Annotated in this window: 82 protein-coding genes (1 of these 82 only partly in view); 46 read left to right on the top strand and 36 right to left on the bottom strand. The window is 58.6% G+C overall.

The annotated features are described in order from the left end of the window. Nucleotides 1-546: 546 nt before the first annotated feature. The 5 genes from HY298_25520 (at nt 547) to HY298_25500 (ending at nt 6,639) form a co-directional block, all read left to right on the top strand. Nucleotides 547-2,025 (top strand): sigma-70 family RNA polymerase sigma factor, encoded by a 1,479-nt coding sequence (locus HY298_25520; GenBank protein ID MBI3853619.1) that lies wholly within the window; start codon nt 547-549, stop codon nt 2,023-2,025. A gap of 44 nt (nt 2,026-2,069) precedes the next feature. Then, the gene (locus HY298_25515; GenBank protein ID MBI3853618.1) at nt 2,070-2,852 is read left to right on the top strand and encodes an SAM-dependent chlorinase/fluorinase; all 783 of its coding nucleotides are present in this window, start codon (nt 2,070-2,072) and stop codon (nt 2,850-2,852) included. Between the two features lie 172 nt (nt 2,853-3,024). Then, nucleotides 3,025-4,635, top strand: coding sequence for a DUF4038 domain-containing protein (locus tag HY298_25510; protein MBI3853617.1), 1,611 nt, complete (start codon nt 3,025-3,027; stop codon nt 4,633-4,635). Between the two features lie 125 nt (nt 4,636-4,760). Beyond that, nucleotides 4,761-4,913 (top strand): hypothetical protein, encoded by a 153-nt coding sequence (locus HY298_25505; protein ID MBI3853616.1) that lies wholly within the window; start codon nt 4,761-4,763, stop codon nt 4,911-4,913. Then, complete coding sequence (locus tag HY298_25500; GenBank protein MBI3853615.1) at nt 4,903-6,639, top strand: tetratricopeptide repeat protein; 1,737 nt, start codon at nt 4,903-4,905, stop codon at nt 6,637-6,639. Before HY298_25505 ends, HY298_25500 begins: the two co-directional genes overlap by 11 nt. Nucleotides 6,640-6,747: 108 nt before the next feature. Here HY298_25500 and HY298_25495 read toward each other — a convergent pair whose 3' ends face one another. From HY298_25495 to HY298_25445, 11 genes are all read right to left on the bottom strand, one after another. Further along, nucleotides 6,748-7,530 (bottom strand): PhzF family phenazine biosynthesis protein, encoded by a 783-nt coding sequence (locus tag HY298_25495; GenBank protein ID MBI3853614.1) that lies wholly within the window; start codon nt 7,528-7,530, stop codon nt 6,748-6,750. 45 nt (nt 7,531-7,575) lie between these two features. Next, nucleotides 7,576-7,881, bottom strand: coding sequence for a carboxymuconolactone decarboxylase family protein (locus HY298_25490; GenBank protein ID MBI3853613.1), 306 nt, complete (start codon nt 7,879-7,881; stop codon nt 7,576-7,578). A gap of 59 nt (nt 7,882-7,940) precedes the next feature. Next, nucleotides 7,941-8,249 carry a DUF1272 domain-containing protein gene (locus HY298_25485; protein ID MBI3853612.1) on the bottom strand — a complete coding sequence of 103 codons (309 nt, stop codon included), beginning with the start codon at nt 8,247-8,249 and terminating at the stop codon, nt 7,941-7,943. A gap of 43 nt (nt 8,250-8,292) precedes the next feature. Beyond that, nucleotides 8,293-8,640 (bottom strand): antibiotic biosynthesis monooxygenase, encoded by a 348-nt coding sequence (locus HY298_25480; GenBank protein ID MBI3853611.1) that lies wholly within the window; start codon nt 8,638-8,640, stop codon nt 8,293-8,295. Nucleotides 8,641-8,744: 104 nt separating this feature from the next. Beyond that, nucleotides 8,745-8,972, bottom strand: coding sequence for a 4-oxalocrotonate tautomerase family protein (locus tag HY298_25475; protein ID MBI3853610.1), 228 nt, complete (start codon nt 8,970-8,972; stop codon nt 8,745-8,747). A gap of 17 nt (nt 8,973-8,989) precedes the next feature. Further along, entirely contained in the window at nt 8,990-10,543 is a 1,554-nt protein-coding gene (locus HY298_25470) for a TIGR03118 family protein (protein MBI3853609.1), read from the bottom strand. A gap of 59 nt (nt 10,544-10,602) precedes the next feature. Then, complete coding sequence (locus HY298_25465; GenBank protein MBI3853608.1) at nt 10,603-11,169, bottom strand: RNA polymerase sigma factor; 567 nt, start codon at nt 11,167-11,169, stop codon at nt 10,603-10,605. A gap of 297 nt (nt 11,170-11,466) precedes the next feature. Continuing rightward, nucleotides 11,467-11,895 (bottom strand): GNAT family N-acetyltransferase, encoded by a 429-nt coding sequence (locus HY298_25460; GenBank protein MBI3853607.1) that lies wholly within the window; start codon nt 11,893-11,895, stop codon nt 11,467-11,469. An 11-nt stretch (nt 11,896-11,906) separates the two neighbouring features. Beyond that, nucleotides 11,907-12,272 (bottom strand): cupin, encoded by a 366-nt coding sequence (locus HY298_25455; GenBank protein ID MBI3853606.1) that lies wholly within the window; start codon nt 12,270-12,272, stop codon nt 11,907-11,909. 4 nt (nt 12,273-12,276) lie between these two features. Then, nucleotides 12,277-12,738, bottom strand: coding sequence for a cupin domain-containing protein (locus tag HY298_25450; protein MBI3853605.1), 462 nt, complete (start codon nt 12,736-12,738; stop codon nt 12,277-12,279). 36 nt (nt 12,739-12,774) lie between these two features. Beyond that, nucleotides 12,775-14,019, bottom strand: a complete 1,245-nt coding sequence (locus HY298_25445; protein ID MBI3853604.1) for a leucine-rich repeat protein — start codon at nt 14,017-14,019, stop codon at nt 12,775-12,777. 103 nt (nt 14,020-14,122) lie between these two features. Here HY298_25445 and HY298_25440 point away from each other — a divergent pair, with 103 nt between their 5' ends. After that, nucleotides 14,123-14,647 (top strand): GNAT family N-acetyltransferase, encoded by a 525-nt coding sequence (locus tag HY298_25440; GenBank protein MBI3853603.1) that lies wholly within the window; start codon nt 14,123-14,125, stop codon nt 14,645-14,647. 107 nt (nt 14,648-14,754) lie between these two features. Here the strand turns inward: HY298_25440 and HY298_25435 are convergent, their stop codons facing one another. Continuing rightward, nucleotides 14,755-16,413, bottom strand: coding sequence for a hypothetical protein (locus HY298_25435; GenBank protein MBI3853602.1), 1,659 nt, complete (start codon nt 16,411-16,413; stop codon nt 14,755-14,757). 312 nt (nt 16,414-16,725) lie between these two features. Here HY298_25435 and HY298_25430 point away from each other — a divergent pair, with 312 nt between their 5' ends. The 7 genes from HY298_25430 to HY298_25400 all read left to right on the top strand — a co-directional run bounded on the left by HY298_25430 (nt 16,726) and on the right by HY298_25400 (nt 23,834). Beyond that, entirely contained in the window at nt 16,726-16,989 is a 264-nt protein-coding gene (locus HY298_25430; GenBank protein MBI3853601.1) for a hypothetical protein, read from the top strand. Nucleotides 16,990-17,091: 102 nt separating this feature from the next. Continuing rightward, nucleotides 17,092-17,982: an ester cyclase gene (locus HY298_25425; protein ID MBI3853600.1), complete on the top strand. Its 891-nt coding sequence runs from the start codon at nt 17,092-17,094 to the stop codon at nt 17,980-17,982. 25 nt (nt 17,983-18,007) lie between these two features. After that, nucleotides 18,008-18,370 carry a nuclear transport factor 2 family protein gene (locus HY298_25420; GenBank protein MBI3853599.1) on the top strand — a complete coding sequence of 121 codons (363 nt, stop codon included), beginning with the start codon at nt 18,008-18,010 and terminating at the stop codon, nt 18,368-18,370. Nucleotides 18,371-18,389: 19 nt separating this feature from the next. After that, entirely contained in the window at nt 18,390-20,369 is a 1,980-nt protein-coding gene (locus HY298_25415; GenBank protein MBI3853598.1) for a PAS domain-containing sensor histidine kinase, read from the top strand. Between the two features lie 116 nt (nt 20,370-20,485). Then, nucleotides 20,486-21,124: a response regulator transcription factor gene (locus tag HY298_25410; protein MBI3853597.1), complete on the top strand. Its 639-nt coding sequence runs from the start codon at nt 20,486-20,488 to the stop codon at nt 21,122-21,124. A 28-nt stretch (nt 21,125-21,152) separates the two neighbouring features. Next, nucleotides 21,153-21,656, top strand: a complete 504-nt coding sequence (locus HY298_25405; GenBank protein ID MBI3853596.1) for a tetratricopeptide repeat protein — start codon at nt 21,153-21,155, stop codon at nt 21,654-21,656. Nucleotides 21,657-21,893: 237 nt separating this feature from the next. Next, nucleotides 21,894-23,834: a hypothetical protein gene (locus tag HY298_25400; protein MBI3853595.1), complete on the top strand. Its 1,941-nt coding sequence runs from the start codon at nt 21,894-21,896 to the stop codon at nt 23,832-23,834. Here the strand turns inward: HY298_25400 and HY298_25395 are convergent. Beyond that, entirely contained in the window at nt 23,828-23,968 is a 141-nt protein-coding gene (locus HY298_25395) for a hypothetical protein (protein ID MBI3853594.1), read from the bottom strand. The two genes, HY298_25400 and HY298_25395, sit on opposite strands and share 7 nt — an antisense overlap. On the opposite strand from HY298_25395, the gene HY298_25390 reads away from it, so the two are divergent. From HY298_25390 to HY298_25380, 3 genes are read left to right on the top strand one after another with little or no spacing between them, the layout of a single operon-like run. Continuing rightward, a complete protein-coding gene (locus HY298_25390; protein MBI3853593.1) occupies nt 23,967-24,803 on the top strand; it encodes an HAD family hydrolase in 837 nt (278 codons plus the stop codon). The two genes, HY298_25395 and HY298_25390, sit on opposite strands and share 2 nt — an antisense overlap. Further along, nucleotides 24,800-25,912, top strand: a complete 1,113-nt coding sequence (locus HY298_25385) for a hypothetical protein (protein ID MBI3853592.1) — start codon at nt 24,800-24,802, stop codon at nt 25,910-25,912. The genes HY298_25390 and HY298_25385 overlap by 4 nt, the downstream gene beginning before the upstream one ends. After that, a complete protein-coding gene (locus HY298_25380) occupies nt 25,909-26,928 on the top strand; it encodes a carbohydrate kinase (protein MBI3853591.1) in 1,020 nt (339 codons plus the stop codon). Before HY298_25385 ends, HY298_25380 begins: the two co-directional genes overlap by 4 nt. A 5-nt stretch (nt 26,929-26,933) precedes the next feature. Here HY298_25380 and HY298_25375 read toward each other — a convergent pair whose 3' ends face one another. Next, on the bottom strand, nt 26,934-27,749 hold the full coding sequence (locus HY298_25375) for a mechanosensitive ion channel (GenBank protein ID MBI3853590.1): 816 nt from the start codon (nt 27,747-27,749) through the stop codon (nt 26,934-26,936). Nucleotides 27,750-28,344: 595 nt separating this feature from the next. Here HY298_25375 and HY298_25370 point away from each other — a divergent pair. The 3 genes from HY298_25370 to HY298_25360 all read left to right on the top strand — a co-directional run bounded on the left by HY298_25370 (nt 28,345) and on the right by HY298_25360 (nt 33,664). Beyond that, nucleotides 28,345-31,422 (top strand): PSD1 domain-containing protein, encoded by a 3,078-nt coding sequence (locus HY298_25370; protein MBI3853589.1) that lies wholly within the window; start codon nt 28,345-28,347, stop codon nt 31,420-31,422. Nucleotides 31,423-31,528: 106 nt separating this feature from the next. Continuing rightward, nucleotides 31,529-31,951, top strand: a complete 423-nt coding sequence (locus tag HY298_25365) for an endonuclease domain-containing protein (protein ID MBI3853588.1) — start codon at nt 31,529-31,531, stop codon at nt 31,949-31,951. A gap of 288 nt (nt 31,952-32,239) precedes the next feature. Next, the gene (locus HY298_25360; GenBank protein MBI3853587.1) at nt 32,240-33,664 is read left to right on the top strand and encodes a DUF1501 domain-containing protein; all 1,425 of its coding nucleotides are present in this window, start codon (nt 32,240-32,242) and stop codon (nt 33,662-33,664) included. A gap of 74 nt (nt 33,665-33,738) precedes the next feature. Here the strand turns inward: HY298_25360 and HY298_25355 are convergent, their stop codons facing one another. The 3 genes from HY298_25355 to HY298_25345 all read right to left on the bottom strand — a co-directional run bounded on the left by HY298_25355 (nt 33,739) and on the right by HY298_25345 (nt 40,199). Next, entirely contained in the window at nt 33,739-35,328 is a 1,590-nt protein-coding gene (locus HY298_25355) for a sigma-70 family RNA polymerase sigma factor (GenBank protein MBI3853586.1), read from the bottom strand. Nucleotides 35,329-35,768: 440 nt separating this feature from the next. Next, nucleotides 35,769-39,056: an efflux RND transporter permease subunit gene (locus HY298_25350; protein MBI3853585.1), complete on the bottom strand. Its 3,288-nt coding sequence runs from the start codon at nt 39,054-39,056 to the stop codon at nt 35,769-35,771. Between the two features lie 18 nt (nt 39,057-39,074). Further along, nucleotides 39,075-40,199, bottom strand: coding sequence for an efflux RND transporter periplasmic adaptor subunit (locus HY298_25345; protein MBI3853584.1), 1,125 nt, complete (start codon nt 40,197-40,199; stop codon nt 39,075-39,077). Nucleotides 40,200-40,451: 252 nt separating this feature from the next. On the opposite strand from HY298_25345, the gene HY298_25340 reads away from it, so the two are divergent. Both HY298_25340 and HY298_25335 read left to right on the top strand, forming a co-directional pair. Continuing rightward, complete coding sequence (locus tag HY298_25340) at nt 40,452-40,949, top strand: hypothetical protein (protein MBI3853583.1); 498 nt, start codon at nt 40,452-40,454, stop codon at nt 40,947-40,949. Next, entirely contained in the window at nt 40,946-41,383 is a 438-nt protein-coding gene (locus tag HY298_25335; protein ID MBI3853582.1) for a hypothetical protein, read from the top strand. Before HY298_25340 ends, HY298_25335 begins: the two co-directional genes overlap by 4 nt. Before the next feature lie 577 nt (nt 41,384-41,960). On the opposite strand, the gene HY298_25330 is transcribed toward HY298_25335, so the two are convergent. Genes HY298_25330 through HY298_25320 form a run of 3 tightly spaced genes read right to left on the bottom strand, consistent with a single transcriptional unit; the run spans nt 41,961 to nt 46,214 of the window. Beyond that, complete coding sequence (locus tag HY298_25330) at nt 41,961-42,659, bottom strand: efflux RND transporter permease subunit (GenBank protein ID MBI3853581.1); 699 nt, start codon at nt 42,657-42,659, stop codon at nt 41,961-41,963. A 15-nt stretch (nt 42,660-42,674) separates the two neighbouring features. After that, nucleotides 42,675-45,107 carry an efflux RND transporter permease subunit gene (locus HY298_25325; GenBank protein ID MBI3853580.1) on the bottom strand — a complete coding sequence of 811 codons (2,433 nt, stop codon included), beginning with the start codon at nt 45,105-45,107 and terminating at the stop codon, nt 42,675-42,677. Nucleotides 45,108-45,116: 9 nt separating this feature from the next. Further along, nucleotides 45,117-46,214, bottom strand: a complete 1,098-nt coding sequence (locus HY298_25320) for an efflux RND transporter periplasmic adaptor subunit (protein ID MBI3853579.1) — start codon at nt 46,212-46,214, stop codon at nt 45,117-45,119. Between the two features lie 210 nt (nt 46,215-46,424). Here HY298_25320 and HY298_25315 point away from each other — a divergent pair, with 210 nt between their 5' ends. The 7 genes from HY298_25315 (at nt 46,425) to HY298_25285 (ending at nt 51,921) form a co-directional block, all read left to right on the top strand. Continuing rightward, on the top strand, nt 46,425-47,567 hold the full coding sequence (locus HY298_25315) for an ABC transporter substrate-binding protein (GenBank protein MBI3853578.1): 1,143 nt from the start codon (nt 46,425-46,427) through the stop codon (nt 47,565-47,567). Nucleotides 47,568-47,623: 56 nt separating this feature from the next. Beyond that, nucleotides 47,624-47,983 (top strand): four helix bundle protein, encoded by a 360-nt coding sequence (locus HY298_25310; protein MBI3853577.1) that lies wholly within the window; start codon nt 47,624-47,626, stop codon nt 47,981-47,983. A gap of 38 nt (nt 47,984-48,021) precedes the next feature. After that, the gene (locus HY298_25305; protein MBI3853576.1) at nt 48,022-48,933 is read left to right on the top strand and encodes a branched-chain amino acid ABC transporter permease; all 912 of its coding nucleotides are present in this window, start codon (nt 48,022-48,024) and stop codon (nt 48,931-48,933) included. A gap of 139 nt (nt 48,934-49,072) precedes the next feature. Further along, nucleotides 49,073-50,002 (top strand): branched-chain amino acid ABC transporter permease, encoded by a 930-nt coding sequence (locus HY298_25300; protein MBI3853575.1) that lies wholly within the window; start codon nt 49,073-49,075, stop codon nt 50,000-50,002. Nucleotides 50,003-50,004: 2 nt separating this feature from the next. Beyond that, nucleotides 50,005-50,406, top strand: a complete 402-nt coding sequence (locus HY298_25295; GenBank protein MBI3853574.1) for a four helix bundle protein — start codon at nt 50,005-50,007, stop codon at nt 50,404-50,406. 35 nt (nt 50,407-50,441) lie between these two features. Continuing rightward, nucleotides 50,442-51,221, top strand: a complete 780-nt coding sequence (locus HY298_25290) for an ABC transporter ATP-binding protein (GenBank protein ID MBI3853573.1) — start codon at nt 50,442-50,444, stop codon at nt 51,219-51,221. After that, nucleotides 51,214-51,921, top strand: a complete 708-nt coding sequence (locus HY298_25285; GenBank protein ID MBI3853572.1) for an ABC transporter ATP-binding protein — start codon at nt 51,214-51,216, stop codon at nt 51,919-51,921. The genes HY298_25290 and HY298_25285 overlap by 8 nt, the downstream gene beginning before the upstream one ends. Nucleotides 51,922-51,997: 76 nt before the next feature. Here the strand turns inward: HY298_25285 and HY298_25280 are convergent, their stop codons facing one another. Beyond that, nucleotides 51,998-52,708 carry an SDR family oxidoreductase gene (locus tag HY298_25280; GenBank protein ID MBI3853571.1) on the bottom strand — a complete coding sequence of 237 codons (711 nt, stop codon included), beginning with the start codon at nt 52,706-52,708 and terminating at the stop codon, nt 51,998-52,000. Between the two features lie 122 nt (nt 52,709-52,830). Here HY298_25280 and HY298_25275 point away from each other — a divergent pair, with 122 nt between their 5' ends. Further along, entirely contained in the window at nt 52,831-53,175 is a 345-nt protein-coding gene (locus tag HY298_25275) for a UxaA family hydrolase (GenBank protein ID MBI3853570.1), read from the top strand. 32 nt (nt 53,176-53,207) lie between these two features. After that, nucleotides 53,208-54,407 (top strand): UxaA family hydrolase, encoded by a 1,200-nt coding sequence (locus HY298_25270; protein MBI3853569.1) that lies wholly within the window; start codon nt 53,208-53,210, stop codon nt 54,405-54,407. A gap of 41 nt (nt 54,408-54,448) precedes the next feature. Here HY298_25270 and HY298_25265 read toward each other — a convergent pair whose 3' ends face one another. Then, nucleotides 54,449-55,393, bottom strand: coding sequence for an acetyl-CoA carboxylase carboxyltransferase subunit beta (locus tag HY298_25265; protein MBI3853568.1), 945 nt, complete (start codon nt 55,391-55,393; stop codon nt 54,449-54,451). 95 nt (nt 55,394-55,488) lie between these two features. After that, nucleotides 55,489-56,268 carry a ComF family protein gene (locus HY298_25260; GenBank protein MBI3853567.1) on the bottom strand — a complete coding sequence of 260 codons (780 nt, stop codon included), beginning with the start codon at nt 56,266-56,268 and terminating at the stop codon, nt 55,489-55,491. A 101-nt stretch (nt 56,269-56,369) separates the two neighbouring features. Between HY298_25260 and HY298_25255 the strand changes: the two genes are divergently transcribed. Further along, complete coding sequence (locus tag HY298_25255; protein MBI3853566.1) at nt 56,370-57,227, top strand: serine/threonine protein kinase; 858 nt, start codon at nt 56,370-56,372, stop codon at nt 57,225-57,227. A gap of 59 nt (nt 57,228-57,286) precedes the next feature. On the opposite strand, the gene HY298_25250 is transcribed toward HY298_25255, so the two are convergent. Together HY298_25250 and HY298_25245 are read right to left on the bottom strand one after the other, a co-directional pair. After that, on the bottom strand, nt 57,287-57,676 hold the full coding sequence (locus tag HY298_25250; protein ID MBI3853565.1) for a DUF2314 domain-containing protein: 390 nt from the start codon (nt 57,674-57,676) through the stop codon (nt 57,287-57,289). Nucleotides 57,677-57,823: 147 nt separating this feature from the next. Then, nucleotides 57,824-58,762 (bottom strand): endonuclease/exonuclease/phosphatase family protein, encoded by a 939-nt coding sequence (locus tag HY298_25245; GenBank protein ID MBI3853564.1) that lies wholly within the window; start codon nt 58,760-58,762, stop codon nt 57,824-57,826. 228 nt (nt 58,763-58,990) lie between these two features. On the opposite strand from HY298_25245, the gene HY298_25240 reads away from it, so the two are divergent. From HY298_25240 to rpsR, 4 genes are all read left to right on the top strand, one after another. After that, entirely contained in the window at nt 58,991-59,827 is an 837-nt protein-coding gene (locus tag HY298_25240) for a GTP cyclohydrolase I FolE2 (protein MBI3853563.1), read from the top strand. A gap of 200 nt (nt 59,828-60,027) precedes the next feature. Next, nucleotides 60,028-60,636 carry a TraR/DksA C4-type zinc finger protein gene (locus HY298_25235; GenBank protein ID MBI3853562.1) on the top strand — a complete coding sequence of 203 codons (609 nt, stop codon included), beginning with the start codon at nt 60,028-60,030 and terminating at the stop codon, nt 60,634-60,636. Between the two features lie 3 nt (nt 60,637-60,639). Continuing rightward, nucleotides 60,640-60,807, top strand: a complete 168-nt coding sequence (gene rpmG, locus HY298_25230; GenBank protein MBI3853561.1) for a 50S ribosomal protein L33 — start codon at nt 60,640-60,642, stop codon at nt 60,805-60,807. Nucleotides 60,808-60,812: 5 nt separating this feature from the next. After that, nucleotides 60,813-61,079, top strand: coding sequence for a 30S ribosomal protein S18 (gene rpsR, locus HY298_25225; GenBank protein ID MBI3853560.1), 267 nt, complete (start codon nt 60,813-60,815; stop codon nt 61,077-61,079). Nucleotides 61,080-61,184: 105 nt separating this feature from the next. On the opposite strand, the gene HY298_25220 is transcribed toward rpsR, so the two are convergent. From HY298_25220 to HY298_25205, 4 genes are all read right to left on the bottom strand, one after another. After that, a complete protein-coding gene (locus HY298_25220; protein MBI3853559.1) occupies nt 61,185-61,664 on the bottom strand; it encodes a hypothetical protein in 480 nt (159 codons plus the stop codon). Between the two features lie 259 nt (nt 61,665-61,923). Beyond that, nucleotides 61,924-63,555 (bottom strand): sodium/solute symporter, encoded by a 1,632-nt coding sequence (locus HY298_25215; protein ID MBI3853558.1) that lies wholly within the window; start codon nt 63,553-63,555, stop codon nt 61,924-61,926. A gap of 12 nt (nt 63,556-63,567) precedes the next feature. After that, the gene (locus HY298_25210) at nt 63,568-64,572 is read right to left on the bottom strand and encodes a hypothetical protein (GenBank protein MBI3853557.1); all 1,005 of its coding nucleotides are present in this window, start codon (nt 64,570-64,572) and stop codon (nt 63,568-63,570) included. 12 nt (nt 64,573-64,584) lie between these two features. Further along, a complete protein-coding gene (locus HY298_25205) occupies nt 64,585-65,502 on the bottom strand; it encodes a type II secretion system protein (protein MBI3853556.1) in 918 nt (305 codons plus the stop codon). A gap of 513 nt (nt 65,503-66,015) precedes the next feature. On the opposite strand from HY298_25205, the gene HY298_25200 reads away from it, so the two are divergent. The 3 genes from HY298_25200 (at nt 66,016) to HY298_25190 (ending at nt 70,763) form a co-directional block, all read left to right on the top strand. Beyond that, on the top strand, nt 66,016-67,503 hold the full coding sequence (locus tag HY298_25200) for an aldehyde dehydrogenase (protein ID MBI3853555.1): 1,488 nt from the start codon (nt 66,016-66,018) through the stop codon (nt 67,501-67,503). A 366-nt stretch (nt 67,504-67,869) separates the two neighbouring features. Continuing rightward, nucleotides 67,870-69,102 carry an L-rhamnose/proton symporter RhaT gene (gene rhaT / locus HY298_25195; protein ID MBI3853554.1) on the top strand — a complete coding sequence of 411 codons (1,233 nt, stop codon included), beginning with the start codon at nt 67,870-67,872 and terminating at the stop codon, nt 69,100-69,102. Further along, entirely contained in the window at nt 69,099-70,763 is a 1,665-nt protein-coding gene (locus HY298_25190; GenBank protein ID MBI3853553.1) for a cupin domain-containing protein, read from the top strand. Before rhaT ends, HY298_25190 begins: the two co-directional genes overlap by 4 nt. On the opposite strand, the gene HY298_25185 is transcribed toward HY298_25190, so the two are convergent. Further along, nucleotides 70,760-71,179 (bottom strand): hypothetical protein, encoded by a 420-nt coding sequence (locus HY298_25185; protein MBI3853552.1) that lies wholly within the window; start codon nt 71,177-71,179, stop codon nt 70,760-70,762. The genes HY298_25190 and HY298_25185 overlap by 4 nt on opposite strands. A gap of 5 nt (nt 71,180-71,184) precedes the next feature. Here HY298_25185 and HY298_25180 point away from each other — a divergent pair, with 5 nt between their 5' ends. The 8 genes from HY298_25180 (at nt 71,185) to HY298_25145 (ending at nt 80,707) form a co-directional block, all read left to right on the top strand. After that, nucleotides 71,185-72,231, top strand: a complete 1,047-nt coding sequence (locus HY298_25180) for a hydroxyacid dehydrogenase (protein ID MBI3853551.1) — start codon at nt 71,185-71,187, stop codon at nt 72,229-72,231. A gap of 5 nt (nt 72,232-72,236) precedes the next feature. After that, the gene (locus HY298_25175) at nt 72,237-73,235 is read left to right on the top strand and encodes an SDR family oxidoreductase (GenBank protein ID MBI3853550.1); all 999 of its coding nucleotides are present in this window, start codon (nt 72,237-72,239) and stop codon (nt 73,233-73,235) included. Then, entirely contained in the window at nt 73,232-74,077 is an 846-nt protein-coding gene (locus HY298_25170; GenBank protein ID MBI3853549.1) for a sugar phosphate isomerase/epimerase, read from the top strand. The genes HY298_25175 and HY298_25170 overlap by 4 nt, the downstream gene beginning before the upstream one ends. Nucleotides 74,078-74,104: 27 nt before the next feature. Beyond that, a complete protein-coding gene (locus HY298_25165) occupies nt 74,105-74,398 on the top strand; it encodes an L-rhamnose mutarotase (protein MBI3853548.1) in 294 nt (97 codons plus the stop codon). A gap of 13 nt (nt 74,399-74,411) precedes the next feature. Then, the gene (locus HY298_25160; protein MBI3853547.1) at nt 74,412-76,361 is read left to right on the top strand and encodes a hypothetical protein; all 1,950 of its coding nucleotides are present in this window, start codon (nt 74,412-74,414) and stop codon (nt 76,359-76,361) included. Nucleotides 76,362-76,487: 126 nt separating this feature from the next. After that, nucleotides 76,488-78,368 (top strand): DUF4038 domain-containing protein, encoded by a 1,881-nt coding sequence (locus HY298_25155; GenBank protein MBI3853546.1) that lies wholly within the window; start codon nt 76,488-76,490, stop codon nt 78,366-78,368. Between the two features lie 246 nt (nt 78,369-78,614). After that, nucleotides 78,615-79,385 carry a glucose 1-dehydrogenase gene (locus HY298_25150; protein MBI3853545.1) on the top strand — a complete coding sequence of 257 codons (771 nt, stop codon included), beginning with the start codon at nt 78,615-78,617 and terminating at the stop codon, nt 79,383-79,385. A 17-nt stretch (nt 79,386-79,402) separates the two neighbouring features. After that, entirely contained in the window at nt 79,403-80,707 is a 1,305-nt protein-coding gene (locus HY298_25145; GenBank protein MBI3853544.1) for a hypothetical protein, read from the top strand. 489 nt (nt 80,708-81,196) lie between these two features. Here HY298_25145 and HY298_25140 read toward each other — a convergent pair whose 3' ends face one another. The 6 genes from HY298_25140 to HY298_25115 form a co-directional block, all read right to left on the bottom strand. Then, nucleotides 81,197-82,261 (bottom strand): FAD:protein FMN transferase, encoded by a 1,065-nt coding sequence (locus tag HY298_25140; protein MBI3853543.1) that lies wholly within the window; start codon nt 82,259-82,261, stop codon nt 81,197-81,199. Between the two features lie 63 nt (nt 82,262-82,324). Then, entirely contained in the window at nt 82,325-83,668 is a 1,344-nt protein-coding gene (locus HY298_25135; GenBank protein ID MBI3853542.1) for a Gfo/Idh/MocA family oxidoreductase, read from the bottom strand. Nucleotides 83,669-83,755: 87 nt separating this feature from the next. Beyond that, complete coding sequence (locus tag HY298_25130; GenBank protein MBI3853541.1) at nt 83,756-85,606, bottom strand: SUMF1/EgtB/PvdO family nonheme iron enzyme; 1,851 nt, start codon at nt 85,604-85,606, stop codon at nt 83,756-83,758. A 255-nt stretch (nt 85,607-85,861) separates the two neighbouring features. After that, nucleotides 85,862-86,491: a DNA repair protein RecO gene (gene recO / locus HY298_25125; protein MBI3853540.1), complete on the bottom strand. Its 630-nt coding sequence runs from the start codon at nt 86,489-86,491 to the stop codon at nt 85,862-85,864. Nucleotides 86,492-86,588: 97 nt separating this feature from the next. Further along, nucleotides 86,589-86,813 (bottom strand): zinc ribbon domain-containing protein, encoded by a 225-nt coding sequence (locus HY298_25120; protein MBI3853539.1) that lies wholly within the window; start codon nt 86,811-86,813, stop codon nt 86,589-86,591. Nucleotides 86,814-86,870: 57 nt separating this feature from the next. After that, nucleotides 86,871-87,557: the 3' portion of an alpha/beta hydrolase gene (locus tag HY298_25115; GenBank protein ID MBI3853538.1), read on the bottom strand. It continues 555 nt past the right edge of the window; 687 of the gene's 1,242 nt are visible here — the last part of the coding sequence; the start codon falls outside the window, past its right edge; the stop codon is at nt 86,871-86,873.

Below are 87,557 nucleotides of genomic sequence, written 5' to 3'. Positions count from 1 at the left end.
TCTCCTTAACGGGCTCGCAAGCACCAAGCCTTAGACGGTCACGCTGCGTCCGCACAGCCAAGATGAGCGTCACCCTACCAGGTTCATGGCGCCGAAGCTCCAACTTTGCGTTGGTGGAGTTCTCCTTACGTCGGCTGCTACATCACTAGACGAGCACCAGCACCGCCGACTCCACGACGGCTTCGAGTTCCGGTTGGAGTTCACGCTTTAGCGTGGCGGGCGCGGACAAGCTGAAGCTTGAACTCCAACACGCAGTCGCGTTGAGAAGTCAGCAAGGCGCGAAGACCCAGAGAAGCTCTCCAGTTTTCCCTGCCCCTTGGCAGCTTGGCGGCTCTGCGTTGAAAAATATTTAACAACCTCCCTCACCTCACCCTCTCCCCAAGGAGAGGGAGTTGCAGTTGTCCGTCCTCAGCTTGCTCGATGACTCACCGCCAACTCCAGCGCACGCTATTTCGTGAACCGGCGAACAATTCACCCTCTCCCCGGGGGAGGATTCGCTTTTTTATGTCCGGTTTTGCCGTCGTGCGGCTGTATATTGGGTGAAACGTGATGCTGGATGACCGAAAACTCTTGCGCCGCTACGTCACCGATGGTTCCGAAGCCGCCTTCGGCGAACTGGTCGCGCGTTACGTGAACCTCGTTTATTCCGTCGCGCTCCGGCGCATCGGCGGTGACGCGCACCTCGCAGAAGACGTGGCGCAACTGGTCTTTACCGACCTTGCTCGCAAGGCCCGCTCCCTGCCGGAGGGCGTCGTGCTGGCGGGCTGGCTTCACCGCGCGACGCGTTACGCCGCCGCGCAATTGCTCCGCACCGAGCGCCGTCGCGTGGAGCGCGAACAGGAGGCCGTGGCCATGAACACACTCGATTCCGAAACCGCTCCCGATTGGGAACAAATCCGTCCGCTGCTCGACGAGGCCCTTGACGAACTTGGGCGCAACGACCGCGACGCCTTGTTGCTCCGCTTTTTCGAGCAACGCAGCCTGGCGGAAGTCGGCCATGCGCTTGGCTCAAATGAAGACGCCGCCCGCAAGCGCGTCGCTCGTGCGTTGGAAAAACTCCGTGCCCGGCTCACTCGCCGCGGCGTGACGACGTCCGCCGTGGCTCTCTCAACTGCGCTCCCAGTCCATGCGATTCAAGTCGCACCCGCAGGATTGGCGGCAACACTCGCGAGCGCATCGCTTGCGGGCGCGGCGGCGGGAACGGGAACCACACTCACTCTTTTGAAACTTATGGCTACAACAAAACTCAAAGCTGGAATTGTCAGCGCGATCGTGGTCACCACAGTGGCGACCTCATTGGTGATTCAACAGCAGGCCCAGACCAAATTGCGCGAGAAGGACGAAGCGCTGCGGCAGCAAACCGACCGTGTAGCTCAATTGACAGCCGAAACTCAGCGTCTTTCGGATTTGCTCACCCAATCAAGGAGTTCGTCACCTGACGAACGATTGCGCGAATTGGCACGGCTTCGTGGCCAGATTGGATTGCTCCGCCAGCAGACCAACGAACTTGGCACGTTGAGAGACGAGAATCGTCGGTTGCGGGCAGCGTTGGCTGATTCGGCGAAGAATACTCAAACAAAAGAAGACGATCCTGCCGTCGAAGACCAGAAGAAGGAGGGAATAGCCAAGATGGAGTACACCAAACAGTGGTTGCTAGCATTCTATCTTTACGCCGATCAAAACCAAAATCGATTTCCGACGCGCTTTGAACAAGCGCTGCCCTTCCTCGGTGATGAAGCCAAGGCGGAGCACAATCTGAAGCCAGAAGAATATCTGCCAGGCAAACCCAAGTACGGCTTGACGCCGGATCACTATGAGATTGCCTACCAAGGATCACTCAACACGATAACCAATGCGCAGAACGTCATTGTGCTACGGGAAAAACAAGCATGGCCGAGTTACCGAGGCGGGTGGAATCGCGCGTACGGTTTTGCCGATGGTCACTCCGAAATCCATTATTCTCAAGACGGCAACTTTGATGATTGGGAAAAAAAGCATCTAGTTCCACCGCCGACTGCGCAATAACTTCGAAGCTTCCAACGCAATGCCGTCCGAGTTATCTTAAGCTAGTGCAACTCATCACACTCACCACCGACTTCGGCACGCGCGACTGGTTCGTGGGGACGATGAAGGGCGTCATCCTTGGCATTGCTCCGCGCGCGCAGGTGGTGGACATCTCGCACGAGATTCCTGCCGGGGATATTCGCGCCGGCGCATTTGCTTTGGCGGCGAGCTATCGATTTTTCCCGCGCAAAACGGTCCATGTTGCGGTCGTCGATCCCGGCGTGGGGAGCGCGCGCCGCGCCATTGCGGTGCAAACAAACGATTATTTCTTTGTCGGACCGGACGATGGCGTGCTGTCGTTGGCGTTGGCACGGGAGAAAATCAAAACCATCCGCCTGCTCACAAACGAGGCGTTCTTCCGAACACCGGTCAGCCATACGTTTCACGGGCGCGATGTCTTTGCGCCCGTAGCGGCGCATCTGTGCAAGGGCATCGACATCGGCAAGCTTGGTCCAAAGCAAAATGAGTTCGTGCGCTTGAACTGGCGGAGTCCACGACCGCATCACGGAATGGTTCAAGGTGAAGTCATTTACCTCGACCACTTCGGCAACGCGATTACGAACATCAACGCCGAACTGATCGCTCAGCTTAAACCATCCTTGCTCGGCATTTTTGCGAAGCAGAAGCGACTTTGTCTGTTGAAAGATTTTTATCAGGCGGTGCCGGTCGGCAAGCCGGTCGGCGTCATCGGTTCGAGTGGCTTTCTCGAAATCGCAGTCAACGGCGGCTCAGCAGTTCAAGAGTTCGGCCTGAAGATTGGTGATACCGTGACCGTTCGCGCGAGATGATTCGCCGCCGGCTTCCGTCCGGTTCATCCGTCGGTTTGACACTGCGCGCGGTTTGTTGTCTCATGCGCCGTGATTGAACCCAGAGATTAAACCCTTTATGGATCGCCGTGAATTTTCGCACACACCATGTGAGTCGCGCGGAAAATGGGTTCTCCTCTGTTTCCTGCTCCTCATGTCGGCGACATGGTGCAACACCGCAGCCAGTTCAAAAAAGATACCGACGGTCGCCACTTGGCAGCGTTTCGAGCAATCCTTCAAGAGCAAGGTCGGCTACACGAACGCGCTGCAAGACGTCGCGTTCAGTTTGACGTTCACGTCGCCTTCGGGCGAGACGACGAAAGTGGACGGCTTTTGGGATGGCGATAAAATCTGGCGTGTCCGCTTTGCGCCCAAGACGCCCGGCAAATGGAGTTACCGAACCATTTGCTCCGATACCACCAACCCCAACCTGCACAATCAAACGGGGGAGTTTCTCTGCACGGCGATGGTTGGGAACTCGCGCTTTCATCAACACGGCCCGGTGCGCGTGGCCAGCGACCATCGCCATCTTGAACACACGGATGGCACACCCTTTTTCTGGCTGGCGGACACGGTCTGGAACGGTCCACAGCGCGCTGAGCCGGGAGATTGGAACGCGTACGTTGGCGCACGCACGCTTCAGAAATTCACCGTCGCACAATGGGTCGCGGCCCCCGGTGTGGACGTAAAGAAACAAACGGCCTTCACGGGAAACCAGCGCATCGAATTGAATCCCGGCTTTTTCCAGAAGCTCGATGAGAAATTGGACGGGCTGGACAGGGCTGGAATCCTGAGCGCCATCGTTCCGTTTCGCGAGAATGACCCGTCAACAACCAACAAGTTGTCATCGCTGCCCGAAGCTCAGGTCGTCCTGCTCCTGCGGTATCAAGTGGCTCGATGGGGCGCCAACAACGTGGTCTGGTTGCTCACGTGCGAAGGCAACACACTCGGTGGCAACGTCGCCCGCTGGAAGCGCATCGGTCGCGCGGTTTTCGGCGAACGGGCACATGCGCCGGTTCTGCTTTTCCCCGGCGAAACGGATTGGGTGCTGGACGAGTTTCGCGGCGAAACCTGGGTTGACCTTTTTGGTTATCAAAGCGGACAGGGGATCAACGACGACACCCTCAAATGGGCGGTGGCCGGTCCGTTGGTGAACGAATGGAGAAAGAAACCATTTCGTCCGCTCATCAATGTCGCGCCGCCGTACGAAAACGAATGGCCGACACCACCCGCGGAAAGGACCAGCGCGGAATCCGTGCGTCGCGCCCTTTATTGGAGCTTGCTGATTGCGCCGACTGCCGGTGTCAGCTATGGCGCCTACGGTGTTCAGGGCTGGACCGAGGACACCAAGCCAAAAGACAAAAGTTCAAAAAGGAAACTCCCGCTTTGGAATAAGTCCCTGTTCATGCCCGTGGCCAATCAAATGGCAACCTTGTCGGATTTTTTCGACGCCATCGAGTACTGGCAACTCCGGCCCGCTCCAGAATTGGTGTTCCATCAACCCGGTGACAAGGAACCGCGCCGCTTCATCGCCGCCGCGCGTACCGAATCAAAGGACGTGACGATTGTTTACGTTCCCGAGGATCGGACGGTTGAACTGCGAGTCGAGGTCTTGCCGCCTTCACCCACCATGGTCTGGATCAATCCTCGAACTGGCGAACGCAGTTTCGCTGCCGCCGTCACCGGGCCAAGCAGTTGTCAATTCTCGACCCCCAATCCTGGCGACTGGTTGCTGGTGATAAGAGCGGTGAAGCAGCAGCCATGAAGGGACCCGAATGAACACGAATCAAAACACAGAGCTGAACGACACCCCGGGCCACGTGCCGTTGCGGATCGTTGAGGGAAACTTGGCCAAACCGTGGTTCGCGGACCGGCGCCCATGCTCAAGCAATGCGCGCCGACCCGGCTGCATGCGCGGCGTTGGAGCTTTCGAGTGCCTTTGGCGCCGAGATGACCCTGGGCGGTTATGATATGACCAAGCATGATGAGGTTCAGAAAAATGAACTCGATAACGATTGGAAAGGAGAGCTGTATGGCAGTTGAACTAAAAGCGACGAACAGCGGCACGGTGTTCGAGCCGCGAGGGGGCGAAGCTGCCCTGAGCGGACAGACCATCGAGCGCCGCTTGCCTTATGTCAGCGGGCGGCGTTTCGTCACCGCGCTGATGGGATTTTTGTTCGCGAGTTGGGTAACCGCGACGAACGGCCAGACAAATCAGCCGGGCGACGCCGCCTTGGGCAAGGTGGATTTTCCGATCTCCTGCTCCCAGCCGGCCCAGGCGGAGTTCAATCGAGCGGTCGCCTTGCTGCATCACATGACCTATCCGCAGGCCAGGGAGGCGTTCGAGCAGGTGGTGAAGACTGATCCGGAATGTGCGATGGCGCATTGGGGGATCGCGATGACGTTGTTCCAGCCTCTCTGGCCGACGCGCCCGGGACCGGCAGACCTCCGCCGTGGGTGGGACGAAGTGCAGAAAGCCAGGGCACTTGAGCCGGCCACCGCGCGCGAGCGTCTCTTCGTGGCTGCGGTCGAGGCTTTCTTCCGCGAGCCTGAGTCGTTGAATTATTGGGAACGAATCCGTCGCTGGGAGCAAGCCATGGAAAAAGTCCACGGGGCTTTCCCGCAGGACCCTGAGGCGGCAGCCTTCTACGCTTTGGCGCTGTTGGCCACCGCGCCGTCGGATAAGATTTCGCGAGAGCATGCCGACCGCGCTGCCAAGCTGCTCCTCGGTGTGTTCAAGCGAAATCCCAACTATCCTGGCGCGATGCACTACCTCGTCCACGCCAACGACGTTCCCGGGCGGGAACGCGAAGAATTCGAGGTCATTTGCGGTTACGAGAAAGTCGCTCCGCGCAATCCCCACGCGCTCCACATGCCGACGCACATTTACACTCGCCTCGGCGACTGGGAAGGAGTCATCCGGGGAAACTTGTTGGCGGCAGGGGCGGCCTTGGAATATCCCGCCGGCATCCGTGGTCAGTTCGTGTGGGATGAATTCCCTCACGCCATAGAATACCTGATCTATGCGTATCTCCAAAAAGGCGACGACGAACGGGCTGCGGCGCAGTTGAAGCGTCTCTTGGGAACCGCGCGACTTGAGCCGACCTTCAAGACCGCGTTTCACCTCGCGTCCACCCAGGCGCGCTATGCGCTGGAGCGTCGTGCGTGGGGCGAGGCGATGTCGCTTGCTCCGCGCGAACCGCCGACGCTCGACTGGGACCGTTTCATGTGGCCTGAGGCGGTGACGTGGTTCGCTCGTGGTCTCGGTGCTGCGCACGAAGGGAAAGTTGACGGAGCGCGGCGGGCTGGCGAGCGTCTCCAGGAACTGGAAAATGCCGCGAGGAAGACCGGCGAAGAGCTGTTTGCGCGCAACATCCGCGTCCTGCGTCTCGACGTGCAGGCCTGGCTTGCGCACGCAGAGCAGGACAGGAAATCCAGCGTCGCGCTAATGCGCGAAGCCGCCGAGCTTGAAGCCTCCACGCCGAAGCCCCCCGTGACTCCCGGGCCGACCCTGCCGGCCCACGAGCTTTTGGGAGACCTTCTCCTCGATCAAAAGCACCCGGCAGAAGCACTCGCTGCCTACAAACGGTCGTTGGCGCTTTACCCGCGGCGCTTCAACAGCCTGCTGGGCGCCGCACGCGCCGCGCGTGCCACCGGCGACACTGGCCTGGCCCGGACTTTTTACCGCGAATTGCTTGAAGTCGGCCAAGGCGGCACCAGACGCCTCGCTGTGGAAGAGGCCCGAGACTTTGTGAACCTGGAAAAGTGATCTGCGGCACTCGCGGTCAGTGCTTTGGTGCGGTCGGCAAAAGTTCCCGCCCTAAGCCCGAGTAATTTCCGCGACTCCAGCGTCAAGCCGGTGAAGCCGTTCCTCGTTTCAATGCAGGTGGATGAAGCCGGAGGAATACGTCACGGCCCGGCCCGCGATGCTGACGCGCTGCCCGCGCTGTTCGCAGAACAATTCTCCGCCTCTTCGGGAAAGCTGCAACGCGTGCAACTCGGCGCGACCCAATCGTTCAGCCCAGTACGGAACCAGCGTGCAATGCGCAGAGCCAGTGACGGGATCCTCCGGGATCCCGGCGCGAGGCGCGAAGAAGCGCGAGACGAAATCGCTGTGCTCGCCCGGCGCCGTAGCGATGACTCCCAAGGCATCGAGTCGGGCCACCGCCGCCAGGTCCGGCTGAAGCTCCCGGATGGCTTGCTCCGTGTCGAATATAGCGACGTAGTCGCGGGCTTTGGCGGTGAGGGTCGGTGCATGGCCGAGCGCTGCGATCAACTCGGCTGGGGTGGCGCAAACCGCGGCCGGTCGCGCCGGAAAATTGAGCGTCAAGAGTTCCTCGCGGTGAGTGACCGTAAGCGCGCCCGATCGTGTTCGGAAGCGAATCACGGAAGGGCGGTAGCCGAGGTGTCGGAAAATAACGTGCGCGGAAGCGAGCGTGGCGTGACCACACAAATCGACCTCGATCGTCGGCGTAAACCAGCGAAGGTCGAAAGCGGATTCGCGGTGCACGACGAACGCCGTCTCCGCAAGATTGTTCTCGTTGGCAATACGCTGGAGTGTCGCGTCCGGCAGCCAATCCGTCAGCAAGCAGACGCCGGCAGGGTTTCCGGAGAACTGCCTGCCGGTGAATGCATCCACGTGGTAATAGGGCAAACTCATGCCGAATTCCTGAAAACCATTTCTCATGGACAGCGCGGCGTAGGTTTAATCGGGCAGGGCGTGCGTGGCGTGTGTGACGGCTGCTCCCGCGCGCAGGGCGGCGGCGACCATCGCAACCTCGGTGATCTCGGCGTCAGTTGCTCCCGCCTTGCGCGCGTTGGTGCTGTGAATGTCGATGCAATATGGGCATTGGGTGGTGAGCGCGACGGCGACGGCAATGAGTTCCTTGTATTTCACAGGAATTGCTCCATCGGCGACGGCCGCTTTGTCGAAGGCCCAGAAGGCTTTCATCAATTGTGGCGCGAGAGTGTCCATCTTTTTTAGCTTGGTCAGGTTTGCTTTGTTATACATAGGTTTGGTTCGTTTTTGTTTGGATGTTCGTTCGCAGTGGTTTCAGTGTGAAACGTTAGTCATCGCTGTTCCGGGGGAATAGATTTGATGGCGGCGGCGAATTGCTTGTGTTGGCGTGGATCCACGGGGCGATGTTTTACCGTAGTGCTCGCCGGATACGCGCCGAGGTAGTCGCCTGCTTTCCAGTCGTTCTTCGGCCGGATGGGCCGGGGACAAAAACCGCCGCCGCAATTCGAGCAGACGTTGTCGAGGATGTTTTCGACGCAGGAACGGCAGAAGGTGCATTCAAAGGTACAGATCATCGCGTCCGTTGAATCTGGCGGAAGCGCCGCGTTACAGTTCTCGCAAGTAGGTCTCAGTTGGAGCATGGCAGTGTTTTCCTTGTATGATGATCAGGCACGCTTCAAATGTTCAAGCCGCTGGCGTTTTTCCATAAGCTCTCTCCACCTTTGCGATTTTGACCTGATAATCGGCATACCACACTCTTTTGCCGGCTTCCTGGGCTGGCTTGTGATCCAGGTGCGCCTTCCACGCGGCGATCGCCTCGGCACTCGACCAATATGAAATGGTGATGCCGAAACCGTCCGCATCCCGCGCGCTTTCCACTCCAAGAAAACCGGGCTGCGTGGAAGCCAGCTCGAACATGCGCTCGGCCATTCGTTCGTAACCACGATCTCCTTCGGTGCGTTGCGAGGAAAAAATGACCGCGTAATAAGGCGGCTCAAGTTTCGCGGCGAATGCTGTTGGTTTCGCAGACATAAATTTTGGCGGCTTCGACTTCTACTCCAACGACCCGGCTCATCACCAGCGTAAATCGCAATCACGAGGTGATGGCCGGGCGCGCTGGAGTATTGAAAAAGGCCTCAGCTTGCTGGCTTGCTGACCGCGCGGGCTTTTACATCCGCGGTGCTGACGGTTTTTCCGCCAACACCCCATTCTCTACTCTTGACTTCTTCGACGATAATCCACGTCGCAGGGCGGATGGATTCTCCTTCGACCGACACCATCACGTCGGTGAGCTTGCGGATCATTTCCTGCTTTTGGTCGGGCGTGAAAACGCCTTCCATCAGTTTGACATTGAGTAGTGGCATGAATGTTCTCCAGTCGGTTATTCGTGTGATTCGGTTTCGGCTGCCGGCTTCAGGTTGCCGAACAACCCATGAGTTTCGGCAACCGGTCCCGCGGCAAAGAACAGCGCATCCGGACTTCCCGCCCGGCCGCCGTTGCCAAAGGTCAATCCCCAGAGCCGCTCGATCTCGATCGCTCCACCGTCCAGGCCCTTGAGCAGGCCGTGGAATTTGCCGTCCAAGCCGAACGTCATGATCGTGCCGCTTCCAAAATTGCCGACGAGCAAGTCGCCACCATGTTTTCCAAAAGTTTTTGGCGCCAACGCTATTCCCCAAGGCGAGTTGATCTGGGCCAGCTTGCCGCCCGCGTCCGTCCCGGTCGCGAAGCGATGGAACGCACCGGTCTCCGGTTCGAACACGTCGATTAGACCGCGTCCATCGCCAGCTTCATGTTTGGCGAACATCACGAACACCGCGCCGTTGACCACCTGAACATTGAAGGGCGCGTAACCAGCCGGCGCGCTCGCGTCGGTGAATTGCGCGACGAGATTCGCGCTCGGGCCGAAGGCATCGAGTGTGCCCCCGGCGAAATTGGCCGCCAGGAGCAGCGGGCCGCTGGAGTTCGTCGTGAGCGCCAACCCTGAGTAAACCGCGCTCGCTCGAGTCGCCAGCGTTTCAGCCGTCGTTCCCAAGGCGGAACGCCAGCCCGAAATGGTGCCGTCCAAACTGGCGAACAGGAAGACGTCGCCGTTGAAACCGCCTTTGTTGTTGCTCACTACGCCGGTTGGAGCGCCGCCGGGAATCGTGACTTCGAGCGTTTGCTTCGTAACGATCTCCGCGCCGTTGGCATCGTTGGTCACGGCATACAGCGTTGACTTGCCCGTGCCGTTATTGTTCACCCAAAACGGGCCGGCCCCGCCAAACGAAACGCCCCACGCGTTGACGAGATTGATGTCTTGCAACTGCGCCACGTCCGGCAGGTCCGACACCAGATTGGTCTGGCGGTAGCGCTCGGTTGTCGGACGATAAAAAAAGTATTCCGCCGTGTAGGGCACCTGCTTTTCCTCGCCGACGAACGCGCCCGCGGTGGATGGCGACAATCCGCCGACCGTGTTGACGCGCTGCACGTAGTTCACGCCGCTAAAGACACCCGCTCCCTCTTCCGAAAGGGTCCGCAAGAGCAGCCATTGAATCGCGGTCGAATCCGGCGTGCAGCCGTCCACCCGCTGCTCCACGACCCGGCTGCCGCTGGTGCTTTCCCAAGCCGGTCCGGTCGGCGTGGCGAAGTGCGTCCCGACTTGCGCTTGGTGATCGGCGTCGGCGTAAAGAACTGCGTTGGGCGCAACAAACGTCCAGGCGCTCCCGTCCCAGCGATAGATTTGCACCCCGACCGCATAAACGTGGAAGACAACCTGGTTGCCCTCGGGCGCCGCGATCCTCGCGCAGACGGGCGGCAGGTCGGGCACGCGATCATCGGCATCGGCTCGCGCGGTCAAGGCGGCCGCGGCGCACAGCAGCAGCATCGTGGACTTGAGGGATTTGATTGCCGGAACGAAACATCGGCCGGCCCAATTGAGTTGTGACTTTTTCATCATGTAATTTTTGTTCTGTGAGTTAATGCCGCTGCCAAACGCGGCAGTGACTGACTTAGGATTTAGAAGTTGCCGAGTTGTTCCTGGAGGCGAGTGGCACTTAAGTCCCGTTCCAAATGAATGCGTTCAGCGACGCTGCCGTCCGACGTAAGAATTTTCCGGAGCTGCGCGAGGCCGCGGGCGATGCGCGATTTGACCGTGCCGATCGGAACGTCGAGAATTGCGGCGATGTCTTTGTAGGGCCAGTCCTCCAGATAGAAGAGCGCCACGGCGGCTTGGGAGACCTCGTCCACTCGCGCCAACGCGGACAGGGCTTGTGCAGCGTCCAGCGGCACGGCGGGTTCCGGCATGAGCGCCGGCAGGTCCTGAGAAGCTTCGTCCAATTCGCAACAAGGAAATTTGCTCTGCCTTTGGCGCGTGGCGAGGAACGTGCGGTGCAGCGTCGTGAACAGCCAGGTCTTGACCTTGGTGATGTCGCGCAGTTGATGTCCTTTCGTCGCCCAGATGTAAAATGTCTGCTGGGTCAAATCCCGCGCGTCGACCTCCGCGCGCGTGAGGCTCATCGCGAACCGGTAGAGCGGTTCGTAATACTCGCTCACAATGGCTTCAAATTGATCGGCTGCATTCATTATTCGTTCGGCTTGGTGCTGAATCAAAATTTGAGACTGCCATTCTGTGCTCCGAACGCGGGGACGACACAATGGGACTAAGGAGCAGGTCGGTGGGACTCGCGATGAGAGCCTCCAAACAGAAGTGCCGGGTGCAGTCCGCGATCAGTTCGGAGTGCCGTTCGGAGTCCCGCGTTTACGCGGCCCTTGCGGTGTGGACGCCCGGCCGCGTAAACGCGGGACTCCGAACGTTGCGGTGGCCGATGCAACCTCTCGCGATGGGACGACAGTCCAATGCCGTTGAGTGCAGCGGTCAGGTCATTCTGCGCGCAGGGGCGCGTCGTTTTCAGACACGTCTTGGCGGAGATACAATCCCGGCTTCGCAATCTCCATCAGCATTTCGGGCTGCGCCGGCGCGGCAAAACCAAACTTCGCATACAGGCCGTGCGCATCACGCGTCGCCAGCGTGAAGCGGCGAAGTCCCTGAAGATCCGGATGCGCAACCACCGTCACATACACGTCGCCGAGATAGGCGAACGTCGCTCGATCGGTCACCACTCGCGCGAAAGCCACCTGCTCGCCTTGATGGAATATGCCGAAACACAGCGAGCCGGCGATACTCCGCTTTACGAGTTCGAGTGAAATGCCGTTGGCCCAGTAGGAGCGCGTGAGATACGCGTGAATCCGTTCAGCCTGTTGGTCGGCCTCTGAGCAACTCAGCGTGTAATCTCCTCTCGTCGCCTTCATCCTGAATGAGACTACGCGCCGTCGCGATGCACCGTCTGCGGAGAGAACGCGGGCAGGCACACGGCGATGTAATCCGCGCCATCGGGATGGGGCGTGCTGTATTGCACCCATTCGCCGGCGCGCGTGGTGACCGCCTGGCCCGCGGACACGTCGAGGACGCCGTCCTTGTGGGTCACGCGTAACGTGCCCGCGAGGACGACGGTAAATTCATCAAACTCGGGCTTCTGCCCCGGCTCAACCCAGCCGCCGGGGCTGTGCATATGCGCGATGCTCAAGCGCGCTTCCTGCGAGTTCACACGACCGATAAATTCTTCGATGATTTTTGGCTTGTTGCCCGCGGCGGTGATGCGCGTCGGCGTTGGGATGAGTTGTGGCATAAATTCAATCCGGCCAGGTGAAGGGTTTCGCGATAGGCAGACCGTCTTCAATCGTGCTGCCCCCCATCGAACCGACTCGGGCCTGGGTGCAAACGAAATAAAGATCCTCCGTCGAGTCATTCTTCCAAGCGCGCTCGCCGTCGGGCGACACGCGGATCACCGTCCCCGGCTCGATCGGGATAATTTCGCCGTCCACCTGAAACTGTCCGCGCCCGCCCGTGAAGATGTAAAGCTCTTCGCTTTGTCGGTGCACGTGTAGGAACGGCATGCCTTTTCCGGCAGGTAGTCTATTGAGCGAAACTTCCATGCCGGTCAGCCCGAGCAAATCTTTCAGGAAGACTTTGCCTTTCGCCGGCCTGGGCAGCCGCGGATGGTTGAAGCTGAAGCGAGAGAGTTCATGCGCCGGGCCGGTCTGCACGGCGGAGAAGTTACGGCCTTGTTGGGTTAATAGTTTGTCGGAGTTCATGTTGATTTGTGGAATCCGAATGGCGGGAATGTCAACTCACGGCGCGCGCACGCGGTAAAACTTCTGGGGAGAGGGCGCGGCGGTCGAGTCAACAAACCTGGCGAAGCCGAATTGGTTGGTCGCAACGCCGAGTTCGTCCCACGCCGCGAGATCAGTCGAGCCGAGGACGGTGTAGTCTCCCGGCGGTCCGACGAGTGCGAACCTAAATGCCCCATTCGTTATCACTTCTGGCGCTATCAACCGTACATCCAGCGCGTAGGTAAACACAGCGACGCCTTGATTCCGGAGAGACGAAACCGTGTCGGCCAAATTCGTGGCCGCCAGCGGTTCGGACAACACGAAGGTCGTGAGCGGATTGCCGTCCACGAAGAGCGCCGTCAACTTCGTCAGGCCAGGAGTCAACGTGAGGTTGGTGAGTTGATTGCCACGAACGTCGAGAAAAGCCAGGTCCGTCATGTCCGTAGGGAAGGTCAGGTTGGTCAGTTGATTGCCGTTGAGAGTGAGCCTGCTCAAGTTGGTCAGCCCCGCCGGCAAGGCGAGACTGCTGAGGCGATTGAAATCAAGAAGCAGACCGGCCAACTGGTTCAGATTCGGCGGCAAGGTCACGTTCGTGAGTTGATTGCCGAAGAGGAGCACATTGACCAGGTTCGTCGCGTCCGAAGGCAGCGCGAAGTTGGTGAGTGCATTGCCCGCGAGGTCAAGCTTGGTCAGCGCGGTGAGGCCCGCGGGTAGAGTGAAAGTGGCCAGCCGATTGCCTTCGAGAAACAATGTGTCCAGATTCGTCAGCCCGTCTGGAAGCGAGCACTGGGCGAGTGAATTAAAACCGAGGTCGAGCTGAGTCAAATTCGGCAACCCGCCCGGAAGGACAAAGTTGGTGAGGCGATTGGCGAAGAGGTCGAGCGCACTGAGTTTGGTCAGCCCGGGCGGAATGATGCACTGAGTGAGCGGATTGAAATTAACCTGGAGCATTTCCAGATTGGTCAAACCGCTCGGCAGCGTGAAGTTGGTAAGCGAGTTGGAATCAAGGTCCAGCGCCGTCAGATTTCGAGCTGCTTCCAGCCCTTCCGTGCTGCTGATGCTCCGGTCGCTTGCGTTCAGAACCGTCAAGCTCAACAGGTCCTGCTCCGTCAATGGGCCGCTGGGTTTTTGCAACGCCTCGCGGACCGCGGCGTTTAGTCCCGGGTCGGGAATGGACACTTCCTGAGCGCCGGTCGCGAACATCAAGCCGGTGAAAGCTAGTGTCTGGATGAATTGAAAGACCGTGCGCTTGCGTTCATTCATGTGGGTGGGAAACTCGAAAGCGACGAATGTTCCGCAAACCGGGCGGGACTAAAGACCCATTGCGTAGTGGGTAACGATACGGCAAACGTACGGCCGACAACCGATGAATCCGCGCCTGCACATCCGGGAAATCCGTGATGACGAGTTCGACTCGCTCGGCCGATTGATGGTCGAAGTCTATTCCGGGTTGGAGGGGTTTCCGACTCCCGCGGAGCAGCCCAAGTATTATGAGATGCTGGCCAACATCGGACGTTTCACTGAAAGGAAAGAGGCCAAGGTGCTGGTCGCAATCTCGAACGCGGGCGAGCTGGTGGGCGGTGTCGTTTACTTCGGCGACATGTCTCAATATGGCAGCGGCGGCAGCGCGACTACGCTACGGAATACCTCTGGCATTCGTCTCCTTGGCGTGGGACTCAAGCACAGAGGAGCGGGAGCGGGTAGGGCTTTGACCAACGCGTGCATCGAGTTGGCGAGGAAGAAAGAACATTCGCAGGTTGTCCTGCATACCACCCAGGCAATGCAGATCGCGTGGAGGCTTTACGAGCAGATGGGCTTCCAGCGGTCTAACGATTTGGACTTCATGCAGGAGAATTTGCCCGTGTTCGGATTCCGGCTTCGGCTCGATTAGCGCGAAAATCTTTTTGATTGAGGCGTTCGAGATCGCGAACGACCTCTCACCGTCAAATGAACATGACACCAGGACGATCAGCCTGGCTTCGACCCGCAATCCACCGCTTATTTCCGCTTCAGAATCTGGCAGTAACAGGTGGACGGCGGCGTGATGTCGGCCTTCGCCCATTGCCGGCGGAATCGCTTCCCGACCGCAGCGGCTTCCGCCCGCTTGCCCTCCGCTTCCAAGGAATCGCGCAAACCCATCAGCGACCAGCCGTTCTCGGCATAAATTTTCAGGTCTTCGCGATAGACCGCCTCCGCCTCCGCCGCGCGACCTGCGCGCATAAGCACCGCGCCAAGCGTGTGGCGCACCGGTTGAATCCAGTCCGGCGGCTCGTCGTAAACCAGTTTGTCCTCCAATCGCACCGCCTCGCGCAGCTTGGCCACGGCTTCGTCGAACTTGTCCGCCTTCGCCAGCATCTCCCCGTCAAGCGTCAGCGCAGCAATGGCAAGAATGTCCGCTGCCGGGTTGTTGCCAAAGGTGCGGTCAGTCGGGACGGCAGCGCTGGCTTTGTCGAGCAACGCGCGCTCATGGCGGGCTTCGGCCATCCGGCCCAAGGCCGTGAGCGCCACAGCTCGCGTGTAATGCCAGAGCGCTTTGGCCAGAAAGAATTCCTTCGCAGGCTCGGGTTCTTTCAAGATTTCCTCCCAGCGTCCAAAACGCATCAAGACCTCGGAGCGAAAGATCATAAAGCCGTCCGCAATCGCTGCGTAGTCGCGGATGAAATCCTCCGGGATGCCCGAAACCACTTTGTCCGCGAGCGCAATCGCCTCCGCGCTGCGACCCTGCATCATGCTGACGTAGGCGAGGAAATGCGCGTTGTGCGCCATATACATCGCGTAGAAGCCGGGCCGAAGAAAGGCGGCGCGATAGCGGGCATCCGCCTGCATCGCGTGGCGATTCGCAATGGCGGCATTCTCCCACTGGCCAACGCGGGCGTAGATGTGCGACGGCATGTGAACCATGTGGCTCGAGTCCGGCACGAGATGGCGTAAACGATTCGCCGCGACCAACGCGCGTTCCGGCGAGGCGGAGGCCTCGACGATGTGAATGTAGTAGTGGTTTGCGCCGGGATGTTTGGGTGCAAGGCGCATGGCGGCTTCCAGCGTGTCCACTATTTCACCGGTCCAAGGCTGGGCCGCGCCTTTGTTCCAATAATTCCACGGATGCAAATCCATCGTCGCCTCGGCGAACAGCGTGGCGATGTCCGCGTCGGCCGGATTCGCCCGCCACACTTCGCGCATGGCATCGGCATAAGCCTTGTCCAATGGAGCGCGATCTTCGGGTTGCGGATTGGCGTAACGTTTGGCGAGCGCGCTGATCAGCGATTTTTCCAACGGCGAGCAGGGCGCGGCAAGTCGTTGCGCGGTGGTGACGGCTTCCCACGCCTTTGCGGCCTTGTCCGGCGGCACGAGCGGGAAGTTGATGTGCGGGCCGTTGACCAGCGCGATGCCCCACCACGCCATGGCGCAATCGGGATCGGCAACGAGCGCCGCGCGGAACTCCTGCTCGGCCGCGAAGTGTCCGAACGAATATGCCCAAGTCAGCCCGCGATTAACGGCGCGCTGAGCTTCGGCGGACTTAGTCGTGATCTTGAACGCATGCTGGCCCAAGTTGTTCAAGGATGGTTTCTGCGCGCTGGTGGCATCGTGCGAAGCGACGCAGCCGGAAACAATCACCGCGGCCAGGACGCCGCCGAGGCATGGAAGAATATTTCTCATGATGCGACTGGTTGAACTGGTTATTGTGCAAGTCATAGGTTAATTGGATCGCCCGGATTTGCAACGCTTCGAGAACAGATGGCCACGCGTTCGGAGTCCCGCCTTCAGGCGGGCCAGGCCGCGTAAACGCGGGACTCCGAACGGCCGATTCGCGGAACGGTCAAGGACGGTTGTCTTGCGTTCATTCATGCGGGTTGGAGGCTCGAACGCGGCGACTGTTCCGCAAAGCGGATGGGACTAAAGACCCGTTGCAGAGTGAGCAACGATACGGCAAGCGTGTAGGGTCGTCGTGAAACCAAATATGTGACCGCCATGACCGATACGGTTGAGAATCTAATCCTCGATCTTCTGGAGTGGGTTGGACGAAAGGAACGCACCTACCAGGAAACGATGGATGCGTGGCGCACATCCTGTCCAAGGCTTACGGTTTGGGAGAACGCGACTGATCGTGGACTCGTGCAGACGGCGTTTGCGAATGGCCATTCGCTGGTCCGCGTAACGCCAGCCGGTTTTGATTTCCTTAAGTCCAAGAGACCGCAAGTTTATGAGCAACTGCAGCACCAATCCACTTCGTAGGCCGCGTGCCAGAAGACATGCCAGTGTTCGGCTTCGGCTCGACCAACGCGGGCAGGCATTTGGTCGAGGCGACCGCTCCCGTAAATAATTTTTCTTTGTCAAATGAACATGACCGAACAAGACGCCATCAACCTGATCCGCAAAGGTTATGAGTATGGTTGGAATCGAGGCGACTTCGCGGCGGCGGAGGACGTGCTTCACCCAAATTTCGTTGCGCACGATCCCTCTTCGCCGACCCCGGTAGTTGGTCGCGCCGCAGTCAGAGCCGTGCTGGCTGCGGTCCGGGCCGCCTTTCCCGATCTTCGGCGTGCAGCGCTCGATTGGGTTTTCAACGGCGACAAGATTGCGGTCCGCTGGGAAATCACGGGGACTCATCGCGGCGCATTCAACGGTTTGCCCGCGACGGGCAGGTCCATTCGCGTCACCGGCATCACGCTTTACCGCCTTGAAGAACGAAGGGTCGCCGAGGAATGGGTTGAAATGGACATGCTTGGGTTGTTGCGGCAGTTGGGGCAGGCTACAACCGACACCATGAAACCCATTGACAGCTATTTTTTGATCAAACCGGAAGACCTCCATTGGCGGCCCTCCAATCTGATGAAGATTCCCAATGCGGATTTTTTGGAGCGGACTAAAAGTGAGATTCTCGGCGCGCGCCTTTGGCGGCTGCCGCCAAACAGCGCCAACACGCTGCACAAGCACATCCGGGCTGAGGAATTTTATTTCGTTGTCGAGGGCGTGGGCCGCATCCGCGTGGGCGACGACACGTTGACCGTGCCGAAGCACGGCGGCGTGCTCGTCGGGCCGGGGCAGTTGCGGCAAGTGTTCAACGATACGGAAAGCGATGTGCTCTGGCTTATCGTCGGCGCACCGGAAGAAGTTGAATTTCTACCCGGAGCAAAGGCCAAGCCCGACATGTCGCTCATTTACCCGGTTGATCCGAAACAACTGCCGGCGGAACTGAAAGGCGTGGAGTGGCCACCCAAAACGTGAACTGTGTTATTACAAAAGAGCAGACATCGTGACACTCGATTTTACCCGCCAAGCGCAAGAGTGGCTCGCGGCTTGGAACGCTCATGACCTGGAGCGAATCCTCGCGCACTACACGGACGATGTGGAATTGATTTCGCCGCTGGTTGCGAAGCTGACGGGCCGAAGTGGAGGCGTGGTGCGCGGCAAAGCGGCGCTGCGCGATTACTTCGCGCGCGGGCTGCAGGCGTATCCGACCCTGCAATTCGACTTCACTCGGCTTTATCCCGGCGTGCGCAGTTGTGTTTTGGAATACCGCAGCGTCAACGGCCTGCGCTCGGCCGAGTTGATGGAATTTGACGATCAAGGCAAGGTGCGGCGCGTGCTGGCGCATTATTCAGACGAGGCGTAATTTCTCCCACGCAGAAATCATGAACTCATCGGCGACGAATCTTGACTGGGGCGAAAGTCCCAGTGCGCGCGACCAGTCGCTCAAGCACACTGGCAACGTGTTCCAGAGCCTCTTCGAGCGGAGCGCCGACGCCATCTGGTTGCTCGATCCGCAAGCCGGAGTGTTCGTGGATTGCAATCAGGCGGCGGTCGAACTCATCGGCGCAGAGAGCAAGCAGCAATTGCTGAACAAGCGACCGGAGGATCTTTCGCCATCGTATCAACCGGACGGTTCGCGCAGCGCGGACAAGTCCGCGGAAATCATGGCGATCATTGAACGGCAACGAACGTTTCGCTTCGAATGGGTCATCCGGCGTTTCGACGGCAAGGAAGTTCCCCTCGAGGCTTCTTCGACGGCGGTGCTCATGGGCGGGGAGAGAATCAACATCGTCATCTCCCGTGACATCAGCGAGCGCAAGAAGGCCGAACGCCAACTGCTCGAACTGACCCAGGCCTTGGAACGAAGAGTCAACGAACGCACGGCCGAGTTCAGCGCCAGTGAAGCGAAGTTCCGCGCGCTGTTCGAAGGCGCGAGCCAGGGCGTGGTGCTCCACGACGAGAGCCAAGTTCTGGAGGTCAACCCCGCCGCCGTGCGGATTTTGGGGCGCAGATCCGCCCACGAAATGTTGGGCAGACATCCGGGCGAGTTCTCACCGCCCGTTCAGCCAAGCGGGGAAAGCTCCGATGCCCTGGCCCGCAAACATATCGAAGAGTGCATGACCAAGGGCAGCGCCCGGTTCGATTGGCTGGCCTGCGATCCCGACGGCCGGGAAATATTTCTCGAAGTCAACCTCACCCTGATTGAATGGAGCGGGCGGGAGGTCATTCAGGCGTTCATCAGCGACATCACGGAACGCAAACGCGCCGAAGCCGCGCTGGCGGAAAGCGAGGCGCGCTTCAGCGCCGCTTTCCGCGCGAGTCCAGTCTTCATCACCATCTCGCGGATGGACGACGGGCGTTACGTCCTGGCAAACGAAGCTTATCTAAATTGGACCGGCTACCGCCTCGATGAAATCCTGGGGCGCACCTCGCGGGAGCTGGGTCTGTGGGCCGACCCGGCGGATCGCGAGCCGTTCTGGGAGGAATTGCGGCGCACGCGCTCCATCCACGAGCGCGAGTGTCGCCTGCGCGACCGGCATGGAAAACTTTTCACCATGCTGATCTCCGCCGACATCATCGAGATCAACCGCGTGCCGCATTTGTTGACCGTCGGTCTGGACGTCAGCCAGCGCAAACGGGTCGAAGGAGAGTTGCATCGGACGTTGGCCCGCGAAAAGGAACTCAGCCAGCTCAAGAGCAATTTTGTTTCCATGGTGTCGCATGAGTTTCGCACGCCGCTCGGCATCATCCAGTCCTCGGCGGAACTGTTGCGTGAGTTCTACCAGAAAATGCCGCCCGGCGAACGAGAGGACCACCTGGAATCCATCAGTCGGAATGCCCGCCGCATGGCTGGGATGATGGAAGAAGTCCTCGTCCTCAGCCGCCTCGACGCGGGCAAACTGGACTTCCAACCCGGCGCGCTAGACCTGAACCTCTTCTGCCGCCGCATGGTGGATGAAGTTCTTTCGGCGACCAACCGCCGATGCCCCATCGCGCTTTCGCTGAACTCCATCCCCACGGAAGCGCAGGCGGATGAACGGCTGCTCGGACACATATTCACCAATCTCTTGAGCAACGCCGTGAAATATTCCGAGCCGGGAGCAACGGTGCATTTCCTGGTTGAACGGCAAGGGCGGGACGCGGTGTGTGTGATTCGGGACACAGGGATTGGCATTTCGGAGGATGATCAGCAGCAGTTGTTCAAAGCCTTTCACCGCGGCAGCAACGTCGGGACACGACCGGGCACGGGCCTTGGCTTGCTCCTGGTGAAACGCTGCGCCGAACTGCACGGCGGGAAGGTGCAGTTGCATAGCAAAATCGGCGAGGGCACTGCGGTGACGGTCAGATTGAAAGTTTTCTAAACGAGCATGAAACTTCCGTTTGGAGTCCCGCGTTTACGCGGCCCGGACCGCCTGAAGGCGGAACTCCAAACGCGCTGCCGTTGCCCGAGGAATGTCGGCAAACGAAATACAAAAGCATGAAAAAGATCTTGGTCATCGAGGACGAACCGGAGATGCGCAGAAACATCACCGCGCTCCTCCGCTACTACGATTACGAACCCATCGCGGCTGAAAACGGGCGCGCGGGGGTCGAGGCGGCGCGCCGTGAAAAGCCCGACTTGATCCTGTGCGACGTCATGATGCCAGAACTGGACGGCCACGGTGTCCTCCAGGCCCTCCAAGCGGATGCCGCGCTCGCGCCGATTCCATTTATCTTTCTCACCGCCAAGGGCGAGAAGGACGACCTTCGCAGCGGGATGAATTTGGGCGCGGATGATTATCTCACCAAGCCCGTCGCCAACGCCGACCTGGTCCGAGCGATAGAAACGCGCCTGCGTCGATCGGAACAGCAGTTGAAACGCGAATTCAAACCCGACTTTTCCTCGTTTGAACCCTTGCTCGCGCTCGGCCTCACGCCGCGCGCCGCCGAGGCCCTGCTCTGGCTCGCCCAGGGCAAAACGAATTCGGACATCGCCACCATCCTCGGCATCACCGAGTCCACCGTGAAGAAGCACGTCCAGGAAATGTTCGAAAAACTCGGCGTCGAAACCCGCGGTGCCGCGACGGTGCGGGCGTTGGAAGTGCTGAACTCGCGTTCCTCCGCTGAAACTCGCTGATTCACGAGCACGCAGCGCTTGGTGTTCAATGCAAAAACCAATCTTTCGCCAACTGGAAGTTGCTTTGAGTATCGCACTGGTCTGCAACTACGCAACCGCGGCGGCGAAGACCGGTGAGGAGCTGTTTGCTCGCAATATTCGCGTCCTTGGTCTTGAAGTGGAAGCCTGGCTCGCGCACGCAGGGCAGGACAGGAAATCCAGCCTCGCGCTGATGAGTGAGGCGACCAGTCTTGAAGGATCGACGCCGAAGCACGCCGTGACTCCCGGGCCGACCCTGCCGGCCCACGAGCTTTTGGGAGACCTTCTCCTCGAACAGAAGCGCCCGGCAGAAGCGCTCGCTGCCTACAAACTTTCGTTGGAGCTTTACCCGCGCCGCTTCAATAGCCTGCTGGGTGCAGCTCGCGCGGCACGTGCCACTGGCGACGATTCCTCGGCCCGGACTTTCTACCGGGAGTTGCTTGGGGTCGCCGCTCGTGGCACTCGACAATTCGCCTTGGACGAGGCACGGGAATTTGTGGACGGAAAGCAGTGACCTGCATCTCTCGCGCCCAATGCTCTCGGGCAGAACTCTCTTTGCGCTGACCACGGCCATAAATGTCATCCGCGCAACAAGGGACGGTCAGCAATTAATCGAATCGCGTTTTGACTTCGCATTGCGTAGGTCGTCTATTGGAGTCAGCCGAGTGGCAACCGTCCGATCTCGCTTCAGTTCGAGCCGTCGAGCCGCGATTCCCTCTTGTCTGAAACACCGTTGTCGTAGTGCACGATTATGAAAATTCTTTTGACCAGTGTCTGCCGTCCGATCGGACCGAAACAGGGCGATGCGTCGTCGGTCGGTTATGAACTCCTTTACCGGCAGGTGCTGCGCGCCCAGGGCATCTTCAGTCCGCGCACGGTCAACATTCATTTTGGCCTTGAATACATCGCGGAGAATCTCGACGTGCCGACCGTGGTGTTGCAATACCCGTCCAAGCGTGAACTGATCCGGGAACTCAAGAAGGGTTACGATTACGTGGGCATTTCCTTCATCATGGCGGTGATCCACAAGATGAAGGAAGCCGTGGCCCTGATCCGCAAGTACGCGCCGAACAGCAAGATCGTTTTGGGCGGCTACGGCACGGTGTTGAAGGACGATGTGCTCAAGCCATACGGCGATTACATCTGCCGCGAAGAAGGTGTGGCCTTCTTTCGTCGCTTGTTGAACGAACCGGAAATTCCCATGCCTTACAAGCATCCACTCATCGTGAGCTGGCTCAAGGTCTTCGGCTGGAAGGTGTCAGGCACGGGAAAAATCTTCGCCGGCCTCGGCTGCCCGAATGGCTGTGATTTTTGCTGCACGTCGCACTTCTTCTCGCGCAAACACATCAAGCTGCTGCCGACCGGGCGCGACATTTACAATGTCGCAGAACGCTACCTCGACATGGACCCCAGCCTGGTCTTCCTGATTCTGGACGAGGATTTCCTGCTCAACAAAAAGCGCGCGATGGAATTCCGCGAGTGCGTGATCAAGGGCGGCAAGAAACTTTCGATCTTCGCCTTCTCCAGCATCAAGGCGATCAGCCAATACACCGTGGAAGAAATCCTGGAGATGGGGATTGACGGATTCTGGATTGGCTACGAAGGCACGCGATCCAATTACGCCAAGCAGCAGGGCCGGCCCATCGCGGAAATTCTCACGGAGTTTCGCGAGCACGGCATCACGGTGCTGGCGTCCATGATTGTGGGCTTCGATTACCAGAATCAGGAAGTCGTGGCGGAGGAACTCGCCGGCCTGCTGAAGCTCAAACCGGCGCTGGCGCAATTTTTGATTTATGGCCCCGTCCCTGGCACGCCGTTTTATGAACGGATCATCAAGGAGAATCTGTTGCAGGACGTTTACACGAGCGACAAGGATTTATTCTACCGGCGCGCGGACGGATTCCGCACGATGATCAAACATCCGACGCTTTCACCCGGGCAGATCGAAGACATCCAGCGCTGGTGTTTCGAGCAGGATTTTCAACGGCTCGGGCCGAGCATTTATCGGGTGTTGGAAGCGCGCCTGCTGGGCTATCAGAAGCTCAAGGATTCACCGAATCCCATTTTGCGCCAGAAAGCGAATTACTACGCCCGGGAGTTGCGGGTGGCCTATCCCGTGTTCCTCGCGGGCAGACTGCTCGGACCCAACGCTGCCGTGCGACGCTGGATCGGTGAGTTGGAGCAACGCCTTCACAGCGAACTGGGCCGCCCTGCGCTGGGCGAGCGATTCAAGTCCGTCCTGGCGGTGGGCGCGGCGCTGTGGACGAGCCTGACCTTGAAATTTGACTTCTTACAGCATCCCAAGCTGCAACGCACGACGTATCGCATCCCGGACAAGCGCTGGAACGCCTTCCACCTCTGGCAGGAATTCCACGTGAAGGATTTCGCGCCGAATTTCTCCGTGCGGGTCGAATTGCAACATGCCAGGCAGCAGGTGTGGATGCGGGTCGAAGGCGTCCTGTCAGCGGCCGATGCGGAAAGTCTGGGCCAGCGCATCCGTGATTCTCTCGCCCGGAGCAAGAGCCGCCTGGTGCTCGACTTGCACAAGCTTCGTTGGGACAAGGTGGAAGACTTGCAGCACTTGCGCGAAAAGCTGGTGGCCTATCGCTCTCGCATCCGCGTGGTTTTGCCGAAACTTTCTGCGACCCATCCGGAGTTGCTGCTGCTGGCGAGCATCTTTCACCACTACTGAGCGATCGAGGCCGCGCGTGTCCGCGCGAGACGGCGTTCTTCCATCCAACCCGTCGTCGCTGAAGGCGTCGGGAATCGATGCGTGGGTGAGTCGTCGTTGACTTTTGCCTGCATCCGGCTTATCAGATGCGCCATGTTTTCTGCGGTATCGTTTACCGGTCTGGTTGAGTTCAGCCCCGATTTTGCGCCGCGTCCGCAAATCGGTCATGTGCTGTTTGATTTCGACGGCACGCTTTCGCTGATCCGCGAGGGCTGGCCGGAAGTGATGATCCCGATGTTCATGGAGATGCTGCCGCGTCGCGCCGGCGAGACCGACGCCGAGGTGCGCCGGCTCATGACGGACGACATCATGCGGCTCAACGGCAAGCAAACCATTTATCAGATGATTCAACTGGCTGACCGCATCAAGGAGCGCGGCGGTCAACCCAAGGAGCCGCTGTGGTACAAGCACGAATATTTGCGCCGGCTCGATGAACGAATTAGCAACCGCATCGAGGGCATTCGCAATGGTTCGTTGCGCCGGGATGACTTTCTGGTCCATGGCTCGCGACCGTTATTGGAAAATCTTCACCGGCGGGGCTTTGCGCTTTATCTGGCCAGCGGCACGGACGAGAAGTTCGTCAAGCAGGAGGCGGAGTTGCTGGACTTGACCCGTTACTTCGGCAGGCACATCTATGGCGCGCAGGACGACTACAAAACCTTTTCCAAAAAAATGGTCATCGAGCGGATTCTGCGCGAGAACCAGATCAGTGGCGAACGCCTGTTGGCGTTCGGCGACGGCTACGTGGAGATTCAAAACACGAAGGAGGTCGGCGGCCTGCCGGTGGCGGTGGCCAGCGACGAAGCGCACAATGGTTCGAGCCGGATGGACGAATGGAAACGTCAGCGGTTGCTCGGCGTCGGCGCGGAGGTGGTCATTCCAGATTATCGCGACGGAGATCTGCTGCTCGACTGCATTCTCGGCAAATGACAAATCCACCGACACCGCTTGATTTACGGAAGCTCAAGGTGTATCCGCTGGCGCAACGGCGCAGCATGAGCCAGATCGAGGACATCCTCATCAAACCGGACTCGGCGCCTCCGCCCTGCCCGGAATCCGCGTCCATCGTCATCCGGCGGGCGGCGCAGAATATCCTGGCGGCGCGAAAACGCGGCGCGGGTGTCCTTTTCATGTATGGCGCGCACCTGGTGAAAAACGGCGGCGCGTTGCTGGTCGAACGATTGATGGAGAAACAACTGATCACGCATCTGGCCACGAACGGTGCCGGCTCGATTCACGATTGGGAGTTTGCCTTTCAAGCGTGGTCAACCGAAAGCGTGGAGCAAAACGTCGCCACCGGCACATTTGGAACGTGGGATGAAACCGGGCGCAATATCCACCTCGCGTTGCTGGCAGGGGCGTTGCGCAACGAAGGTTACGGCGTGGCGCTGGGACGATTCATCACAGAAGATGGCGTGACGTTGCCGAGCGAGGAGTCGTTGGAAAACTCTTTACGCTCCGAACCGTCGCATCCGTTGTCGCCGGCCCGTGCCGAACTTCTACAAGCCATGTGCGAACACGGACTCGCCGCCGGACGACATGAGGTGAAACACCCGTGGAAATACACCTCCATTTTTGGCCAGGCGTTCCGTCATCAGATTCCGCTGACCGTTCATCCCGGCATCGGTTACGACATCATCTCCAATCATCCGATGTTCAACGGTGCCGCCATCGGTCGCGCCGCGGCCCTTGATTTTCGGCTCTTCGGCAGCGCGGTTGAAAGTCTTGATGGCGGCGTGGTGTTGTCCGTCGGCTCGGCCATCATGGCGCCGCAGGTGTTTGAGAAGAGCATCAGTTGCGTCAACAACCTGCGGCTTCAGGCCGAACGTCCCATCGTCCACGATCACACCTTTTACGTTGTCGATCTGCAGGACGGCGGGAATTGGGACTGGAGCAAGGGCGAGCCGCCGCGGGACAACGCCGCTTACTACCTGCGCTTCTGCAAAAGCTTTTCGCGCATGGGCGGCACGATGCATTATCTTCAGTGCGACAACATCGTCTTTCTCCATCACCTCTGGCATCAACTTTCGCGCGCGTGAATCCGGCCCGCTTTCAAGCCATCGTTGGTAAAAATCCGCAGTTGCGCATCGCGGTCGTGGGTGACTTTTCCCTGGATCGCTACCTCGAAATCGACGTAAGCCGAAGAGAGATTTCGCTGGAAACCAATCTGCCCGTTTACAACGTCGTAAACGTGCGCAGTCAACCCGGCGCCGCGGGCACCATCCTCAACAACCTCGTGGCGCTCGGCATTGGCACGATTTTTCCCGTCGGCTTCTGCGGCCATGATGGGGAGGGATTTGAACTGCGCCGCGCGCTCTCAGCCAAGGCGGGTGTCAAGCTCGACCATTTTCTGCAAACCCCAGATCGCCGCACGTTCACCTATTGCAAACCGCTGCTGACGGAGCCAGGCAAGCCGCCCGTCGAACTCAACCGCTTCGACAGCAAAAACTGGACGCCCACGCCGGCAGTTGTTCAGGGACAAATCATCGACGCCGTGCAAAAACTCGCCGCCCAGGTAGATGCCATGATCCTGATGGACCAGGTGGACGTGCCGGAAACCGGCGTGGTAACGACAAAGCTTTTGGAGGCCATCAAGACCATCAGCCTCACACGGCGCGAACTACTCATCATGGCCGACAGCCGGCGAGGGTTGCGCGGGTATCCGCCGATCACCTTCAAGATGAACGGTGCGGAGTTGTCCGCGTTGACAGGGGTATTGGGTCAACCCACTCTCGACGAGATCAAGGAAACTGCCGCCGCGCTCAGCCGCCGACAGAGCCGCAATGTTTTTGTCACGCTCGCCGAGCGCGGGCTACTCGGTGCTTCGCCTGACGGCAGGGTTGAGCACGTTCCGGCACTGCCCGTGCGTGGCGAGATCGACATCGTTGGCGCTGGCGATTCCGTGACGGCTAATCTCACGGCATCACTTGCCGCCGGTGCCGGGGTTCGCGAAGCGCTCGAAATCGCCAATGCCGCCGCGTCCATCGTCATCCATCAACTCGGCACCACCGGCACCGCTTCACCAGGTGAAATAGAGAAACTCCTGATGGTCTGAACAAGTTAAGCCGCCATGGGGGCGTTGTTCAACAACCGCACTTCTTGTTGCGGGAACGGAATCTCAATCTGATTTGCGCGGAATCGCTCGATGATGGCCTGGTAAATCTCCGCGCCTGCCGGGCCGTAATCCGGCACGGTGGTCCACGGCTTGACGGCGATGGTGATGGATGAGTCCGCCAGCAGCTTGACGCCCAATGCGGGTGATGGGTCCTTCAACACGCGTGGATTCTGGCGCACTATGTCCCCGACAATGTTCAGCACTTTGTTCAGATCGGAGGAATACGCGATCCCCACCGAGAGGTCGAGCTGCCGGATGGTGCCGTAATTGTGCAGAACTTCGCCGACGATTTTCCGGTTGGGAATGACGACTCTCGACAAATCAGCATGGAGCAGGGTCGTAGAGAAAAGCTCGATGGTTTTAACCTGTCCTTGCACGCCGATCAGTTCGATGTAATCACCCACCCGAAAAGGCTTGGTGAAGATGATGGTCAGCCCAGCCACTATGTTGCTAAGCACGCCCTGCATGGCCAAGCCGACGCCGATGCCCGCGACGCCGATGCCGGCAATGGCCGAAGTGGTGGGCACGCCAAATTTCTCGAGCACCGCCAAGGCTGTGAAAGCAATGATCAGCAGCCGAGCCACGCGCACGAGAAGCAGGCGCACCGGCGGTTCCATCTGGATGCGTTCGAGCCAGCGTTCCAAAACCTTGCCGATCCATCGGGCCACGAGTATTCCAACTGCCAGAATGATCAACGCGCCGGCGACATCCTTGCCGTAGTTGACGAAAAAGTTGATGATGGTTTTCTTTGCTTCTTCCATACGATTATCTCCTGAGCCTTAAGTTGCGTTTTGCTTGATGGACCATCGGCCGAAATGAAGCGGTCATTTCAAAGGCACGAACGACGTCGAAATTTTGCATGTCCGAATGGTAGCGAACAATGGAGAATCGTAAATACCAAAGGAAAATTCACAAGCAAGATGCTTGGGAACACGGCGCCCAATGCCCTGCGGCCGGACAAGAACCGCAACGCTGGAGCTGGAATCTGACCGGCGATCGCTTCCCCCAAGCCCACGAACGCCTGGACTACCACCACGCCAGTCAAAACTACCGAAGTTCATACACGACGCTTCGCGTTCCGGTCGGCAAGGTAAGCGTCGATTGAGCGATATTGCCTCCGCTTTTGCCGGGCGCGTTTTAGGCACGCGAGGTCGTGAGTATCCTCGGCCCTCTCCTCTACTCGCGTGGAGGAGAGGGAGAAGCTCACTGACCGCCACTTCCAGTCGCACCCTCTTGCGCGAGTCGGCTTGGCTTTGCGTGCCAGACCGATCAATGCTTGTTTGAGCTGCGGCCAAGAATTCCAACTGCGGGATTGCTCCGCGCAACAAAACAAGTTATCAATTAACGGCGTTACCGATGAGAAGTATTGCTGTTCCGACAACTGGTTTATTGCTCTGGCTGACTTTGGCCGTCTGGCCGTTCAGTTCGAATGCCGCGAGCACGGGGCAAAAGAAGGTCGATTTCATTCACGAAATCCAACCCATTCTCAGGGAGTCCTGTTACAAATGTCACGGCCCGGAAAAGAAAAAAGCCAGCTTGCGGCTCGACATCAAAGCGCTCGCCCTGAAAGGCGGCGAGAACGGTGCGGCCATTGTCCCGGGCAGCAGCCAGAAAAGTCCGCTGCTAAAGCGGCTCATCTCGACCGACGACGAGGAACGCATGCCGCAAAAGGCCGAACCGTTGTCTGCCGACAAAATCAAGCTGATCCGCGACTGGATTGACCAGGGCGCACAATGGCCGGAGGCGGTGGCCGTCGCCGATCCCGCCAAACATTGGGCCTTTCAACCGTTGCAGCAAATCGAGCCGCCGAAGGTCAAAGCCAGATCGTGGGTGCGCACACCGATTGATAATTTCATCCTCGCGAAACTCGAAGAAAAAAAAATCCGCCCCAATCCGCCCGCTGATCGCCGCGTTTTGATTCGCCGCGTCTATTTTGATTTGATTGGTCTCCCGCCGACGCCGCAAGAGATTGATGCATTCGTCAACGACAAGTCATCCGACGCGTACCCGAAATTGATCGATCAACTCCTCACCTCGCCCCACTACGGCGAGCGTTGGGCGCGTCATTGGCTGGACACCACGCGCTTTGGCGAGAGCCACGGGTTCGAACAGGATTATGATCGACCCTTTGCGTATTGGTATCGCGACTTTGTCATTAAGGCGCTCAACGACGACATGCCGTTTGACCAGTTCATCAAGTGGCAACTGGCGGGCGATGAGTTCGCGCCGGACGACGCCTGGGCAATGGCCGCGACGGGTTTCATCGGTGCGGGCGTTTTTCCGACGCAGTTGACGGAGGCGGAGTTCGAACCGGCGCGTTACGACGAACTCGACAACATGGCCGCCACCACCGGCACCGCCATGCTGGGCCTCACCATCGGCTGCGCGCGCTGTCACGATCACAAGTTTGACCCAATTCCCACCAAAGATTACTATCGATTCATCTCGACCTTCACGACGACCATCCGCAGCGAAATCGATCTCGACTTCGACCCGGCAAAATACAAGGAGGCCAAAGCGAAGTTCGACGCGGCGCATGCGCCCCTCGCCGCTGCAAAAGAACAATTCGAGCAGGGACAATTGCCGGCCCGTTTCGATCAATGGCTCAAATCAACGCCGAAGGAACAGCTCGCCAAGGCCGCTTGGATCATCCTCGATCCCGACGAATTCAAATCCAAGGGCGGCGCTACCCTGACGAAACTCGACGACGCCTCGGTCCTAGCCAGCGGAAAAAATTCCGACTCTGACACCTACACCTTCACGGCTCACACGAGCCTCACGAACATTACGGGCGCTCGCGTCGAAGCGTTGGCGGATCCATCGTTCCCGAAAGGCGGACCGGGTCGCGCTGACAATGGGAACATTCAGCTTACCGATTTGCGCGTCACCGCTGCGCCGCTCACGGGCGAAGGCGATTCCGTGGAACTGAAGTTGATCAATCCCAAGGCAACGTTTGAGCAGAGCGAGATTCTAGCAGTCGCGAAAGTCATCGACGGCGATAAGAAAACGGGCTGGGCGATTGATCCCCAAATCGGCACAAACCACACCGCGTCTTTCGAATTCGAGAAGCCCATCAGCTTCGACAGCGGCACGAAGCTCACGTTCACACTCGAATTCAACGGCAACAAACGTCACAGCATCGGTCGTCCGCGCCTGTCCATCGCAACCGCGTCGCCACCGATTGCATTGGCCGGTGACGCCAAACCGCAGCGCGTCGTGGAGATATTTACGCAACTCGAAAGGGCAGGGGACACCGTGAAGTTAAGCGACGATCAGCGGGCCACGGTAATGAAGTGGTATCGCACACTTGATCCCGACTGGCAGAGACTTGACGCCGCCGTGCAGGAACATCTCCAGGTCGAGCCGAAGCCTGACCTCAAAAAAGTCATGGTCACGAGCGAAGGCTTCAAACCGATTCCGCATCACGCCGACGACCGCGGCTTTCCGCATTTTTATCCCAAGACCTATTTCCTGAAACGCGGCGACACGCATCAGAAGGGAGAGGAAATGACGCCCGGCGTGCTGCAAATCCTCGATCACGCGCCGGAAGGTGAGAAGCATTGGGAGGTGCCATCTCCCGCCGGTTCTCGCACCTCGTGGCGGCGGCGTGCGCTGGCCAATTGGATCACGGACTCTCACTACGGCGCCGGAGATTTGCTGGCGCGCGTCGCTGTCAATCGTCTCTGGCAGCATCATTTCGGCAGCGGCATTGTTGCCACGCCGAGCGATTTTGGCACCCAAGGCGCGCGGCCTACGCACCCCGAACTGCTGGACTGGCTGGCCAACGATTTCAAACATAATGGCTGGGAGGTCAAGCGAATGCACAAGCAGATCATGACCAGCGCCGTTTATCTGGAGAGCTTCGACCGCGACGAAGCGCGAACCAAAATCGATCCCGACAACAAGCTGCTCTGGTGCCGCGACCGTCGCCGACTTGAAGCCGAAGCGATTCGTGATTCGATGCTCAAGGTCAGCGGCCAACTGGACGACCGCATGTTTGGACCGGGCACGCTCGACCAGGCCATGAAACGCCGAAGCATTTATTTCTTCATCAAGCGCAGCCAGTTCATCCCGATTCTGCAATTGTTCGACGCGCCCGATCCATCGGTCAGCGTCGGCAACCGCGTCTCGACGACCATTGCGCCACAGGCACTGTTGTTCATGAACAATCCGCAGGTCCGCGATTACGCGCGCGCGCTGGCTGGGCGGCTCAAACCGGCGTGTGAAAAATCGTTGGCCGACGCTGTCCTCGAGGGTTACCGTATCGCGTTGGGCCGCAAGCCGGACAAGAGTGAACAGGCGGACTCCGTTGCGTTCATCAAACAACAGGCCGAATCCTACCGCGCGGACAAGAAGGAAAACGCCGACGAACTTGCGCTGGCCGACTTTTGCCAGGCAATGTTTGGACTTAACGAATTTATTTATGTGGAATGATGGACTAACGGAGAAGATAGTAGAGAACGCTCTCCCTTACCGCATACCTCTCCGGCCGGGAGGGGGTGAGGGAGAGGGAGAGTCGTGCCAACACCGTGAAACGCCGATGTTGAAACAAGCTCCGAAAACAACACGCATCGCTCGCAACTTGCGAACGCAAGAGTCTTGGGGTGAGCGATTGATGTGGTCGTGGCTGCGTGGTCATCGCTTTGCGGACTACAAATTTCGACGTCAGCATCCAGTCAGACCGCACATTCTGGATTTTTTCTGCAACGAGGCAAAGTTAGACATTGAGGTGGATGGTTTTCAACACGGCACCGCCGACAACCAGGCTGCCGATGCGGAACGGGATGCATTTCTGGAATCGCGGGGTATTAAGGTGCTGCGGTTTTGGAGTTCGCGTTTGAGAAAAGACGAGGAAGTCATTCGTGGAACCATCTGGCGGACGTTGCAGGAGCGCGCACCGTGTCCGATGCCGAACTATTGCAGGCCCGGTTTGGTCGGCGGAACGGAGAGTCGGAAGTCATGAGAATTTTCCACTCCTCACCCTCACCCCAGCCCTCTCCCGCTGGGAGAGGGAGAATCGTATCCAGTCTCTCAAAAAATCGAGCGATGGGATTTGCCGGGTGGGAATTCAAAAAAGTCGAAGCGCGCGACTGCTGTTCCCTCTCCCAGCGGGAGAGGGTTAGGGTGAGGGAGAGTCTCGCGAACACCATTCAAAACGGTTTGCAAGACCATGCCCCTAATTCTATTTCTCGAAATTCATTTCCTTCCTTGAATTAATATGAACACACATCAATTGAACTGGCAGCGCGGCATGTCGCGCCGCGATGCGCTCAAGCGCGCGGGCGCCGGCTTCGGCCTGCTCGCGTTGGCGGGCTTGCTCGATCAGGAAGGCCTTCTAATTCCATCGGCGACGGCGGCGACAGTGGATCCCTTGTCACCGAAACCATCCCATTTCAACGCGCGCGCCAAATCGGTCATCTGGCTTTTCATGAACGGCGGGCCGAGCCAGGTGGACACCTGGGATTACAAACCCGAACTCATCAAACGCCACGGCCAGAAGCTCGACGGCATCGACAAATTCACCGGCTTCTTCGCCAACGAAGTCGGGCCGTTGATGAAGTCGCCTTTTGCCTTCGCGCAACACGGGCAGAGCGGCTCGTGGGTTTCGGAGATTTTCCCGAACATGGCGAAGCACGTGGACAAGATGGCGTTCATTCACTCGCTGCACACGCTATCCAACAACCACAGCCCCGCGCTCTTCGCGATCAATACCGGCGTGACGCGAATGGGCTTTCCGTGCGTTGGCTCATGGGTCAGTTACGGACTGGGATCGGAAAACCAGAACCTGCCTGGCTTCGTCGTCATGGCTGATCCGCTGGGGCGTGGACTGCCCAAGGGTTACGCGCAAAACTGGGGCGCGGGCTTTCTCCCCAGCATTTATCAGGGAACTTATCTCCGTCCCAAAGGCGAACCGATTGACAATCTCGAACGCCCCGCCGACATGTCCGACCGGGAACAGCGCGCGCAACTCGACCTGATGGCCAGGCTCAATCGCGAGCACCTCAAACAAAACGGCGACGACGAACTCAACGCGCGCATCGAAAGTTTTGAACTGGCTTACCGGATGCAAGTCACCGCGCCCGAAGCGGTCGAGTTTGAAAAAGAACCCGACCACATCAAGGAGCTTTACGGCCTGAACGAGAAGCGCTGCACCCATTTTGCGAAACAATGTTTGCTGGCCCGCCGCATGGTCGAGCGCGGTGTCCGCTTCGTCCAGATTTACAGCGGCGGCATGGAAAACCAGCTCAGTTGGGACGGCCACAAGGACATCGTCGGCAACCACACCGGCTTTGCCGGGGAGACGGATCAACCGATCGCCGCCTTGCTCACCGACCTCGAACAGCGCGGCCTGCTCGACAGCACCCTGGTCATCTGGGGCGGCGAATTTGGGCGGCTGCCAATCTCACAACCCGGCGACAAACCCGGTCGCGACCACAACCAACACGCCAACACCGTCTGGCTGGCTGGCGGCGGTGTCAAAGGCGGCGTTCACCATGGCGAGACCGATGAGATTGGTTTCAAGGCGGCGGTGGACAAAGTCACCATCAACGATCTCCACGCGACGATCCTGCACCTGCTCGGTCTCCATCACGAAAAGCTTACCTTCCGTTACAGTGGCCGCGACTTTCGCCTGACCGATGTTGCTGGTGAAGTGGTGAAGGCAGTAGTGGCGTGAAGTTATCTGCGCTGGCATCGAGGTGAGATTAACGGTGGCTGAAAGCGTTTCCACGTCGGCTGCCCCAATCGCTATCATTTTTCCACAGAGTTAAGTCGGTTTCCTGCGGGATCCACAATAGTGGGTGTGATGAGCACGACAAGGAGTTGATTGTATGGCGCTTTCGGCGTCGCGGTTGAGTTTATCATCTTGGAAGCCACCAAAGTTTGACCGTCTTGGAGGGAAACGTTCGCCGATATCCCCGCTTCTGCCAGCAACGTGGGCAAATCCAAACCGCCCTCTCTGGACGGGATGTGCGCGGTGTCTAAACGGGTGTATGCGACGAGATTGATAGTTCGGTCGTCCGCACTGACGGTTGCGATAGCGCCCACGACGGAGTGTTTACGTTCCCGTGGTTCTTCTCCTGTTGTTGGGTTATCCGTCACTGACACTTCAGTTTGGCGTCCGCTGAGAGTCGTGCACTTCGTTCCACTCAAGACTTCAACGCCTTCCGATTGTTCCAACGTTCTCAGAAGCACTCTAAGCTGAGGGTCGTCCAGCACGCTTGTACCGCCGCTGTAAGGCATTCCCAATTTGGTGAGCAAGTCTGCAGGACCGACAACGAACTTTGTTTCGATGGTTATCTGCCTAACTGGATTTCTGTTGGTTGCAGCCGGAGGAGTTTCAATTGCACCTGAGATCGGAGCTCTGGTGTTCAACGACTCTATTTCGCGCCTCAAGCGTCCCACTTCACCTCGCAGCCTGATCAGTTCCGAGCGTTCCCGCCTCAAGCGCTCAAGTTCGTCAGCATCCACCTTCAACTTTGCCAACTGAGCATTTTCCTCAAGAAGTTGGTCGAATTCACCACTGCGTTTGCGCAGTGCTCCATTTTCTTCTCGCAGTCCAGAGACGGTTCGATGTTGAACAACGAGCGGGGTCGCAAGCCCTACGACAACCAGCGCGCCAAGAACGCCGACTCTAAATTTGGTCATGCTCATAAGTTTGAGAAGCGTTAAGGTGATGCCGCCGCCCGCTGCCGCGCCTGCCAACGCTGTGCCAGTCACGCTGATTGCCAATCCCACCGGTGCCGCAGTTACGGCTTGGGAGGCGATTGTTGTCGCCAACACCGCCGCGGAAAAAGTAATTCCCCGACGCGTAAGAAATGCTCGCAGCTTTTCCAACGCGCGGCTTACGCGCTTCTGCGCCGCGTCCTCGTTTGTGCCAAGCGCGGCGCCGACAGCGCGGAGGTCGCGGCGTTCAAAGTAGCGGAGCACGATGGCATCGCGGTCACGCGTGCCGAGCCGTTGCATCGCCTCGTCGAGGACCGGCGCGACTTGTTGCCAGGCAGCATCAGTGTTGGATTGATCGTTGAGGGCATTCATTTCCACAGCTTGTTTCTCGCGGGCTTGACGGCGTCGCTCGGTGCGGATCGCCTTGGCCGCAGTGAAACTGGTGTGCCGGTAAAGCCACCCGCCCAACGCAGTGCCGTTCGGCAGCACGCCAGCCCGGCGGGCCAGATCGATAAAGACGGTTTGCGTGACATCTTGGGCGAGATGTTGGTCGCCGTTGACCTGGCGCAACGCCGTCGAATAGACGAGATCGACATAACGCGCGACGAGTTCGCCAAAGGCCGACTCCGAGCCGTGCTTGGTGTAGTCCCGGAGTAATGTCGCGTCATCGGTCATGCGTTGTTCATGATACAGAACCCGCTGACGAAAGAAATCCGACAAAAAGAATCCGCCTGTCAGCAAACGAAGCGGTTGGAAATTCAGGGAACGAGCCAGAGCGAGCCTGCTGGTGCAAAGAAGCGCGGCATTTATGCCGCTTCAACGTGGATAACTCTTTGGTGTTCGGCGCGTGCTGTCGTGCGGAAGCTGAAGCGGCATAAATGCCCGCGCTCCGACCACGTACTGCCGTGTCTCCCAACTGCGTTGCTACGGGTTAGACTACGTGGATCGAGCTGCTGAAGCCACCCCTTGCCCCTCACAGGCGGGGAGCGGCGCTTGGTGGATGGTTCCCCGCTTGGGAGGCGGCAGGGGTGGGTTGAGTCGGTAGCGCAGGTTCATGGGTGGCTGTCAGGCCGGGTGAGCGGAATTCCTTTCTGACGCACTACCTGCAAAACATTTTATTTCCCCTGCGACTGAGTCATCGGCGGCGGCTGAGCCAGTGGCGATTCGGCGTCCTCTGGCTCAATGCGCCAATGTCGCCATTGCAACTTTGTCCCAAGATCGTCCAGCAGCGAATAGGCGACGGGCGTCACGATCAGCGTGAGCAACAGACACAGCGCCTGCCCGCCAATGACCACAACCGCCACGGCACGGCGTTCCTCGGCGCCTGGACCGGTGCCCAACGCCAACGGCAACATGCCGGCAATGAGCGTCATCGTCGTCATCAGGATCGGGCGCAAGCGTTCCCGATTCCCCTGCATGATGGCGGCGAATCGTTCCAACCCTTGGGCGCGCAATTTGTTCATGTGGTCGATTTGTAGAATGGCGTTCTTCTTCACGACCCCGAACAACACGAGCAGGCCGAGGGCGGAGTAGAGGTTGATCGTCTGGCCTGCCACGAGCAACGAGATGAACGCAAACGGCACCGAGAGGGGCAACGACAACAAAATCGTGAACGGATGAACAAGGCTTTCAAATTGCGACGCGAGGATGATGTACATCAGAATCACCGACATCGAAAAAGCCCAGAGAAATTCCACAAAGGTAGTTTCCAGTTCGCGCGCCCTTCCCGAAATGCGCGTGGAGTAGCCGGTCGGCAACCCCATCTTCGCGACTTCGGCGCGCAATGCGGCAATACGGTCGGCTTGCGCATAGCCCGGCGCGACGGCCGCGCGCAAACTCACTTGCCGTTGCCGGTCGAGACGGTCGATGCGCGAGGCGGCTTTGGTCGGCACAATTTTCACCACGTTGTCGAGCCGGGCCAGGCTGCCGTTGCGGCGCGGGACGAACAGGCGCGTGATGTTCGCCGGATGATTGCGGTCGCTCTCTTTGAGGCGCACCTGCACGTCGTAATCTTCGTTCATGTCGTCGTCGTGATAACGGGTCACGCGCAGATCGCCGCCGACCATGATGCGCAACGCGTTGGCGATGTCCTCGGTGTCCACACCCAGATTGGCCGCGCGTTCGCGGTCGATCTCGACGCGCAGTTCGGGTTTGTCGAGCTTGAGGGTGATGTCGGCGTCCTGCAGGCCAAGCTCCGTCGCGTTGGTGCGCAGGTGTTCGGCGTAGCTGAACAACGTGTCGAGGTCGGCGCCGAGCAGGGAAAAATCGATGTCGAAGTTCGGGCCGCCGCCGACGAATGACTGCGGGTTGCGAATTTGCACGCGGACTTCCGGCAGCGCGCGCAGGCGACGCCGGATTTCCTGCTGGATGTCGCGCTGGGAGTAATTGCCCTGGAAAGCGCGCCACGGTCGCAACTGGAGCAGGCGTCCCCATTGGAAGTGCCGCTCCTCGTGCGGGGCAAGGCGGACGTAAAAGCGGCCATTGTTGACGCTGCCAAGAAATCCGCCGCTGCCGCCGATCGCCGCCAACACGAGGCGCACACCTGGGATGGAGCGAAGTTCGCTTTCCACGCGCAACCCGACCTCGTTCATCGCGCCCAGACCGGTGCCTTCCGGCGCGGTGACGCTAACTTCGAATTCGCCTTCGTCCACGTTGCTGGGCAAATATTCCTGGCGCACCATTTTGTAGAGCGGCGCGGATGAAGCGATAACCAGTAACGCCAACCCGGCGACGAGCCAGCGATGATGAACGGACCAGCTCAAGACTCGACTGTAAGCGCGATCAAGTTTCCCGTAGAAGCCGGAACGGGAACGAGGTTCGTCGTCGCTCAGAAACCCACCCCCAGCCCCTCCCTGGAGGGGAGCAGGACACGAAAGATTTTTCCCCTCCTGGGAGGGGTCAGGGGTGGGTCGCTTATCTTTCCGATTCACCCTGAGCAACCGCGCGCTCATCATTTGCGTGAGCGTGAACGAGACGAGCAAGCTGACGAGCACGGACGCCGCGGCAGTGATGCCGAACTGGTAGAGAAATCTTCCTGAGATGCTCGACATGAACGCCACGGGCACGAAGATGACAACGAGGCTGAATGTGGTAGCCATCACCGCCAGCCCGATTTCGGCCGTCGCGGCCCGCGCGGCTTCAAAGGGCCGCATTTTCTTTTCCTCAACAAAGCGGAAAATGTTTTCGAGCACAACGATGGCGTCGTCGATCACGATGCCGACCATGAGCACGAGGGCGAGCATGGTCACACTGTTGAGCGTGAAATTGAGCGCCTTCATCATGCCGAAGGCAGCGATGACCGAAGTGGGGATGGCGACGGCGGCGATGACCATCGCGCGCCAGTTGCGCATGAAGAGCAGCACCACGAGACACGCCAGTATGCTGCCCAGAATGAGATGGCGCTTGATCTCGTGCAGCGCCTCGTAAATGTAACGCGACTGGTCGCGGATAATTTCCAATTTCACATCGGCCGGAAGCTGGGCTTCCAGCGCGCGTAATTTTTCCTTCACGCCCTCGATGACGGCGACGGTGTTGGCGCCGGATTGGCGCAGGATTTCGAGTGTCACTGTGGGCGCGCCGTTGAGGCGTGAATAGGAACGCTGCTCCTTCGTGCCGTCCTCGGCCCAACCGATGTCGCGCACTCGAACGGGTGAGCCTTTGCGCGTGGCCAGCACCAGGTCGTTGAATGCCTTCGGGTCGGTAAGGCGGCCCATCGTGCGCAACGTTTGCTCGCGCAGATCGGTTGTGACGTTGCCGCCGGGAATGTTCGCGTTCTGACGTTCGACGGCGTCGCGCACCGCAGTGATGGGAATCTGATAAGCCGCGAGCCGGTCGGCGTCCACCCAGACATTGATGGCGCGATCGAGACCGCCCGTGATCTGGACTTCGCCGACACCCGCCGAGCGCTCGACCTGTTTCTTGACGATTTTGTCCGCGATCTCAGTGAGTTCCCGTTGCGAGCGGCTGCCGGAAATCGCGAGGGAAAAGATGGGCGACTGGTCAATGTCGGACTTGGAAATCGTGGGCGGGTCGGCGTCGCGCGGCAAATCGCGGAGCACGGTGGCGATGCGGTCGCGCACGTCCTGGGTGGCGGTATCGATGTCGCGATTCAACTCAAAGGTGACGATGATGAACGTGACCCCCGAGCCGTTGACCGAGCGCAATTCCTTGATGCCTTCGATGGTGTTGAGCGCCTCTTCGATGGGCTGGGCAATTTGTGATTCCATCTCCGCCGGCGACGCCCCGGGCAGGCGGGTGAACACGCGCACCGTCGGCAGATCCACCGACGGGAAACGATCAACGCCCAATTTGAGATAACTCGCGGCACCCACCACGACGAGCGTCATCACGATCATGGTGGCGAAGACCGGACGGCGGATGCAGATTTCAGCGAGCTTTTGCATGGAGGCAATCGCGTTGGGTTAGTGGCCGGATCCGGCAGCTTCCTTTTCTATTGGGGCATTCTCCGGTTGAGCTTCAACCTTCACGGGTTGTCCGGTGCGCAGTCCGCCGGGTTTTAAGACAACGATTTCGCCTGCCGTCAAGCCGGAGACGATCTCCATACGGTCATGGCTTCGCCGGCCCGTCGTAACCGTTTTTTCTTTGGCTTTACCTTCCTGGACGACGACGACTTTTTCTAAGCCGGCAAAAGTGATGAGCGCGTTGGTCGGCACGCTCAACGCAGCTTCGCGTTCGTTCAAGACGATTTCCGCGCGGGCGAACAGGCCGGCCCGCAGCGAACCGGGATTGGGCACGTCGGCTTCGACGACGAGCATGCGGTTGGTTTCGTCGAGTGCGGGGGACACTCGGGCGATGTGACCGCTGTAAGTGTTGGTATCGTTCTCGACGCTCAGTCGGACGAGCTGGCCTGCACGCACCGCCGCCGATTCGCGTTCCGGCACCTGGAGGCGCAGGCGCAGCGGGTCGGTCTTGACGAGCCTGACGATGCGGGTGCCGGCGGTGACGTACTCTCCGACATTGGCGATGCGTTCGGCGATCACGCCGTCGAACGGCGCTTTCACGCGTGACCGTTCGAGATTGAGGCGCGCGATGGCGTCGGCCGCTTCCACCGCTTTGACTTCCGCCCGCGACTGCTCGGCATCGGCAACGGCCCGTTCGAGTTCACTGGTGGAGGCAATCCCGCCTTTCTCCAACTGCTGGAAGCGTTGGAGATTTTTCGCATTGTTGGCGGCGCTGGCCGTGGCTTTGGCAAGGTTGGCGGCGGATTGGCGCGCGAGTGCTTCGTAGGAGGTCGTGTCAATCAACGCGATCTCCTGACCCGCGCTGACGTGGTCGCCGATGTCCACTCGACACTTTTCAATTTGCCCCGCGACTTGCGCGGACACCGTGGCGTCGTCATGGGCCAGGAGCGTGCCCACGACGGGCAGCGCGCGTTCCATCGGCTGCGACTCGGCACGAACGACGCGGACCGGTCGCGGCGGTGTGTTTGACCGCGTCGATTTGGTCTGGTCCGGTTTTCCGCATGAAATCAGGAAGACGGCGCACAATGCACCGAGAAGAACGAGGCGAGGGCAGCCTGATTTCATTTCGACCAGTGTAGCCAGGACGCAAGTGAATGGCGATGAAAAAGGGTATTGATATAGTTTGAAGTCTCAGAAGAAATAAAACCGGGCTCCCAACGCCACCTCGCTTGATCATGCCACACATCTGAGCGGCGTTCATCATTCGCCTTTCCAAAAAAACTCTAAACAAAAGGGTGGTTGACGTTTGCCAGGTCATTTTATACACATCGGTGTGGTTCACACAACTCGATGGACATTGAATCTAAAAGGCATCCCATGGCGGAAAAACAGTCAATCGGAGTTGCTCTCCTAACAACAGGATTTAGAAGGTTGATGTACTTTAACCGATTTGCTGTTGAGCGGGACGAAGGCTTTGTGCAAGTCCATTTTGGGTTGGTAAACAAGACAAATGGATTGGCCGATTGCTATTCGACTGCAATCTCTGAGTTGGAGCTTCTGGCCCTCAAGAAAACGTCAATGGATTATTTAGGTGGTCAAGGGACTCTCCTTGACGCCCCACCGCCTTGGCAACCTCCCGTCGCAACAAGAATGGAGCTTGCAAACCACATGGTTATGGCTCGCCACGGTCCAATCGCAGAGATTGCGTTTTACTCGTTCTCTTTTTGGGCGGCATTGATGGAAGCGAAGAAAGGCAAAGATGTTGCACCGGTGATGGCCGAACCTATTGCGTTGCTTCGATCCCCGCTTGCTGTTCAGCAACATTTGATTAGGTTGCTTTTCGTCCAGAACGAGACATTGTTATCGAACGAATGATTACGGTCGATTTTGAATTATCGCAAATCCGTGCGAATGCCAGCACGAGAACGCTCGAAGCCGTCTTGGCCATAACGACAAGCGAAGCGGAATTGCGTGCGCCGGCCAGAGGAACAGCCTCAGACCCGGTGAAGGCGTGGCTGGCCGCAGACGACACCCAAGCTTCGGATTTAGATCACAGAATTACGTTGCCGGATTTGGAATGGACTGAGCAGCACGAGCAGCGGTTCATCGCACTCGCTGGCCGCGAAGCTTTGGATACGTTAACGCTTGTTGAAAAAAGGGAACTTGAGCATTTGTCGAACTTGCGTCGTGGCCTACGGAATCCTCGTTCTGGTGAGGAATTGATCTGGGAATACAATCAGCGAGAGCTAACGCGAAGCCTCGTTGAAGCAGTGAATCGTTATGTTAGCTTCCACAAACGCGCGGATTGAACGCCATCAGCCTAAGCGTCAATTCACCGAGTCAACTTATAGAGCAGCAAAGCCTTTTTTGTTGCACGATTTTGGCGGGCGCTGTGCGTATTCCCTTCAACATGTTGACAGGGTCGGTTACAAGAGCATGGAGGTTGACCACTTCAACCCGACTCTCAGCGGCTTGGCTAGAAACAAATACCCAAACCTATTTCCTGCAACGCGACACTGCAACGGTTCCAAAGGTTGCCTGTGGCCAGATCTGTATCTGCGAAAGGCTGGCGTTAGGTTTTTGAACCCAACGAAGGAACACGATTATGGAGTCCATATTTTCGAAGACCCAGCTACCCACCATCTCCTAGGCGCAACTCCGGCTGGTAAGTATCACATCCGGTGCTGCGATTTGAATGCACCACACTTGGTGCTTGAGCGACGAGATCGAGCAAAGCTCAATGAGTTACTGAATGAATGCGGAGTGATTTCAAAGGTTTCACTGCAAATTCTGGAGAATGAAAAAGTGCTGGATACTTCTGCGTTCCTGCGTGCGGTTCTGAGTAAAATGATTCTACCTATTCCATCCCCACCAAAAACCTGATATTTACTTGGCGACGGGGGCAGGTTCGGCAGGAACCGGTGCTAGCGTTTTCTTGCGGCCAAACCTCTCAGCGATGTCGCTGAAGAAAGTGTAAACAACAGGGATAATGACCAGCGTGAGGAACGTGCTGGTCAACATGCCGCCGACCACGGCCACTCCCATCGGGCGGCGGCTTTCTGCGCCGGCACCGAAACCAATCGCAATCGGCAGGATGCCCGCGATCGTGGAAAACGCCGTCATCAAAATCGGCCGCAATCGCACGAGTCCCGCCTGCACCATCGCATCGTGGGCGTTGGCACCTTTTTCACGTTGTTGATTGGCAAACTCGACGAGCAGGATGGAATTCTTGGTCACCAGACCGACGAGCAACACGAGACCGATCTGGCTGAAGAGATTGATGTTCATCGCCGGCACCGGATGCGAAGTGATCGTCCCGATGAAATTGACGAGCCACAACAATCCGAACGCGCCCACGCCGGCCAAGGGCACGGCCAGCATGACGGTGAGCGGATGCATGAGGCTCTCAAACTGCGCAGCCAGCACCATGTACACGATGATCAGCGCCAGCAACAACACCCAGATGATTTCCTGCCCCGCGTCTTTGAGGTCGCGCGACTCACCGCTCCAATCGTGCAAAAATCCCGGCGGCAGGTCGGCGCGCACCATTTCGTCAACGCGATCAATGGCCGTGCCGAGGGGCACGCCGCTTAGAGACGCTTAAATTGTCGCGCTGCGAAGGCGGTTGTAGTGTTCAATGGCGCTCGGCGCCGCGCCCGCCTGGTGCGTAACGATGCTGTTGAGCTGAATCAACTTGCCTTCCGTGTTGCGCACGTAGAGCCGGTCGAGGTCCTGTGGCGTGAGGCGCGACTTGCGCTCCAGTTGCGTGATGACTTCGTATTCCTTGCCGTCAAGTTTGATGCGGCTCAGGTCCAGACCGCCGAACAGCATTTGCAACGTGCGCGAAATATCTTCAATGGACACACCCAGCGCGGCGGCGCGATCGCGGTTGATGTCGAGGCGCAATTCCGGCTTGTTGACTTCAAATGAGGAACGGACGTTCATAAGAAAGCCGGTCTGGCGCAGCTTGTTTTGCAGGTCGATAACGTAACGGTTGAGCGAATCGAGGTCCTGCGATTGAATCACGAGTTGAAAGGCGGAGTTGAAACCGCGGCCAATCGCCTTCGGAATTTGCGGCACCGCAATCGCGCCCTCGATGTCGTTAAAAAATTTCGCACGCAGGCCGCCCGGGCCGTTCACCATCTCTTGCACGCTGCGTTTGCGTTCGGCGCGGTCTTTAAGGCGGACAAACACGATGCCGAAGTTGGCCTGGCCCGGCCCGTTGAAGGCCGGCGCGACCACCGAGCCATACGTTTGGACTTCGGGGGTGTCTTTCAACATGTTTTCCATCTTGGCCGCGATGCGGTCGGTGTATTCGGAAGTCGAACCTTCGGGCGTAAAGACGATGCACAGCAGCCGGCCTTTGTCCTCTTCGGGCAGGAATTCGCCTTCGAGTTGTTTGTAGGTCACGACCATCAACACCAGGCTGAGCAGGCCGATGAAAATGGTGGTGGGCCGGTGGGCGAGCGCCAGACGAAGCAATCGGTCATAAGTGCGCGTGAACCATTTCACCAATCGATCAAAGCCCCGAACGATAAAGGAGTGGCGCTGTTCATGCGCCGGCTTGAGGAGGCGCGAGGCCATCATCGGCGAAAGCGACAACGCGACGAAGGCGGAGACAACGACGGAACCGGCCACGGCCACGGCGAACTCGATGAACAGCCGGCCCGTGGTGCTTTTCTGAAATGCCAGCGGCAGGAAGACCGCCACGAGCGAAATGGTAATGGCGATCACCGCGAAGGCGATCTCATCCATGGCCTTGAACGCGGCCTGCATCGGCGGCTCGCCCTTCTCGATGTGGCGATGGATATTTTCGAGCACCACGATGGCGTCGTCCACCACCACGCCGATGGCCAGCACCATGGCCAGCATGGTCAGGATGTTGATGGAGTAGCCAAAGGCGTGAAGAATCGCGAACGTTGCCACAAGCGAAACGGGAATCGTGATGGCCGGAATAATCGTGGAGCGAAAATCGCCCAGAAAGAGGTAGATGATGAGCACAACGAGCGCGAAGGCGATGCCAAGCGTCGTCCAGACTTCGTCGATGGCCTTCTCGACGTAGATCGACTCATCGTAATTGAAGACCATCTCAATGCCTTCGGGCAGCGTCGGCTTGATGCGCTCGATTTCCGCCTTGACGCCCTTGGCGACATCCACGGTGTTGGCCTTGGATTGCTTGACGATGCCAAGGAAGATGCACGGCCGGCCATTGTTGCGGGCGACGGTGCGTTCGTTTTCCACGCCGGCGCGCGCCTCGCCGATGTCGCGCAAACGGACAATCTTGACTCCGTCGTTTTTGATTACCAACTTGTTGAATTCCTCCGGCGTTTTCAACTCACCGCGCGTTTCAATCGTCATTTCGCGATGAAGATTCTCGACGCGACCGCTCGGAAGCTCGACGTTCTGCTGGCGGAGCGCGCGTTGCACGTCCAGCACCGTGAGCTGGTGCGCGGCCATTTTTTCCGCGTCGAGCCACAGGCGCATGGCGAAACGCTGTTCACCGCCGATGATGACCGAGGAAACGCCCTTGATCGTTTGGAGGCGATTTTTGATCTGCCGTTCGGCGAGCGTGGTCATTTGCAACGGCGTGAAGCGCGAGCTGTTGACGCCGATCCAGATGATCGGGTTGGCGTCGGCCTCCTGCTTGGCGACGATTGGCTCTTTGATGTCTTCGGGCAACAGACCGCGCACGCGGGCAACACGGTCGCGCACGTCCTGCGCCGCCTGTTCGATGTCGCGCGAAAGATCGAACTCGACGGTGATCGTGCTGGCCTCTTCGCGGCTCTGGCTGGTGAGAGTTTTGATGCCTTCGATGTTGTTGATCACCTCTTCGAGCCGCTCCGTGACCTCGGTTTCGACAACCGACGCATTTGCGCCGGGATAGACCGTCAATACACTGACGATGGGCGGATCAATGTCCGGCAACTCGCGCACCGGCAGCCGCGACAAAGCGATCACGCCAAACAGAATCAGCGCCAGGCTCATCATGGAGGCGAGCACCGGGCGTTGAATACTGATGCGGGGCAGAATCATGTGGAGCGCTTATTTGCGGGGTTGCGTCGGGGCCTCTTTTTCTTCGTAAGCCGCAGCGGATTCTGGCGGCGCAAGTTTGACCGTCGAGCCAGGCCCAATTTTTTGCAGACCCTCGACAATGACCTTTTCGCCGCCTTTCAAACCTTCAACCACCTCCACCCGCCCGGCCAGACGCACGCCCAGTGTGACCTTCGCGAGGACCACTTTGCTGCCTTCCCCAACGACATACACGTTGGCCCGACTGTCCTCCAGAAGCTGGCTGATGGCGACTTCCGGAATGACCACGGAATTTTCGCGAATCGTCAACGTCAGGTCGAGATTCGCAAACATGCCGGGTTTGAGTTCCGCGTCCGGGTTGGGGATGTAGGCTTTGACCAGGGCGGTGCGCGTGGCGAGATCAACAAAGGATGAAACGAAATATACCTTTCCTTTGAACTTTCGTGACTGGTAGGTGGCCACACCGATTTCGATGATTTGATCGACGTGCAGTTGACTCAGGAAACGCTCCGGCACGTTGAACTCTACGACGACGGGGTCGATATCAATCAGGTAAGTCAGCGTGGTGTTCTTGCTGATCACCTGGCCGGGGCTGACATAACGCGCGCCAACAATCCCGCTGAATGGCGCATAAATCCGCGTGTCCTTGAGTTCGCGTTTCTTCAAGTCCAAGCTCGCCTGGTTGACATTATATGTGGCGGCGGCCTGATCGAATTCCTGTTGGGAAATTAGTTTGTCATTGTAGAGTTGTTGGGCGCGTTCGTGGTTGGCCCGGCTCAATTTGAAGTTGGCCTCCGCCTCGGCAAGCGTCGCCGCCAGTTTGCTTTCGTCCAATTGCACGAGCAACTGCCCCTTCTCCACCCGCAGACCTTCCTTGAAACGAATTTCCTGAACGACGCCGTCGGTTTCCGATTTGATCTCCACCATTTCCTTGGCCGCCACCGAGCCGACCAAGGAAAGTGTCTCGGCCACCGGCTGGCGTTTCGCTTCCACCGCCACGACTTGCACAATCGGCGGCCCCTTCGGGCCGGAATCAGTTTTTTTGCTGCAACTGGTGAGCGCAAGGCAGGCCACAGCACCGGTCAGCGTCCAGGTAGAAATTCTTTTCATTTTGCGACGATTCAAAGCGGCATAAGGTATTTTTTTGGTGCGCCCGCGGCCAGAAAAATCTGAAACAATGTGTTCACGCACAGACAAAGTTCTTTCGGAGTTGAAACCCTCCTGATGTATCCTTAGCTTAGCAAGCACAGCTCAGCCAGGTTTGACGTTGTCGAAACTGGCTGGCACAACGACAACCTGAACCGATAATCGACTAATTATATGAGGAAACGTTTTGCGCTTTCACTCGTCTTCCCGCTGCTCGCGTTTGGCCTGCTTCTCCTGGGTTGTAAAAAATCGGGAGAAGGAAGCATTCGCGTTGGTGAATACGCGTCGCTAACCGGCAAGGAAGCGACTTTTGGCATTTCGTCGCACGAAGGCACGTTGCTAGCGGTTGAGGAGATCAATGGCTCCGGTGGTGTGCTTGGGAAGAAAATTGAACTGCTGACGGAGGACACGCAATCCAAAGCGGGCGAACCCGCCACTGTTGTGAACAAGCTCATCGCGCGCGACGGCGTCGTCGCCGTGCTCGGTGAAGTGGCCTCGAGTCGCTCGCTCGAAGCCGCACCGATCTGTCAGGCGAACATGATTCCGATGGTTTCACCTTCGTCCACGAATCCGAAGGTCACGGAGACGGGCGACTTCATTTTCCGCGTCTGCTTCATCGACCCGTTTCAAGGCACGGTGATGGCGAACTTCGCGACGAAAACCCTCAAGGCCAAAAAGGTCGCGGTGTTCACCGATGTGAAGAGCGATTACAGCAAAGGGCTGGCGAAGTTTTTCAAGGAACGGTTCATTGCCAACGGCGGCACCATCGCGACCGAACTCGACTACAACGGCGGCGACAAGGATTTCAAAGCGCAACTCACCGCCATCAAAGCCGCCAATCCCGACGGTGTCTTTGTTCCGGGCTACTACACCGACGCTGCGTTGATTTGCGTGCAAGCGAGGCAGCTCGGCCTGACCGTCCCGATTTTCGGCGGCGACGGCTGGGAGTCCGAGAAGCTGGTCGAAATCGGCGGCGCCGCGATGGAAGGAACTTATCTTTCAACCCACTATCATCTCGATGTGGGCAGCGAGCAGAGTAAGAAGTTTGTGGAGAATTATCGCAAGCGCTGGAACGGCAAGATGCCCGACGCGCTGGCCGCGTGCGCCTACGACTCCGCAGCGGTGCTCGCGGACGCGATGAAGCGGGCCGGTAGCACGGACGGTCAAAAGGTCCGCGACGCACTGGCAGCGACAAAGGGATTTCAAGGCGTGACCGGCGTCATCACGATCAATGAAAAACGGGACGCCACGAAGTCCGCGGTCATTCTGCAAGTCAAGGGCGGCAAGTTCAAATACCTTGAAACGGTCGCGCCGTAACAGAGTTGATAGTGGATAGTTGATGGTTGATAGACAAAAGCGAAAGGACACAACCTATGTTCAACTTCGAAAAACTCGAAACCTGGCAGAAAGCGATCAATTTTGCCGACTTGGTTTATGAAACCACGCGGAACTTTCCAGCCGACGAAAGATTCGGTTTAACGAATCAGATGCGCCGCGCCGCCGTTTCCATTTCCTCAAACATCGCGGAAGGCACCGCACGAAATTCCAAAAACGACTATGCGCGTTTTCTGGAAATTGCCACTGGATCACTTTTTGAAGTTGTCTCGCAATCCTTCGTCGGGCAGCGACAGGGTTTTCTTTCGCAGGATGCTTTTCAGCGACCTTATGCCGCCGCAGAAGAACAGGGGAAAATGCTCAGTGGCCTTCGCCGGTCGGTCTTGGAAGGGGCGTGACTTTCGGAGCGAGGACTATCAACTATCAACTAACGACTATCAACGAACTCCTCCAGCAGCTCATCAACGGCCTCGCCCTCGGCGCAATTTACGCGCTGATCGCGCTGGGCTACACGATGGTTTATGGCATCCTGCGCTTCATCAATTTCGCCCACGGCGACGTCTTCATGCTGGGCGCGTTCGCCGGCTACTTCCTCTCGCCAGTGGTGAATCACCTTCTGCCCGCGCAATCCTACGTGGGCGGCGCACTGGTGCTGGTGTTGTCCATGGCCATCTGCGCGCTCATCGGCATCTTGATTGAATTTCTTGCCTACCGTCCGCTGCGAAACCGGCCCAAGCTCACGGTGCTGATCACGGCCATCGGCGTGTCGCTCTTCATCGAATACGTCGCTCAGCACAGGGCGGTCTTCGGCGCCGCCCCGCGCAAGTTTCCAGATCTGATCCCGGTCACGGCCTGGCATGCCGGCGGGCTGGTGCTGGGGACAAATCAAGTGATCGTCTTCGTCACCACCGCGCTCTTGCTGGTGGCGTTGCGGTTTATCGTGCAAAAGACAAAGATGGGAATGGCCATGCGCGCCGTGTCATTCAACGAACAGGCGGCGGTGCTCATGGGCGTGAACATCAATCGTGTCATCTCATTCACATTTGGTCTCGGCTCGGCCCTGGCGGGCGCCGGCGGTATCCTTTTCGCCATGAACTATGCGAGCATCGATCCGCTCATGGGAGTGCAAACGGGGTTGAAGGCTTTTGTCGCGGCCGTTTTTGGCGGCATCGGCAACCTGCCGGGCGCAGCCTTGGGCGGGCTGATCCTGGGCATCGTGGAAACTTTTGCCGGCGGCGTTTCCGGCGTGTCGAACTACCGTGATGGCATCGCATTCGCCATTCTGATTTTAATTCTCCTGGTTCGCCCAGCGGGATTGCTGGGAAAACCCCAAATCGAGAAAGTGTGAAAAGCTCCAACCTCCTACATCCAGTCTCCAGAGAAACTCCAAGCTCCAAAATTCAATGGAACTTGCGCGCCTTCTTGGAGTTTGATGCTTGGATTTTCTTAGAAGCTTGGCGCTTGGGATTTGGTTTTTCCTTCAAGTCATGAACTCGGGCGCAAAACGATTTCTGCTGGCGGCCATCCTCATGGCAGTCGGCGTGTCGTATTTCTCCGCCCAGTTCAACCGTTATTATCTCGGGATCGCCATTGACGTTGGGATCAATATCATCCTTGCGGTCAGCCTCAACCTGATCAACGGACACACCGGCCAGTTCAGTCTCGGACACGCCGGGTTCATGGCGGTGGGCGGTTACACGGCGGCGAAGTGTTCGCTCATGCTGCAAAGTTATCTGCCACCCTGGGCGCAACCGCTCCTCTTCCTCGCCAGTCTCTTGCTCGGCGGCATCATGGCGGCGGCGGTGGGTCTCGGCGTCGGCGTGCCCACATTGCGGCTCAGGGGTGATTACCTCGCCATCGTGACGTTGGGCTTCGGCGAAATCATCCGCGTGTATTTTCAGACGACCGAGGCTTTCGGCGCGGCCACAGGACTGACTGGAATTCCAAATTGGACCAACTTCGGATGGGCTTGGAGCTTCGCCGCGATAACGGTGTTTGTCGTCGGTAGCCTGGTGAACTCCACGTACGGTCGCGGTTTCATCGCCGTGCATGACGACGAAGTGGCCGCCGGCGCCATGGGCATCAACCCGACACGATACAAGGTCACGGCATTCGTTGCGGGGGCGTTCTTCGCCGGCATAGCGGGCGGACTCTACGCGCATCACAAGCAATTCCTGTCGCCAACCGGTTTCGATTTCATGAAGTCCATCGACATTGTCGTGATGGTGATCCTCGGCGGGATGGGGCGCACGGTCGGCGTGATTATTGCCGCGGTGCTGTTGACACTGTTGCCCGAAGTGCTCCGCGGCTTCGCGGAATATCGCATGATCATTTACTCATTGCTAATCATCGTCCTGATGATCGCCCGCCCGCAGGGTTTGTTCACGTTTGGCAGGAAATTAAAAATTAAAAATTAGAAATGAAAAATGCCAAATCTAATTCGGGAGGTCGTGGAGGAATCCCGCCGAAGGATATCGTCGTGCGCACTTTTGACTTTGCGGTTCTGGTGATTCAACTCTGCGTGAAGTTGGATGAGCGTCCGGGTGTCGGGCGCGTGCTGATGAGTCAGATTCTGCGCGCGGGGACAAGTGTTCCGGCCAATGTCGAGGAAGCACAGGCAGCGCAAAGCAAAGCCGATTTTGTCAGTAAGATGAGCATTGCGCTCAAAGAAGCGCGAGAGACGCACCTGCGGCTACGATTGCTCGCACCTGCAAAAGTGGTTCCTTTAAATGAATTGCAACCGCTGATTCAGGAGGCCGATGAAATCAAACGCGTGATTGCAGCGATCATCGTTTCCACGAAACGCGGCGGCGTTGACTAACTCCTTTTGAATTTTGCATTTTTAATTTTTAATTCATGCCTAGCTTGCTGCAACTCGATCTGGTTACGATCCGATTCGGCGGCCTGGCGGCTGTGTCGGAAGTCGATCTGCAAATCGGAAATCACGAACTCGTCGGCCTCATCGGCCCGAACGGCGCGGGTAAAACCACCGTGTTCAACCTCATCACCGGCGTGTACCAGCCAACCTCCGGCGCGATCTCGTTTGAGGGCCGGCCGACGGCGAAGCTGAAACCTCATCAACTCACCGCGCTCGGTATTGCACGGACGTTTCAGAACATCCGGCTGTTCGCCGGCATGAGCGTGTTCGACAACGTGCGCGCTGCGGTTCAGCTTCACCGTCCACACGGCATTCGCGACGCGCTCTGGCGCGGGAGTGGATTCCGCGATGGGGAAGAAGCGGTGAAAACACAAGTGATGGAACTGCTGGAAATCTTCAACCTCGTCCGATTCCGCGACGCCAACGCCAAGAGCCTGCCCTACGGCGACCAGCGTCGGCTGGAAATCGTCCGGGCCCTGGCGACCCGGCCAAAACTGCTTTTGTTGGACGAACCGGCCGCCGGCATGAACCCGACGGAAAAGGTTGCGCTGATGAAATTGATTCAATTCGTCAAAGACAAATACAGAATCGCCGTGTTGCTGGTCGAACACGACATGCAGGTTGTCATGGGCATCTGCGAACGCATTGCGGTACTCGATTACGGGATCAAGATTGCCGAAGGCGCGCCAGCGGAAGTGCGCGCAAACCCGAAAGTCATTGAAGCTTACCTGGGCGAGGAGCCGGTAAAAAATGCTTGAGGTCAAAAATCTTGCGGTGAGCTACGGCGCAATCACCGCGCTGCACGGCATTTCGCTGTCCGTGAAGCCGGGCGCCATTGTCACGCTGATCGGCAGCAACGGCGCGGGCAAAACCACCACGCTCAAAACGATCTCCGGTTTGCTGAAGGCTCGATCGGGCACGATCACCTACGAGGGCAAAGACATCACCAACCTGCCGCCGCATCAAATCGTCAAACTCGGAATCTCGCAAGTGCCTGAAGGGCGGATGATCTTCGCCAACCTCACGGTCCTGGAAAATCTGATGATGGGCGCCTATTTGCAGACGGACAAATCGATCATTGAACGTGAACTGGATTATGTCTTCGGCATTTTCCCACGCTTGAAGGAACGCGGAAGGCAGGAAGCCGGCACGCTCTCGGGCGGCGAGCAGCAAATGCTCGCCATTGGCCGCGCACTCATGAGCAAACCCAAATTCCTCATGCTGGACGAACCTTCGCTTGGCCTCGCGCCGTTGCTGGTGAAAACCATCTTTGAAAAAATCGTCGAGATCAACCGGGAGCACGGCATCACTATTCTGCTGGTGGAACAGAACGCCAACCTCGCTTTTGAAATCTCGCAGTACGGCTACGTGCTCGAAACCGGCCGGATCATTTTACAGGACGAATCGAAGTCGCTTCGTCAGAATCCGCAAGTCCGGAGCGCCTACTTGGGAGCTTGACGAAAGGGCTTGATGCAACGCTCACTTATGTTCTTGCTCGCCCAACCATCAGTCATGAAGACTGCCGGACCGCCCGTCAGAGTGGCCTGATCAGAATTTCTTCCACAACGCCGCGTCGTGGCAGATTGATTGCCAATAATGCGCACGCGGCCACGTCCTCGGACAGGAGCATTTTCTGGCGGGCTTCCGGCGTCGGCGGGACTGGCCGGCGATTCAACAACGGCGTGTCGATGTCGCCCGGAAAAATTGCGCAGGCGCGGATGCCATTGACACGCTCTTCGGCATTGAGGGATTGCGTTAGCCCGGCCAGTCCGAACTTGGAAGCGACATAACCAGCTCCAGCTTTCACGTTCGCTTGTTTTGCCGAATCGGAAACGATGTTGATGATCGTGCCCGATTGTTGTCGCCGCATCGAAGGCAAAAAGGCCCGGATGCAGTAAAACGCGCCGTCCAGATTTGTGGCGAGCATTGCGCGATAATCCGTCAGCGACAATTCCTTCAGCGCTCGTCGCGGCACATTGATGCCGGCGGCGTTTACCAGAACTTCAACCTTGCCAAATTTCTTCAACACCAGCCGCGCGGTTTTATCAACGGCGGCGGCGTTCCCCACATCGCAGGGACAAACAATCAGATTCCTGGATCTCTTGCCGGACAACTTGACGGTTTTGAGAAGCGACGCTTTCCGTCGTCCAACCAGCACCACGCGCCAGCCTTCCTGTGCGAGTGCCAAGCTGATGGCCTGCCCCACACCGCTGCCGGCGCCTGTTACCACGGCTGTCTTGTTCATGAGAGTGCTTTGAGCTTGGGGATTATTTCCTGCAAACGATACGCTGGCAAGCCGCGAACGCTTTCGCTTCAGAAAATCAGTTGTAGAAAAAATCGCGCCGTGGCAGTAACGTTAAACCGTTCATGCAAAATACCGCCACAGTTGCCGTTCCAACCACCGACTCGCGTCTGTTGCGGATTTCACCGCGCGACAACGTGTTCGTCGCCATTGCGACGATTGAAGCTGGAGAGGAATTTCAGGTGGACGGCAAAAGTATTCACGCCTCCCTGGACCTCCCGCTCGGGCACAAGGTTGCCGCTCGCGACATTGCACCCGGCCAAAAGATCATCAAGTACGGCGTCCCGATTGGTTCAGCCATCTTGCCCATCCCGGTGGGCGAACACGTTCACACGCACAACATCAAGAGTGATTATCTGCCGACCTACACCTGGAAGGAACAGGGCAAGTATTTCAAGGAGCACCATTGAAGTTGGAATCATCGACGTGCACGAACTCAAACGTGAAAGCCTATCTTCGACCCGATGGCCGCAAAGGCATCCGTAACATCATCGTCGTCGCCTACCTTGTTGAGTGCGCGCACCACGTCGCCCGCGAAATCATGTTTCCGTTTCGTGACCGGGGTGTGCATCTGATTGGTTTCGGCGGCTGTTTTCCCAACGCGTATTCCTTCCGCATGTTGAAAAAGCTTTGCACGCACCCTAACGTCGCCGGCGCCGTGCTGGTCTCCCTCGGCTGTGAAGGCTTTAATCGCACCGACTTGGCGCGCGCGATCCGGGAAACGGGACGCCCCGTGACGACTGTCGTCATTCAAAACACCGGCGGCACGCGCAAGTCCATCGCCGAAGGGCAACGTTGGATTGAGTCAACCCTTCAACAAACGGCTGCAACGCCTCGAGTGGAGATGAACATCAACGAACTGATCGTCGGCACGATTTGCGGCGGGTCGGATGCGACCAGCGGCGTCACGGCCAATCCGGCGGTCGGACGCGCGTTTGATTTGTTGGTGGAACGAAACGCCCGCGCGATTTTTGAGGAGACGGGCGAATTGATCGGCTGCGAACAGATCATGGCCGAACGCGCGGCGCGACCGGAACTGGCGCGCGAGTTGATCGCCTGTGTCGAGAAAGCGGCCAAGCATTACACGGTCCTGGGTCATGGCAGTTTTGCGCCGGGCAACGCCGATGGCGGATTGACGACGCAAGAAGAGAAGTCGATGGGCGCTTACAGCAAGAGCGGCAGTTCGCGCATCAACGGTATCCTGAAGCCGGGCGATGTCCCTCCCGCAGCCGGATTGTACTTGCTGGATGTCGTTCCCGATGGCGAAGTGCGGTTTGGTTTCGCCAACATCAACGACAACGCTGAAATCGGCGAACTCATTGCGTGCGGTTCGCATGTCATTCTGTTCACGACCGGGCGCGGTTCAGTCGTTGGCTCCGCGATTTCGCCAGTGATAAAAGTCTGCGCCAATCCGGAAACGTATCGTCGTATGTCCGAGGACATGGACATCGACGCGGGGCGGATCTTGGAAAAGCGCGCGACGCTGGACGAGGTTGGCCGGGAGATTTTTGATCGCGTCATCAAGACGGCAGAAGGCGTTCCGACCGCTTCGGAAACTCTCGGCCACCAGGAATTTGTCCTGACCTACAAGACGTTCGAGCCGATTGGCCCGGCCTGTCTGCCCGCCAGTGCTGCGGCCTGAAGGGATTCAAACGGGCGGCAACGCAGGGATGTTGGTTGAACTCAGGCCGCCTTCTCTTTGCGTCCTGCCGTCAGAAAATCCAAGTAGTCGATGAGCTGCTGTTTCATCTGGGGACGCGGCACGATGGCGTCAACCAAGCCGTGATCGAGCAGAAATTCGGCGGTTTGAAAGCCGGGCGGCAGTTCCGCCTGGGTGGTATCCTTGATGACACGCGCGCCGGCAAAGCCGATCATCGCGCCCGGCTCGGCAATGATGAGGTCGCCGACCGTCGCGAAGCTGGCCATGACACCCGCCATGGTGGGATGTGTAAGGACGCTGAGGAATGGCAGTTTCCTTTTCGCGTGATAGGCCAGGGCGCCACAGGTCTTGGCCATTTGCATCAGGCTGAACATCCCCTCGTACATCCGTGCGCCGCCGCTCGTGGATACGATGATGATGGGCAGTTCCATTTCAGTGGCCTTCTCGATCAGACGCGTGATTTTTTCGCCCACCACCGAACCCATTGAGCCGCCCAGAAAACTGAAGTTCATGACGGCAAGCGCCACCCGGTGCGGACCGATCTTGCAAATGCCCGTGATGACGGCGTCTTTCAAGCCGGTGGTTTTTTGATACTCCGCCAGTTTGTCCGTGTAGGATTCAACGCCGGTGAAGGCGAGCATATCCACACTGGTCATATCCGCGTCCATTTCCTCGAAGGAACAGGTTTCGACGAGGGCGTGGATGCGTTCGCGCGCGCGGATGGGGAAGTGATGATTGCAACGGTGACAGACCTTTAAATTGTCGTCCAGCTCCTTGTCGTAGATCATCGTGCTGCACTTGGGGCACTTGGTCCACAACCCTTCGGGGATTTCTCGCTTCTTGGACTTGCCAGTTCCGATCCTCGGTTTCCGGGTGAACGTGGTGCTTGTGCCGGCGGCGGGAGGTGTCACGGCCGGTTCCTTGGTTTCAAGGCCGAGCGTCTTCTTGGTGAAAGTGGTCGTAGCCATACTCTTTAAGAAATCGAGATTCGAATGTTGAGAGCCCAAGGCGTTTCTCTGATCCAGATTCATTTGGAATTCAATAATCTGACATTTCAAATATGCTACAACCCGCGGGCGACTGTCCAGACACAAACTTCGCCTGCGCCCGCGGCCAATAAGACTTTCGCACATGCGCTGGTGGTCGCGCCAGTCGTCAACACATCGTCCAGCAACACAATCTTCTCTCCGTGCAATTCCTGACCTCCACGCATCGCAAAAGCTTTTCGCACGTTGGCGGCGCGTTGCGGGCGCGTGAGCCGGGTCTGCGTTCGCGTGGGTTCGACCCGTTTGAGCAGGCGATCGTTCACCGGAATCTGCGTGGCGACACTGAACCGCGCCGCCAGACGTTCGGCCTGGTTGAATTCGCGCTCGCGTTTCTTTGCGGAATGCAATGGCACCGGCACAATCATGTCCCACTTCTCCTGGCGCAGCACCGGTTCTGCCTCACGCGCCAGCAAATCGGCCAGAAAGGGTTCGAACCAGAGCGCCCGTTGATATTTGTAACGATGAATGACCTCCAGGACCAGCCCGCCCGCCACCACCGCCGACCGCGCCGAGCGAAAATGCAGTTCCATCTCCCGGCAATTGCTGCATTCAAATGCCGTTGTGATGTCGCCTTCGTAGGGCAATCCACAGCGTTCACAAAATGGCGGTTTGATGAAACGTACTCCCCCGGCGCCGGACCAGCAACGCGCGCAGACATATCCTTCCGCCGGCGTCGCGCGACCCGCGCCACATATTTGACAGACCTCAGGATAAAAGAAATGCAGACCCGGATCAAGCCATGATTTTAAGAAACTGCGCCACGCAAAATCATTCGTCAACGATCGGAGTGGTCGCATCGCTGCAGCATAAAAATCCACCGCCCATCCGCCAAGCTGGAATTCGGTGCCACAGATAAACCATTGGCAGGTGGTCAGGTGGCGTGTTACATAAACGCGCCATGTCGATCAACGCAATGAGTGAAATCGAATCCGCCGCATCGCCTCAACCCGGACCCTTTGGCCGGTTCTATTTGCAGGAACTGATCAACAGCGGCGGCATGGCGGACATCTGGCTGGCCACCGACTCGAAGGGAAAAGCGTTCGCGCTCCGCCGGCTGCATCACCGGTTGCGCTTTAATTTTCTGGCGCGGAAACGATTTCTGCGCGGTTGCGAAGTTCTCTCCAAAATCCACAACCACGATCGCGTGATCGGTTATTTCGAGCACGGCAAGATTGAAGGCACGCCCTACCTGCTCATGGAATACGTGGAAGGGGCGAACCTGAAGGAGCTTTATGCGAACCACGATCCTGTGCTGTTGGAAAACGTCGCGCAAATATTGATCGACATGGCGGTGGGACTGGAGCACGTGCATGACAGCGGCTTCATGCACCTCGATTTCAAACCGGAGAACGTGCTCATCACGCGCAACGCCACGGTGCGATTGGTTGATTTCGATCTCGCCAAGCCAATTCCCAAGGAGCCGAAGAAGATGTCCAAGAATCCTGGCACACCGGCCTACATGGCACCGGAACAATTGCAACGGCAGCCTATCGATCATCGAGTGGATATTTTCGCCTTTGGCGTCGCCGCCTATGAACTGCTGACCAACAACAAACCGTTTGCCGGCGAAACACCGGCGGAAATTTTGCGCAAACAACTGGATCGCTCAGACTTTGTCGTGCCGCGCCAATACAATCCCGAGTTGCCGGCGAACTTGGAGAAGGTGGTTTTGAAATGTCTGGAGCACGACCCGCTCAAACGTTATCCGTTCATGAGCCTGCTGATGCATGATTTGAAAACGGCGCTGTATGTGTGAAGGCAGCAGCGGACGTGAGTTTTGCGGCCTAAACAGATGTTAAGCGCACGGTCATGATGCTACCACTGCTGGCCGCGTCTCTGCATGACTCGCACAGTAAATCCTCCAAAGGTCCGACCGCCCTGACGATAAACCCAATCAGAGATCGACTCGAAAGAAACAGACACCCAGTCGCCTTTGCTGACTTCCGGGATCTCCTGGGGAACACTCGATAAGGTGCCAACGATTTTGTTGCCCTCGAAACCTGCATCTTCGATCCAAAGGTGTTCGGCACATCCTGTACAAATGCTCTCGAAACGAGCTTTCACGAGAGCGCCCTCGATGGTGGGTATCAAGCGACGGGCGTCTTCTTGAAGGGCGCGGCGGAACTCTGGCAAACGTCGCTGTGCTTCTTCGATTGCCGCATTCAATTCGGCATCATGACCGTCGAATGACATTAAGTCGGACATGCGCACGACCAGTAAGTTAATTGGAAACTTTGTAGCCCATCTCGGTTCATACATTTAACTCTGCTATCGGCGAAGTTCATTGTCGAGACTGACTCGTGATAATTTTTGCAGTGATCACTCCACCGGCAAAGGCTGCAAATCCATCCACTACTTGTTCTCAGCCTCGAATGTCGCCACGAGCGGTCGATGATCCGAGCCGACACCCCAATTCGGAATCGTCAGCACGTAAGTTTCGTTCGTCACCCATTCCCGCGCCATGCCGTGGCTGAGCATGATGTAGTCGATGCGACTGTATGTGTCTTCAATGCCGTAATAATGAGTCCACCCAATGTTGCGCGGTGAATAGCGCGGGTTGGTCGGATTGGGTTGGTTGTCACCGTTGCGTTCGGCGGGCCGCGTATCAACCAGCGCAGTTTTGCCCCGGCCAATCACCGTTTTAATCGCCTTGCTGTTGTAGTTGTCGTTGAAGTCGCCAAGGACGATGAGGTTCACATTCGGATTGGCGGCCAGGCGGGCGTCGATGTTTTCGCGGAGCAGTTTCGCTTCTTCCAAACGCAGTTCGGCTTCGTCGGCCTCCGGCACCGGCCGGCGCGACTTGAGATGGGCGGTGATAAGCGTGAAGGAATAGTTAGGATTCACCTTGATATCCACTTCCGCAAAGCCACGACTGACGCGGAATCGTCGCCCGCTCAAGAGGAAATTGTCATTCGTATGCGGACGGCGCGCAGTAAACGGAAATTTGCTGAGCACGGCCACGTGGATGTTGGTATCGAAGCCGGTCACGTGTTCCCAGTAATGGAAGTCCAAGCCATCGGTCTTGAGTGATGCGCGCAACTCCTGCAAGGCGCTTGGGCCGCCTATTTCTTGCAACGCCAGCACGTCGGGTTTCAATGCACAGATGCCTTCGCGGATTTTCGCTTTGGCTTCGGCGGTTTTCGAGTGAGTTCGCGAGGCCGTCGGTTGATCGAGATAATTTTCGACGTTGTAGGTGGCGACACGGATGGTTTCCGCCGCGCTCAGCGAAAGGCATGAAAGCACAGCAGCCAAGCCGATGGCCGCGCGCCAAAAAGGTGAAATTGGATTCATCGTTCTGGTAATAGAGTTCCGAGGACGCCAAGTCAAAAGCCAAGTGCGGCAATTATCAGCGGTGACGATGCAGACCGACGAACCCCTCACCCTCTCCCCATCGGATGGGGAGAGGGGCGGGGAGAGGGGAGTGTTCAACTGCATGATTCCGGATTAGGCGAACCGAACCCGGTCAAAAAGCGGGGAGAATCCTTTTGCAAAACCGACGGCGACTGCTATTTTGGGAACATGCAAAGAATCTCCAGGTCAGCGAGTCCGGCACGCCTTAGCAGGGCGCAGGGAAACGGGCAGTTGAAGATGCAGGATAAGCAGAACGAGCGCGATCACCGCGAATTGCCGGTTGACAAGGTGGGCGTGCGGGGCTTGCGCTTTCCCATTCAAATCCGGGACAAGGCGCGCGTGTTGCAGAACACCATCGCCACCATCGGCATGTATGTGGATTTGCCCAAGGAGTTCAAAGGGACGCACATGAGCCGGTTCATCGAAGTGCTCAACGCCCACGGTAGCGTGGTGCACGTGGAGAACATCGAGGACATTCTTTACGCCATGCAGAAGAAATTGAAATCTGCGACGGCCCATCTGGAAATGGAGTTCCCGTTTTTTCTGGTCAAGAAAGCCCCGGTCAGCGGCATGGAGAGCGTGATGGATTACACCGCGCGGTTCGATGCGACGGCGTGCGGGAAAGAAATTGATTTTGTGCTGACGGTGAAAACGGCCGTAACCACGCTGTGTCCCTGTTCCAAGGCGATCAGTGCTCGCGGCGCACACAACCAGCGCGGCGAAGTAACCGTGCAAATCCGGTCCAAGAAAGCCATCTGGATTGAGGATTTGATCGCGCTGGTGGAAAGTTCGGCCAGTTCCGAGCTGTATTCGTTGCTCAAGCGTCAGGATGAGAAGTTTGTCACCGAACGGGCCTATGACAACCCTGTGTTTGTGGAGGACCTGGTGCGCAACGTCGTGCTCAAGCTCAACACGCATCCCGACGTGACCTGGTATAAAGTGGAGGCGGAAAACCATGAAAGCATCCACAGTCACAACGCCTACGCCTGTATCGAAAAAGGATAGCCGGTCGGGTTTGATGCAGCGGTTGGTTGCGAGTCTCGACGGCCGCCGGGACGGTGTGTTTCTCCTTCCCAAAAATTCTTTAAAATTGTTGTGGCGTATTTGTTTTCCTTTGTTACATTCGCGCACTCTCGAATGGATGCGAGATGTCCATTTCGGTCGAAGTAATCAAATTTGAACCGGGGAAAAGTGTTAATCGAGTTGTGACAACAAAGAAAAATATCGAAAAGAAAAGTTCCGGCGCGCACAAGCCGCATCGTCCGGCGAAAGCGGCTGCCAACCCGCAGCCCGCCACCGCGGCGGCAATTCTTGGCTTTCGGACGGCCAAGGCCGTCAAGAAAAATGGCGAAGTGAAGATCAAGCCGGAGTGGGCCAAGTACTACATGCACTTGCTGGAACTGCGGGACCAGTTGCGCCGCCAGATGGACGGACTGGCTGAGGAATCGGCGCAGGAAATGGCTGGCTACAGTCTGCACATGGCCGACTCGGGCACGGACAATTTTGACCGCGATTTTGCGTTGAGCCTGCTCTCCGCCGACCAGGATGCCATTTATGAAATCGAAGAGGCACTGAAGCGGATTCAGAAGAACACGTACGGCGTTTGCGAACTGACCGGCAAACACATTCCCAAGGCGCGTTTGTCGGCGATTCCCTGGGCGCGCTTCACGGTGGAGGCCCAAGCCCAACTGGAACGGGAAGGCGCCTTGCGTCAAAGGCGTCTCGGCAGTCTCGGTTCGGTGGACAGCACCGGGGTGGTGGAAGTTGAGGAAGAGGAAGAGGCCGAGGAAAAACCAGCCAAGGAAAAGGAATAATCCATGCCCCGCGAAATCATCACGATCGAATGCACGGAGGCGCGCAAGGAAGGCAAATCGCCCTCCCGTTACATGACCACGCGCAACAAAAAGTTGCAGACCGAAAAACTGGAGATCAAGAAGTATAATCCTTTCCTCCGCCGCCACACGGTCCACCGCGAAATCAAATAACTTTTATGCCCCGCAAAACCAACAAGGAAAAAACCGACAATCGCGGCGCGCGTGGAAGGACCGGAATGTCCGAAATGCGGATCCAGCGTCCGAAGCCGAAAATCGATTTCACGGTGGATGCGCTGGACTTCAAGAACGTTAATTTGCTCAAACAATTTGTGACCGACCAGGGGCGGATTTTGCCCCGCAAATACACGGGTCTGCCCGCCCACTATCAACGCCAGCTCAATCGTTCCATCAAGCGCGCCCGGCAAATGCTGTTGATGAAATAGCGCCGGGCGCTTTTTTCGAGAAGAGGAGGATTTCTTTTCTCGCGGAATAGCTCAGTCGTCGTGCGCCGTTAAGCCGGAACGAGGCAGTTCGGAAATTTCCTTTCTTTAGCGGCGACTTGGCGCCTTCTGGTTGTCATAGAACGGCGCCATTAGATCCATCCCATCAAACTCGACAACGCACTTGTCTTTTCTTGCTTGCCCATTCTTGACCGGACGTTCTTGCGTTGACGACTTCTCCAAATTTCGTGTTGTCATCATCTGAGATCCATCCACTCCCACTTGAAAGGGAAAATGTTTATGCTGAACTGGAACCGCTGCGTGGCGGCGCGAATTGATGGGCGGAGAGTCCTGACGTTGCGCGGCGGGGAAGAGGATTCGACAGGGATTGCCAGTGATTTTTTCACCCGCGGCAGCGCGTCGGGAACACGTCGCCCCGGCCTGAGCTGCCTGGAGGTTCGACGCTTGGCTACGTTCGCTGATGACCGGTTGCAGAACAAGCTGCCTTCTCCAAAGCAATGCTGCTGCAACGAGGATCGGTTTTTTGGCTGGCACCGCCGGGCGGAATGCCGAAATCTGAATGGCCAAATCGGAAACCAACCTGAAACTCAAACGCGGAATCGCCACCCGTCTGGCGAAAGGAAGCGCGCGTACTGAAGTTCCAGTCAACGATGGAGCACTTGACCTGCGTTGCACTGCCTGGGCGCTTGGTTGAAACTTTGTCCAACCAGAATCGGCGTGTCCCAAGCGCAACCGCCACCCTCCCGGAGCGCGGTGGATTCGCCATCGCTGCCGCTCCTGGAGGGAAAGTGCGAACTGGCTTTGCAAGAATCCCCTGCCGCGCACTTCACGCGAACAGCGCGTAGAGCACAATCATCGTGACGAACAGTACGACGGCCGCCAGGCGCGGATCACGGCTCCCGGCGAACTGTTGAGCCCGCAGCGCGGCCAGTGGATTTGGCCAGCAAAGATTCCTCGTCTGCGCCTCCGTTGGCGGTCGCGTCAACAGGCTGGTGATCACGAACACAACCGAACAGAGACAAAACAGCCACCACGCCTGCAACATGAACGGCAGGCCCAGCTTCGTCGTGAACAACCGAAAACCGAACGCCGGAAAATCTAGCACGAACACCACGGCCCCAATGATGAATCCCGCAATCAGCGTCACGAGCGAGGCGCGCGCCGTCCCGCGCGGCCAAAATACGCCCCACAAAAACACCGTCGTGATGGGCGGCGCGAGGCAGGCGATCATCGCGTTCAGGCCCTTGAAAATGCCGCCGAACTTCTCGCCCTGCGTGGACCAGCCAATCGCCAGCAGCATGACCACACAGGCAGTGATGCGGCCGATCTTCACGAGCGTCGCATCGGGCGTCGCGGGCCGGAGGCGCTTCACGATATCAATGCTCACGAGCGTGCTGGTGCTGTTCAATGCGCCGGCCACGGTGCTCATCAACGCCGCCAGCAGACCCGCGGCGATCAAACCCTTCAGGCCGGTGGGGATGAGTTGGTCAATCAGCACCGGCAGCGTCTGGTCGGGCGTGTCGCCGATTTTGTCCTTGAACAGCACGTAACCGACCACACCCGGCAACACCATGGTGAACACGGGCAGGATTTTGATAAAGCCGGCGAAGAGCGGGCCGAGTTGGGCGTCGGTCTGACTGCGCGCGCCCAGCACGCGTTGCACGATCGTCTGGTCGGCGCACCAATACCAGATGCCCAACACCGGGTAGCCGAGCAACACGGCATACCACGAGAGATCACCGTCGGGATGCAGCATCTTCATCTGCCCCAGCTTGAGGGCGGCCACGAAGTCGGCGTGCGAGTGAATGCCTTTTTCCGGCAAGGCCGCGAGCGCGAACCCTGTCACAAGCACAGCGCCCAACAGCAGCAACACGGTCTGGATCGCCTCGGTGACCACCACGGCCTTCAACCCGCCCACCACCGTGTAAAGCGCAGTCAGGGCGGAGATGATCAAGATGGACCAATACACGTTGATCTGAAAGAACTGCTCAAAAATCCTCGCCCCGGCGTAGAGGCTCACACCGATGTGGATGAACAGCGCCGCCACCACCGCCATGAACGCCAGAAACGCGCGTGAGCCAGGACTGTAGCGGCGCTCCAGAAATTCCGGCAGCGTCGAGATGCCGTTGCGAAAGTAGAACGGCGCAAACACCAGCCCCAACAGAATGAGGCAGAACGTCGCCATCCACTCGAAGTTGCCGATCACGAGGCCATCGCTGTAGCCGGCCGAGGCCAGGCCGACGAGATGCACCGTGGAAATGTTGGTGGCGAAGAGCGCCGCGCCGATCATCGGCCAGCCCAGCGAACGCGCGGCGAGAAAGTAGCCGCTGCTCGTGCGCGCTTGCTTGCGCGACGCCAGGATGCCGATCGCCGTGATCGCCACCATGTAGCTGGCGATCACCGCCAGGTCAACGGGATGAATGGCCGCCAGCGCCAGCAGAGTGGACGGGGTGGTCATGACAGTTCGATTCTATCTATCCGGCTTGAAGAAATATTCAAACAACTCGCGCGGCGTGCCGGGGTAATCGGCAACCTGGAGGTCGCCGGCCAGTTGCTGATCGCCACCGGTGAAATACACGAGCGTCTGGCCTTTCCAATAAACCACTTCGGCGTCGCTCGCGTTTTTCTCGCGAATGTGGGCGGGGCGCAACGGGTGGACGGAGTTGGTGGCGTTGAACGTCACGAACGGCTGGCCCGCCGGCGCGTCCTGCCACCGGCGCAAATCGTGTGAGCGGGTGATGCGGGTCTCGTACTTGCCGCTGCCGAGACTTTCGAGATAGAGCGTGTAATACCAGTCGCCCTCGAAGTAGAGCGCCGGGCCGCCGACGTATTTGTCGCGTCCATAAATCGCGTCCGGCACCCGCGTCCACTGCGTGAGATCGGCGGAAGTGAAATACTTGAATGTGAACGGTGGCCACTGGGGATCGTTCGATTCCACCAGCAGCACGAAGGCGTCGCGTCCGCGGCAGACGGAGACGTTGAAAAACTTCTCCGGCGGTTCGGCGCGCAGGACGACGCTGGGTTTCGTCCAGTTTACCAGATCGTCGGACGAAGTCATTTCAATCTCGGCGATCTGCCATTTCTTTTCCTGGCCCCAGTTGCCAGCGAAGACATGAACGCGGCCCTGCCACACGAATGCCATGCCCAAGCCGTGACCGCGGAGCGGAGTCGAGACGATCCGGTCTCGCTCGACGTCGCGGAGGCGCACTTCGTCTTCCTGAAAGCGGCTGCCATCGGGCGAGCCGGGAAACTCCCATTGCTTCTGCCAGTTTTCGAGGAGATAAAGCCGTTCCTTGAAGACGAACGGCGTGACCTCGACGAGCGGAGAGTTGAGTTTGCGTTTGTGGGTGAGCGGATGAGTCCAGTGGCCGTCCGAAGCGAGAACGATCTGCTTGGCCGTTTCAGCGCCAAAGGCCAACCAGGTCACGGTGCAAAGGATGAGCGTCAGTGCGGATGGGGAGAAGCGGCTCAACATGTAGCTTTTCCTTTATTGCTCGCGAATCGTGGTTCGCTCCGACAACCAGATCATGTCCCGGTTGCCCGGGCAATTGGGAGTCCAGGTCAGCCACCCACTATCGCTGTAAAGCACCGGCGGCCGGGTGCGCCAGTCCAGCCACTTGTGAATCTCCGCATGACCATCCGCGAACGAAAGCCCGCCCGCTCCGTTGTGAGTGCTGGCCGGCATGTCAATGATCCGGGTTTGTTGGATCTCGGAAGCGTCCCGATAGACCACCGCAAAGTCGCCATAGTTGATGCCGTCAGGGTGTTCATCGATCAGAACGAAGGCCTTGGAATGTCCCATGGGATGGATGTCCGCGAGTTTTCGAAAGATGGTGAAGCGGCTGCCCGGCGGATATAAGCCGCTGCCGTGGGCGCCATTCAACCAATCGTCCGGCGAGTTCATCGCCTGGCTCATGCTGAGACTGCGCACGCGCGGGTGGATGCGCCCGCGAACCTTCACGGTGCTCTTGTCCGCCGGACACTTGTAAACGCCCGCCGTTCGCGCGGTGTAGGGAGCCAGTTTGGCATATTGAGGATCGGTGAGATAAACCGTGTTGGTGTTGTCGGGGTTCGCGCCATCAAAGTTGAGAATGCCTTTGACCCAACCCGGTGAATTGGGGTCCAGCGCGTTAAACACCAGGCGGCCATTATGATCATCGGCATACATCAGCCAACCGAGCTGCAACTGTTTCAGGTTGCTCAGACATTGGATGCCCTGCGCCTTGGCTTTGGCCTTGGCGAGCGTGGGCAACAGCAGGCCCGCCAGGATCGCAATGATGGCGATGACAACGAGGAGTTCGATCAGGGTAAAACCGGCGCCGACCCCGCCATCACCCAAGCCAGGGTTGATTCGCGCGCTGGCGGTGAAAGCGCTTTTGGCGTGCCCCATGCGAACTTGATTCATGAATTGCCCTTCCGCTGGCTTGAGCGTTATGCCCTGCCAATCCATCACGGCAGGTTCGGGCTTGGTTTTGAGGCGCGGGGCGAAGGCGTGCGCGCCTTTTCCGCTCACTTCGAAGACGCCAAGCCACGCAAGGAGCGATCGGATCATCGCCAGCCGGCGTGCGTTCTTCCTGACTTTGGCTTGGGTCCCAAAAGGCCAGGAACGAGTCTGGGCGGCGGAGCAGAGAGTGATCACGAAAAACGCTTGACCGGGACGGCGATAAATTCAAGCGCATAATGCGTGATGGGTCTTGCCAATGGAGTCGTCTCGCCCGTCGTATCCGCGCGCTCCGCGGAAGAAATCGGCTGCCGTTGGCAAAGTGGCCCCGAACCCACATTCGGATTTCGGGCTTAATTGTATTGCCGCGCTTCCCCGCCTTGCTAGAATTCACGGCGACCCATCCGGCGGAACACACGTGCCGTTGCGAACGGGCTTTTGCCCGATTGGGTTTGAAACCGTTGCCAAAATTGAGTTATGCCAGACCTGAATCCGGAAGTTACAAAATTCCTCTCCACCCAACCTCTCCCAATGTTCATCGCTGGGCGATGGACTGAGGCCGTCAGCGGAGAAACCTTCGAGACGCGTGATCCCGGCAACGGCACCGTCCTCGCCCGCGTGGCGGCCGGTGACGTTGCGGACGTGGACGCGGCGGTTTCCGCCGCGCAAACTGCCTTCCGAAAAAGCGGCTGGGCCACGATGCCGGTCAATGATCGGGCGGTGATTCTCCATCGCCTCGCTGACCTCATTATCAAACAGCAGGAAGTTCTCGCGCAAATCGAGTCGCTCGATGTCGGCAAGCCGCGCGGCCAGGCCGCCGCCTTCGACGTGCCGCACGCCGCGCAGACCTTCCGCTACTACGCCGACCTCGCCGTGCACACGCGTCGCCGCGAACCGATTGCCGTGTCCGGATTTGATGCGCACACGGTCCGGGTGCCTTATGGCGTCTGCGGATTTATTTTTCCCTGGAACTTTCCGTTCCTGCTCGTGGGCTGGGGCGTCGCCCCCGCGCTGGCCGCCGGTAATACCGTGGTCATCAAACCCGCCGAAGACACTCCGCTTTCCACGCTCTACTTCGCCAAACTGGCGGAAGAAGCCGGTGTGCCGCCGGGTGTCATCAATGTTGTCACCGGCTTCGGCGAAACTTCGGGTGCGGCGCTCGCGCGGCATCCGGGACTCAAACGCATGTCGTTCACCGGATCGCCGGAAGTGGGACGCCTCATCGCGGAAGCGTGCGGAAAAAATCTCGTGCCCGTGAAACTAGAGCTGGGCGGCAAAGGCGCAGCGGTGATTTTCGACGACGTGAACGTGGATGCCGTGGCCGAAGCGCTCGCGGGAGCGGTCACGCTCAATGCCGGGCAGGTTTGTTGCACCGCCACGCGCTGGCTGGTGCATGAAAAAATTCGCGACAAGTTTGTGGAAAAGGCCACAGCCACGCTCGGCGGGATGAAGATCGGTTATGGCGCAGAGCCGGACACGAACATCGGCCCGGTCGTCAGCGAGAAGCAACGCGCGCGGGTACTGGGCTATCTCGACAAAGGTGTGAAAGCCGGCGCGAAACTTCTGCTTGCGGGTGGACGCGCGGAAGTCAAGGGTCACGAGCAGGGTTATTACGTCAAGCCGGCGCTGCTGACCGGCGATCCCGGCAACGTCTGCGCGCGCGAAGAAATTTTCGGGCCGGTCGCCTACGTGATGTCGTTCAACGACGAGGACAAGGTTGTCGAACTGGTCAACAGTTCCACTTACGGCCTCGCCAACAGTGTTTGGAGCAACAACCTCGACCGCGCGAACCGTGTCGCAGAACAGATGGTGGCAGGCAACAGTTGGATCAACGCCCACAATCTTTTCGCGCACGGCATGCCTTACGCCGGCTGCAATCTGAGCGGATGCGGCGGCGGCGTTCTCGGACCGGAAACACTATCAGATTATCTCCGCAACCAAACCGTCGCGCGCCCGTTGGCGTGATGTCTTGCGGTCCAAAACATGAGATGTGTTAGAGGGCGAAATGATCACTGGCTGCAAGGCCGGACGCCGCTATGAAGTCCTATTTTCTCTCGCCTATTCAGTCTCGCAGTAATGCAGTCGCAGCACTGAATTCGGTTCTTCCCGGCCACGCAGATACGTGGCTTTTGAAGGACGTGACAGGAGATCCGATTGCTTACTTTTCGTTGGTGGAGCTGGAAATCCCGAACGTCTTTGGCATACAAGCAGACATAAGTTGACGTCACTACAATCGCGATGAAGATGTCATTTCAGTTTTGAAGAAGCTTAGCCATGAATTGGGAGGAGCAATCACCTATGAACCCTGATTTTATACGATAGCCTGATTATATGATCCCAAATCCTCCACTCGGCGTTTTGCTCCATGCCATTGGCGGGCTGATGTCGGCGATTTTCTATTTGCCTTACCGCAAGGTGAAACATTGGTCGTGGGAAAGTTACTGGATTGTCGGCGGCGTGTTCAGTTGGATTGTTGCGCCGTGGATCATTGCCCTTCTCGCAGTGCCGAATGTCCTGACGACTTTGTCCAACGCTCCCGCGAAAAGTCTTTTCTGGAGTTATTTCTTCGGCGTGTTGTGGGGCATCGGCGGCGCGATGTTCGGCCTCACGGTGCGCTACCTCGGCTTTGCGCTCGGCACGGCGATGGCGCTCGGTTATTGCGCGGCTTTTGGCACCTTGCTGCCACCGATTTTCAACGGGCAATTTTTAGGCGTCCTCCAGACGACTTCCGGCCTGGTCGTCATGGGCGGTGTCGCGGTGTGTTTGTTGGGCATCGTCATCAGTGGTTTCGCGGGCATGGCCAAGGAACGCGAGCTACCGGAGCAGGACAAGAAGGCGAGCGTCAAGGAGTTCAGTTTCAAGAAAGGCGTCTGGGTGGCGACGGTCTGCGGCATCATGAGCGCCTGCATGTCCTATGGCTTTGCCGCGGGCAAACCCATCGCCGAACTCGCCGTGACCAATGGCGCGTCCGATCTGTGGAAAAACCTGCCCGTGCTCATCATCGTGCTCGCCGGCGGCTTCACGACCAACGTCATCTGGTGTTTTACATTGAACCTCCGCAATAAAACCTTCGGCGACTACCTCAATCGCGAGGTTGGAGTTCAAGCTTCAGCTTGTTCGAACGACCCCGACAAGCTAAAGCTTGAACTCCAACCCAAAGGCGTGCCGTTGCTCGCCAACTATCTTTTCTGCGCCCTTGCCGGAACGCTGTGGTATCTCCAGTTCTTCTTTTACGGCATGGGCACGACGAAGATGGGCCGATACGATTTCTCCAGTTGGACCTTGCACATGGCCAGCATCATCATTTTTGGAACGCTGCTAGGAGTTTTTCTTGCCGAGTGGAAGGGCGTCAGCGGGCGCACGCATTGGATGATGAGATTGGGTTTGGTCGTGCTGATTTCGTCCACCGTGGTCATCGGCTATGGGAATTATCTCGCGAAGGAGAGCTCAGCGCCAGCGGTGCTCCCTGAACATCGTAGCAGCGGACGTGAGTCCGCTCATTCTTCTTCCGCGGAAATAGTCCAGAGCGGACTCACGTCCGCGGCTACGGTCGATACCAAATGAAAACGTCCGCCCTCAAAAGGTTGCGTGCAAAACTCGCGGCAGACGAAACCATCTACGGCCTGTGGGTCACGTTGGAGTCGGCCAGCATTTCAGAAATGGCGGTCGCGCTTGGCCTCGACTGGATTGTCGTCGATGCCGAACACGGCCACCTCGATTGGAAGGACATCCTCGAACACGTCCGCGCCACGGTGCGCAGCGATACGGTTGTGTTGGTGCGCGTCGCCGAATTGAACGCCGGCCTCATCAAGCGCGCGCTGGACATTGGCGCGGACGGCGTCGTCATTCCGTGGATTGAAACGGCAGAACAACTCCAGCAAGCCGTGTCGTTCGCCACGTATCCGCCCGAGGGTATTCGTGGCATTGGGGCAGAGCGTGCGACGGGCTGGGGACAGTGTTTGGTGCAGCACACGCAGGAAGCCAACGAAAATGTTCTGGTCGTGCCCATCATCGAAACCGTCAGCGCCGGTCGCAACATCAGGCAACTCTGCGCGGTCAACGGCCCAGAACTTTTTTTCTTCGGCCCGGCGGACTACTCCTCGACGGCGGGTCATCGCGGACAATGGGAAGGGCCGGGAGTTGCCGCAGAATTGCTAGCCATCAAAGACTCGCTGCGTGCTCACGGCAAAGACTGCGGCATCATGGCGACGAGCCACGAAAATCTGATCGAACGCCGGTTGCAAGGCTTTCGCATGTTGGGGGTCGGCTCGGACAGCGGATTGCTTTTGCGCAGTCTGCACGCCGCACTCGGTGTTGTGGGCCGCGACCGGCCAATGTCCGCGACGTTTGTGCCGGACAAAACCACGCTGCCAATTACTCCTTTGCCGCGCCCGCCGGAATCGCTGCGCCCCGACCGTGCGGAAACGATGAACCAGCCGGGGAAAAATCCACCGGTCGACCTTGCGCCAGGCGTTTCCCTCGACTGCCTGGTCGGGAAACATAACGGCGCGCGAAATCTGACGACGGGTCTCGTAACGTTCGAGCCGGACGCGAAGCTGCCGTATCACACTCATCCCGTCAGCGAATCCATCACCGTGCTTTCGGGAACGGCGATCGTGGCGGTGGAAGGCCGGGAATATTCACTCGGCCTGCTCGACACTATCGTCATCCCGCGAGGTCTGGCGCATTCTGCTTGGAACGATTCGCCCACTGGACGCGGCGTGGTTCACGTCGCGCTGGCTTCGGAGTCTCCGGGTCGTGATTTGGTTTCAACTCCGTTCGAGCGTCGCGCGATGCCAAACGAACCCGCCCATGTTCCCGGAAAAGAGCGCGTGACGCGCCATGCCACCGCGCCGCGATCCGAGGCCGGGCCGGGGACGAGTTTCATTGACCACTTCAACAAAAACCTCATGCCGGGCATCGAAATGAGCGGTGGCTACGGTTTGTTCCAGCCGGGCGGGCGTTTGCCGGCGCACTTTCATGATTTCGACGAGTCCATCTGCATCATCGAAGGCACTGCGGTTTGCATCGTGGAGGGACGCCGCTATCAACAGTCCGGTTGCAACACGGCGCTGCAACCGCGCGGGCGCGTCCATTACTTCATCAACGAGAGCAAGGAACCGATGGCCATGATCTGGGTTTATGCCGGACCAGTGCCGGAGCGCGTCATTGTGGATGAACATTGCGCCACGGTGGAAGGCAATCCGTGGAAAGAAAGTTCTTAATAATTCAGTACTATGAAACGCTCGCCTTCACCCCGGCCCTCTCCCCCAAGGAGAGGGAGAAACTTTTTCAGCACTGGAGAGCGTTCATCGTCCACTGACTTTTTCCAGACATGCGATAGTGATTTCCCTCTCCTGGGGGAGAGAATTCTCCAGCGGAAAATTCCGCGCCTCAAACCCATGAACCCACCCCCAACTCCTTCCAGGAGGGGAGCGGCACACGGTGACTTGTTCCCCTCCTGGGAGGGGTCAGGGGTGGGTTGGGTTGCCAGCAGGTTGATGAAACGGGTGAGGGCGGACAACATCTCTGGCTGCAAGAGCGCACGAAAGTTGATGCTCACACCGCCGAACAAGCTAAAGCTTGAACTCCAGCGGCGGGTTGTGGTTCGTTGGAGTTCAAGCTTCAGCTTGTCTGCCATTGGCCATGAGTAAGTTCATCGTCACCTTGACCGCCGATTTCTACGACAGCAAAGGCGCGTGCAAGTATCAGGACATCGGATTGTCGGTGCTGGCGGAACAGCCGCACATCGAACAGCGCGTTTTCCAAGAGCACCGCAAACAAATCGGTGCGGACCAGATTGGCAATGCGCAAGGTGTGATCGTGCTGACGCCGGCAGTCACCGCCGAAAGCGTGGCGAAGGCCGACAATCTTCTCGTCGTGGCGCGGTTCGGCGTCGGTTATGATTCGGTGGATGTCAAAGCCTGCACTGTGGCTGACGTGCTCGTAACCATCACGGTCGGTGCGGTGGACCGGCCCGTAGCCGAGGCGACCGTCGGCTGGATGATCGCGCTGAGCCACAACGTCCGCATCAAGGACCGGCTCGTGCGCACGGGCCAGTGGGACGAGCGCGCGAAGCACATGGGCCGCGAATTGCGCGACCGCACGCTCGGTGTGATTGGCCTCGGCGGCATCGCGCGCAAGACGATTGAACTGCTGCGCGGCTTTGGGATGAAGCAGCCATTGGCGTTCGACCCGTTCGTCAATGAGGAGATGGCGGCGAAGGCCAGCGCGCGTTTGGTCAGCCTGGAAGAATTGCTCCGGCAAGCCGACTTTGTTTCCATTCACTGTCCGCTCACCGAAAAGACGCGCGGCCTCCTCGGAGCACAGCAACTGGCGTTGATGAAACCGGACGCGTATCTGCTGAACACCGCGCGTGGCGGCATCGTGGACGAGGACGCGCTGTATGACGTGCTGAAGAACCGACGCATCGCGGGAGCAGCCCTTGACTGCTTTGCGCAGGAGCCGGTCACCGCACCGTCTCGCTTCGCTGATCTTGACAACGTGTTGCTCGCGCCGCACAGCATCGCATGGACCGACGAGATGTTCCGAGACATCGGGCGAGCCGCGTGCCAGGTGATGGTGGATCTTTCGCTCGGCGCGCGGCCGCACGGCGTGCTGAACCCCGAAGTCTTCGAGCGGGCAGGCTTTCAGGCGAGGTGGGCGCGGTTTCGGAAACAACATTCTCACTAGACCTTATGGGCAACCTCCAGCATTCCGGGATCGTGCATCGCAGCCGTGAATCTGGGAGCGGGGTGGCGCAGGCGTCCTCGCCTGCGAGTTCGCCCGGCGTCCCGCCGGGTGTTAGTGCGGGCAGCGGGACGCTGCCGCAACTCGCAGCCGGGACGGGCTGCACTACACGGATACTGGGCAGACTTGAAAACAAAGTCGCGTGGATCAGTGGAGCCACCTCCGGCATTGGCGAGGCCACGGCGCGGTTGTTTGCTCGCGAAGGCGCCAAGGTCGCGCTGGTCGGACGGCGTCTGGCGGTGAGCCGGCAGATTGCGGGCGAGTTGAAAGTGGCGGGCGGCGAAGCTCTTTCCATTGCTTGTGATGTGAGCAACGAACGGCAGGTACACACTTCCATTCGCCGGACGGTTGAGCATTTCGGCCGCCTGGACATCATTGTCAACAACGCGGGCCTGGTGCATATCAAGGCGCTGCACGAATACACCGAGCGGCAGTGGGATCACGTGATGAGTGTCAATGTGAAGTCCATGTTCTTCGCCACCAAACACGCGATCCCGCATCTGCGCCGGAGCGGACGCGGCTGCATTGTCAACGTCGGCTCGATCAGCAGCTTCGTCGGGCAGGCGCTGACGCCCGTCTATACGACCACGAAGCACGCCGTGGTCGGCCTCACCAAATCCATCGCGCTCGACTACGCGGCCGACGGTATCCGTTGCAACTGTGTCTGCCCCGGCATCACCGACACGCCGATGCTGCGCGAACACTTGAATGCGACTGCGGACCCGGAGGCCACGTTGCGGAATCGCCTGCGCCGCGTGCCGATGGGCGTGTCGTTGACGCCGCACGATGTCGCCAAGACCATTCTGTTCTTGAGCTGCGAGGATTCGTCGGGCATCACCGGTACGACGCTGGTCATTGACGCCGGTTACCTCACAGCCGCCGAGTGGGAAACCCACGGACGGACGGCGTTCATGGCGGGCGGCAAATCAGGAAAGGGCAAACTATGAAGTGGAAACTCGCTTGTGCTGATTTCGCGTTCCCCTTGTTGCCGCACGACAAGGTCCTGGACTTGATTGCCATGCTGGAGTTCGACGGCGTGGACATCGGGCTGTTCGAGGGCCGCTCGCATCTGTGGCCTTCGAGAGTTTTTGTCTCGCCGGTGAAGTCGGGAAGACAACTGGGTCGCAAGCTGGCGGATCGCGGGCTGCGATGCGCGGATGTATTTCTGCAAATGAACCCAAGTTTCATCCCGTACGCCATCAATCATCCGGAAGCGGCGCGTCGGCAACGGGCACGGAATTGGTTCCTCAAGACGTTGGATTACGCCGCCGCCGCCGGCGCGAAGCATGTTACCACGCTGCCCGGCGTGAACTTTGACGGCGAGTCACCGTCCGATTCGTGGCATCGCACTTGCGCTGAACTGGCGTGGCGCGTCGAGCAGGCGAATCAGCATCGCATCGTTTTCAGCATCGAAGCTCACGTCGGTTCCATCGCGCCGGATCCGAAAGCGGCGTTGCGTCTCGTGCGCGACGTGCCCGGCCTGACACTGACGCTCGACTACACGCACTTCACCCGCGCCGGTCTGCCGGATCGCGCGGTCGAACCGCTCATCGCGCACGCGTCGCACTTCCATGCCCGCGGCGCGCGCAAAGGCCGGTTGCAAACCTCGTTTCAGCAGAACACCATCGACTACGCCCGCGTCCTTCGCGCAATGCGGAAGGCTGACTACCGCGGCTATGTGGGTGTCGAATACGTGTGGATTGATTGGGAACACTGTAATGAAGTGGACAACCTCTCGGAAACGATTCAGCTCCGCGACTTTCTCCGCGCGAAGATGAAATCTGGCTGAGTATTTATGTTTACGCTTGGTCTTGCGATGAAACTGCGCCCGGGCGCTCACGAGCAATACAAATTTGCGCACGATCAACTGTGGCCCGAACTGGCGGCGGGCATGCGCGCGAACCAGGTGAGTATGGCCATCTACCGCGACGGCGACCGGCTGTTCCTCTTCGCCGCCGCGCCGAGCGAGGACCACTGGCAGCGCAGCCGGCAGGACCCGATGCTCGCGCGCTGGGACGCGCGCATGACGGAGTTCCTCGAAACTGATGCGCAAGGCGGCATTGCTTTCACCGTTCTCCCGAAAGCGTTCGGTTTTGGTGAATTCAAATAAGCTCAAAATTCTTGTGAATCGTCTCTCCCTGATCCAAATGGCGTGCCGCTGTGCAATAATCCTGCTGGGATTGTCACCGCGCGTGCTGGCCGCGGATGCGAACGCCGTCCTTCGCCTCGAAGCCGATCCCGCCCGCGCTCGCCTCCCGGTGTTGAGCTGGGACACGGAGGGTGGAGATCGTGCCAGAGTGAATCTGTTGCGAACAGGAACCGCCATTGGACTGCGGGTTAAGGTAAATGGACAATGGAGTGGCGGTGAAACTTTCGAGACCAAGGTCGAGAAGGTGGACAAAACGGAGACACGCTATCGCCTGGGCCTCGCGCCGGATGCCGAGTTGGAGTGGCGCGTTCGTCCGGGCGCGGGTCAACTGACGATGACGTTCGTCGCCCGAGGCGCGGGGTTGAGTCCGGTGGAAGAGGTCGAGTTGGAATTCCCATTTGATCCGCGCGTGGCGGCGACGACGCTGCTGCCCTCCTCGTGGGACGCGGATGGAAACATTCATCTGCCTGCCATCCTCAGCGCGCCGGACTTCGGCCAGATGCTGCTGGCGGGCAAAGGCAGCCACGGCGTGAAAGCGCGGCTTGAGGGAAGCCGCGCGAAGCACACGGTTGATCTGGCGCTGGTTTTGCCGCCCCTTCGCGCCGGCCAATCTTGCGCCTTGTCGCTGACACCGGTCCGTCTGGCCGCACCGCGAGGCATGAAGGACAAATCGTTTTGGCTGGCGGCGCGCCGCGGTTGGTTTAATGCATTTCAACCGACTGCGCAGTGGGGAGAGCAGGGCAAGCCCGCCAGCGCCCCGGCCGGCATGTTGGCCAATAACGTCATCAGCGACCCGGCGAGTTGCTCGCTGTGGTTCTATGCCGACCAGGCGTATTGGGTGCCGGAACTCGCGCCGGACATCTCGGCCATGACGCTGGTCCGTCGCACGCTGGATTGGTGGCTCGATCAGAAGGTGCTCCCGAATGGCGAAGTGATTTGCTACTGGGACAAAGCAAACTTTCTCGACGCCAACTCCGGCCCGTTGATCGCCGCGTGGGATTATGTGGAAGCCACCGGGGACAAGGCCTGGCTGAGACGGGGCATTGAGCGGCTTGAGTTCATTGCCGATTATCTCGCCGGGCGCGACGTGGATGGCGACGGCCTCGTCGAGGCGATCCAGAGCGGCAACTACGGCACGCTGAACGCGAAGAAGGGGTCGGGGCGTTCCTGTGCCTGGTGGGACGCTCTGAATTGCGGCCACAAGGACAGTTACAGCAACGCGCTCATCTACCGGGCGTGGCGGTGCCTGGCCGATCTGGAATCGAAACTCAATCGGCGCGCGCAGCAGACCCGCTACACGCAACTCGCCGACCGCCTCAAGGCCGCTTACTTCAAAACACTCTTCAATCCGCAGACCGGCTGGCTCGCGTGGTGGAAAAGCGAGGACGGCGAACTGCATGATTACGCCTCGCCGATCATCAATGGACTGGCCATCGAATACGGACTCGTCGAGCCGGCGCAAGGCCGGGAAATACTCGCGCGACTGCGGAGGAAAATTGAGGCGGTGGGGTTCACCCGCTTCGATCTGGGCGTGCCGCCAATGCTGGTGCCGGTGCGGCGCGGAGATTATCTGTTGCCGGACGCGCTGGGTTTACCCAAGCGCGAGGACGGGACCGATACGTTTGGCTATTACATGAACGGCGGCATCACGGCGGGGCAGGTGTTGCATTTTCTAGCGGCGCACTACGTGGTCGGTGAGGGCGCCGAGGCCGACAAAGTCTTGCGCGCGATGCTGGGGCGGCAGGCGCAAGGCGGATTTCAAAACGGCGTGACGGACAGCTATCCCAAGGGAATTGACTGGACCACTTGGGATGGCAAGCCGGCGGGCTACGAGGGTTACCTGGCCGACAGCTTCCGCTTTTTGCAGGCGGTGCTGTTGCGCGAGCAGCCATTCCGGGCGCGCCTTTATCGCCCGCTGCAATGAGGATCGCGTTGCGCCGTGAACCACCCAAGCAGCGAGACAATATCGCGGCGCAAGCGATTGACCTTGGATCTGGTGAATTCAAATAGTTGCTGAAGTTCAATCAAAGGAGTTAAATCAATCATTGCCATGCAGAAAAAAAATCTAATCCCAATGTTGTGGTGCAAACCGGTCCTGGCGTTGTGCCTTTGGACCGCATTGGCCCTTGTGGCGACCGCGAAGGATATCGCCTTGAAGACCGAGGCGAATGTCATGGTCGAGTTGACGTTCACCGCCAACCGGACCTATGCCGATCCGTTCAGCGAGGTGACGCTCGACGCCATCTTTCATGATCCGAAAGGACGGGAACTGCGCGTGCCGGCGTTTTGGGCGGGCACAAATGTCTGGAAGGTGCGCTACGCGTCGCCGGTTCCGGGAACGCATCGTTTCCGCACGGCATGTTCGGTGACCGAGGACAAAGGACTTCACGGCGTCGCCGGCAAGGTGGAAGTGAAACGCTACAAGGGACAAAACCCGCTGTTCACGCACGGCCCGCTCCAGGTGTCAGCCAACCGCCGATATCTGGAGCAGGCGGACGGCACGCCGTTTTTCTGGCTGGGCGACACGTGGTGGATGGGGCTTTGCCACCGGCTGCATTGGCCGGACGAATTCAAACAACTAACGGCGGACCGGAAAGCAAAAGGTTTCAATCTGATTCAAATTGTCGCCGGCCTTTACCCGGACATGCCGCCCTTCGACCCGCGCGGCGCGAACGAAGCCGGTTTCCCCTGGCAGACGAACTACTCCAGCATCCGCCCCGAATATTTCGATGCGGCGGATCAACGGTTGCAGTATCTGGTGGAGCAAGGGGTCACGCCCTGCATCGTCGGCGCCTGGGGCTACTTCATTCCGTGGATGGGCGTCGAGAAAGCGAAGCAACACTGGCGCTACCTCGTCGCGCGTTACGGCGCGTTACCGGTCGTGTGGTGCGTGGCGGGCGAGGCAAACCTGCCGTACTATCTGGGGAAGGGCTTTCCCTACGATGACCGTCAGCAGGTCAAAAGCTGGACCGAGGTCGCGCGCTACCTCCGTGGGATTGATCCCTTTCACCGCCTCATCACGATTCATCCCACCGGCATCGGTCGGCTCAGCTCGCGCAACGCCATCGACGACCTTTCGCTACTCGACATCGACATGCTCCAGACGCCGCACGGTCAGCGCGAAGCCGTGGCTCCTACGGTGCGCACCATCCGCGAGTCTTACGCGGACAAACCCGTCATGCCGGTCATCAACGGCGAAGCGAGTTATGAAATGTTGATGGACAAAATCCCCGCCCAATGGCCGCGCGCCATGTTCTGGGTCTGCATGTTGAACGGTGCCGCCGGCCACACCTATGGCGCGAATGGCATCTGGCAATGCAATCGTCCCGGCCAACCGCATGGTCCCTCGCCGAACGGCAAAAAAGATGGCGTGGGTTACGGCAAAATCACCTGGGAAGAGGCGATGAACCTGGCCGGCTCACGGCAAGTGTCGCTCGGCAAGAAATTGTTGGCGCAGTATCCGTGGCACCAATTCACACCGCATCCCGAATGGGCGGCGTTCACGAATCAGTCCAAAGCGGACCTCTACGTGCCGCAGGCGGCGGGCATCCCTGACCGGGTGCGCATCATCTGGGTGCCGCGCAGCGAACCAATCCTCGTGCGCAACCTCGGCACGCGTGCGTCGTGGAAGGCGGCGCATTTCGATCCTGTAACCGGCGAACGGAAGGAGCTGGGAGAAGTGCGCGCCGATGAGACCGGACAGTGGCGTTGCGAACCTCCCACCGGCCACGATCACGATTGGGTCCTGATTCTGGAGGCCAAAAGTCCGGGCGCCACGCCGCCGGACCAGAAGACCGGTGCGTCGGCCGAGCTGCCAACCCAACTCACGCTCGCGAACGCGCGGTTCGACTGTCACTTCGACTGGAGTGGCCGTTGCTACAACGACGCGGCCGAGGGAAGTGCATCGTCTGGTTCAACGCGTGTGAAATGAGTTGAGGCGTCCTCTTTTCGCCTTCGTGCATCCCGACCGCACGTTGCTCGGTGCAGCCAATGGAATCGAAGCTTCTTCATTGCGCGTCTTTTTGCGTGCTTGGAGAGGCTGACTGCTCTATACGGGATGAACCATGTGGGTTGACCGCGACTCTCAGAAAGCGCCCGAACGTGATCCGAACCCGGCGGAACGGGAGTTCTTCTACGGAACAAGCGCGGTAAAATTTATTCAACTGAACGAAGCCGGATGAAACTCAAAGACAAGGTTGCGCTCATCACCGGCGGCGCCAAGGGAATCGGTTTCGGCTGCGCCAAAGTGTTTGCCCAGCACGGCGCCAGAGTCGTCATCGCCGACCGCGACGAACCGGGCGGGAAAGCGGCGGCGGCGCAACTCACTTCCGCCGGGCACGCCGCCGAGTTCATCCGTTGCGACGTCACGAACGAGGCGGACCTGGCGGCGGCGGTGCTATTCGCGGTGGACCGCTTTGGCCAACTGAATTGTCTCGTCAACAACGCCGGCTGGCATCCGCCAGCCCTGACCATCGACCAGACCAGCGTGGAAGATTTCGAGAGATTGGTGCGCCTGAACCTGACCAGCACCTTCATGGGTTGCAAATTTGCGGTGGTGCATTTGCGCAAGACCCGCGGCAGCATCATCAACCTCTCAAGCGAAGTGGGTCTCATTGGACAAGCTGCGGCGCCGGGTTACGTCGCCACCAAGGCGGGTCAGATCGGCCTCACCCGCGCGCTCGCGCTGGACCTGGCGCCGGAGGGCGTCCGCGTCAACGCCGTCTGTCCGGCCGGGGTGATGACGCCGTTGATGCAGGAGTGGGCCAGCACACAATCCGACACGGCAGCAGCGTTGCGGCAGGTGGACAGTTGGCATCCGCTGGGCCGCATGGCGACGATTGAGGAGATCGGCGAAGTCTGCGCCTTCCTCGCGTCGGACGAAGCTGCCTTCCTGACGGGCCAGGCGATTTGTCCCGATGGTGGCGCCGCGCTGGGGTATCGCAGGTAAAAATGGCCGCACCCGTTATGAAATCGGCGCCCGGCCTGCGAATGTTCGTTTTGTTTCCGGCCCTGACAATGTCGCTCGGCTGGGGATTGCGCGGCTTTATCGGCGGCGGGGAGTTCGGCGCGATGATTCCGGGGGCGCTGGTCGCCCTGGCGATCTGCCTCTTGTTGCAGCGCGACGATTCTCGTTGCGGCTTCATCGCCGCTTGGGGCGCGGTTGGCATCGGATTCGGCGGACAGGAGACCTACGGCCAGACCGTCGGATTCATCCTGAACCTCGAAACCTTCTGGTGGGGACTCGCCGGTCTCTCCGTGAAGGGGGCGGTGTGGGGATTGCTGGGCGGCGCCATTCTGGGCCTGGCGCTCGCCGACAAACGCCCTTCGCTCCGGGATGCCACGATCGGCCTGACGCTGCTGCCACTCGGGACGTGCGCGGGCTGGAAGCAGATCAACGCACCGAAGCTGATTTACTTCTCCGACCCCGTCAACAAACCGAGGGAAGAAGTGTGGGCGGGGCTGCTGCTGGCCGCGCTTCTGTGGCTGGCCTGGCTCACGTGGCGCGGCGTGGGGCGGATTCCCGGTCGGTTCGCGCTCTGGGGCGGCATGGGTGGTCTCGGGTTCGGCGCGGGTGGCGCCATCATGTCACTTGGGCACAACTTCCCCATCGGCCCGCCTTGGTACGATTGGTGGAAAGTGATGGAGATGGTGTTTGGATTCTGCCTTGGAACGGCGCTCGGCCTGTGCGCCTGGGTTCATCGTGATTCATTGCGCGCCGGCTGGCCGCCAGAACCGCCGCCGCCAGCCAACAATGGATGGCACCAGTTTACCTGGGTGGCGGTTCTCGCCGTTGGTCTGTTTGGGCTGGCTCCCACGCTGCAGTTTCGAATCACCTACTCGGTCTTCGGCGCGGTGCTGCTTTGGATCGCGCTTCGCTGGCCCTCGTTCGCCTGGCACATCGCCATCACGATTACCTTTATCGCGTTCGCCTTGGACCTCGTGCATTTTTCGGCGGCACACCAGTTCGGCACGCCGATGGTGGCCTGGACGCTTGCCTTCCTCTGTTCGGTGGCGGTCTGTGTCCTGATCGTGCATCGCGTGCGCGGCGCCCGTTCCATGAGCGCGTGGTCGTTCCTGCTGCTGACCTGGAAGGCCGTGCCGATCTCGTGGGCTAAAGCGTTGCTGCATCCCGGATCCCTGCGCGCCGGTGTCGTCAATGAAACAATCTTCACGTTGCTCGCACTGATGCTCACGTGGATCGTCACAATGGACTTCCGCGTTCGCCCGCCGGCCTCGGTCTTTCCGGCCAACCAGGCTGGTGACGTGTGAAATGTGAGCTTATGACTACGATGCCAGTTTCCGATCGAGAGCTGGAGCCAATGGTCGGGGTCGGGCCTGGACCAACACGCGCCTACGTTGAAAATCAACGGCAAGATACAGTCTCCTTTGCCTTAACGCGGTTGCCAAAATAAATTTCCGAATGGAAACACACGGACCCCTCACCCGGTCTTCGATCACCCTCTGCCCATCGGATGGGGAGAGGGAAGAGCTGAGGGGCAACTGGGAAACTAATTCTGGCAGACAGTATATGCGAAACTGCTTTGCAACTGCGCCTTCAGTGCTCGTCCACCGCACTTTTATGATCGGTTGCATACACTCTTGTTGGCGGTGAACGGGCGCCAGACCAAGGTCGGGACCGGCCAAACTTTTGCGCCCGCGTAATTTTGGCGCAACCGTCGCTGGCAACTTTTGTTCGCCCACATCACGCACGGCGACGTCTGCAAAAACTGAGAGTCGCCAAAGGACAACTTGGCGACATTACTTCGAGGCCGGACGTGGTGTATCCTTCGGCAAGTGAACTTTGCGAACCTGTTTGAACCGGTGTGATTCGAGAAAGTGTTTTCCGTCGTCATCAAGCGTCACAATCAATCCCGACACGTCGGAGAGCGAATCAATCAACCTCAGCCCGCGCTCCGCACCCATTACGCTCACCGCAGTAGCCAGGGCGTCGGTGGTCATGGCGTTCCGCGCGATGATGGTGACGCCGATGCGCTCGGTCAGTCCCCGGCCTGTGGCCGGATCAACGATATGTGAATAGCGGACGCCGCCAATCTCGACAAATTGTTCCGTGTCGCCCGAGGTGGATACGGCGGCGTTTTTCAGCAAAACGGCTTGGGTCAATCCGCTCGCAGATGAATCAATCGAAGCGATACCTATGGTCCATCCTTGGCGGCCCGGCGGAGGGTCGCCAACGGCAATGTCACCGCTGGCAGCGGCCATGGCGCGGGTGATTCCGTGATGGCGCAAAACAGCGAGCGCTTTGTCCGCCGCATAGCCTTTGGCAATGCCGCCGAGGTCCAATTGCATACCGGCCGCGAGCAACGTCACCGTCTTGGCGTGTGGATCAAGCCGGATTTTTTGGTAACCAATTGAACCGGTGAGGGCGGAGATTGTTTCCGGCGAAGGCAAAGCCTTCCGTTTTCTCGCAGAGCGCCAGACCCGAACGTAAGGCCCGACAGTCACGTCGAACGCGCCATTGGAGAGGCGTGAGAATTTTTGCGATTGCTGAAGAATGTCAAACAGGTCATCGCTCACGCGGACCGGCAGGCCTGATGGTTTGCGGCACAACTGCATCAGTTCACTTTGCGGGTCGTAATCGCTCATGATGCGGTTGAGTTCCGCCACGCGATCAAACGCAGCTTTGGCGGCCTGGTCGGCGGTCACTTTGTCGGGCGCGTAAAGTGTGATGCTGAACAGGCTGCCCATCTGTGGCTGAGTGAACTCGAACCGTTGCAGCGAATGGGTTGCCGGAGTGGAACATCCGCTTACGAAAAGCAGGCCCGGCAGGAATGTGGCGAAGTTGAAGGGCCAGGTGATTTTCATTCGAGTATAGACAAATGGCCGACCAAATTGGCCGGCCATTCCATTGTTCAATCGTGACCCGGACTAGACGACGGCGGTGGCACCCGGCACCGCGTGGGCATACCAACCGCTCTCGTTCGGCATGGTCGGCGGATTCGCGTCCCAGGCAAAAACCTTCGGCATGACGCTGATCTCCGAGTTAATGGCGCGCTCCCAATCAATCACTTTGCCGGAGTAAGTCGCCATACGTCCGAGGATGGAGGTCATGGTGCTCTTGGCTCCGTTTTCCGCTTCGTTGTAAGGCTTGTTGTTTCGGATCGCATCGAAAAGATCGTCGTGTTCTTGTTGATAACGTTCGCGCTCCTGTTTTCCATCGAAACGCCAAGCCTTTGAACCGGTGATGTTCCATCGGCCATCAGTCATGTGAACGGCGCCTTTGGTGCCGACGGCGTGTTCGGAAACATCGTTCCAACAACCGAGTTGATGCCGGCATTGGCTGAAACAGCGCGAGCCGTCGGCGTATTCAAATTCCACGGCGTGATGGTCAAAGATTTCGCCGTAGTCCTTGCCTTTGCGCGTTTCAACCCCGCCCATGCCGTGCGCCCTGATGGGATAACTGTTCTTGACCCAGTTGATCACGTCGAGGTTGTGGATGTGCTGTTCGCAGATGTGATCGCCGCAAATCCAGACGAAGTAATACCAATTGCGCATCTGGTATTCCATTTCGGTCAAGGGACGGCCGTATTGTTTTTCCAGTTCAGCGCGCGGATGGACCCACGGCGTGCTACCGTTCCAATAACACCGCATCGCCACGATGTCGCCGATGTCACCGTCGTTGAGGCGTTTCAAGGTTTCCAGATAACCAATCTGGTGATGGCGCTGCAAGCCGACACCGACTTTCAGATTCTTCTTCTTGGACTCCTCGGCGGCAGCGAGCACACGGCGGACCCCGGGCGCGTCCGTAGCCACCGGTTTCTCCATGAAAATGTTTTTCCCCTGCTTGACTGCTTCCTCGAAATGAATCGGGCGGAATCCTGGGGGCGTGGCGAGAATGACCACGTCGGCCAGCGCAATGGCCTGTTTGTAGGCGTCGAAACCAATGAACTGATGGTCCTCCGGGACATCCACGCGATCGGGATGCTGTTTCTTGAGATTGCCGAGGCTGCTTTCCAAGTGGTCCTTGAAAGCATCCGCCATGGCGACCAGTTTCACGCTGCCTTTGGTGCTCAACGCCTGGCTCGCGGCGCCGGAACCGCGACCGCCACAACCAATCAAGGCGATTTTGAGCGTGTCATCGCCCGCGGCAAAAGCGCTGCGCTCAATCGTCAATCCGCCGAGCAACGCGCCGCCGACCGCCGTGGAGGTGGTTTTCAGGAAACCGCGGCGGTTGAGCAATTCCTGTTCGTTCAGATTTTTGGAGACATTCATGGTTTTGTTCTTGCTTGAAGTTATTTTTGTTTGCCCATCCCAAGCCCGGCTTGTTGTTCCGTTGGCATTGGGTTTCTCAGGCGAAGGCTAATCCTTCTCCACGCCGCTTGTCCAATACTTCTGCAACTCCTCCGGCGGTGGTACTTTTAACGGACGAATGATGCGGAACCCAAGGAATTGCGCATCCGTGTGATACCAGATGCTCTTGGGCAATTGCGGATCCTGGACCTTCCACGATTTGCTCGAACCAAGGCGGGCAGCACTGCGCAGCAAGTCGGGTGGGTCGTCCCATGAACCGCCTCGAACGACGTGCGGGTATGGCTTGGTCGCTTTGTTCCAAGGATTCTGCGCCACGGTGCCGTTGAGTTGTTTGTAGAAGTCGGGATCATATTGATCGAGCGTCCATTCCGCCACGTTGCCATGCATGTCGTATAGCCCCCAGGGGTTCGGTTTCTTCTGGCCGACCTTCTGATACTTGGAGTCGCTGTTCTTGCCGTACCAGGCGTAGTCGTCCAATTGGGCAGAGTCATCGCCAAAGGAATAAGCGGTGGTAGTGCCGGCGCGACAGGCGTATTCCCATTCTGCCTCCGTGGGCAGCCGATAGAACTGGCCGGTCTTGGCGCTGAGCCATTGGCAATATTTGTTCGCGCCATGCTGCGTCATGCTGATGGCCGGAAAACCCTCCTTGCCCATGCCGAAACTCATTTCGACGTAGGGCCGCGTGGGACGGCTCACGGCATCAATCAACGGACTCTCCTTCTGGCCGAGCGCGGTGGCGGCGCGCTTGGCCATTTCCGGATACATGAACAACTCGTACTCGCTCCACGTTACTTCACATTGGCCCATCCAGAACGGGTCGATGGTGACCTTGTGTTGCGGGCCTTCGTCGGGTTTGCGGCCGGGTTCATTTTCCGGACTGCCCATCGCGAAGTCGCCGCCATGTATCGGCACCATCGCATAATCAACGGACGTTCCCGGAATCGTATTCGTGTAAGGCTTCATGCCCGCCTCGTTGGTCACGGTGAGATTCGCGAGAATCTGATGATGAATTTCTGTGATCAACGGCAACTCGTCGGCGCCGGGGGCTTCCTCCTTCTTGCGCTGCGTGAGCGTGATGCCATCCGGCCAGACGGCACCCTGCGAAATCCATTCCTTTAATAGCTCGGTGGTTTCCTTCGAAAGCGGTCCGCCTTTGTCTTTGGGCGGCATCAAATCGTCGTTGTCCGCCGGCAAAACCGTGGTGGTGTAGAGCGAACTCTTGCCTGGATTCCAGGGAATAATAGCCGGGCCTGGCTTGCCACTCTTGAAAGCGTCAGCTTTGTTGTCCAATCGCAACTTGCCTTTGGCATGGCCCTCGTGATGGCACGACACGCAATCCAGTTCCAGGATCGGCTGGATATCTTTGACAAAGTTAATCCGCTGCACTTTGGCAAGCGTGACGCCGTCCGGCCAGTTCGCACCCGCCTTGATCCAGTCGCGGAGCAGGTCGCTTTGTTCCTTGGTGAGTTTGTCCCCTTTCGGCGGCATGATTTTGTCATCGTCGGGCGGCACAATGGTCGAGGTATAGAGCGGACTCTTTTCGGGCTGGCCGGGAACAATAACGATGCCGTTCTCGCCGCCTTTCATCGTGTTCGCCTTGGTGTCGAGCCGCAAACCGCCTTTGGGTTTTTCCGGGCCGTGACAACTGAGGCAGGCGGATTCCAGAATCGGTTTGATGTGCTGGTTGAAATCAAGCTCGGCGGCCAAGACGGCGGGCGGCGCGGCGGCGACCCACAAAACAACTGAAGCAAAAAGCGCGGCGCGCTCAAAACTTCTGGTGGTAGCCGATGTAAAGAGGCGGACTCGTGGCGAATGATCGGAAATCCGCCTCCTCACGTCGGCGGCTACACCAGAAGGTGCGAATCGGCGAAGGAACTGAAAAGGACGGCGCGGTTTCATTTTCATGCTGTCAAGCTGGGGAACTGTTGACGGTGACGATTCATTTGTCAATCTGTTGAACATTCAACGCCATGGACTACGCATTAAATCCGCGCGGGGAGGGCGGCAGGCGCCGTCCCAGCCGGCGTTGAGTTGTTTCCGTCACTAACCACCGTCATGAACACAAATTTCGATGGCGCCCGCACCGGCGGAACAGACATGCAGAACGTTTCGTCCGCGCGGCCAGGGAACGGTTTTGGGCGGCACTCCAAACCGTCAAACCGGTCGTCCTTTGGGCATTCGGCCGAGGTGAAATATCAGGAAGCCATGCAGGAACTGCCGGAGTTCAAGGGTCTGCGCTTGGCTTAACTTCAATCGTGTCAGGGCGAGCCAGTCGCTTTGGAGCAGCGCGGCGGTGATTCGTCGTGCGCCGGGGCTCAGTTTGCTTTTGGTCAAATCCGGTTTCAGGCCCAGTTCGTTCAAGAGCTTGAGTTCGAAAGCGAAGATCGTTTGTGGCTGCGGCGATTGTTTCGGCAGATGTTCGAGCAGGCTGCGCAGCAATGCATACACGGCCGGCAACGGCGTTTCGGTCTCGGTGGCTTGTTCGACGAGCGCGGCGCAGTAGGAAGCTTGCTGGAGGTAGCCGAGTTCCTCGCGCAAGACCATGTGAGTTTCACGAAGCACAATTTCACGGAGAGTGTGCAGCTCCGAGCGGCGACTGCGTTGAAAACTGAAGTCGGCCAGGTAAAAGAGGTCAAGCTTGCCGCGATAGGGCGATTTGGGTCGGCGCGCACCTTTGGCGACCGTAGCGATGCGCCCAAAGTCCGGCGTAAGCCAGGAAATGATCAGGCTCGTCTCCGTCAGCGGTCGCGTGCGGAGGATGAGGCCGGTGGTCGATTCAATCATGGAATCGTTGAATCCAAAATCGCGTTTCGCGGATTGCGCACTTTTGCCTGCACCGACCGTGGCGCCGATTTAACCGTGCCGCATTGAAACCCGCCGATCAGTGCGAGTGCGCCTTGCCGGTGCCGCACAGACCGCACGAACTGGGAACGCCTGTGCAGGATGGCTGTTCCTCACCGCTCCCGCTGGAAGCAAAGACGGAAAGTTTTTTTGACAGCCGCTTCGAGCCGCAATGCGGGCACGGCGTTCCTTCCCAGCGGGTCGAACGGACGAGCACCTCGCTGTCTTTTTTGCAATCGTCACAATGGAATTCGTAGATCGGCATGGGGTGAAGATAGCTAAGTTCGGGAAAGATTCAACCGCGGAAACCCCGCCTGCCGTGTCAGTTGGTGTCAAAGTAAAAGGTCAGATGCAAATCCCGGTAATCCGTCCCTACCCTCCTCCTCAAATCACTGGGCCATCGCTCGAAGGGCGCCGGCTCAAGCACCGCCTTTTGGCAAATCAAACCCTCCAGTTCGCCCACCTCGTTTTTGACCTCCTTCAGTTCAGTGATACGCCCGTCATGATTCAAGCGAAACGCCAATACCACCGCGCCATTGTGTCCGCGCGCAAGATCGCGCTTGTCCAGCAAGTCATACCACCGACTCTGGATAGCTGCGATAAACACTGTGTCGTATGCGCGGAAAGGTCCGGAATCTGTCTTTGAAGTGAACCCGATACGCCGGCTGACCCGATCCTTCGGCTTAAGTCCGCGCAGATACTGATCAAACCAATCCGCCAAGGCAGGCATGTCCAAATTCATGTCTTTCCAACCATGCGCCTTGCCTTCCTTGACGATGAGTTTGGCGGTGGTGCCAAATTCTTTCGCCCGTTTCACAAATGACTCCGCCTGTTGAATGGGCACCAGCTTGTCGGCGTCGCCGTGAATGATGAGGGTTGGCGGCATGTTCGATGTGACAAAATAGATCGGTGAGATTTCCTTGCCCAATTTTTGCCGTTCCTCCGCCGTCTCCGAGCGCGGACCGAAGGCGGGTTTGAAATCTTTCAAGATGCCGACGCCAACCGCGTC

The organism is Verrucomicrobiota bacterium (assembly GCA_016200005.1).
In the GTDB taxonomy this organism is placed as follows: domain Bacteria; phylum Verrucomicrobiota; class Verrucomicrobiia; order Limisphaerales; family PALSA-1396; genus PALSA-1396.
This window is presented reverse-complemented; position numbering and strand designations above follow the sequence as displayed.

Bases quoted from the DNA above. Each gene is read 5' to 3' on its own strand.
- HY298_25510 (MBI3853617.1), top strand. From the start codon at position 3,025: ATGTCGGCGACATGGTGCAACACCGCAGCCAGTTCAAAAAAGATACCG.
- HY298_25505 (MBI3853616.1), top strand. From the start codon at position 4,761: ATGCGCGCCGACCCGGCTGCATGCGCGGCGTTGGAGCTTTCGAGTGCC.
- HY298_25500 (MBI3853615.1), top strand. From the start codon at position 4,903: ATGGCAGTTGAACTAAAAGCGACGAACAGCGGCACGGTGTTCGAGCCG.
- HY298_25495 (MBI3853614.1), bottom strand. From the start codon at position 7,530: ATGAGTTTGCCCTATTACCACGTGGATGCATTCACCGGCAGGCAGTTC.
- HY298_25490 (MBI3853613.1), bottom strand. From the start codon at position 7,881: ATGTATAACAAAGCAAACCTGACCAAGCTAAAAAAGATGGACACTCTC.
- HY298_25485 (MBI3853612.1), bottom strand. From the start codon at position 8,249: ATGCTCCAACTGAGACCTACTTGCGAGAACTGTAACGCGGCGCTTCCG.
- HY298_25480 (MBI3853611.1), bottom strand. From the start codon at position 8,640: ATGTCTGCGAAACCAACAGCATTCGCCGCGAAACTTGAGCCGCCTTAT.
- HY298_25475 (MBI3853610.1), bottom strand. From the start codon at position 8,972: ATGCCACTACTCAATGTCAAACTGATGGAAGGCGTTTTCACGCCCGAC.
- HY298_25470 (MBI3853609.1), bottom strand. From the start codon at position 10,543: ATGATGAAAAAGTCACAACTCAATTGGGCCGGCCGATGTTTCGTTCCG.
- HY298_25465 (MBI3853608.1), bottom strand. From the start codon at position 11,169: ATGAATGCAGCCGATCAATTTGAAGCCATTGTGAGCGAGTATTACGAA.
- HY298_25460 (MBI3853607.1), bottom strand. From the start codon at position 11,895: ATGAAGGCGACGAGAGGAGATTACACGCTGAGTTGCTCAGAGGCCGAC.
- HY298_25455 (MBI3853606.1), bottom strand. From the start codon at position 12,272: ATGCCACAACTCATCCCAACGCCGACGCGCATCACCGCCGCGGGCAAC.
- HY298_25450 (MBI3853605.1), bottom strand. From the start codon at position 12,738: ATGAACTCCGACAAACTATTAACCCAACAAGGCCGTAACTTCTCCGCC.
- HY298_25445 (MBI3853604.1), bottom strand. From the start codon at position 14,019: ATGAATGAACGCAAGCGCACGGTCTTTCAATTCATCCAGACACTAGCT.
- HY298_25440 (MBI3853603.1), top strand. From the start codon at position 14,123: ATGAATCCGCGCCTGCACATCCGGGAAATCCGTGATGACGAGTTCGAC.
- HY298_25435 (MBI3853602.1), bottom strand. From the start codon at position 16,413: ATGAGAAATATTCTTCCATGCCTCGGCGGCGTCCTGGCCGCGGTGATT.
- HY298_25430 (MBI3853601.1), top strand. From the start codon at position 16,726: ATGACCGATACGGTTGAGAATCTAATCCTCGATCTTCTGGAGTGGGTT.
- HY298_25425 (MBI3853600.1), top strand. From the start codon at position 17,092: ATGAACATGACCGAACAAGACGCCATCAACCTGATCCGCAAAGGTTAT.
- HY298_25415 (MBI3853598.1), top strand. From the start codon at position 18,390: ATGAACTCATCGGCGACGAATCTTGACTGGGGCGAAAGTCCCAGTGCG.
- HY298_25410 (MBI3853597.1), top strand. From the start codon at position 20,486: ATGAAAAAGATCTTGGTCATCGAGGACGAACCGGAGATGCGCAGAAAC.
- HY298_25405 (MBI3853596.1), top strand. From the start codon at position 21,153: ATGCAAAAACCAATCTTTCGCCAACTGGAAGTTGCTTTGAGTATCGCA.
- HY298_25400 (MBI3853595.1), top strand. From the start codon at position 21,894: ATGAAAATTCTTTTGACCAGTGTCTGCCGTCCGATCGGACCGAAACAG.
- HY298_25390 (MBI3853593.1), top strand. From the start codon at position 23,967: ATGTTTTCTGCGGTATCGTTTACCGGTCTGGTTGAGTTCAGCCCCGAT.
- HY298_25395 (MBI3853594.1), bottom strand. From the start codon at position 23,968: ATGGCGCATCTGATAAGCCGGATGCAGGCAAAAGTCAACGACGACTCA.
- HY298_25385 (MBI3853592.1), top strand. From the start codon at position 24,800: ATGACAAATCCACCGACACCGCTTGATTTACGGAAGCTCAAGGTGTAT.
- HY298_25375 (MBI3853590.1), bottom strand. From the start codon at position 27,749: ATGGAAGAAGCAAAGAAAACCATCATCAACTTTTTCGTCAACTACGGC.
- HY298_25370 (MBI3853589.1), top strand. From the start codon at position 28,345: ATGAGAAGTATTGCTGTTCCGACAACTGGTTTATTGCTCTGGCTGACT.
- HY298_25365 (MBI3853588.1), top strand. From the start codon at position 31,529: ATGTTGAAACAAGCTCCGAAAACAACACGCATCGCTCGCAACTTGCGA.
- HY298_25360 (MBI3853587.1), top strand. From the start codon at position 32,240: ATGTCGCGCCGCGATGCGCTCAAGCGCGCGGGCGCCGGCTTCGGCCTG.
- HY298_25355 (MBI3853586.1), bottom strand. From the start codon at position 35,328: ATGACCGATGACGCGACATTACTCCGGGACTACACCAAGCACGGCTCG.
- HY298_25350 (MBI3853585.1), bottom strand. From the start codon at position 39,056: ATGCAAAAGCTCGCTGAAATCTGCATCCGCCGTCCGGTCTTCGCCACC.
- HY298_25345 (MBI3853584.1), bottom strand. From the start codon at position 40,199: ATGAAATCAGGCTGCCCTCGCCTCGTTCTTCTCGGTGCATTGTGCGCC.
- HY298_25340 (MBI3853583.1), top strand. From the start codon at position 40,452: ATGGCGGAAAAACAGTCAATCGGAGTTGCTCTCCTAACAACAGGATTT.
- HY298_25335 (MBI3853582.1), top strand. From the start codon at position 40,946: ATGATTACGGTCGATTTTGAATTATCGCAAATCCGTGCGAATGCCAGC.
- HY298_25325 (MBI3853580.1), bottom strand. From the start codon at position 45,107: ATGATTCTGCCCCGCATCAGTATTCAACGCCCGGTGCTCGCCTCCATG.
- HY298_25320 (MBI3853579.1), bottom strand. From the start codon at position 46,214: ATGAAAAGAATTTCTACCTGGACGCTGACCGGTGCTGTGGCCTGCCTT.
- HY298_25315 (MBI3853578.1), top strand. From the start codon at position 46,425: ATGAGGAAACGTTTTGCGCTTTCACTCGTCTTCCCGCTGCTCGCGTTT.
- HY298_25310 (MBI3853577.1), top strand. From the start codon at position 47,624: ATGTTCAACTTCGAAAAACTCGAAACCTGGCAGAAAGCGATCAATTTT.
- HY298_25300 (MBI3853575.1), top strand. From the start codon at position 49,073: ATGAACTCGGGCGCAAAACGATTTCTGCTGGCGGCCATCCTCATGGCA.
- HY298_25295 (MBI3853574.1), top strand. From the start codon at position 50,005: ATGAAAAATGCCAAATCTAATTCGGGAGGTCGTGGAGGAATCCCGCCG.
- HY298_25290 (MBI3853573.1), top strand. From the start codon at position 50,442: ATGCCTAGCTTGCTGCAACTCGATCTGGTTACGATCCGATTCGGCGGC.
- HY298_25285 (MBI3853572.1), top strand. From the start codon at position 51,214: ATGCTTGAGGTCAAAAATCTTGCGGTGAGCTACGGCGCAATCACCGCG.
- HY298_25280 (MBI3853571.1), bottom strand. From the start codon at position 52,708: ATGAACAAGACAGCCGTGGTAACAGGCGCCGGCAGCGGTGTGGGGCAG.
- HY298_25275 (MBI3853570.1), top strand. From the start codon at position 52,831: ATGCAAAATACCGCCACAGTTGCCGTTCCAACCACCGACTCGCGTCTG.
- HY298_25265 (MBI3853568.1), bottom strand. From the start codon at position 55,393: ATGGCTACGACCACTTTCACCAAGAAGACGCTCGGCCTTGAAACCAAG.
- HY298_25260 (MBI3853567.1), bottom strand. From the start codon at position 56,268: ATGCGACCACTCCGATCGTTGACGAATGATTTTGCGTGGCGCAGTTTC.
- HY298_25255 (MBI3853566.1), top strand. From the start codon at position 56,370: ATGTCGATCAACGCAATGAGTGAAATCGAATCCGCCGCATCGCCTCAA.
- HY298_25250 (MBI3853565.1), bottom strand. From the start codon at position 57,676: ATGTCCGACTTAATGTCATTCGACGGTCATGATGCCGAATTGAATGCG.
- HY298_25245 (MBI3853564.1), bottom strand. From the start codon at position 58,762: ATGAATCCAATTTCACCTTTTTGGCGCGCGGCCATCGGCTTGGCTGCT.
- HY298_25240 (MBI3853563.1), top strand. From the start codon at position 58,991: ATGCAAAGAATCTCCAGGTCAGCGAGTCCGGCACGCCTTAGCAGGGCG.
- rpmG (MBI3853561.1), top strand. From the start codon at position 60,640: ATGCCCCGCGAAATCATCACGATCGAATGCACGGAGGCGCGCAAGGAA.
- rpsR (MBI3853560.1), top strand. From the start codon at position 60,813: ATGCCCCGCAAAACCAACAAGGAAAAAACCGACAATCGCGGCGCGCGT.
- HY298_25215 (MBI3853558.1), bottom strand. From the start codon at position 63,555: ATGACCACCCCGTCCACTCTGCTGGCGCTGGCGGCCATTCATCCCGTT.
- HY298_25210 (MBI3853557.1), bottom strand. From the start codon at position 64,572: ATGTTGAGCCGCTTCTCCCCATCCGCACTGACGCTCATCCTTTGCACC.
- HY298_25205 (MBI3853556.1), bottom strand. From the start codon at position 65,502: ATGAATCAAGTTCGCATGGGGCACGCCAAAAGCGCTTTCACCGCCAGC.
- HY298_25200 (MBI3853555.1), top strand. From the start codon at position 66,016: ATGCCAGACCTGAATCCGGAAGTTACAAAATTCCTCTCCACCCAACCT.
- rhaT (MBI3853554.1), top strand. From the start codon at position 67,870: ATGATCCCAAATCCTCCACTCGGCGTTTTGCTCCATGCCATTGGCGGG.
- HY298_25190 (MBI3853553.1), top strand. From the start codon at position 69,099: ATGAAAACGTCCGCCCTCAAAAGGTTGCGTGCAAAACTCGCGGCAGAC.
- HY298_25185 (MBI3853552.1), bottom strand. From the start codon at position 71,179: ATGGCAGACAAGCTGAAGCTTGAACTCCAACGAACCACAACCCGCCGC.
- HY298_25180 (MBI3853551.1), top strand. From the start codon at position 71,185: ATGAGTAAGTTCATCGTCACCTTGACCGCCGATTTCTACGACAGCAAA.
- HY298_25175 (MBI3853550.1), top strand. From the start codon at position 72,237: ATGGGCAACCTCCAGCATTCCGGGATCGTGCATCGCAGCCGTGAATCT.
- HY298_25170 (MBI3853549.1), top strand. From the start codon at position 73,232: ATGAAGTGGAAACTCGCTTGTGCTGATTTCGCGTTCCCCTTGTTGCCG.
- HY298_25165 (MBI3853548.1), top strand. From the start codon at position 74,105: ATGAAACTGCGCCCGGGCGCTCACGAGCAATACAAATTTGCGCACGAT.
- HY298_25155 (MBI3853546.1), top strand. From the start codon at position 76,488: ATGCAGAAAAAAAATCTAATCCCAATGTTGTGGTGCAAACCGGTCCTG.
- HY298_25150 (MBI3853545.1), top strand. From the start codon at position 78,615: ATGAAACTCAAAGACAAGGTTGCGCTCATCACCGGCGGCGCCAAGGGA.
- HY298_25145 (MBI3853544.1), top strand. From the start codon at position 79,403: ATGAAATCGGCGCCCGGCCTGCGAATGTTCGTTTTGTTTCCGGCCCTG.
- HY298_25140 (MBI3853543.1), bottom strand. From the start codon at position 82,261: ATGAAAATCACCTGGCCCTTCAACTTCGCCACATTCCTGCCGGGCCTG.
- HY298_25135 (MBI3853542.1), bottom strand. From the start codon at position 83,668: ATGAATGTCTCCAAAAATCTGAACGAACAGGAATTGCTCAACCGCCGC.
- HY298_25130 (MBI3853541.1), bottom strand. From the start codon at position 85,606: ATGAAACCGCGCCGTCCTTTTCAGTTCCTTCGCCGATTCGCACCTTCT.
- recO (MBI3853540.1), bottom strand. From the start codon at position 86,491: ATGATTGAATCGACCACCGGCCTCATCCTCCGCACGCGACCGCTGACG.
- HY298_25120 (MBI3853539.1), bottom strand. From the start codon at position 86,813: ATGCCGATCTACGAATTCCATTGTGACGATTGCAAAAAAGACAGCGAG.